The following is a 115,343-nucleotide window of genomic DNA, read 5'->3' as shown; positions in this document are numbered from 1 at the left end:
TTAAAATCCAAGTCAAATTCCCAACAAAAACTACCAAAGCCAATAACTTTCCATAAACCGAAGAATATCCCGAACTCTTCGATGCCCAGCGAACGCGTTGCTGAAACAATTCACTCCAAGTTGCAACTGGTTTTGTAGCCACAATACTTTCTTTAGCCAATAGAAATCCGACTTTCTTTGGCGCAACGGAAACTGCCTTTTGCAATAAAAAAACATCATCACCACTTGCAATGGTTTCATTTCCTTGAAAACCGTTTAACTCATTAAAAAAAGCCTTGGAATAAGCAAAATTAGCACCATTACACATAAAAGGTTTCCCAATGCCAAAACTTCCAATAGTAGCGCCTTGTAAACTCAAAAAATCTAAATTCTGAAAAGCGGATAAAAAGCCATTTTTTGGAAGATAACAAACACCAGAAGCTATCATTTCAACTTCATTTTCCTGAATATATTGATCATAAATCGTCAACCAATCTTTCTGAACCAAACAATCCGCATCAGTAGTAATTATCCAATCGTTTTTAGCAACTTGTATCGCCGCTTCAATCGCATCTTTTTTTGGTGAATTTGATTTACGAATGTTCTTGATTTGGAAAATTTGGAATTTGGAATTTGGAATTTGGAATCTCTCCTCAGAGTCATCATCCACCAAAATCACCTCAACCAATTCCTTCGGATAATGCAACAATGAAATCGAATGCAATAAATTCGGAAGATTTTCTTTTTCATTTCGGAACGGAACTACAATCGTAAAGGCTGTTTTTGGTACAAACTCTTTTTTAGAAAAAGGTTTCATTCGTTGAAAACCATAAATCAATTGCCCAATAAATAGGAAATAAAGAAGAAAAACGAGGCTTAAAATTAGTTCCAACATACCGTTTATTCTTTAGTATTGGATTGATACTTCATCACAAACAAACTTCCAATAACCACTGGAATTACTAAATTAAACAACCACATTACAGACGTAATTGTAATGATTTTCCATTCTGAAATGCCTAATTTTCCAAATAAAAACAATGCTACACTTCCTTTTATCGCCACATCCATCAAATGAATACTCGGAATAATCGATGCTAAAAAATACATTAAAAAAATGGTTGCTAATGCCAATGAATACGAAATTTCACAATCGAAAATAAGTAATAAAAAGTAGAATTGGTGTGCGAAAATCAAATAGCGAAGAATTGAAAGTTGTAAAGTTGTAACATGAAATCCAACGGATAACTTTTTGAAAGCATCACTTATTTTTTGCAAGGACAAACCGTAAATCGTAATGTTTCGAAACCTAAAAATTAGAAAAACAACAAAAAGAAACAATGCTAAAAGTAACAAATGCAACATTGAGAATTTGAAATTTATCCAAACCAATGATTCTGAAACTACAATACTACTGATTACAAATCCGAGAACTCCAAAAAAAGTAGTGACCAACATTTGGGAGCTATTGCCAATGAAATTCAGGAAAATAATTTTTCTTACTCTCTTCTTATTAAAATATAAAGCTTTTGCTCCGTATTCTCCAATTCTATTCGGTGTAAAAATCGATGCTGTTAACGAGCCTAAACTCTGTTTTGCCGACTCTAAAAAAGAAATTTTCGCAAAACTACTAACCAAATGCTGCCATTTTAAAATTTCGAAAACCCAATTCAAAACCGATAATAGCAAAAGAAAAAACAAACTTTTAATCGAAAAATAGTCCGAAATCAAACGCCAATCGATAGCTTTTTCACCTTGTAATTGGTTTACAATATAATACAAAGCACCGCTCACTATCAAAAGTTTGACGAGAACTAAAAGGAATTGCTTAGCTTTGTGAGGAATTGCAATCATGGTTACAAAGTAACAAAAACTTTGCACTTGAAACTTGAAACTTGAAACAAAATAATTGGCAAACGAACGCATCATATTAGGAATCGATCCTGGAACTACCATAATGGGTTTTGGATTAATCAAAGTAGTCAACAAGAAAATGGAATTTCTACAGTTGAACGAACTCATTTTGTCCAAATACGACGACCATTATACCAAATTGAAAGTCATTTTTGAACGCACAATTGAACTTATTGAAACCCATCATCCTGATGAAATTGCAATTGAAGCGCCTTTCTTTGGGAAAAATGTGCAATCGATGTTAAAATTAGGAAGAGCGCAAGGCGTTGCGATGGCAGCAGGATTATCGCGCCAAATTCCCATAACAGAATACGAACCAAAAAAAATTAAAATGGCCATCACCGGAAACGGAAACGCCAGCAAAGAACAAGTAGCTAAAATGCTCCAACAATTATTAGGTTTAAAAGAATTACCAAAAAATCTCGACTCAACAGATGGTTTGGCAGCAGCTGTTTGTCATTTTTTCAATTCAGGAAGAGTCGAAATAGGGAAAAGCTATTCAGGTTGGGATGCTTTTGTGAAACAGAATGAATCGAGAGTTAAAAAATAGTTTCAGTCTCAGTTTTCAGTCTCAGTGCTGCAAACTGCGACTGCGACTGAATACTTATAAAATGTCAGGTATCTACATCCATATCCCTTTTTGCAAGCAAGCGTGTCACTATTGCGACTTTCATTTTTCTACTAATTTAAAGAAGAAAGGGGAAATGGTTTTAGCTTTAGCGAAAGAAATTGAAATGCGTAAAAGTGAGATTCTCGACTTCGCTCGAAATGACATGGAAATTGAAACGATTTATTTTGGTGGAGGAACTCCTTCGATTTTGTCGGTTGAAGATTTACGATTTTTGATTGATTCGGTTTATAAAAATTACAAAGTAGTTGAAAATCCAGAAATTACAGTAGAAGCCAATCCTGATGATTTATCCGAAGAGCAAATAATCGAACTCTCAAAAAACAAAGTCAACCGATTGTCTATAGGAATTCAATCGTTTTTTGAAGATGATTTAAAGATGATGAATCGCGCACATAATTCGGAAGAAGCTAAAAAGTGTTTGGAAACGGCAACTCAGTATTTCGACAATATTTCCATCGATTTAATTTATGGAATTCCCGAAATGAGTAACGAAAAATGGTTGCAAAATATTGAAATGGCTTTGTCTTTTGGTGTACCTCATATTTCGAGTTATGCTTTAACGGTTGAACCTAAAACTGCTTTGCATTCGTTCATTCAAAAGGGGATTATTCCGCAACCTGATGATGAAGTAGCTCAAGAGCATTTTCAAATTTTGGTCGATAAACTTTCAGAAAACGGATTCATTCATTACGAATTATCCAATTTTGGTAAAGAAAATTATTTTTCCAAAAACAATTCGAGTTATTGGTTAGGGAAAAAATACATTGGAATTGGTCCGTCAGCACACAGTTACGATGGAAAAAATCGGGGTTGGAATATTTCTAATAATTCGTTATACATCAAATCGATTCAAGAAAATAAATTACCAATTGAAATGGAAACCTTAACCAAAACCGACCGTTATAACGAATATATTATGACGGGTTTACGCACAATTTGGGGCGTTTCTTTCGATAGAATTGAGGAAGAATTTGGGAAAACCTATTTGGATTATTTAAATCAACAAGCAGCAAAATTCATCGAAGACCATTTGTTGTTTGTTGATGATAATATTTTGCGAACCACCAAAAAAGGAAAGTTTTTAAGTGATGGAATTGCTAGTGATTTGTTTCTGTTGAATTTATAATTATTTATTCCGATTGAAATAAACTCAAGGTTAAGTTTAAAAAACCTGTCAACAGCGCTCCTTTAAAATCAGAAACACCGTTAGGATTGAAAGAATCCATTTTGTTATTGTATATTAAATTTTCAGGAATTATAATTGAATTTTTATATTCTAATTTTCCATTGTAATAAGAAAAATTGTCATTTAATTGAGTGGTTCGGTTGTAAATAGAAAAATCATAATCCGTGCGAAACTGCAACTGATTTAAAACAAAAGTTGGTTTATTATTATTAAAATTCACATTTAAATTAATTGGCTGTTGAAAGGTTTGTTGCATAACCGTTTTCATTTGAGCAAACAAATAAACATTTGAAAAAAGCAATGTGATTACAAGATATTTTTTCATTTTCAGCGTCTTTTTAATTTTAAAACCTTATAAAATTAGTTATTAGTTTGTTTATAAACAAGCAATTGAGATAAATTTCATAAATGTTTAATTACATCTAATTTGTTTTAATTGAATTTGGAGTAATTCTTAACCACGAAGCACACAGAGAAGGCACAACGAAACACAAAGCTTTGTGAACTTAGTGAAAAACCTTGTGACCTTTGTGGTTAAAAATAGAATTTTAATTAACTTTTTGCTAAATTTGAAGTAAATATTAACCACTAAGAACACAAAGAAGGCACAACGAAACACAAAGCTTTGTGAACTTAGTGAAACCCTTGCGCTCTTTGCGGTTAAAAATATGAAAGCAACAATCAACAACTTCCAAATCAACTTATCAAAACCTATTGATATTTCCATTCCATTAACCAATAACGAACAAAATCCGATTGCGTGGTATCAAAATGCACCCGAAATTGAACCTGTAAAAATGGGCGATTGGATTGGGAAAGTTTCGGAAGGAAAATCATCAACGAATTTTAATAATATTTTCTTCAATCCGCATGCTCATGGCACGCACACGGAATGTTTGGGACATATTACTCGAGATTTTTACTCTATAAACCAATGTTTGAAACAGTTTTTCTTTACTGCGGAGTTGATTTCGGTGGAACCAAAAAAGATTGGAGAAGATTTAGTTATTACGAAAGAGCATATCTCGACCGCGCTCGATAAGACAAAAAACGGTTCAATTGAAGCTATTATCATCAGAACATTACCAAATACAGAAAGCAAAAAGCATCTGAATTATTCCAATACCAATCCAACTTATTTGGAAGAAGCAGCTGCCATCTTCATCAGAGAAAAAGGAATCCAACATTTATTAATCGATTTACCAAGTGTAGACAAAGAACATGATGAAGGAAAATTGCTAGCACACAAAGCCTTTTGGAATGTAAAAGATGTGAATCAAGTAAATGAAGATGCTCGCTTTAATTGTACAATTACGGAGATGATTTTTGTAAACGAAGAAATCCAAGATGGAAGTTATATTTTGAATTTGCAATTCGCTTCATTTGAAAATGATGCTTCGCCATCGAAACCAGTTTTGTATAAAATTGAAAAATAGCAACTAAAATGGACATCCAACAACTCTACGAATTCTGCCAATCCAAAAAAGGCGTCACCGAACATTTTCCTTTTGATGAAGATACTTTGGTGTTTAAAGTTGGCGGAAAAATGTTTTGTTTAACTTCATTATCCGAATGGGAAAAAGGAACACCATCGTTAAATTTAAAATGTGATCCTGAACGTGCTTTGGAACTTCGAGCTGAATTTGAAGCAGTTGAACCAGGGTATCACATGAGCAAAGTTCACTGGAATACCATTCGTTTTCACGGCGATGTTTCGGATAAAATGATGTGCGAATTAATCAATCATTCGTATGATTTAGTTTTCAAAAGTTTGACTAAAAAATTGCAACAAGAGATTAGTTCTACCTAATTTACATCGATTTTTTCTGCTTCTCAACAAAACCATCCGCTTGAAGTTTTAGCAATTCCAATGCACTTTTCTTTTTGTAGTTGTACAATTCTTTATCTTCTTTTATATCAGCATAGACTTTATCGTAAATTTCGGCATCGGTTTGTTTTTGCAATTCGCTTTGGTAGCGGTTTTGAGCCAAAATATTTTGTAACCCTAATTCATTATCTTCTTGCTTGAAATCGTATTCGCCTTTTGGTGATAGCAGTTTAGCAATTATAGGCGAAGTTTCAATAGCTAAAAACAGTAACATAATAAATAACGAAGGCAATAATGGCAATTGATTCAATGCATTAATTCGAGCCATTAAACCGTCGAAACCTTCAATAATAGGTTGGGTTTCGGTGACTTTTTTATCCAAATCGGCTTGTAAGGTTTTGGCTTGTGCTTCTAAATCAGTAATCTTTGCTTGATTGGTTGTTTTTAACGCGGCTAAATCTTGTAAAGCCGCATCATGTTTTTCGCGTTTTTCTTTATAAACTGGCCCTTTGCCTAATTTTTTAGTTCCAGCTGTTCCTTCGGCTTCGGTAATGTAAACCGAATACAAATCATTTACTTCTTTCTCTTTTTTCAAAATATCCGATTTCAAACTATCTATTTGCGATTGGTTTTTATCTAAATCCGATTGGAAATAACTGGTCACTTCTTTTTTGTTCGCCAATAGCATTTTGTTCTTCTCTTTCAGTAAAACCGTATTGATTTCTTTTTCGAAAATTTTAATTTCCAATGGTTTTGAAATTACGATAGCAATAATAATTGCCAAAACAATTCGTGGTGTGGCTTGAATGAATTCGTCTAAAAAACGCTCTCTTTTTTTGATAGTTGAAACAATGAATCGATCCAAATTAAAAATAAGCAAACCCCAAACTAACCCGAAAGCCATTGAAATTAAGGCATTGTCAAAAACCGTAAACAAAGCATACGAACTAGCAATAAAAGCCATAACAGCTGTAAAGAAAACGGTGGCTCCAATTCCAGCGTATTTGTTTTGCTCACCATTGGAACAGGAAGCAATCAAATTTTTATCCGCTCCAGAACACAAAATGAAAAAGTTTTTCAACATAATACGGTTTTTAAATTTGCGATGTTACTTATTAGTAGTCATTTAACGTAAAATGTTTCAATTTGTTGTTATTTTATTGAAAATAAACACGTTACCAACTGAAAACTATTTTCGCATTAGGGATAAGAGCGGCATCCTTTTATGGAGCCTAAAGCGGAATAAAAGATAGAGCGGATAGCCCGACCCTTGGGTAATGCCCAAAAAAAGAAAACCCTTACAATTAGATTGCAAGGGTTTTTATGGTCTTAATACTTAATACTTTCGTCTTAATACTAGTATCTATAATATTCTGGCTTGAATGGTCCTTGAACTTCAACACCAATATAAGCGGCTTGATCTGGACGTAATGTTTCCAATTCTACACCTAATTTAGCTAAGTGTAACATCGCCACTTTTTCATCTAAATGTTTTGGCAACATATAAACTTCATTTTTATATGCAGCTCTGTTTGTCCATAATTCAATTTGAGCTAACGTTTGGTTAGTAAATGAATTTGACATTACAAAACTTGGATGACCTGTAGCACAACCTAAATTCACTAAACGTCCTTCTGCTAAAATGATAATATCTTTTCCAGCAATTGTATATTTATCTACTTGAGGCTTAATTTCTACTTTAGAAGCTCCATGGTTCTTGTTTAACCAAGCCATATCGATTTCATTATCGAAGTGACCAATGTTACAAACAATAGTTTTATCTTTCATTTGCTCAAAGTGTGAACCTAGAACAATGTCTTTATTTCCTGTTGTTGTAATAATAATATCAGCAGTTTTTATAACTGTGTCTAATTTTTTTACTTCAAAACCGTCCATAGCTGCTTGTAAAGCACAAATTGGATCAATTTCAGTAACTGTTACAATAGAACCAGCACCACGGAAAGAAGCTGCTGTTCCTTTTCCTACGTCTCCATATCCACAAACGATAACTCTTTTTCCTGCTAACATAATGTCCGTTGCACGACGAACCGCATCAACAGCTGATTCTTTACATCCGTATTTGTTATCAAATTTAGATTTAGTAACTGAATCGTTTACGTTGATAGCTGGCATGTATAACGTTCCTGCTTTCATTCTTTCGTATAAACGGTGCACTCCAGTTGTAGTTTCTTCTGACAAACCTTTGATTCCATCAACTAATTCAGTGTATCTATCGAAAACCATATTGGTTAAATCACCACCATCATCTAAAATCATGTTTAATGGTTGACGATTTTCCCCAAAGAATAACGTTTGCTCAATACACCAATCAAATTCTTCCTCATTCATTCCTTTCCAAGCATAAACTGGAATTCCAGCAGCAGCAATAGCAGCAGCAGCATGATCTTGAGTGGAGAAAATATTACAAGAAGACCAAGTAACATCAGCACCAAGAGCAACTAAAGTTTCAATTAACACCGCTGTTTGAATGGTCATGTGTAAACATCCTGCAATACGAGCACCTTTTAAAGGTTGGCTTGCGCCATATTCTGCTCTTAACGCCATTAAACCTGGCATTTCAGCTTCTGCTAACTCAATTTCTTTTCTTCCCCATGCTGCTAAAGAAATATCTTTAACTTTGTATGGTACATATGGAATTGTTTTTGTACTCATTATTTTTATATATTTATTTTAATTTTGAGTCGGCAAAGTTACAACATAAGTTTTTATTTTCTAAATGAATTGTAAGATTTTGTGAAATGTTTAATATCCTAATGCGTTGAAATTCAAATCTATATTAAATGCCTTATTATAAAGCTATAACACTGAACGAACACACCACTGCTTATTTTTGGAAAATAACAGAAGATGTAACCTCTTTATTTCGAGCGGTTTCAATGAAAGACACCTCACTTTTTAGGTATGAAAACATGAAATCGGAAAGCCACCAAAAAGGTTTTTTAGCCGTTCGCATGCTTTTGCAACATTTGGGCTATACGGATTATAATTTAGTTTATGACGAAACTGGAAAACCACATTTAATGGTGGAAGCAAACCCATCACCCATCACCCATCACCCATCACCTAACATTCATTACCCATTACCCAACCAAAAATATATTTCCATTTCGCACTCACACGAATTTTCATGCATTTGCATAAGCGATGAACCCATGGGAATTGACATGGAAAAACTCAAAGAAAAAACGTTAAGAATAGCCTGTAGATATATGGATGTAAAACATCTTGAAAATCTTTCTGAAACAGATAAAATAGAAAAAGCAACCGTAATTTGGGGGGTAAAAGAATCCATTTTTAAAATCAAAAACGAAACGGGAATCAGCTTTCCAGAGCATATTTTTGAAAATCCGTTTGATTTGAAAGATGGTCAATGTATGGCTGAATTGCATTTTAATAACACGATAGAAAAATTCAATATCCAATTTTTTAAAGTAGAAGATTATATCTTTGTGTGCGCTTTTCCAAACCAATAAAAACTGCGACTTTACGTCTCTGTAAGAAATATGACAAACCTGTATCAGCAAATTTTAATTTCAAAAGCTACTAATCAAAAACTATTAGCCATTCTAATCGACCCCGAAAAAGTTGCGATAGAAAACGTTTTGGTTTTGTCTGAAAAAATTAAAGCTGCACCAGCAACACATATTCTTGTAGGTGGAAGTACTTTTAGTGGAACACATCTCAATCAATTGATTGCTGTTTTAAAAAAAGAAACACAATTACCCGTTTTGATTTTCCCTGGTCATCCTTCCCAAATTTCCAACGAAGCTGATGGTATTTTATTTTTGAGTTTACTTTCGGGTCGAAATCCTGAGTATTTGATTGAACACCATATCAACTCGGTGGAAGCTTTAGAAAAGTCAAATTTAGAAATTATTCCAACAGGTTATTTGCTTATCGATGGTGGAAAAGAAACCGCTGTGCAACGCGTAAGTCAAACCCAACCGATAGAACAAAACAATATCGAATTAGCTTATAAAACGGCTAAAGCTGGAGAGTTTTTAGGTAAAAAACTAATTTATTTAGAAGCCGGAAGCGGTGCCAACCAACATGTTTCTTTAGAAATGATTCGTTTTGTTTCGCAAAACATTCAAATCCCTTTGATTGTGGGCGGAGGTATTCGTTCTATGAAAACAATTCAAGAAATTTATCAAGCGGGAGCGGATTTGGTTGTCATTGGAACCGCTTTTGAAAACAATCCCAATTTCTTCGAATTATGATAGAATTCCTATTTTCTCAGTATAAAGATTATCCCAATTATTTGATTGTATTGGAATTAATTGCCGTTGGTTTTGGAATTATAAGTGTTTTGTTTGCCAAAAAGAATAACATTTTGGTTTATCCTACAGGATTAGTTAGCACGCTGATTTTCGTTTATATTTTATTGGAATTTCAATTATATGGCGATTTAATCATCAATATTTACTATTCCATAATGAGTATTTTGGGTTGGTATTTATGGAGTAGAACCAAAAATGGAGCCGATGAATTTCCAATTTCGATGATGACTAAAAAAGATTTTACCATTTCATTGCTAATTTTTGTTGTAACCCTACTTTTTGTAGTGTTTGTTTATCTTTTTTTTAATAAATTTACGGATTGGACTGCTTATGTAGATGCACTCACTACAGGATTATTTTTCGTAGGAATGTGGCTCATGGCGAAAAGAAAAGTTGAAAACTGGATTTTATGGATTGTAGCTGATGTAATTTCAGTACCACTATATTTCCACAAAGGATTAACCTTTTCAAGTTTGCAATTTTCAATTTTTACAATACTTGCTATTTTAGGCTATTTAGAATGGAAAAAACTTTTACACAAACCGATATAGATTTTATCAAAAACAGAGGGAATTCGTTAGAAAAAATCGAGCAACAATTGTATTTTTTCAAAACGGGAATTCCAAAAATTAATTTGGTGAAATCCGCTACTGTTGGCGATGGCATTTGGAAATTTTCTGAGGAAGAAATTCAATCGCTGGCCAACTATTTCGACAAACACAAGAGCAACTATTCCTTAGAAAAATTTGTCCCAGCTTCGGGTGCAGCAACTCGAATGTTTCAGTTTTTAATTGAGTTCATTAACGAATTTGATTTGGAAACAGAAACCATCAACACCTATTTGAACAAAAAAAACGCTAAGGATTTATCTATTTTTGTTTTTGGATTGAAAAACTTCCCATTTTATGAAACTTTGAAGTCCAAAACCATCGAATTATATCCCGATTTTTATTCGTTTTCCAATGATAGAAAGCAATATGTGCTAATTCAAACTTTATTGCATTCCGAAGGCTTGAATTTTGCCCAAAAACCAAAAGGAATTCTGCCTTTTCATACCAAAGAAAAACACATTGCCACACCAACAGAAGAAAATCTGATGGAAGCTGCATTCATGGCAAAACCAAATATAAAAACAAAAATTCATTTTACGATTAATAAAGAGTTTCAATCAGATTTTGAAAAAATAACCCATCAATTTCCTGATTTTGAAGTAAGTTTTTCTTACCAAAATCAAACTTCCGATACTTTAGCGGTAAATGAAGATAATTTACCATTCCGATTAGAAACTGGTGAAATTTTCTTTCGCCCAGGCGGTCATGGTGCTTTAATTGAAAACTTAAACGCCTTGCAATCGGACTTAATTTTTATTAAAAACATTGATAATGTTGCCCAAAATCACAAAGTAATAATTACTACTTACAAAAAAGTGTTGGGTGGCGTTTTGATGCATGTGCAACATCAAATTTTCAACTATTTAAAACTATTAACTTCTGGAAAAGTTGATGAAAAGCAATTGAACGAAATTAAAACTTTTGCAGAAGAAAAAGCTTCATTTCCTTTACCAGAAGAATTTCAGTTTTTTCAACATGAGTATAAAATTGAGTATTTAATAAAAGTATTGAATCGTCCTATTCGTGTTTGTGGAATGGTTAAAAACGAAGGCGAACCAGGTGGCGGACCATTTTGGGTTCAAGACGAAAAAGGAAGACAAACCTTGCAAATTGTAGAATCATCACAAATTGATTTCAGTAATAAAACACAAAAGAATATTGCTAGAGAAGCTACACATTTTAATCCAGTTGATATTGTTTGTGGCGTTAAAAACTTCAAAGGCGAAAAATTTGATTTAACTCAATTTGTTGACCCAAAAACTGCTTTTATAACCGAAAAAACCAAAAACGGAAAACCCATAAAAGCCTTTGAACTTCCGGGATTATGGAACGGCGCCATGGCAAAATGGACTACCATTTTTGTTGAAGTTCCGCTAGAAACTTTTAATCCAGTAAAAACGGTCAACGATTTACTAAAACCAGCACACCAACCCGACAATGGATAAATCAATCATCGCATCCGAATTTTCATTTAAAGCCGTAAGAAGCAGTGGCGCTGGCGGACAAAACGTAAACAAAGTATCTTCTAAAGTGGTTTTATCTTTTGATTTGTTAAATTCCAAAGGCTTAACGGATGATGAAAAAACATTGTTACGAACCAAAATAGCAACCAAATTAACCCAAGACGGCATCCTAATTTTAACCAGCGAAGAAGACCGAAGTCAACTTAAAAACAAAGAGAAAGTTATCAAAAAATGTTTTAAGTTGTTAGAAAATGCTTTAATAATCCCAAAAGAAAGAAAAGCAACAAAAGTTACAAGAGCAGCAAAAGAAAAACGGCTAAATGCAAAAAAAGTAATGAGCGTTTTAAAACAAAACCGAAAAAAAACAAACTTTTAAACTTGAAACTTGGAACTTTAAACTAAAGAATCATATCTTTGCCCCGTCTCAAAGGGGTGCTCCAAATAACGAGCTGAGATTATACCCATAGAACCTAGAACAGGTAATGCTGTTTAGGGAACTGACAAAAATAAAAGTGCACGTTTATTTGCGTCAAAGAGTATCAAATTTAATTTTAACCAAAAGAATAATTGCCCCTTTTATTCGTATATAATTTACGAATGAAAACTTTATTCAAAAAGAAAGGCCACAAAGGCACCAAGACGCAAATTTATTTGAGTCTATTTTCTGTTCTCTTTTCTCTTTTCTCTTTTTCTCAAGAAACGCAGAAAGACAGTTTGAAAACTACCGAGCTTAAAGAAGTTACGGTTTCGTCTGTTCGAGCGAAAGACAAAAATCCTATTACGTATACAAACGTTTCTAAAGAAGAAATTGCACCGCGAAATTTGGGGCAAGATATTCCAGTTTTGTTGCAATATTTGCCTTCTGTAGTGACCACAACCGATGCTGGAAATGGTGTGGGTTATACGTACATGCGTGTTCGTGGTTCTGATGGTTCGCGAATCAACGTAACTTTAAATGGAATTCCTTTTAACGACAGTGAAAGTCAAGGAACATTTTTTGTGAATTTACCTGATTTTGCTTCCTCTTTAGAAAGTGTGCAATTGCAACGCGGTGTGGGAACTTCAACCAATGGAGCCGGCGCTTTTGGTGCGAGTTTGAACATGGAAACCAAATCGTATCAAGAAGAAGCTTTTGCAGAAATTGCGAATTCTATTGGAAGTTTCAATACTAGAAAACACACGGTATCTTTTGGAACAGGATTACACAATAATTTCGAGTTGAACGGACGAATTTCTAACATTTCTTCCGACGGATTCATTGACAGAGCTTCTTCCGACATGTTTGGTTATTTTTTCAATGCCAATTATGTGAAAGAAAATACGTTAATCAAGTTTTTAGCATTTGGTGGAAAAGAGAAAACCTATCAAGCTTGGTACGGACTAGAAGATCCTGAAAAACTGAGAAATGACAGAACTTTCAATCCTGCTGGAATGTATTTTGACGAAAATGGCAACATGCAATTTTACGATAATGAAACGGATAACTATTGGCAAAACCACTTCCAATTGCATTGGTCAGAAAAATGGTCAGAAAAATGGATTTCAAATGCGGCTTTGCATTACACCATCGGAAAAGGATATTTTGAACAATACAAAGAAGATGAAGATTTAACCGATTATAATTTGCCTGCATTTAATGGAAATCCAATTTCTGACTTGGTTAGAAAACGTTGGTTAGATAATGACTTCTTTGGAGCTACATTTTCTCTCAATTATCAAAATAAAAAAACCGACTTACTAATTGGAGGTGCTGCTAACCGCTACTTAGGATTGCATTACGGCGAAGTAGTTTGGACACAAAATTACATTCCAAATCCAAATCGCTACTACGATAATTACGGAAACAAAGACGATGTGAATTTCTATGCTAAAATTTCGCAAGATGTAGATTCCAAATTGAATTTATTTGCAGATTTGCAATATAGAATGGTGTTTTACGACGCAACAAGTGTAAAGTTTGATGATGTAAATGATACCTTTCGTTTCTTTAATCCAAAAGCAGGTTTAAATTACCAATTGAATTCCAAAAATGCATTCTACGGTTATTTTGGTGTTGCTAACAAAGAACCAAGACGTGATGATTACGAAAGTGGCGCTATAAAACCAGAACGTTTATTTGATTATGAATTAGGCTGGAAATACAACTCAAAAAATATTCGATTTAATGCCAATGCTTTTTATATGCGTTACATTGATCAATTGGTATTAACAGGTGCATTAAATGATGTTGGAGCTCCAGTATTTACAAACAGTGGAAACAGCTATCGTTTAGGTTTGGAAATAGAATCCGTAATTCGTTTAAGCGATAAGTTTTTGATTAGTCCAAATATCACATTGAGTCAGAATAAAAATGAAGATTTTTTCTTCCAAAGAGATGGTGAATTACAGAACTTAGGAAACACCAATATCGCTTATTCTCCAAACATTATTGCTGGAAATATTGTAACGTATTCTCCAATTAAACTATTGAACATTTCATTACTGTCAAAATTCGTTGGTGAACAATACATGGGCAATATCGATTCCGAAAATTCAAAATTGAGAGACTATACGATACATGATTTGAATGTTACTTATGAATGGCGTATCAATAAAGGAATTAAATCGATTTTATTTTCTGGATTGGTCAATAACATTTTGGATAGAACTTACGAATCTAACGGCTATTTTTACACTTACGACGATGATTGGTCGGGTCCAAATATTACAACAATTGAAGGCGCTGGATTTTATCCACAAGCGGGAATTAATTTCTTAGCTGGCGTTACGCTATCTTTTTAATTCCATTTAGAAGTTATCAAAAAAAAATCTGGATGCAAAAACATCCAGATTTTTTATTAGTTATAAACTCGGATAGATTCAGGACTTAGTACCTCAACTCTATATTGTAACATCGGATATTGCATTCCAGGAGCTTGACCTGAAAACAAACTATATTCGGCATCGTCACACGGACAAATAGCTTTTATTCCAACTAAATTCATTGAAGAGCAACCACTCAACTCTTGATTAGGACAAGCCGCATCAAATGCTAAATAATTAGAGCCTGTATTAATGATGAAAATTTTATTTAAAACTCCTACTCCAATTTCCGAATAGGTAATTGCATTGCCAGGGAAATTTAACTGATTATATAATGGTAAATTCAAATTTATAACTGAGGAAGAAAACCGATAACTAGGTAAATAAGGATTGTTATTCCTAACAGAATCCTTGGTACAGCTTAGCAATACTATTGAAAAAACTATAAAAGTTAAATATCTTTTCATTTTAATTATATCTTATATTCTCCAAAAATAAATTAATTAACTTTAACAAACTAAAAGTTCAACTTAAATTTAAATTAAAAATATTTTAGTATCTTTGTTAAAAGGAATCCCATAAGCGTGTGGGATTCTTTGTATTTTATAAACAATAATATAACGGAAAAAAGTTTTTAATCGTATTTGAAAACAGTAACAATATTTAAGAAGGAGAATTATGAGTGCAGTTTCTTATTACACAGCAGAAGGTTTGAAAAAACTTAGAGATGAATTAGATCAACTAAAATCTATTGAACGACCAAAGGCTTCACAAGCAATTGCAGAGGCTAGAGATAAAGGTGATTTATCTGAAAATGCAGAATACGATGCAGCAAAAGAAGCACAAGGACTTTTAGAAATGAAAATTTCAAAAATGGAAGAAGTTGTTGCCAATGCGCGTTTAATTGACGAATCCCAATTAGATGTTACTAAAGCATTAGTGCTTTCAACAGTTAAAATCAAAAACCAAGCTAACGGCATGGAACTAAAATACACATTAGTTGCCGAAAGCGAAGCCGATTTAAAAACGGGAAAAATTTCGGTTACATCACCAATTGGTAAAGGTTTATTAGGAAAAAAAGTAGGTGAAATTGCTGAAATTACAGTACCAAATGGCACATTGAAATTTGAGATTTTAGAAATTTCAAGAGATTAATACTAAATTCCAAAATGTCATACTGAGCGAAGTCGAAGTGGCAAATTCCAATTTCCTGAACAACCAACTTGAAACGTTAAACCTGAAACAAAATTTGACAATATGAGTTCCATTTTTACCAAAATAGTAAACGGAGAAATTCCATGTTATAAAGTAGCTGAAGACGATAAGTTTTTGGCATTTTTAGATGTGAATCCCAATGCAAAAGGACATACGTTATGTATTCCAAAGCAAGAAATCAACAAGATTTTTGAAATGGAGGAAACCCTTTATTTGGAACTAATGGCTTTTTCTAGAAAAGTAGCTATTGCTTTAGAAAAAACAGTTCCTTGCAAACGCATTGGAATGGCAGTTGTTGGTTTAGAAGTGCCGCATGTTCACGTGCATTTGATTCCATTACAGGATATGGATGATATGCGTTTTCAAAGAAAAACCAGTTTAACTCCTGAAGAATTTACAGAATTAGCAACCGCAATTGGAAACAATTTATAAACTGAATCCCGATGAAAATCGGGATTATTTTTTATAACTAATTTGCATCGTAGTTCCTTTGCCAATTTCAGAATGTGCGACTTTTATTCTTCCTTTGTGGTATTCTTGTACAATTCGTTTGGTTAAAGATAATCCTAAACCCCAACCTCTTTTTTTGGTAGTAAAACCAGGTTCAAAAACTTTTGAAAATTGACTCAATGGAATTCCTTTTCCACTATCGGTAACCGCAATTTTTACAACAGCATCGGTTTCTGAAATCACAACTGACAATTTCCCTTTTCCTTTCATGGCATCAATAGCATTTTTAACTAAATTCTCGATTGTCCAACTGTGTAAAGCGGGATTTATTGGAATTAAAATGGGATGATTAGGCGCTTCAAAAGAAAAAGCAATTTGCTTAGAACTTCTCGATTTCAAATAATCAAATGAATTTCGGGTTTCTTCCACTATATCTTTGATTTCTAAAACAGGTTCGGAACCAATTTTTGAAAATCTATCGGTAATAGTTTGTAAACGTGTGATGTCTTTTTCTATCTCTGAAATGGTTGATTCTTCAACATTTTCCAATTTGAGCAATTCCAACCAACCAATTAATGAAGACAATGGTGTTCCAATTTGATGCGCGGTTTCTTTTGCCATTCCAGCCCAAAGTTTATTCTGTGTTGCCATTTTTGTAGCGCGATAAAAGTTATAAACAACGGCTCCAAACAAAATAATAATCAACAGTAAAGCAATAGGATAATATTTCAGTTTATTCAATAAAGGCGAATTTCCGTAATACAACAATTGGTAATTATTAGCAGAAAGTTCCATTTTTATGGGCTCATTTTCAACTTGAATTTTTCTAAAGAGCGATTGCAATTGCAAGCTATCTTCTGCAACTTCGGGTTCAATATTGTTATGCTTGATGATTTTTCCATTTTCAGTTGAAACTATCATAGGTATAGAAGTTTCTAAACTGATAATTTCAAACGGTAAATCAACATCTGTATTTTCATTGGCATTTGCTAAGGTTTTTTGAGCCATTGCCCAAAGTTCCATTTTTACCCGTTCTTCTTCCTTGAATATTTGGAAGAAATTATAGGTATTCCAAAGTATTAAGGTTACTATGAAAAAGGATGCTAAAATGATAAACCAACGTGTAATGTTTCGTTTTTCAGAAAACTGCATAAATTGAATTTGTTGAGTAAATATAGAGAAAATCTGTCAATACTCAGCTTTTGGAATAAAAAAAGGTCCAACTAATTGGACCTTCATATATTGATTTTCAACGATTACAATAATGCATCAATTGCATCCGTATACGTTTTCTTTGGTGCAACACCAACTTGTCTTCCTACTACTTCTCCGTTTTGGAATACTAAAACTGTTGGGATGTTTCTAACACCATATTTTGCAGCAAATTCTTGATTTGCATCCACATCAACTTTTCCAACAACTGCTTTTCCTTCGTATTCTGAAGCAATTTCGTCGATAACTGGACCAACCATTCTACATGGACCACACCAAGCTGCCCAAAAATCTACTACTACTGGTTTATCTGATTTTAATACTACTTCTTCGAAAGAAGCGTCTGTGATTGCTAATGCCATATTATTTTTCTTTAAGTTTTACTTTTATGATATGCAAATTTAGAAATTAAATTGGAATGAATTGGCTTTTAAAAATTAGTTTTTGTTATAGCTGCATTTTCAGAATTGATACTAATTCAACTTAAAACTCAATTGCATGCGTTCTAATTCCTGTAACAATTCGGAAGAAATTTTTACTTTCAATTTTCTACTTGGCATAGAAAGCTTAGTTTTTACAACAATTTCTTCTTTCTCAACAGGGATATCCAAATCCATTTCCACCAAGTCATCCATTTCCTCAGTGCTTTCTTCATCTTCTGAAACTGTTGGCACAACAACAAGGTTTTCTTCTTTTACTTTTTTTATTTTTTCTAATTCCATCACTTCAAAAGTAACCAAATTATCTCCATTATTTTGAGCAAAAATTTGATTCAATTCGGTAATCATTCCTTCTTTTAAGTCGGTAATAGCTAACTGTAATATTAGTTTTTTGGCAAAAATTGGTAAAACATCCGCAAGCATTTTTACATCCAAAAACTGAATTCTTGGATCTGATTTTTTTCCTGTTTCGCGATTCACCCAACCTTCTTTTACCAAAATTTTAAAATAAGCAAACTGATTTTGCAACAAGAAATGACGGTATTTCAAATACTCTTCATCAAAAATTCGGAATTCAAAACTTTCATCGTAGCCTTCCAATACAAATGTTGCCCAACCTTTTCCGTTTTTTGCTGTTCGGTGTTGCACATTGGTTACAATTCCGCCAAAAGAAAGATTTTTACCTACTTGCTGTTCCAAACTTTTCAAGGTTTCCAACTTAGCATTACAGAAATATTTCATTTCAAATTTGTAATCATCTAATGGGTGTCCGGAAATGTAAATTCCAACTACTTCTTTTTCTTTGGCCAATTTTTCCATGGTACTCCACTCTTCGCATGGTGGAACAATTGGCTCTGCAATTTGCACATCACTGGCATCACCAAACAAACTTACTTGAGCAGAGTTTTCGTTTTCTTGAAATTTTGAACCGTAACGAATGGCTTTTTCTAAAAACGTAATTCCATCGCCGTCATGATGGAAATATTGTGCGCGATGTGTATCCCCAAAACCGTCAAAACCACCAGCTAAAGCCAAATTTTCAAATGCTTTTTTATTGGCAGCTCTTAAATCAATTCGCTTAGCTAAGTCGAAAATAGATTTGTATGCTCCGTCTTTACGATTATCAACTATCGTTTGAACAGCCCCTGCTCCAACTCCTTTAATAGCTCCCATTCCAAAACGAACCGCGTAATCCTCATTAACCGTAAATTTATAGTACGACTCGTTCACATCTGGACCCAAAACCGCTAATCCCATGCGTTTACATTCTTCCATAAAGAACGAAACTTGCTTAATATCATTCATGTTATTAGAAAGTACCGCCGCCATATATTCCGCAGGATAATGCGCTTTTAAATAAGCGGTTTGGTAGGCAATCCAAGCATAACAAGTGGAGTGAGATTTATTAAAAGCGTAACTTGCAAACGCTTCCCAGTCTTTCCAAATTTTCTCTAAAATAACTGGGTCATGGCCTTTTTCTGCGGCTTGATTGATAAATTGAGGTTTCATTTTGTTCAAAACTTCAATTTGTTTTTTACCCATTGCTTTACGTAAAACATCGGCATCACCTTTGGAGAATCCGGCTAATTTTTGGGATAAAAGCATTACTTGCTCTTGATAAACAGTAATTCCGTAAGTTTCTGCTAAATATTCTTCACACGCTTCTAAATCGTATTTAATTTCTTCTTCGCCGTTTTTTCTACGAACGAAAGAAGGAATATATTCCAATGGCCCTGGACGATACAATGCATTCATAGCGATTAAATCGGCAAAGACTGTTGGTTTTAAGTCCTTCATGTATTTTTGCATTCCTGGTGATTCGTATTGGAAAACTCCAACCGTTTCACCTCTTTGGAATAACTCGTATGTTTTTTGGTCGTCAATTGGGAAATTATCGGGATCTAAATCAATTCCAAAGCGATATTTCACCAATTTAACCGTATCTTTAATTAAGGTTAATGTCTTTAATCCTAAGAAGTCCATCTTCAACAAACCAGCGCTTTCTGCCACCGAGTTGTCAAATTGTGTTACATATAAATCGGAATCTTTTGCGGTAGTAACTGGAACGAAATTGGTAATATCACTTGGCGTAATGATAACTCCACAAGCGTGAATTCCTGTATTTCGCAAAGAACCTTCTAATACTTTTGCTTGCTGAATGGTTTCTCCAGCTAAATCTTCCGAATTGGCAATTCCGATTAACTCTTTTACTTTGTCGAATTCTTCTGAACGCAACGCTTTTTTAACTTCGCTTTCATCTTCGGCTAGAAATCGGGCTAAATTCCATTTGGAAGGCATCATTCCTGGAATTAATTTAGCAATTCTATCCGCTTCAAAAAGTGGCAAATCTAACACACGAGCAGTATCTCGAATAGCCGATTTCGTTGCCATTTTACCATAAGTAATAATTTGCGCCACCTGATTGGAACCGTATTTATTGATTACATAATCCATAACACGACCACGACCTTCGTCATCAAAATCGATATCGATATCGGGCATGGAAACACGGTCGGGATTTAAGAAACGCTCAAAAAGCAAATCGTACTTAATTGGGTCGATATTCGTAATTCCTAAACAATAGGCAACGGCAGAACCCGCAGCAGAACCACGACCTGGACCTACGGAAACATCTAAGTTTCTTGCTTCTGCAATAAAATCTTGTACAATCAAGAAATAACCTGGATAACCTGTTTTTTCAATAGTTGCCAACTCAAAATCGAGTCGCTCTTTAATTGCTTCTGTAATTTCGGGATAACGTTTTTCAGCACCTTTATACGTTAAATGACGTAAATAGCTATTTTCGCCTCGCTTGCCACCATCTACTTCATCTTCAGGAACAAGAAATTCTTCAGGAATATCAAATTTTGGAAGCAATACATCACGATAAAGCGAGTAAATTTCAATTTTATCAATGATTTCTTGAATGTTAATGATGGCTTCGGGTAAATCAGAAAAAAGTTGCTTCATTTCGTCACCCGATTTGAAATAATATTCCTGATTAGGCAATCCATATCGGTAACCACGTCCGCGACCAATTGGTGTAGCTTGTTTTTCACCATCTTTTACACACAACAAAATATCATGTGCATTAGCATCTTCTTTATTAACGTAATACGTATTATTTGTAGCAATTAGCTTTACATTATGTTTTTTGGCAAAAGCAATTAATGTTTGATTGACACGATTTTCATCTTCCTGCTTGTGACGCATTATTTCAAGATAAAAGTCGGAACCAAACTTTGCTGCCCACCAAATCAATGCTTCTTCTGCTTGGTTTTCTCCAATATTTAGAATTTTACTTGGAATTTCACCGTATAAATTTCCAGAAAGCACTATAAGGTCTTCTTTGTACTTTTCAACTACCGCTTTATCGATTCGTGGAACGTAATAAAATCCGTCAGTATAAGCGATTGAAGACATTTTAGCTAAATTGTGATAGCCTTTTTTATTTTTGGCTAAAAAAACTACTTGATAGCCATTATCTTTTTTGGTTTTGTCTTTATGATCTTCGCAAATATTGAATTCACAACCTACGATAGGCTTAATTACCGTTTCTGTTGGTTCTTCACCGTTTTCAACTAATGCTGCATTCTTAGTTTCTGCTGCTTTATTATGATTTAAAACTGCACTAACAAAATGGAAAGCACCCATCATATTTCCAGTGTCTGTCATGGCTACAGCTGGCATTTTGAATTTTGCCGAAGCCTTTACCAAATCATTGATAGCTATAGTCGATTGTAAAACTGAAAATTGCGTATGATTGTGTAAATGAGCAAAAGTAGCTTCATTTAAATCCGCTTTTACTTCATCAGAAATAGTAGCTTGCTCTCTATCCTTTTGGATTTTCTGCAAACGCGCTCTAATTTCATCTGAAGCTTTCTTGAGATTGATATGTTTTAAACCAATCAGCTGAATCTCCCCTGGATTATTTTCACGAAAACGTCTGAAATATTCTGGTGAAACGTCTAATTCTTCTTTGGTAAAAACTTCTCTTTTTATCAACTCCAAGAAACAGCGCGTAGTTGCTTCTACATCGGCAGTTGCATTATGTGCTTCTGAAAAGGGTTGATTGAAAAGGTATTGATGTAATTCGGTAAGTGTTGGTAACTTAAATCTCCCTCCACGACCGCCTGGTAATTTTAAAAGTTCGGCTGTAGTTTCGGTACATGTATCTAAAACAGGCATTTGGGTTAAATCGGAACCAATATTAAATCGGTGGAATTCACAACCCATGATATTGACATCGAAACCTACGTTTTGCCCAACAATATATTTTGTTTTGGAAAGTACAATATTGAATTTCTCCAAAACTTCTATCATTGAAATTCCTTGCTCAGTTGCCAATTCCGTAGAAACGCCATGTATACGCTCTGCATCATATGGAATATTAAACCCTTCTGGCTTTACTAAATAATCTTGATGTTCAACCAAGTTACCCATCTCATCGTGTAACTGCCAAGCAATTTGAATACAACGAGGCCAATTATCGGTATCTGTTATAGGAGCAGACCAACTTTTTGGCAATCCAGTGGTTTCGGTATCGAAAATTAAATACATACTTTAAAAAATTCCAAGTTTAAAAATTACTTCTTCAGTCCGCTTCGCTCCGGTTCTAATTCAAACTGCAAACACACAAAATTTGTGTTTAGAATTTGATTTTAGGGATTTATCAAAAGTACATTTTAAGAAGTAAATGAACAATTTAAGTTATCAACAAAAATAAAAAAACCACCAAAAACTTGGTGGCTTATCTGAATTTTTGTGGTGTGTTTTTTATTGAGACAATGGGATTCTGTAGAATTCACCTTTAGAAAAAGATACAGTATTTCCTTCTTCATCTACAGCTGTAAATTTAAATTCGCCAGTAAAAAAACCGTTATCAACGCTTTCAATTGTTATCTCACCATTACTTTGTTGCACATTTAAAATTCTTACTTTAGCTTGACCGTTTCCTCCTAATATAGTTACTACATCACCTGCCTCATAACCCATTCCCCTTGCTACAACATTCACTTCATTTACTGTTCCGTTATTGTTAACTTCAATTGCTAATTTCAATCCTGAACCTGAACCTCCCGTTGTTAAGGCGTCACTATTGTTTGTATAGTTAAAACCACCAGCTACAATGTTAGCAATTTTATTTACTGGTCCAGGAAAAATAGACGTTTCATGATCAGCAATAATTCCTTGTCCTTCAAAATAATAAGCTGCGTAATTATCTTGATTAGTAGTGCCAAAAACATAAGTTCCTGGATTTGTTGAAGTAGTTGCTAACGTTAATTCTTCAAATTGCGTGTAAGCCACTATTGTCATAGCACCATTCTCATCTACAAAAACTCTAGCATCATTTGCTCTCCAAATAGCATCACCAAACTTCGCTTGAAATGCTGGGTCATTAGTTTTAATATCTTGAGTGCATGATGACAATGCTAACACTCCTATAAACAATGCAACTATTTTTTTCATTTTACTTAAAATTTCATTTACGAATAAACAAAAATAATTTTTTTTAGATAAAAAACACTATTTCCTTTGAAAATAATTTTATTAAACAAAAACTACTCTTGATTCTTCATGAAAACAACTGGTGTATTTTCAAAATTTTTATAAAACATAACAAGAGTATCTTTTTTTAATTCAAAATACACGGTTGTCTTTCCTCCAAAAGGCAAATTGTATTCAGGGCTAACATAATGGTTGTTTTCTTTGTCAAAAATTATTTCGGATTTAACTCCTTTCTGGTTAATTACTGAATAAGCAGATTCGTTTTCAATTACTTCTATACTGAAACCTTTTACTATTTCACCGCTCCAATGATCTTTAGCACCAACAATATCTTTCCCTTTATTAACAAATTCAGATCCCAATGTTTTTGTTTTATTTTTGTATGCCAAAATGTCTTTATTGATTTCTTCACGACCTAAGTCGGTTGTGTCAATCCAAGTGTAGTAGGCCATATCCCATTTCCCGGAAATTGAATCCTCAAGAGGTTCTTTTTTACAAGAATAAAGCGACAACAATACAAAAGACGCTATTACAAGCTTTTGAGCCGCATTTGAAATTATTTTATTCATTTTTATATCAATTTAAATTATTTACAAACTAAAAATACTTTTACTAAAGTAACCTATTTTTTTTTAAACAATATCATTAAAAATATTTTTCGCCTTTATTATGTTGTAAACTAAAGTTTTGTATATTTGCACCCTTAAATAACCGAGGTCGAGAACCTCAAATTAATCAAAAGATTATGTCAGTAAAGATTAGATTACAAAGACACGGAAAAAAAGGGAAACCTTTTTATTGGGTTGTTGCAGCTGATGCAAGAGCTAAAAGAGATGGTAAATTCTTAGAGAAAATCGGAACTTACAATCCAAACACAAACCCAGCTACTATCGATTTAAACATCGAAAAAGCAGCACAGTGGTTACACAATGGTGCTCAACCAACTGACACTGCAAGAGCAATTTTATCTTACACTGGTGCTTTATTAAAACACCATTTAGATGGAGGTGTTCGCAAAGGTGCTTTAACTCAAGAGCAAGCAGATGCTAAATTAGCAGCTTGGTTAGATGAAAAAGCAGGTAAAGTTGACGCTAAAAAATCTGGTTTAAGCAAAGCGCAAGCAGATGCTAAAGCTAAAGCTTTTAAAGCAGAACAAGAAGCAAACGCAAAACGTATTGCAGCTCAAGTTGAAGCTACAAAAGTAGAAGAAACTGTTGAAGAAGTAACTGAAGAAGTGGTTGAGGCTGCTACTGAAGATGCTCCTGCTGTTGAAGAAAACAACGAAGAAACTCAAGCATAATTTTAAAGCGATTACATGCGTAAACAAGATTGTTTCTATTTAGGCAAAATCGCTAAAAAGTTTAGTTTCAAGGGTGAAGTTTTACTGTATTTAGATACAGACGAACCCGAAATTTATGAAAATTTGGAATCAGTTTTTGTTGAAATCAACAAAAGTCTGGTTCCATTTTTTATTTTAAAAAGTCAGCTACACAAAGGCAAGTTTCTACGCATTCGCTTCGAAGATATTGAAAATGAAGAAGATGCTGACCGAATTATAGGCTGCGAAGCTTACTTACCGCTTTCTATGTTACCAAAATTAGAAGGTACCCAATTTTACTTTCATGAGGTTATTGGTTTTGATGTTTTAGATACACGTCTAGGAAACATTGGAAAAATAACTGGAATTAATGATAGTGGCGCTCAAGCCATTTTTGAAATTGAGAAAAACGGTACTGAAGTTCTAGTTCCGCTAATTGATGAATTCATTATTGCGCTTGATAGAACTAACAAAACTATTACTTTAGAAACACCTGAAGGGTTGGTTGATTTATATCTTGGATAATTCCAATGACTTTTACATTCAAACATTTTTCCGTTAATCAAGATCGTTGTGCTATGAAAATTGGCACTGATGGCGTTTTACTTGGCGCTTGGACTCCATTAATTAACAATCCGTACAATGTTTTGGATATTGGTGCAGGAACAGGAATTTTGTCTTTGATGTTAGCCCAAAGAAGCAACGCCGAACAAATTGATGCGATTGAAATTGACGAAGATGCTTACGAACAATGTGTCGAAAATTTTGAAGCTTCACCTTGGGGTGATAAATTATTTTGTTTTCATGCAGGTTTGGATGAATTTGTTGACGAACCCGAAGACGAATACGATTTAATTATTTCCAATCCGCCTTTTTATACCGATGATTATAAATCAGATAATGTTTCGAGAGATTTAGCTCGCTTTGAAGACGCTTTGCCTTTTGAAGAATTAATTGAAGCGGCTGCCTTATTACTTTCGGATAACGGGATTTTTTCTGTGATTATTCCTTATAAAGAAGAAGAGCGATTTGTTGCTATGTGTAAAGAATTAGATTTGTTTCCCTTAAAAATGACTCGTGTAAAAGGCACTCCAACATCGGAAATTAAAAGAAGTTTACTGGCTTTTTGCAGAATGGAACAAACTCCTTTAATTGATGAGTTAGTCATTGAAATCTCAAGACACAATTATACTCCTGAATATATTGAGTTGACGAAAGAGTTCTATTTGAAGATGTAACCCTAGCCCAGATAGTAGAGAAAATCCTTTTTACACCTGACAGGTTTTCTAAAACCTGTCAGGTGTAAAAAGATTGAAACGGATAGCTGGAAATAGCTTCTAAAAATTATAACACTTGTTCGTTGATTTGTTAAAAATCTTTACTTACTTTTGTGACTTTCAAATCAAAAACTATGAGACCAGACTTATTTCAATCTCCAGATTATTATTTATTAGACGAATTATTATCGGACGAACATAAAATGGTGCGTGACGCTGCACGTGCTTGGGTAAAAAAAGAAGTATCTCCAATTATTGAGGAATATGCACAAAGAGCTGAATTTCCACATCAAATTGTAAAAGGTTTGGGAGAAATTGGCGGATTTGGTCCGTATATTCCTGTGGAATATGGTGGTGCTGGATTAGATCAAATTTCTTATGGATTAATCATGCAAGAAATTGAAAGAGGAGATTCGGGTGTACGTTCGACTTCTTCTGTTCAATCTTCATTGGTAATGTATCCTATTTGGAAATACGGAAACGAAGAACAAAGAATGAAATATTTACCAAAATTAGCCACTGGAGAATTCATTGGTTGTTTTGGTTTAACTGAGCCTGACCACGGTTCAAATCCTGGTGGAATGACAACTAATTTTAAAGATATGGGCGATCATTATCTTTTAAATGGTGCTAAAATGTGGATTTCGAATGCACCATTTGCTGATATCGCAGTAGTTTGGGCTAAAAACGAAGAAGGAAGAATTCACGGATTAATCGTGGAACGTGGAATGGAAGGTTTTACAACTCCTGAAACACACAATAAATGGTCGTTAAGAGCTTCTGCTACTGGTGAGCTTATTTTTGACAACGTAAAAGTTCCAAAAGAAAACTTATTACCAAACAAATCTGGATTAGGAGCGCCACTAGGATGTTTAGATTCAGCACGTTACGGAATTGCTTGGGGAGCGATTGGAGCAGCAATGGATTGTTATGATACAGCATTGAGATATTCAAAAGAGCGTATTCAATTTGACAAACCAATTGGAGCTACGCAATTACAACAAAAGAAATTAGCTGAAATGATTACTGAAATCACAAAAGCGCAATTATTAACTTGGAGATTGGGTGTTTTAAGAAACGAAGGGAAAGCTACAACAGCTCAAATTTCGATGGCAAAAAGAAACAATGTTGACATGGCGTTAACAATTGCTCGTGATGCACGTCAAATGTTAGGCGGGATGGGAATTACAGGTGAATATTCAATCATGAGACACATGATGAATTTAGAATCTGTAGTGACTTACGAAGGAACGCACGACATTCACTTGTTAATTACAGGTATGGATGTTACAGGTTTCCCTGCATTTAAATAAAATTTCAAAAAGGAAATTCCAAATTCCAAAATTAATTCTGTAACTCTGAAGTCATTTCGGCTTGGCAGAATTGAACTTATCGAATTAAACAATAGATAAAATTGATACAAAATGCTTCTCTTTTTAGGGAAGCATTTTTACATTTGTAATATGAAAATTTGAAACCTTACAAGGTGAGAATTTCGTATATAAAATAAAAATTGCCCTATGAATATTCAAAACATAAACCAATCGATTCAAAGCCAGAAAGAACAATTGCTTAATCATTCGCTATACAACAAAGTAAAAACGATGGATGATTTGCATTGTTTTTTAGAAAACCACATTTATGCGGTATGGGATTTTATGTCACTACTAAAAGCATTGCAAAATAAATTAACTTGCACTACAACTCCTTGGTTACCCATTGGAAACCCGGAAATTCGTTATTTAATTAATGAAATTGTAGTAGCAGAAGAAACGGATTTAACTATTGACGGAACGCGCCAAAGTCATTATGAAATGTATTTGGATGCGATGGTCCAATGTGGTGCTTCGACAACTCAAATTAATGCGTTTTTGGAGAATGTTGAAGAAACAAAAAATATCTTCGTATCGATAAAACAAAGTGATTTGCATCCAAATGTGAAAGCGTTTTTAGATTTTACTTTCCGTGTGATTGAACAAGGAAAACCTCATGAAATTGCGGCTGCTTTTACTTTTGGAAGAGAAGATTTGATTCCGAATATGTTTACCGAAATCTTGAAAAACTTTCAGCAAAATTTCCCTGAAACCGATTTATCAAAATTAATCTATTATTTCGAAAGACACATCGAATTAGATGCCGATGAACATGGTCCTATGGCGATGCAAATGATTGCTGAACTTTGTGGTACTTCGGAACAAAAATGGAATGAAGTGGAACAAGTTTCGGTTTTAGCCTTAGAAAAAAGAATCGGACTTTGGAATGCTATTGAAGAGCAAATGGAACACAAACATGAATTAGTATAAAATGAAAAGCGAGAAGAAATTCTCGCTTTTTTATTGTTCTGGTGCTATTTCTAGCTCTAAACCTTCTAAATCTTCAGTGATGTGAATTTGGCAACCCAACCTTGAATTATCTTTCACATGATACGCTTCCCAAAGCATGGCTTCTTCATCAGGATTGCGTTCTAAAGAAACTACATCGTTTAAAATATAACATTGACAAGAAGCGCACATTGCCATTCCGCCACAAACACCAATTGTCCCTTCTTCGGCTAATTCATAAGAACGGATTAACTCCATGATATTCATGTTCATATCAGTTGGCGCTAACACTTCGTGTTTAACTCCGTTTCTGTCGGTTATGAAAATGGTTACGTCTTGTGGCATTATTAGTTTCAAGTTTAAGGTTTCAAGTTTAAGGTTCGCTCAACTTGAAACAAAATTTTATTTAATCAATCGATTTTACAACGGCTTTTTCAGCTTCTTTTCTGGTGCCATCAAAACCATCTACTCCAGAAACGGTGGTATATTTCAACACATAGCGTTTTCCTGGATTGATTCTGTTGTACACACTTTGACACATTAAAGTCGCTTCGTGGAAACCGCACAAAATTAGTTTTAATTTTCCTGGATACGTGTTTACATCACCAATCGCGTAAATTCCGTCGATGTTGGTTTGATAATCTAATGCGTTATTTACTTTGATGGCGTTCTTTTCGATTTCTAATCCCCAGTTCGCAATTGGACCTAGTTTTGGTGTAAGTCCGAAAAGCGGAATGAAATAATCGCATTCTACTTTCATTCTAGCGCCGTTAACTTCAATATCAACAGCGGTAATTCTTTCACTACCATTAAAACCAACCACTTCTGCTGGAGTAATTAGTTTAATTTTACCCGAATTTTTCAATTCTTGTACTTTTTCAACTGAATCTAAAGCCCCTCGAAATTCATTTCTTCTATGAACTAAAGTCACTGAATTAACAACATTCGATAAGAAAATACTCCAATCTAAAGCAGAATCTCCACCACCAGCGATTACAATATTTTTTCCACGGTATTTTTCTGGATCTTTTACGAAGTAATCCACACCACGGTCTTCTTTCTCGTAGAATTCAATATCTTTAAGAATAGGTTTTCTTGGTTCGAAAGTCCCTAAACCACCTGCAATCGCTACTGCTTTTGCTTGATGTTGTGTTCCTTCTTTAGTAGTAACAATAAACGTTCCGTCTTCTAATTTTTCAATGGTTTCGGCGGTTTCTCCCAATGTAAATCCCGGTTGAAATTGCTTGATTTGCTCCATTAAATTAGTAACCAAATCACCAGCTAAAACTTCAGGATAACCTGGAATATCAAAAATAGGTTTTTTGGGATATAATTCTGCTAATTGTCCACCTGGTTGTGGCAAAGCATCAATAATATGACATTTTAATTGTAAAAGTCCAGCTTCGAAAACGGCGAAAAGTCCTGTTGGACCCGCACCGATAATTAATATATCTGTTTGAATCATGTTTTAAATTTTGAAATACAAAGTAACAAACTTGTCAATTGTAGAAATATGATTTATATCATACGAGTAACTTTATGCTACGTTTTCTACTGTTTCGATTTGAGGTACATACTTTTTAATTGTAGTTTCAACACCAGCTTTCATGGTACTAATACTGAAATTACAACTCGTACAAGCACCTTCTAAACGAACTTTCACATGTTTGTTGTCGATAATTTCTACTAATGAAATGTTGCCGCCATCAGAATTCAAAAACGGACGAATTTCCTCTAGTGCTTTTTCAACATTCTCTTTTATTTCTGTTGTAGTCATAGTTTTTAGTTTTCAGTTTTCAGTCACAGTCTCAGTTTTAACAACAGTTTTCAAACTGCCAACTGAGACTGTAAACTGAATACTATTTTTTCACAGCAGAACATCCTGCCATTGTTGTTATTTTAATAGCTTCTGTTGGCGGTAATGTTTCATTACGATTTACCGTTTCTTGCACTACATTTCTTGTAATAGTTTCAAACACACTTTCTAAAACCGAAGCTGTTTGCAATGCCGCTGGGCGACCGTAATCTCCTGCTTCACGAATACTTTGCACCAATGGCACTTCTCCTAAAAGAGGCACTTGTAAATCGGCTGCTAAGTTTTTAGCTCCTTCTTTCCCAAAGATATAATATTTATTTTCAGGAAGTTCTTCTGGTGTAAAATACGCCATATTTTCAATAATTCCTAAAACAGGAACATTAATCGATTCTGATAGGAACATGGAAACTCCTTTTTTGGCATCAGCTAAAGCAACCGCTTGTGGTGTACTTACTACAACCGCTCCTGTAATTGGCAACGATTGCATGATTGATAAGTGAATATCGCCTGTTCCTGGTGGTAAATCGATTAGCATGAAATCTAATTCGCCCCAATTGGCATCAAAAATCATTTGGTTTAAAGCTTTGGCTGCCATTGGCCCTCTCCAAATTACGGCTTGGTCAGGTTTAGTAAAAAATCCAATAGATAAAATCTCCACACCATAACTTGAAACGGGTTGCATTTTAGATTTTCCGTCTACTTCTATAGAAACGGGTTTTGAGTTTTCAACATCAAACATAATTGGCATGGATGGTCCGTAGATATCAGCATCTAAAACCCCAACTTTAAATCCCATTTTTGCTAATGTTACAGCAAGGTTTGCCGTAATTGTAGATTTTCCAACACCACCTTTTCCTGAAGCAACCGCAATAATATTAGAAATTCCAGGAATTTGCTTTCCTCTAATTGAATTTGGATTTTCTGGTTTTTCTGGCGCTTCAACTTTGATGTTTACTTTTACTTTGGCTTTTTCGTAGACTTTTTCGTGAATTACTTTTATGATATCTACCTCAGCACGTTTTTTAATATGTAAGGCTGGTGTTGCTAAAACTAAATCCACTACTACTTCATCGCCAAAAGTGATTACATTTTTTACCGCACCACTTTCCACCATATTTTTACCTTCACCAGCTACCGTAATGGTTTCTAGGGCTTTTAATATTTCTTTTCTATCTAATTTCATTGTTCTCTGCTTTAAATCTTTTGTTTTCAGTTCTTTATTAAGACTGAATTTGAATTGCAAAGATAATGAGAAGTTTAGAAGTTTAAAAGTTTCAGAGTTTAAAGTTTTGTTATAGTTGAATAGTATTTTTCTATGCTTTTAAAGAACTAAAAAATATTAAAATTCTGGCTCCCAAAAATGTTTATCGAAATCAATAATCTGATTATCGACTACTTTAATGCCTTCGCTTTCTAGAAGTTGTTGCATTAAATTAGTGCCTTCAAAATGATGCTTTCCAGTGAGTAATCCTTTCCTATTGACCACTCGATGTGCTGGAACATCTTCTAAATTATGAGAAGCATTCATTGCCCAACCTACCATTCTGGCAGAACGAGCAGTTCCTAATGCTTTGGCAATTGCACCATAAGAAGTTACTCTTCCATACGGAATTTGACGGGCAATTTCATAAACTCGTTCAAAGAAGTTTTCTGTATTAGGATTTGGATTTTTCAATTTTAAGCCGTTAGCATTTTGTATAACGATGATACTGCTACTAAACCAGTAATGGCAGCTATCAAAAAGTTGATATTATTGGTAATAAAAGTTACTTTATGTTCTACTTTTTTAAACAAAACAGCATATAAATAAAAGATGAAAAAAGTTCCCAATGCAGCCGCAAATGAAAAAATTAAAATATTGGGTAATGTAAACTGAAAAATATCTTTAGAGGCCAATGTTAAACTCACAAACGCATAATAAGGAATAGCAAACATATTCAAAGAAGAAAGCGTAATTCCGTAAATAAATCTATTATTTTTTGACTTAATAGCAACGTCTAATTTTGGTTTTTTGGCTCTAAAACCATTGTAAATAAAAAAAGCTGTAAGTAAAATAAAAATAACGGTTCCAAACTTTTTTAAATTTTCGCTGATATTAGGATTTGCACCTAAAACTTTGGCAAAATAAACCCCAACAAAACTCTGAACTAAAACTATCAAAACTGCTCCAAAAGCAAATAACAATGCTTGTTTTCGATCTTCGCTTACACTTAGCTTAGCAATGGTCATGTTTAACATTCCGGGTGCAACAATTCCGACTGCTGCTATAAAAAATCCAAGTATAAACGAAAGTAAAATGGTCATAATAGTATGTTTTGTTCAAAAATAAGCAATTACCTAAAATGCTTCTGTAACTAAAATTACTTAATTCGAAATTGAATGTAAGTAATGGGTTTATTTACTTCTAAATATTGGCTTTCATAAAAGGTTTGAATCGAAGTCACATCTACTGGAGCGCCTTCGTTTTTGTACACATTATGATTGGCATAAATTACTTCATGACCCAAACCATGTAATAAACCTAAGGTATAACCATGCATAAATTCAGAATCCGTTTTTAAATGCATTAGTCCGTTTGGTTTTAGAATTTTTTTGTAATTATTTAAAAACTCCGTATTGGTCATTCTATGTTTGGTTCTTTTGTATTTGATTTGTGGATCTGGGAAAGTAATCCAAATTTCGTCTACTTCATCAGCATCAAAACAATGCTCAATTAATTCAATTTGCGTTCGTAAGAAAGCTACATTATGAATCTCATTTTCTACTGCTGTTTTTGCTCCACGCCAAAATCTCGCTCCTTTAATATCAATTCCAATGAAGTTTTTGTTTGGATTTCTTTGAGCCAAACCTACCGAATATTCGCCTTTTCCACAACCTAGTTCTAATACAATTGGATTATTATTTTTGAAAAAATCGGTTCTCCATTTCCCTTTTAAGGGTAATTGATTAGAAATAACTTCTTCTCTTGTTGGTTGAAAAACGTTTGAAAAAGTTTCATTTTCTTTGAATCGCTTGAGTTTATTTTTGCTTCCCACAGTTTATTTAATTTTTTGGTAAAATTAAGGAAATATAAATGAATGCAATAATTTTTAAATTGCACTTTGTAAAATTGTACCTTTACAAGGCATTGGGCGATGGATAATGGGTAATAGGTGCACAATAATTAAATTATTTTGGAAGTTAAAAAAAACATACTTGTTGCTCCGCTTAATTGGGGATTAGGTCATGCCACTCGGTCTATTCCTATTATTTGGGCATTAGAAGAAAATGGTTTCAACCCGATTATTGCTTCTGATGGTCAGGCTTTGGAATTACTAAAAAAAGAATTTCCGCATTTGCAGCATTTGGAACTTCCTGCTTATAACATTCAATATGCGGAGAAAGGGAAAAATTTCAAATGGAAATTATTAGCACAACTACCCAAAATGATTAAAGCCATCAAAGCTGAAAAGAAACAAGTGGCACAATGGATTTTGGAATACCAACTTTCAGGCATTATTTCCGATAACCGATTAGGCGTTTATTCCAAAAATATTCCATCGGTTTTTATAACACACCAATTAAAAGTTTTAACTGGTAACACTTCTTGGATTACTACCAAGTTACACGAGTTTTACATCCAAAAATTCAATGAATGTTGGATTCCAGATAACGATGGTAGTCCGAACTTATCTGGAGATTTAGGACATTATTACAACGGATTTAAGCATTTGCGCTACATTGGTCCACTAAGCCGATTGCATAAAAGAAATTTGCCTTTAAAGTATGATTTGATGGTGATTTTATCAGGCCCAGAACCACAGCGTACTTTACTGGAAAACAAGTTAATTTCGGAACTTCAAACGTACACAAAACCTGTTTTATTTGTAAAAGGAATCATTACTGCCGAACAGGAAATTTGGCAAGAAAACAATATTACGTTTTACAATTTCATGAATAGCGAGCAGCTGGAAATTGCTTTTAACGAAAGTGATAAAATTGTTTGTCGCTCTGGTTATACTACGGTTATGGATTTAGCGCATTTGGGCAAAAAAGCGTTTTTTATACCAACACCAGGTCAATACGAACAAGAATATTTAGCAAAAAAATATAAAGCAGAAAATTTAGCGCCTTATTGCCAACAAGAAAAATTTAAAGTTGAAAAAATAGATAAAATTGAAATGTATCGTGGTTTTCAAAATTTTTCAAAACCTGTAATTTGGAAAGATTTATTTCGCCTTTTCTAAGGTAAATGAAAATTCAGAACCAACGCCAAATTCACTTTCCACGTAAATTTTTTCGTTATGGCTTTCGATAATGTGTTTTACAATAGCTAAACCTAAACCAGAGCCGCCTTCACTTCTAGCACCGCTTTTGTCTACACGGTAAAAACGTTCAAAAAGTCTGGAAATATTTTGTTTTTCAATTCCTTCACCGTTATCGGTTACTCTGATAATAACTTTGTTGTCTACCAAATTTTCTATTCCAATTTCAGTAGTTCCGCCTGTTTTTCCGTATTTAATAGAATTCATGACTAAATTGGTAATCACTTGTTGGATTTTGTCTTGATCGGCTAAAACAAAAATGGGTTGTTTATAAAAAGTATCAAATGAAAGAGTAATATTTTTTTTGGCAGCACGCATTTCTAATAAGTCAAACACATTTTGAACAACCTCAACAACATTAAATCTAGAAGGTTCTATGTTGATATCGCCCACTTCCAACTTGGTAATCATATCCAAATCTTTTACGATATAAATAAGACGTTCCACTCCTTTTTCGGCGCGTTGCAAATATTTTTTTCTGATGGTTTTGTCTTCCATTGCACCATCTAACAAAGTTAAAATATAACCTTGAACAGTGAAAAGAGGAGTTTTTAATTCGTGCGAAACATTGCCTAAAAATTCTCTTCGGTATTCTTCCTTAATTTTTAGGGTTTCAATTTCTAATTTTTTATCTCGGGCAAACTTTTTTACTTCTTTGGTAAGCGTTGCCATATCAGTAGTAATAGGTTGGTTTCTAAACGAAGTATTTTCTAAAAGCGACACATCGTCATAGATTTTTTTTACTCTTCTATAAATGAATTTTTCAACACGATATTGAATAACAAAAAAGGAAAAACCAAAAAGTACAAATAAAAACACAACAGGATACACCAAGTTACTCAGCGTAAAAAAATAATGGTATCCAAAAATACAAACCGTTGCAAAAAACGAAATGTAAAATGAGGATTTAAAAGCAAATTTATATGACTTTTTAAAAATAGGCGACATTAAAATTCAATTTTATAGCCTACCCCTTTAACGGTTTTGAAGAAATCATCACCAATTTTCTCACGCAATTTTCTAATATGTACATCAATTGTTCTTCCGCCGACTACAACTTCATTGCCCCAAACTTTTTCTAAAATTTCTTCACGAGTAAATACTTTTCCAGGTTTAGTTGCCAATAAATAAAACAATTCAAATTCTTTTCTTGGCAGTATAATTTCTTGGTTGTTTCTAACGATTTTGTATTCTTCACGACTTATTTCGATATCACCAACACTTAAAGTAGTGTTTTCGGTTTCAGTTTCTTTTAAACGACGTAATAAGCCTTTCACTTTACTAACTAAAACTTTAGGTTTTATTGGTTTTGCGATATAATCATCGGCTCCAGCATCAAAACCAGCAACTTGTGAATAATCTTCAGAACGAGCTGTAAGGAAAGTGATTATAGTATTTTCCATTTCTGGAAATTTTCTGATGTTTTCACAAGCTTCAATTCCATCCATTTCGGGCATCATGACATCCATAATAATCAAATGAGGTAATTCTCTTTTAGCTTTTGCAATAGCATCTTTACCATTAGAAGCTGTTATTACTTGATAGCCTTCTAAAGACAAGTTATACCCAACAATTTCGAGGATATCTTGCTCATCATCAACCAATAAAATTTTAATGTTCTTGTTCTTCATTAGAATAAAAAGTTCTGTTTTCGTTGGTAAAGGTAAAGATAATATAAAAAGTTTTACATGGTTAACAATTATTTAATCTGTTAACAATTTGATAACTTTTGGAGTGAAAATTGGTAACAAATAGCTAACGTTTTAAAAGTGCTTATGAATTTACTTTGCATCAGAATTTAACAACACAACATGAAACCTTTTTTATTACTTTTTACATTATTATTTTCAACAATTGCTTTAAGCCAAAAAGGAACAATTTCTGGAACAATAACAGATAAGGAATACAACGACGAACCTCTAGCATTTGCAAATATTTCAATTAAAGGGACAACACAAGGAACTTCTACAGACGACAAAGGTAAGTATAGTTTGAATTTAGAACCAGGAAACTACGTTTTAGTAGTTGCTTACTTAGGTTATCAAACAATTGAAATACCTTTTAGTTTAAATCCAAGTGAGAAGAAAACCATCAATCACTCCCTTGAAGCCGGAGGTGTACAATTAAAAGATATAGTACTCACAACTATTGTAAGAAAAAATACTGAGTCTGCTGTATTAACAGAAACTAAAGTTGCAAGGCAAGTAACCAATTCAATTTCAGCAGAGCAAATGAATAAAGGAACTGATGGAAATGCTGCACAAGCAATTCAAAGAGTTCCTGGTGTTACAATTGTTGATGGGAAATTTGTTATGATCAGGGGTTTAAATGAAAGATACAACAATGTTCTTATAAATAATTCATTGGCTCCAAGTACTGAAATTGACAGAAGAACATTTTCGTTTGATTTGTTGCCAACAACCACTTTAGAAAAAATGACAATTGGAAAAACAGGAGCTTCATTTTTACCTGGTGATTTTGCTGGAGGTATAATAAATGTTACTACTTCTGAAAACTTTTCGGATTTCACACAAATTTCTTTCAATGTTGGATACAGAATAAACACTACTTTTAATGATTATTGGCAAACAGAAGGTTCGCCTACAGACTTTTTAGGATATGATAATGGTTTCCGTCAATTACCGTCGGGATTTCCTACTAATTCAAATGTTCTTAATGACAACACTCAAAGTGTTTTCTATGCTAACCAATTAGAGAACAACTTTAATCCAGAAAAAAGAAGTGCTTTTCTAGACTCAGGAATTGGATTTAGTATTGGTAGAAACATCAATTTAAAGAACGATAAAAAACTTAGTACTGTAAACATTTTATCTTATTCTAATAAATTTGAAAACTACGATAAAAATGTAAACTCTTTTATAAATGACTTTTCAGGAGGTATCAATATACCACAAGAACAAAAGGTTTTTGTAGATAACTTCAATTCGAATGAAACTAGATTAACTTTAATGTCAAATTGGTCACTTAAATTTAATGAAGATAATAAAATTAACTTTAAAAATTTATTTAATCAAATTGGTGAAAACTTTACTACTTTAAGAGAGGGTTTTGATTACGACCAAAGACCAGGACAATTATTGAGAAATTATGAATTTGGATACACGGGAAGAAGAATTCTTTCTTCTCAATTTAATGGAGATCACAACATTACAGAAAACAAAAACTTACATTGGGTTTTGGGAGGTAATTTCATAAAAGATATTATGCCCGACTTAAGAAGGTTTAGAACATTTAGAGATATTAATAACACCAATGAACCCTTTAAAATGATTGATCCTCCTAGTTCAAATCCATTTGACACAGGTAGATTCTTCTCAGATTTAAATGAAAAATCAATAAATGCTTCTGTAGATTATACTTATAAATTAAATAAAGATGAAGAAGAAGGTGATGAATTTGACGCTGATAAAATCACATTAAAAACGGGGCTATTTACAGATTATAAAGATAGAGATTTTAGTGCTAGGTATTTTTCATATATAATTCCAGGTAGTGTTTCCTTTGAAAGAAGAGAAGAACTTGTAAGCCTTCCTTTAACACAAGTATTTGCCCCTTCAAATGTTACGGCAACTAATGGTTGGGTTTTAAGAGAAGGTTCTAACTTAAGTGATTCTTATAGGGCAAATAACTTATTAACAGCAGGTTATGTTTATGGAGAATATCCAATTAAAAAGTTCTTACTAACAGGTGGCATTAGAGTAGAACACAATATATTACAAGTTGATGGTTTTCAAGGGATTAACAATGTTATAATTGAACAACCAGTAACTTCTATTTTACCTTCATTCAATTTTAGCTATAACGCTAATGAGAAAAGTGTAATGCGTTTAGCGTATAGCAGAACTGTTAATAGACCAGAATTTAGAGAGATTGCTCCATTTCTATTTTATAATTTTCAAGAAGATACTGAGGTTGACGGTAATAGCAACTTAAAAACAGCAACTATTGATAATTTTGATGCTCGTTATGAAATTTATCCATCAAATGGTGAAACTATTAGTCTTGGTGCTTTTTATAAAAGATTTAAAAATCCTATTGAGTTTATTTTACCTGTTGTAAGTCAACAAAGAAGAATGAGATATAGTAATTCTGATAATGCTGAATTGTATGGGGCAGAATTAGAAATAAGAAAATCAATGAAAAACATTTTTAAAGCAGGCTTCTTATCTGACTTATCTTTTAATTTAAATGCTTCTTACATTTTTTCTGAAGTTGATCTTGGAAGTGGCGCTAATGCACAACAACAAAAAAGAGCTTTACAAGGACAATCTCCATACGTAGTTAATCTAGCGTTAGGTTACAATAACAAAGAAAACGGATGGAATTCAAATTTAATTTATAATCGCTTTGGTGATAGAATATATGCTGTTGGTGGAGACATATTTCCTACCATATATGAATTAGCAAGAAATCAGCTTGATTTTACTATATCTAAATCTTTTGAAAAAATGAGTTATAAATTAGGTATATCAAACCTTCTTGATGATAAATATAGATTCTTTCAAGATTCAAACTTAGATAATAAAATTGACAATAGTGATGATGCTATTTTCACTCACAGAATAGGTGCTTTATTTAATTTCAACGTAACATACAAATTTTAACTTTTTAATCTTAAACATAACTATTAAACATTAAATTATGAAAATTTCTAAATTATTTTTAACAAGCTTGATGATATCAGCTTTAGCAGTTGTTGGTTGTTCTAGTGATGACGACAATTCAAACAACAACAATGACAACACAGTTGTTGTTTTAGAAGGAAACCTTGAAACAAGAACCTTAACAAACGACAAAAAATACTTAATCAAAGGACAAACTTTTGTTAGAAGTGGAAAAACTTTAACAATTGAACCAGGAACAATAATCAAAGGAGACAAAGCAACTAAAGGTACTTTAATAATTGACAGAGGTGGTAAAATTGAAGCTAATGGAACTGCGACTGAGCCAATCGTTATGACTTCAAACTTGCCAGCTGGTTCTAGAGATAGAGGAGATTGGGGCGGTTTAGTTATTTTAGGTAATGCTCCTGTAAACCAAGTAAATCCAGAAATTGAAGGAATTACTCCTGCTGTTGTTTATGGGGGCACTGACGCTGCTGATGATTCAGGAACATTAAGATATTTGAGAGTTGAATATGCAGGAATTGAATTAACTCCTAATAATGAAACGAACTCTATCACTATGGGTGGTGTAGGTAGTGAAACAACAATGGAATACTGCCAAGTTTCTTTTGGTGGAGATGATGGTTTCGAATGGTTTGGTGGAACTATTAATGGTAAATACTTAATTTCATTTGCTTCTTGGGATGATAGCTTTGATGTTGACTTTGGTTATGTAGGTAAAAATCAATTTGGTCTAGAGGTTAGATATCCTTCTTTTGCTGATCAATCAGGTTCAAACTCATTTGAATGTGATAATGGCCCTAATGACAACGTTACAACTTTACTTACAGAAGGTGTTTTCTCAAATTTTACTTGTGTAGGTCCTAAAGCAACTAACGCTCAACAAATTAATGCAAACTACCAACATTCAATTGATTTAAGAAGAAGAACTGCAGTAACAATTGCTAACTCAGTATTTATAGGTTACCCTAGAGGAATTAGAATGAATCAACAATCTGTTTATGATAATTATTCAGGCACAACTCCAACTGGTAAATTATTAAACAATATTTTAGTAGCACCTACAACTACATATTCAGTTGGATCAGGGATGACAGCTACAGCAACTGATGTAACAAATTTATGGACTGCCAGCAATACAACTATTACTGCAGCAATTGAAGATCAATTTACTGTATTAGGTTTAAATCCAAATATCGCTTTTGGTAACAATACTACAGGTGGTTACTCAGCAAACCCAACCTTTACAGTTACAAGTGGAACACTAGCTTCAGGAGCTTCATTTACAGATAGCAAATTATCTGGTCTTCAAACTGTCGCTTACAGAGGTGCATTCGGAGCTACAGATTGGACTGCTAATTGGGCTGAATTCTTACCAAACAACAGAGCATACTAATTTTAAAAAAATCAGCTTTAACCCCAAAGTCAATAAACTTTGGGGTTTTTATTATTTTATTCAAATCTTATGGTTAAATACATTTATATTATATTATTTGCACTTTCTTTATTTAGTTGTAAAAAAGAAGTTTTATCGAATCCTAGTGATTATCTAACTAATGAAGAAAATTTGGCGTTCAAAGAAAATATTGTTAGATATTTCGAAGGGTTACCAAAAAATGTATCTCATGAAAAAAAATGGGATACTATAAATAATAGTTATTATCAAAGAAAAGTTAAAGAAGCAGAATTAATTCACTACTATAAAAATGAGGATGGATTCATATTTTTTGCCATTAGCAAAATAGCTCCGAGTTTAAAATTAAAAAAAGTAGCTACAATAGGAAAATTGAAAATTGAAAAAGATTCAATAGTTTACTATGAAGAAATTTGCAGAACTTGGAAAATGGAATTACCAGAATTAAACTTAAAAAGTAAAATACTTTTTGATAAAATTGTATTAGGAAAAAATATTGAAGAATATTATACTAAAAACTCCCAACCTGAATTTTGGATAGAATTTCCTGATGATTTAACTTATTACGACACAGAAAAAAGAGTTTGGAAAAATAAATAAAAAGAATCAACTAATAAAGTTGTTAAAAATGACATGATTCAATAATATTTTTTAAAAAATACTTACAAAAATCCCTCAATTGAGGGATTTTTTATTTGGCATTGTATTTGCAATTATTTTTTTAGTATCTTTACACTAATATTTGAAGCTAATGGCAAAAAAATACTTTATACTATTTCTTTTTGTTTCTCTTTTCTCTTTAGAAGCTATTTCTCAAGAGCAAAAGCCAATTAGCGCAAATAAAAACCAAGAACCTGCTATAGATGGATTGGCTATTTATCCTAACCCAACCAATTCTGGCAAAATTTATATTACCTCCAAAGCTGCCCTTGACAAAAAAATTGAAATTTTTGATGTATTAGGCAAGAAAGTATTTGAAACTACTTCTGCATCAAAAGAAATAAACGTGAGCTCCTTAACTGCTGGCGTTTATATCATTAAAGTAAAAGAAGGCGAAGCTACCGCAACTAGAAAACTGATTGTTAACTAGTTCAAAAAAACAAACTTTAACCTTTATTTTACATTGCATTTTTATTTAATTCTAAAAATGTAACTAAATTTGTAACGAATTAAAATTCTTATAATTATGAAAAGACTTTACATTATTATCCTTTTAGTATACTCTAGCTTTGGATTTTCTCAAACTTTCTACTCTGAAGATATGGGATCACCAGCAACAACAACAGCAATTGCCGATCATACTTTTCAAAACGCAAGTCCTATCATCTATTCAGGAACTGCTGATGTAAGAACCTCAACAGCTTCAACTGGATATACTGGAGCAACTGGCAGCGGAAATGTTTTTTTTACTGGTACTGTTGGAAGATTTTTATTAATTGAAGGTATAAACACTTCATCATACAGTGCATCAGATATTCAATTGAGTTTTGGACACCACAAAAGTGCTAATGCTGCAAGTAACGAACTTATAGTTGAAGTAAGTGAAAACGGGACAGATTTCACTCAATTAACTTATTCAAGAGCTACAGGAACCGGAACTTCTAACTGGACATTAATTACAATTACGTCAGGCATTCCAAGTACTACAAACTTAAGAATTCGTTTTACTCAAACAATAACTACGGCTCAATTTAGAATTGATGATGTTAAACTTACCAATGTTTCTGCAACATGTGCATTATCTTTAGAGACTCCAGTTGTTGCATGTGAAGCTTCTACATTAGCCTTGGACAATTACACCGTAACTATCCCATTCACTGGCGGAAGTTTGGCAACATATACAATCAATGCTCCAGGTGCAACTATTGGCGGAGATAATCCATCTTCAGTAGCGTCAGGAAATATTGTTTTAACTTACACAGAAGGAACAAATTTTGATGTTGAAATTACAGGCGGAACATGTAACCTTGAAGTTTCTGGTAACAGTCCTGAATGTAAACCAATAAACACCCTTCCTGTTAACGAACCATTTAATTATACTGTAGGATCTGAACTTAATGCGTCTCAAATGTGGACAAATGCATCTGTTGGAAGTGACAATATTTTAGTTGCAACTGGTAATTTAAATTATACTGGAATAACTTCTACTGGAAATCACGTTTCATTCGCTGGAACAGGTAGCGACCCAAGATTACCATTCACTGAAACAACTTCCGGAGAATTATATGTTTCTTTTTTAACTAGTGTAACTGATATAACTGGAGTATCTGGCACAACATATTTTGCGGTTTTAAATGACGGTTCAAATTCTTTTACAACTGCTCGTATTTGGATGAGAAATGATGGTACTCAATATCAATTTGGGATTAGCCCAACAGCAGCAGCTGGAGATATTGTTTGGTCTGCAAACTTATTCAATGTTGGTAGTACTCAATACTTAGTTTTAGGTTATGATTTTGGAACTAACACATTATCATTATTCGAAAACCCAACTATAGGAGGTACGGCTAGCACAACTGTAAGTGTAACACCAGCTAGTGCAATTACAAGCTTTGCAGGTTTTATTTTACGTCAAGATTCTGCAACTAATACACCAGCTATGCTTGTAGATGAGTTAACCATTGATACGTTACCAAACTTTACGCTATCGTCATCATCATTCAACGCAATAGATGGCTTAACTATGTATCCAAACCCATTAAAAGGAAATACATTATATTTAACTTCTACTGCTAATGCGATTATGACTGTTCAAATTTTTGATGTATTAGGAAAAGAAGTTTTAAAATCTAACGTAATTAACAACACTGTAAACGTTTCTGGCTTAAATTCAGGTGTTTACATCGTAAAAATTACAGAAGAAGGAAAAACAGCAACAAGAAAATTAGTTATTCAATAAGTTTTTTTTCAACATAATAAAAAGCATCAACAAATGTTGATGCTTTTTTTATATAAAATTCTATCAATCATTGTAATAAATAAAAAAATGATTAGTTTTGTCACCCCAATTTTAATTTTAAAAAAAATGAAAAAAATTTACACACTACTTTTAACTTTCTTTTCTGTAGCAATTTTTGCTCAAGGCTCAATTAATTTCGACGAACCGACAAATTGGGTTCAAGGAGCAGGATTATTTACTGCTTATTCTGATCACGGATATAATGATGGCGTTTTTTCTGCAATTGGAGCAAGTGTTATTAGAAATAGCACCGCTGTTACAGATGGCTTTCCAGGTGCAAATGGAACATATTCATTTCGTTTAAGAGATAATGCTTCTTCTTCACTTACTATGACAATTGCTTCTGGAGGAGTTGGAAACTTTTCTTTCGCAGCAAGACGTTGGGATAATTCTCCAGCAACAAATTTTACAGTTGAATACTCAACAAACGGCGGTACTGACTGGACGTTTTCATCAACAATTGACGCTGCGGTAACAACAGATTCTGATTGGAAAACAGTAAACGGTGTAATCAATAGTTCAAATGCTAATATTCAAATTAGAATTAGATCTAACGGAACAACAGAAAGAATAATGGTAGATGATTTTGCTTGGACTGCTCCAACTTCTGATCCTACATTAATAATCTCGTCTCCATCAAATGGAACTACTTACAATCCAGCTACAACTGCAGTTAACGTGAGTTTATCAGTATCTAATTTTATTGTTGCTAACCCAGGAAGTGGTAATGGACATATTAGATATACTGTAAATGGAGGTACCGCAATAAGTAAATTTAATACAACTCCAATTGAACTTACAAGTTTAATTCCTAATTCTTACACCATTTATGTTGAACTTGTTGATGATACAGGCACTCCGATATCACCCGCCGTTAATACTACTGTATTTTTTACAATTGAAGGATACTACATTGTAAACAGCATAAATGATGTAAGACTTGATGTTTTAGACTACGGTATTGGCCGTTATTATCAAATAAACAGCGAAGCAATAGTAACTTATGCTAGAACACCAAGAAATCAAAAGTATATTCAAGATGCTACAGCAGCAATTTTGATTGATGACGCTGGAAATGTAATCACTAATACTTTTGCAATTGGAGATGGAATGACAGGATTTAGAGGTCAAACCACTTACTTCAATGATTTATTACAGATTGTTCCTTTAGAAAACATTGCCCCTTCTTCAACAGGAAATACTATCACTCCAGAAGTTGTTACAATTGCAAATATAATAGGTAATGTTGAGTTATACGAAAGTGAATTAGTTAGAATTAACAATGTAACTTTTGCAGACGGAAACGGTACAAATACATTTGCTGGAAATGTTACATATAATATCAGTGACGGAAATACAATGGAATTCAGAACCTTCTTAACCGAAGTTGATTACGTAGTAAATTCAAACATTATACCAGATGTTACAAGAGATGTTATTGTATTGGTTTCTAAAAATGTTGCAACACCAAGAGTTGTTGCAAGATCTTTTGTTGATGTTAACACGCTTTCAACTAATGATTTCAACGCAATCGAAGGTCTAACCATGTATCCAAACCCATTAAAAGGAAATACATTATTTTTGACTTCAACTGCTAATGCTAATATGTCAGTTCAAATTTTCGATGTATTAGGAAAAGAAGTTTTAAAATCTAACGTGATTAATAACGCTGTAAACGTTTCTGGATTAAACGCTGGTGTTTACATTGTAAAAATTACAGAAGAAGGAAAAACTGCTACAAGAAAATTAGTTATTCAATAATTAGTTTTTACAATATATTGAAAAGCATCAACGAAAGTTGGTGCTTTTTTATTTATGACCAATTTGTTTGTTATTTTTGCACCATGATTTCAAAAGAAGATATTTTCCAAATTGGTTCTAAAAAAGAATTTGAAAAAATTACTTTAAAAGTATTTCGACATCAGTACGATACTAATTTGGTATACCAACAATTTTGCAACTTCTTGAAGAAAGACAAAAACAATGTGAAATCATTAACCGAAATTCCTTTTTTACCGATTCAGTTTTTTAAAAGTCATGACGTTTTAAGTTCGCCTGAAGCTATTCAGCAAACGTTCACCAGTAGTGGAACAACCGGACTACAAACTAGTAAACATTTGGTTACTGATGTAAGTTGGTACGAAATGAGTTATCGCTTAGGATTTTCAGAATTCTACGGAAATATTGAAGATTATTGTGTTTTAGCCTTACTTCCATCCTATTTGGAACGTGAAGGTTCTTCGTTGATTTATATGGTTGAAGATTTAATCCAAAGTAGTAATCATCAAGATTCTGGATTTTATTTGAATAATTACGATGAGTTGATTTCGAAACTAATTGAATTGGATAATTCGGGCCAAAATGTGATTTTAATTGGTGTTACGTATGCTTTGTTAGATTTAATTGAGAAACAAAATTTCCAATTAAAAAACACTATCATCATGGAAACTGGTGGCATGAAAGGCAAACGTAAAGAAATGATTCGCGAAGAATTACACGCTATTTTATGCAATGGATTTGGCGTTTCAAAAATTCATTCCGAATATGGCATGACCGAATTACTTTCACAAGCGTATTCTCTTGGTGATGGCGTTTTTGAGTGTCCGCCTTGGATGCAAATTCTAATTCGCGATACGGAAGATGCTTTGACTTATGTTGCTGAAGGGAAAACGGGCGGCATTAACGTGATTGATTTAGCCAATATCAATTCGTGTTCATTTATTGCTACACAAGATTTGGGAAAAAAATATCCCAACCATTCTTTCGAAGTGTTGGGACGTTTTGATAATTCTGATATTCGTGGTTGTAACCTGATGGTTATTTAACCTTAATCACGTAATAATTTTTCTTTCCTTTTTGCAATAACAAGAATTGATTATTGATAAGGTCTTCTTTCGTAATGATTTTATCTTCCCCTACTTTCACTTTGTTTAAAGAAATCGAGTTTTGTTTCAATTCTCTACGCGCATCACTATTAGAAGCTAAGAAGTTGGTTTTTGCTGCTAATGCTGCAATCATATCTAAACCTGCATTCAAATCTTCCGTCGAAATTTCTGCTTGAGGAACTCCATCAAACACTTCTAAAAACGTTTTCTCATCTAACTTTTTCAACTCATCCATCGTTGGGCTAAAAAACGCATTCGAAGCTGCGATTGCATTTTCTAAATCTGCTGCAGAATGTACCATCACAGTGATTTCTTCTGCTAAACGCTTTTGCAACACTCTTAAATGAGGTGCTTCGTTATGTTCTGCAATTAATTTTTCAATCGTTTCTTTATCTAAGAATGTAAAAATCTTAATGTACTTTTCAGCATCAACATCGGTAGAATTTAACCAAAATTGGTAAAATTTATAAACCGAAGTTTTATCAGCATCTAACCAAACGTTTCCACCTTCAGATTTTCCGAATTTAGAACCATCAGCTTTTGTAATTAATGGTGTGGTTAACGCGTATGCTTTTGATTTTTCATCATTACCAACGTTCATTCTTCTTACCAATTCTGTACCAGTAGTAATGTTTCCCCATTGGTCGCTTCCGCCCATTTGAAGCAAACAATTATAATGTTTATTCAAATGATAAAAATCGTAACCTTGAATTAATTGATACGTAAATTCGGTAAAGCTCATTCCTTCTGACCCTTCTTCCCCACTTAAACGTTTCTTTACTGAGTCTTTCGACATCATGTAGTTCACCGTAATACGTTTTCCAATATCTCGAGCAAAATCAATAAATGAAAAATCTTTCATCCAATCATAATTGTTGACTAAAATTGGAGCGTTTTCATCTTTCGCATCAAAATCTAAAAAGCGAGACAAAACATTTTTGATTCCTTCTACATTGTGATTTAAAGTAGCTTCATCTAATAAATTTCTTTCATTAGATTTTCCAGAAGGATCGCCAATCATTCCAGTTGCTCCACCCACTAATGCAATGGCTTTATGACCCGATTTCCTCAAGTGCATTAATAGAATAATTTGCACTAAACTTCCAATATGTAAAGAGTCTGCCGTTGGATCAAAACCAATATAAGCTGTGGTAGCTTCTTTTAGTAATTGCTCTTCTGTTCCAGGCATCATATCATGAAACAAACCTCTCCAACGTAATTCTTCTACTAAATTCTTCATTTTTAAATTTAATTTTGGCAAAGATAACCTTTAGTTTAAAAGTTTAAAAGTTTTTTCAAAAATCAAGGGCAAAATCAAGTTCAATTTCAAAGACAAAAATCAAGTTCAAGTGCAATGGTTTTCGCTTCGCTCAAACAAAAACCTACTTCGTAGGAGATTCCTCGTAAACTCGGAAAGACAATTTCAAATTCAAAATCAACGACAAAAATCAACGACAAAGTCAAGTCTATCTTCTCACTTCTATTATCTATCTTCTCAAAAAATAGTATCTTTACCACATGATTTTAGTTACAGGAGCAACAGGATTAGTAGGTTCGCATTTGTTAGTACAACTTCTTCAAGAAAATGAGGAAGTAAAAGCGTTATTCCGTTCCGAAAAACAAATTGAAAAGGTTAAAAATGTATTTTATTTTTATAATCAATTAGCACTTTTTGATAAAATTCAGTGGGTAAAAGGTGACATTACCGATATTCCATCTTTAGAAATTGCTTTTGAAAATGTTACTCATGTTTATCATTGTGCCGCTTTGATTTCTTTTGACCCCAATGATGAAGACGAACTTCGAAAAATCAATATCGAAGGAACTGCAAACGTTGTAAATTGTTGCGTCGATTTTGGAATAAAAAAGCTTTGCCATGTAAGTTCGATTGCTGCTTTGGGAAGTCCAAAAGAACACGAAACGACTATCACAGAAGAAACCGAATGGAATAAGGAAGAATTACACAGTGATTATGCCATTACCAAATACGGCGCCGAAATGGAAGTTTGGCGTGGTCATCAAGAAGGTTTAGAAGTGGTAATTGTGAATCCAGGAGTGATTTTTGGTTTTGGCTTCCCAAATCAAGGAAGCGACACCATTATTCAATCGGTAAAAAAAGGACAATGGTTTTATACCAAAGGTAACATTTCGATAGTAAGTGTGAATGATGTTGTAAAAAGCATGACGGTATTGATGAATAGTTCAATTTCAGGTGAAAAATTTATTGTTGTGGGCGAAAATTTAAGCATTGAACACTTTTTAATTTTCGTAGCGAATACTTTTGGAATAAAGAAACCTAGTATTTATGCCAATAAAACACTGACCGCAATAGCGTGGCGAATGGATTGGTTACTATCCTTACTAACTGGAAATAAAAGAAAATTCACCAAAATACTAGCGCAATCTGCTCATGACACAACAGTTGTGAGTAATCAAAAAATTATTGAGAAAATTGGGTTTTCTTTCGAAAAGAAAGAGCAATACATTATTCCTGAGTAGGAGGATTTACAAGAATTTCTCTTTTTATTTTTGGTTTGTCCTGATTTTCAATTTTTTCTTTACCTGATAACGAATCTGCCTCCATTTTTAATTCATTAACTCTATCGGTAACTCTTTTGTGAATCTTTTTGTATTTTTTAGTATTTGAAGCGTAATACAATTTATTTTGATAATACGTTGTACTGTCAATTTTGTATTTTTCATAAATAAACGTTTCCGGATTTATACCTTTCTCGTCTAATTTATTTGGCATATAGGACTGTGTAGCTTGAAGAATGGACAAATCAAATAAAATATTTTCCATTACTTCTTCATCTAGAAGTTGGTCTGGTTTAGGAACAGGTTTATTGGAACAAGCCCAAAAAAACAGTACAACCAATAGTCCAATTGTCTTTTTCATACTATTCTCTTTCAAATAACAAACGCTTTCCTACTTTTAACTCTTTTACTTTTCCATTTTCATATACCAATTTTCCATTCACAAAAGTATGAGTAACTCTTGATTTAAAATTTGTACCTTCAAATGGTGACCAACCGCAATGGTATAAAATATTTTCTTTTTTCACAGTCCAAGGTTGTTGCGAATTAACAATTACCAAATCAGCAAAATAGCCTTCTTTAATAAAGCCGCGTTTTTCAATTTGAAAAATTTTCGCTGGATTGTGACACATTTTTTCTACTATCTTTTCTACTGATATTTTACCTTTCAAATGTGCTTCAAACATGGCTACTAAAGCATGCTGCACTAATGGTCCGCCTGATGGACACGACAAATATTTATTGGTTTTTTCCTCTAAAGTATGTGGTGCGTGATCGGTGGCAATAACATCAATTTTATCATTTAACAAGGCTTCCCATAAGGCATCTCTGTCTTTTTCAGTCTTAACTGCAGGATTCCATTTGATTAAACTTCCTTTGGTTTCATAATCCGCATCTGTAAACCATAAATGATGCACACAAACTTCTGCAGTAATTTTCTTTTGTTCCAATGGAATTTTATTGGTAAACAACTCCATTTCTTTGGCAGTTGATAAGTGGAAAACATGCAAACGAGCACCAGTTTTCTTAGCCAATTCAATAGCTTTTGACGATGATATATAACAAGCTTCTTCACTTCTAATTAAATGATGGTATTTCATTGGAATATCATCACCAAATTCTTCTTTGTATTTTTCAGTATTGGCTCTAATGGTAGCTTCATCTTCGCAATGTACCGCTATTAGCATTTTGGTAGAAGAAAAAATTTGTTCCAAAACTTCAGGATTATCCACCAACATATTTCCAGTTGAAGAACCTAAAAACAACTTGATTCCAGCTACGTTTCTTGGATTGGTTTTCAAAACTTCTTCCAAATTATCGTTCGTTCCTCCCATCATAAAAGAATAGTTGGCATGCGAATTATTTTCAGCTATCTGGTATTTTTGTTCTAATAACTCTTGCGTTACCGCATTGGGAACTGTATTGGGTTGTTCAATAAAAGACGTAATTCCACCAGCAATAGCAGCACGACTTTCAGAAGCGATATTTCCTTTGTGCGTTAATCCTGGTTCTCTAAAATGCACTTGATCATCAATAACACCAGGTAGAAGATAATTTCCTTCCGCGTCGATGATAATACAATTTGATGTTTTTGCACTTATTTTTTCAGCAATTTCCGTGATGATGTCATTTTCTATTAAAACATCGCCTTCAAAAATATTGCCTTCATTAACTATTTTGGCATTCTTAATTAAAAATGTACTCATTATAATGTCTTAAATATATTTTTTATTCTAAGTAAAATTACACCAATTACGGCTTCTCGTATAATGGATCCGCTCATTTTGGATTGTCCTTTAGTTCTATCGGTAAAAATAATTGGTACTTCAACTATTTTAAATTTTTTGACAAAAACCCGGTATTTCATTTCAATTTGAAACGCATAACCCACAAATTTTATTTTGTTTAGGTTAATGGCTTCCAAAACTTGTCGTTTGTAGCATTTGAAACCCGCTGTTGCGTCGGCAATTTTCATGCCAGTAATTATTCTAACATAAACGGAAGCAAAATAGGAAAGTAAAACCCTACTTAAAGGCCAATTCACTACATTAACCCCATTAGAATAACGAGAACCAATTGCCAAATCTGCCCCATTTTCACAAGCTTCTTGTAATCGAATCAAATCCAATGGATTATGAGAAAAATCGGCATCCATTTCAAAAATGTAATCGTAATTATTAGCCAATGCCCATTTAAAACCATGAACGTAAGCCGTTCCTAAACCCGACTTTTTTGTTCGGAGTGCAATAAACAATTGCGTTGGATATTTTTTTTGTAATTCCACAACTTTATGATAAGTTCCATCAGGTGAATTATCATCTACTACCAATATATGAAAAGGTTTAGTCAAAGAAAACACCGCATGAATTATGCTTTCAATGTTTTCAATTTCATTATAAGTTGGAATTACAACTATGCTTTTAGACATATTCTCTTTTGAATTACTGCACAAAAATAAAGCATTTCTTCTCTATATCTCTTAATAAATTTATAATAATCAAAATGACACTATTTTTTGTAATTTTGAACCGATGAATACAATAACATTCCAAGAACGCATTATATCTTATACCGATTGGGCTACACTCCTTTTTATTGTGGCATTTGTAATCATTGCTGTAAACAGAAATGTATTTGCAACACGTTTTTATGAGTTTATCCGTTTAGCTATTTCAGATAAATATACCAAAATATATAAGGATCGTAGTAATATGCTGAGTGGTTTTACAATCTCTATGTTTGTGGTACAGCTCTTATCTTTGTCATTTTTTATTTTACTTTTAATAAACCAATTAGGTATTAAAGAAAAAAATGACGGAATTGTTTTTATTCAAATTATAACGTTTTTAGGCGTATTTATATTGTCAAAATACCTAATAGAAAAAATAATTGCCACCACTTTTCAAATTGAAGAGTTTAATGAACAATTTAATCTATTAAAAGTAAGTTACCGAACCTATTTAGGCTTTATTCTGTTGCCTATAAATCTGATTTTATATTATAACACATTACAATCTGATTGGATTTTTATTGTTTTAACTTCTTTATTAGTACTATTTAATGCACTAACCTACATAATTGCGATTAAAATTTATCAAAATCTCGTGATGCGTAAATTGTTTTATTTTATTTTATATCTTTGCACACTTGAAATAGCACCTTACTATTTTATGTATTATTGGATTACAAAAAATTAGATCAAGTCGTATGTCAAATTTGAAAGTGAAAACAATATTGGTTTCACAACCAGAGCCTAAAGTTGAAAATTCCCCTTACTTCGAGCTTCAAAACAAGCTTAAAGTAAAAGTAGACTTTAGACCATTTATACACGTTGAAGGTGTTAGCGCTAAAGAAGTTAGAGCACAAAAAATTGATTTAAGCAAATTTACTGCTATTATTTTGACTAGTAGAAATGCCGTAGATCATTTTTTTAGAGTAGCTGAGGAAATGCGTTATAAAATTCCTGAAGACTTAAAATATTTTTGTCAATCAGAAGCGGTTGCTTTTTATTTACAACGTTATGTAGTTTACAGAAAGCGTAAGATTTATGTGGGTCAGAAAGAGTTTATTGATTTGGCTCCACTAATTAAAAAATACAAAGACGAAAAGTTTTTATTACCTAACACCGATCAGTTAAATACAGATATCCCTCAAACTTTAGATAGTTTAAAAGTGGAATGGACGCAAGGTGTATTTTACAGAACCGTAATGAGTGATTTGTCTGATTTGAAAGACGTTTATTATGATGTTTTAGCATTTTTTAGCCCAACCGGAATTAAATCTTTATTTAAAAACTTTCCTAATTTTCAACAAAACGACACTAGAATTGCTGTTTTTGGAGCTACTACTAAAAAAGAAGCTTTAGATCATGGATTACGTGTTGACATTATGGCACCAACACCAGAAACACCTTCTATGACTGGCGCTTTAGAAAAATACGTAGCCGAAGTAAACAAAGGAAAATAAATTAATACTTACCAATATCTAAAACCAAATCCCAAAAGAGTTTGGTTTTTTTGTTGATTTATTCCAATAAAAAAAGTCCCGAAATTTCGGGACTTTTCTATATTAAATGATTTGATTACAATTGAGGACCAGCAGCTACTAACGATTTCCCTTCTTCATTGTCTGTGTACTGAACAAAGTTCTTGATAAATCTTGAAGCTAAATCTTCTGCCTTTGCTTGCCATTCTGCAGCATCTGCATACGTATCTCTAGGATCTAAAATAGCTGGATTTACATGATTTAAAGAAGTAGGAACTACAAAATTAAATACTGGAATCGTTTTCGTATCTGCATTTTCAATAGAGCCATCTAAAATAGCATCAATAATTGCACGAGTATCTTTAATAGAAATACGTTTCCCAGTTCCATTCCAACCTGTGTTAACCATGTAAGCGGTTGCATTGTGTTGCTCCATTTTCTTAACCAATTCCTCTCCGTATTTGGTAGGATGTAAGGATAAGAATGCTTTTCCAAAACAAGCTGAGAATGTTGGTTCTGGTTGTGTTACTCCTCTTTCAGTTCCTGCTAATTTAGCTGTAAACCCTGATAAGAAGTAATACTTCGTTTGCTCTGGAGTTAATTTAGAAACAGGAGGCATTACTCCGAATGCATCTGCTGTTAAGAAAATAACTTTATTAGCATGACCTGCTTTAGAAACCGGTCTTACAATGTTGTCAATATGATAAATTGGGTAAGAAACACGTGTATTTTGTGTAACAGAACCATCTTTAAAATCAATTTTTCCGTTCGCATCAACGGTTACGTTTTCTAATAACGCATCTTTTTTGATAGCACCATAGATGTCTGGTTCGTTTTCTTTACTTAAATCGATTGTTTTTGCATAACAACCACCTTCAAAGTTGAAAACACCGTCATTATCCCATCCGTGTTCGTCGTCTCCGATTAATTCACGTTTTGGATCTGTGGATAAAGTAGTTTTTCCTGTTCCAGATAACCCGAAGAAAACAGCAACATCGCCATCTTTTCCTTTGTTAGCCGAACAGTGCATCGAAGCGATTCCTTGTAATGGCAAGTAGTAGTTCATCATAGAAAACAAACCCTTTTTCATCTCTCCACCATACCAAGTTCCTCCAATTAATTGAATTTTCTCAGTTAAGTTAAACGCAATATATACCTCAGAATTTAATCCGTGAGCAGCGTAATCTTTGAAACTTGTTTTTGAACCGTTCATTACTACGAAATCAGGCTCACCAAAGTTTGCCAATTCTTCTTCAGTAGGACGAATAAACATATTCTTCACAAAATGTGCTTGCCACGCCACTTCCATAATGAAACGCACTTTTAAGCGCGTGTTTTCATTGGCTCCACAAAAAGCATCAACTACAAACAATCTTTTTCCTGAAAGTTGGCTAACTGTAGTTTCTTTTAAAGCATTCCAAGTATCTTGTGAGATTGGTTTGTTATCATTAGCTGCTTTGTCTGAATTCCACCAAATGGTATTTTCAGTTACGCTATCTTTTACAATGTATTTATCTTTAGGAGAACGGCCGGTAAATTCGCCTGTCATTACGTTTACTGCACCAAGTTCTGAAACTTGCCCTCTTTCGAATCCTTGTAAATTTGGGTTTAATTCTTCGTTATATAAATCTTCGTAAGAAGGATTGTAAACAATATCCGTTACGTTTTTAATGCCATATTTCTCTAGCGAAATTGCATTCGCCTTTTGAGTGAAATTATCCATACAATTAATAAGTTATGTTGTTTGAATTATAAAGTGCAAAATTATAAATTTAATTTGAAGAACACGTTGTTAATTCCTGTTTTTTACTATGAGTGCATATAAAAAATAGCCCCAAGAAGCAATAAGAATAGCTCCTCCAATAGGTGTAATTGGCCCTAAAATTTTAGTTTTTATCCCTGTAACAACACTTGTTGCCAACAAATAAATAGAACCCGAGAAAAACAAAACCCCAACCAAAACCAAATAAAACAAAATTGATTTTTCTTTTACCGATAAAAATGCAGTGTTTGCAATTAAAAGTAAAAACAAAGCATGATACATTTGGTAACGGACTCCTGTTTCAAAGGAAACTAATGATTCTTCCGATAAAACTTTTTTTAAGGCATGAGCACCAAAGGCTCCAAAAATGATAGAAAGCATTCCTAAAATTAATCCAAGAATTAAAATTTTCTTTTCCATGAGGCATTATTTACAGCAAATATACCAAATTGAAAACTGTTAAAAAGAGACATTAATGTTAAATTATTTTGTAGAATATAACAATTCATTACCTTCGTGTGATATTTACAGCACACAACGAAATGAGAAAAATTCTAGTTATTGGAGCTGGAAGATCAGCTTCCTCTCTAATAAAATACTTGTTAGACAAATCTACTTCCGAAAATTTATTGGTTACTATTGCTGATTTATCACTTGAATTGGCTCAAAAAAAAATAAAAAATCACCCCAATGCAAGAGCTATTGCTTTTGATATTTTTAATGAAACCCAACGAAAAGAAGAGATTGAAAACTCGGATATTGTAATTTCAATGCTTCCCGCTCACTTACATATTGAAGTAGCGAAAGATTGTATTACTTACAAAAAACATATGGTTACGGCTTCATACATTAGTCCTGCTATGCAAGAATTGAATGCTGCTGCCCAAGAAAATAATTTAATTTTCATGAACGAGATCGGTTTAGACCCAGGAATAGACCACATGAGTGCCATGAAAATAATAGATGAAATCAGAGCTCAAGGAGGAAAAATACTCTTATTTGAATCTTTTTGTGGTGGTTTAGTTGCCCCAGAAAGCGACACCAATCTTTGGAATTATAAGTTTACTTGGAATCCAAGAAATGTAGTTTTAGCAGGTCAAGGTGGTGTAGCCAAATTTATCCAAGAAGGAACCTATAAATATATTCCTTACAACAAATTATTCCGAAGAACCGAGTTTTTAGAAGTTGAAGGTTACGGGAGATTTGAAGCTTATGCCAACAGAGATTCTTTAAAATACAGAAGTGTATATGGTTTAGAAGATGCACTTACTGTTTTTAGAGGAACCATTAGAAGAGTTGGTTATTCTAGAGCATGGGATATTTTAGTGCAACTTGGCATGACAGATGACTCCTATACTATTGATGATTCTGAAAACATGACTTATAGAGAATTCACGAATTCCTTTTTACCCTATCACCCAACAGATACGGTTGAAATAAAATTGCGTCATGCACAAAAAATTGACCAAGACGATATTATTTGGGATAAATTAGTAGAGATCGGCTTATTTAATGGTGATAAAAAAGTAGGATTAAAAAATGCGACACCTGCTCAAATTTTAGAAAAAATACTTAGTGAAAGTTGGGCTTTAGAACCAGAAGACAAAGACATGATTGTAATGTATCATAAATTTGGTTACGAACTAAATGGTGAGAAAAAACAAATTGACTCTACTATGGTTTGCATTGGGGATGACCAAACGTATACTGCCATGGCAAAAACAGTTGGTCTTCCAGTTGCAATTGCAACACTTAAAATTTTAAATGGTGAAATAAAAACTCCTGGTGTTCAATTGCCAATGACTAAAGAAGTTTACAATCCAATTCTTAAAGAACTCGAAGAATATGGTGTCGTTTTTAAAGAGCACGAAGTCTCTTATTTAGGTTACAACCCAAATAACATTAGTAGCTAAAACAAAAAACCAATCAATTATGATTGGTTTTTTGTTTCATTATGAAACATCTTTTAATTCTCTACATTTAATTATTTCATCCTGCAATTGACGTCGTAGCTTTTGCTCTCTCTCTATTGACTTTTGTTTAAATAGTTGATACTCATCTTCTACTTCTGCTAGAATAATTTTGGAATTTTTGGTAATTTCGTTTGCCAATTTAAAACGATAAGCAAAATAAAAAGCAACGAAACCAAAAAGCATCAAAATCGACCACATCAAAAAATTATAAGTTCCTTTTTCTAAATTAATTCCAAAAACCGAAATAGTTGCAACTGAATTGTTTAAATTAAGGTTTTCATTCTTAAGTGAAATTACTTCAGAATTCAAATTACTAATCGCAACATCTTTTTCTTCTAACTTTGAATTTAAAGTTCCAAAATTCTCATTTGATTTATCTAAAAACGAAGAAAAACTAAGTCGGAAATCATCCAAAACTTCAGATTTAACAAGTTTATACTCTTGAAAAACTGTAGCTTTATCAAGCATCGTATTGAATTTATTTTCTATCTTTTTTCCTGAAAATAAATATTCCTTCACAACCTCATCATTTTGAGCGGAAATCATTGTGGAAATCATTACAAATAGCAATAGTAACCAATTTGGTTTTAAGTAAGTTTGTTTCATTTTACTAGATTTAGGGCAATTAGTAATTTGATTTTTTTAATGAACAAATTGTATTTATTCATTAAATCTATTTTTTAATCATTTTAAAAGTAGTGTTTTTTGAATTGTTTAACTATTTTTATTGTCTTTTTAACATATTTGCAACAAATTGTTAGAAAAAATTTTAATAAACTGAAAAAAAAGAAAACAAAAAAAGTCCGCTACAAAGAGCGAACTTTCTATACTGAACTTATAATTTGAATTAATCTCTCGAAGCAAAAACTCTAAATGCCCAGTACAATAACGAAGCCAAAGCACCTAAAGCAGCTACAACATAAGTTCTTGCAGCCCATTTTAAAGCATCTTCTGCGCCAGCATATTCTTGCTGACCCAACATGTTTTTGTTTTTTAACCAAGCTAAAGCTCTATTACTTGCATCATATTCAACTGGCAAGGTAATGAAACTAAAAGAAGTTGCAATTGCCATTAAAATTAAACCTGCAACCGCTACGTAAAATCCAATCCCTGATTTAGAGGCAAACCCTAAAATCAAACCACCCATAATTAACCATTGAGATAAATTTGAGGAAATATTCACCATAGGAACCATTTTTGAACGCATGGTTAACCAACTATACGCTTGCGCATGTTGCACCGCATGACCCACTTCGTGAGCAGCAACGGCAGCAGCAGCAGCATTTCTTTGGTTATAAACCGCCTCTGATAAATTTACCGTTTTATCCATTGGATTGTAATGATCGGTTAATCTTCCTGCTGTTGAAATTACTTTCACATCAGAGATTCCGTGATCGGCTAACATTTTTTCAGCAATTTCTGCTCCGCTCATTCCGTTACGAAGACTAATTTTCGAATACTGCTCAAATTTACTTTTCAGTCTAGCGCTTACTAACCAACTGAACAAAGCAATTGCACCAATTATTATTAAATAAGTAAAATCCATTTTTTTAATCTTTTAATTTATTTCTCAAATATAAAGCAAATTTTGCACCAAATTCTATTAATGACTTCCTAAAATTTTATTAAATCGTATCTTCTAAATGACGAATCAATTGTCGAATCGATTGCGCCACAATACCATTCACTATTAAAAGTGTAGAAATGTGCTTCTCTTTAATCAGTTTATTATCAATGAAATAAGTGATTTTTTCAACTATTTCTTTATAATCATGATTCAATTGTTCTCGAAGCAAAATATACACTTCATTTTCGCATGGTTTCTGTAAAATAGCTGTATATTCTTTGACATTTCCGCCAATTTTACTAAAAACAGCTGACACATTGGCATTATTAGTTTGTTCCAATTCTTCTATATCAACGGCAATACCCGCAATAGTTTTGGTAATCTGCGACAAAATCATCACTTTTTGAATGATGGTATTTAGCATTTTCTTATCCACTTCTTCTAATCCATCGGAAGAAATTTGGGCTGTAAAAGTTAGAATGGTTCTGTATTTTAACTGTAAATCTTCAAATGTAATTTGCTTACCACTACTTTTGGAAGGAATTATTCGTCTAAAAATGGTCGTTTTCTCTGTTTCAGTTTCCGTTTTATTGTTTTTCAGCACTTCATTCAACCAAAACAAAGTTTCATTGTAAACCATATCCGTTTCTTGTTTCGCCGCTGCCACTGCTGCTTCAGGCAAATCTAAAGAAACTGAGCTAATATGATTCAAATGACCCGTTTCTTTTTCTGGATAAACCTTTGCCACCCATTTCACAAAAATTGGGATAAAAGGCAAAAACAACAACACGCCAATCAAATTAAACATGGTGTGAAAAATGGTGATTCCTAAAACTATATTTTTGGAATCATCAATAAATATAAAAATCAATTTAGTAAGAATAGGAAGCAACAAAAACGCTAAAATTCCAGAATAAAAATTAAACACCAAATGACTAAAAGCAACTTGCTTTTTGATATTTATTCCTCCAACAGCTCCCAACATCACCGTTGCCGTTGTTCCAATATTAGCCCCAATAACCATCGCTGCACCTTCATCAAAAGTCATTAAACCCGAATGCAACGCCGTTAAAACAATAGCAATGGTAGCCGAACTGGATTGCATAATGGCCGTTAAAATTATAGCCAATAACACATAAAACCACAAACCATAATGCGGTAAAGTTGCTAAATCTATACTAGCGGTGAAAAATTCTACGCTCAATTTCATGTAATCCAATCCCATGAACAAAAAGCCTAGTCCAACCAACAATTTACTAATTCCTGAATATCGAACCGAAGAAGACAAAAAAATCAATCCCAAGCCACCAATGCCTAACAACGGCAGAAACATACCCTCAATATTGATTTTAAACCCGACGGTTGCCACTAACCAACTGGTAATAGTTGTTCCTAAATTGGTTCCCAAAACTACGCCAATGGCATTTTGCATGGAGATAATTCCAGCACCAACAAAAGTCAATGTCATTAAAGAAACCGCTGAACTACTTTGCAAAACTGCTGTAGAAAAAAATCCTGTCAACACCGATTTGATTTTCCCAGTAGTAGATCTTCGAATTAACGATTTAAATGCTTTTCCCGAAAGTTGCTTGATAGCTTCTTCCAATAGAAACATACCAAACATAAAGATGCCTAATCCAGCTAAAAATTTCCAAAAATCAAATGCTGACCAATCCATAAATAGGGTTTAAAAGCTAAAGATACGAAAAATAAAAAATCCCAAATTTTTACATTTGGGATTTGAGATATTTTAAAGCTGCTTAATCAGAGTCCAAATGTAACATTCAAAATAATTTGTCGAGAGTTAGTTTCTCTAATCGTATTGGTTAAATTAAAAAAATCAGATTCCCACTCTTTGTTATTTAATGCAAATTCATAAGCTAATGTGAACTTAGTTTGTTGATGCCTTCTCCCAACATCTTTAATTTTAAAAGAAACTGAAGGTCCCAAAAATGCTTTTTCAATAAACATTGTAAGTTGATTTCCATTTATTCCTGATTCTAAATTTTCAAAATCAACGTTATAATCTTTCCAAAATAAAGCTAATTTCCTTTTATTATATCCAATATTAAAACCTGCTCCTAAACCTACTTTTGATGTATTTAAAAAAACGTAATGTGCTCTTAATTTAACTCCATTTGAAATTGTTCTATATTTTGTTATTTCATTGCTATTTCCACCTGCAAACATTTCATAGCCTAGGTCAATATCTAAAATTTCATTATAGAAGTTAAGGCCAGTTGTGAAGTTTATCTCAACCGAATTCAAAGCAACAATTCCATTTTTTTCCAAATAAGAATTTATGTTATAATTTGGATTATATAAAGCTCCTGTACCAACAAAAATCTTTATTTGATAATCGTCTTCAAAGTTAATTGTGTCTCTTTCTTGCGAAAATGAAAACAGAAAGCTCAGAATCGAAAAGATTACAAAATATTTATTGCTAACCATAGTTCTACCCTACCAAATTAATAATCTTACCAGGGACAACAATAATGTTCTTAGGTGTATTTCCTGCTAATTGCGTAATCGTTCTTTCATCCGCTAAAACAATTTCTTGAATTTGCTCTTTGGTTAAATCCAATGGTAATTTAATTGTAAAACGCATTTTTCCATTGAACGAAACTGGGTATTCTTTTTCAGATTCTATCAGATATTTCTCTTCAAATATTGGAAAAGCTACCGTTGCAACAGAACCTTCGTAACCTAAAGCACTCCATAATTCCTCTGCAATATGTGGTGCATATGGCGAAACTAAAATAGCTAATGGCTCTAAAATAGCTCTGTGATTACATTTTAATTGTTGCAATTCGTTTACGCAAATCATAAACTGAGAAACCGACGTGTTGAAGGAGAAATTCTCGATGTCTTCCGTAACTTTTTTGATGGTTTTGTGTAATGACTTATACATTTCTGCGGTTGGTTCGTCGTTTACAATTACATAACCATTATCATCAAAGTATAATCTCCATAATTTTTTCAAGAAACCAGAAACACCAGTAATTCCAGCTGTGTTCCAAGGTTTTGCTTGCTCTAATGGCCCTAAGAACATTTCATACAAACGCAAGGTATCGGCACCATATTCATTACAAATATCATCTGGATTGACTACGTTTAACCATCTTTTTGACATTTTTTCAATTTCTCTATGAACAATAAACTTATCATTCATCAAGAAAGTAGCATTTTTAAATTCGTTCCAGAATTTTAACTTTTCAAAATCAATAATTTCATCAGAAAAACCAACATTATTAACATCTATTCTAATTGGTGAAATTTCATAAAGCAACGTAGCTTTATTTTCATTAACTAACTGAATTGAGCTTTGATCGAAACCAAAATTATTCATCACAAATTCGAATAAAATATTTTTATGTTCTAGATCTTGGCTTTTTGAATTCCCAAACTCATTAATAGTAAACTTAAAATTCTTACCACCAAATGCTTCTTCAAGTATGTCTTTAGAAACGTATAAATTATTAACATTTGACCTCATTAATAATTCTTTAAGTTCAACAACACTCCTTCCAGTTGAATCCTTTTTAGTTTCACCATTCATATAAATTGAAGCTTGAACTCTTAGTGTAATCGCACTCATTCCCAAAATCATCCCTTGATTAATCAGTTTTTTGAATGGTTCTTCCGTTGGTGCGTAACCTCTATCTTTTAAGAATTTGTTCCAAAAACGAGAGTATAATAAATGTCCGGTTGCGTGTTCGCTTCCTCCAATGTATAAATCTACATTTTCCCAGTATTTTAATGCGTCTTCGCTAGCAAAATCGTTCTCATTTTGAGCATCCATGTAACGCATCCAATACCAAGAAGAACCCGCCCAACCTGGCATGGTGTTCAATTCCAATGGAAATACCGTTTGGTTCTCGACTCCGCTCGAATTGACAAGTAAGTCGTTTGAAACTACTTTATTATTAACACTATCCCAAGCCCAAACGGTTGCGTTTCCTAATGGTGGTTGGCCGTCTTCGGTTGGTAAATATTTTTCAACTTCTGGTAAAACAATTGGCAAGTGTTTTTTGTCAATTGTTTGTGGTAAACCATTCACGTAATATACTGGAAATGGTTCGCCCCAATAGCGTTGGCGAGAGAAAACGGCATCACGTAAACGGTAATTTACTTTAGCTTTTCCAGCTCCAATTTTTTCTAATTCTTCGATGACTTTTTTCGTTCCGTTTTTGTAATCCAATCCGTTTAAGAAATCCGAATTTACTAATTCGAAACCACTTTTTTCTCCAAAAGCCGCTTCTGAAATATCTTGATTGAAAATATTTTTAATTGCTGGCATACCGTGTGTTCCTTTGAAGAAATTCGCGAACGCATAATCACGCTCATCGCCACATGGAACCGCCATTACCGCACCCGTTCCATAACCTGCTAACACGTAATCACCAATCCAAACTGGAATAGGTTCTTTAGTAAAAGGATGTTCAGCATAAGCTCCAGTAAACACACCTGAAATGGTTTTAACATCTGCCATTCTTTCTCTTTCCGAACGTTTTGCAGTAGCTTCAATGTAAGCGTCAACCGCTGCTTTTTGTTCTGGAGTTGTAATTTGAGTAACCAATTCGTGTTCTGGCGCTAACGTCATAAACGTTACTCCGAAAATGGTGTCAGGACGCGTTGTAAATACTTCGATTACTGCATCATGATTTTTCAAATTGAAAGTCACAGCAGCTCCGACTGATTTTCCAATCCAGTTTCTTTGTGATTCTTTGATGGATTCGCTCCAATCGATGGTTTCTAAACCTTGTAATAAACGCTCCGAGTAAGCTGAAATTCGCATCGACCATTGCGTCATTTTTTTACGAATTACAGGATGTCCGCCACGTTCTGAAACGCCGTTTACAATTTCGTCATTGGCTAAAACTGTTCCTAAAGCCGGACACCAGTTTACTTCGGTTTCGGCTAAATACGTTAATCTATATTGTAATAAGATTTTTTGTTGTTGTTCAGAAGAAAATGCATTCCAATCTTCTGCTGAAAATGGCGCAACATTATCATCGCAAACCGCATTAACATTCGCATTTCCGTTTTTCTCAAATTCTTGAATTAACGTGCAAATGCTTTCTGCTTTATCCGTAGTTTTATTGTACCAAGATTCGAATAATTGAATGAAAATCCACTGTGTATGTTTGTAATAATCAGGATTTGATGTGCGTACTTCTCTACTCCAATCAAACGAAAATCCGATTTTATCCAATTGCTCACGGTAGCGCGAAATGTTCTCACGAGTTGTTTTTTCAGGATGTTGCCCCGTTTGAATCGCATATTGTTCCGCTGGCAAACCAAATGAATCATACCCTTGCGGATGCAACACATTAAATCCTTGATGTCTTTTATAACGTGCCACAATATCAGAAGCAATATAACCTAGCGGATGCCCAACGTGTAACCCAGCACCAGAAGGATAAGGAAACATGTCTAATACATAATATTTAGGTTTTTCGGAATTATTTTTAGCAGCAAAAGTTTGGTTTTCTGCCCAATATTGTTGCCATTTGGCTTCGATTTCGTTATGGAAGTACTTCATATTTTAGTTTTCAGTCTCAGTTTTCAGTCTCAGTTTTTAGCCTCAATTTGAATTACTGATGACTGCGACTGCGACTGACTACTATTTTTTTCGGTGCAAAAATACATTTTATAATACTAAAGTTAAAACTTTACAGTTATATTCTATATAAACAAAATTTGTTTACTATTTTTACGGCTTAATTCGGATTCTATGGCATCATCATTTGAAAATTACAACAGAAGGAGATTAATTTCATCTTACTTTTCGGTAGTTTTAAGTATTTTTTTAGTTTTATTCCTATTGGGAACTTTAGGATTATTCGTAATTAATTCTAAAAAAATGACGAATGATTTTAAAGAAAATATCCCAATGACGGTTTTCTTTAAAAATGAAGCAAAAGACAGTGTTTTGAATGCTTTCGATACACAAATGAAAAATTCAAAATTCATCAAAGAATATGCTTTCGTTCATAAAGATAGCGCTGCCAAACACAATGTAGATATTGTTGGGAAGGATTTTATGGAATTTTTAGGATTCAATCCGTTGCAAAACTCGTTTGACATTCATTTAAAAGGCGATTATGTAATAGCCGATAGCATCAAAAAATTCGAAAACGAAATCAAGAAAAACGAATACGTTGCCGAAATCATCTACGACAAACAATTGGTAGATTTGGTGAACAACAACATCAAAAAAATCAGTATGTGGATTTTAATCATCAGCGGATTTTTAGCCGTAATCGCGATGTTGCTAATCAATAGTTCACTTCGACTTTCGATTTATTCGCACCGATTTACGATTAAAACGATGCAAATGGTAGGTGCAACAAAATCATTCATCAGAAAACCGTTTATTTGGAGAAGCATTAAATTGGGATTAATTGGTTCGGTATTAGCTATTATTGCACTTTTAGGAATGATTCATTATGTAGATGGTGTTTTTCCAAGTTTAGGGATTGCTAAAGATTATATTTCTATTGGAATTGTCTTTGGAGGAATTTTAGCTATTGGAATTACCATTACTTGGATTAGTACCTTTTTTGCAACCCAACGTTTCTTGAATCTTAGAACAGACGATTTATACTAGTGTTCAGTGAATTAAAAAACATAAAAATGAAAAACGAAAACAACAAACCTGAATTCTTATTTAATAAAGCAAACTATACTTTTTTATTAATTGGTATTGCTGTAATTGCGCTTGGTTTTTTACTAATGAGCGGTGGCGGAAGTGAAGATCCAAATGTATTCAATGAAGAAGAATTGTTTAGTTTCAGACGCATTCGTTTGGCACCAACTGTAGTCATCTTAGGTTTTGCAGTAGTGATTTACTCGATTTTCAAAAAGGAGAAAAAATAATTCATGGGCGTTTTAGAAGCTATTCTTTTAGGAATTATCCAAGGGTTGACCGAATTTTTACCTGTTTCTTCAAGTGGACATTTAGAACTTGCAAAAGCTATATTAGGTGAAGATAAAGTGCCTGAAGAAGGATTATTATTCACCGTTGTTGTTCACTTTGCTACGGCATTAAGCACTATTGTCGTTTTTCGAAAAGATATTATAGAAATCATTACTGGTTTGTTTCAATTTAAATGGAATGAATCTTTTCAATTTTCATTAAAGATTGTTCTTTCCATGATTCCAGCAGTAGTTATTGGATTATTATTTGAGAGAGAATTGGAACAACTTTTTAATGGTAATGTGATTTTTGTTGGATTCATGTTAATTGTAACAGCTGTTTTACTATTCTTTGCTGACAAGTCAAAAAACACTTTACAACCTGTTAGTTTTAAAAATGCATTCATTATTGGAATCGCCCAAGCTATTGCAATGCTTCCTGGAATTTCTCGATCGGGAGCAACGATATCCACTTCGGTTTTATTGGGTGTTGACAAAAACAAAGCCGCTCGTTTCTCTTTTTTAATGGTTATTCCGTTGATTTTTGGTAAAATTGCCAAAGATATTATGAGTGGTGAATTGGTTTATAACGAATCCAGTTTTAGCTACTTATCTGCCGGATTCTTAGCCGCATTTGTTGCTGGTTTGTTTGCTTGCAGCTGGATGGTTAAATTGGTTAGAAACAGTAAACTAAAATATTTTTCTATTTATTGCTTGGTTGTAGGTCTAGCAGCAATAATCATCGGTTTAGCTCTTTAAAACATGACAAGTGAAGAAATTTTAGCTGGAAAAGTACTTTTAATTGACAAACCGTTGACATGGTCGTCGTTTCAAGCGGTGAATAAATTGAAATACATTTTAAAACGCAAATACGATTTACCCAAGAAATTCAAAATTGGTCACGCTGGAACTTTAGATCCTTTAGCCACTGGTTTATTGATCATTTGCACGGGGAAATTCACCAAGAAAATCACCGAAATTCAAGCACAAGAAAAAGAATACACGGGAACCATTTTCGTTGGAGCTACAACACCATCTTACGATTTAGAAACCGAAATTGACGCTACTTTTCCAACAGAACATATTTCTGATGAATTGATTTTAGAAACCACAACGCAATTTACCGGAGAAATCGACCAAAAACCACCTGTTTTTTCAGCTATCAAAAAAGACGGAAAACGTTTGTACGAACACGCAAGAGCTGGCGAAGAAGTAGAAATTCAATCTAGAAAAACTACCATATACGAATTTGAAATTACCAGAATTGCTTTGCCAGAAATCCATTTTAGAGTGAAATGCAGTAAAGGAACTTACATTCGTTCTTTGGCATATGATTTTGGTTTGGCATTACAATCAGGCGGACATTTAACAGCGCTTCGACGCACAAAAATTGGTGATTATTCAGTTGAAAACGGAATTTCTCCTGAAGATTTTGAAGAAACACTAAGTTAAAATAGTCTGAATCTGAAGTTTAGAACCAAATTATTTCTTATTTTTACGTAGCATAAATTTCTTTTCCAATGAAAACTGCAGATAAAAAAAATAAAAACTTAGCCATTCCAGGCAAACCCATGTCTCAAAAAGCATTCGCTGACTTGATCAAAGAAGCGGAAAATGGTCCGTTTTTAACTGTTGAAGAATCTAAAGAGAAATTTGAAAAATGGAAATCAGAAAGAAAGAAGTAGTTACTTCCTATCCGTTTGATAATTTTGATTTGATTGATATTTATGAATACGGTTTAGCTGAATTTGGCGAAAGGTTAGCCTCTGAATTCATTTCTGAAATATATAAATACATCGAAAAACTCGAAACCGAATACCTTCTTCATCCTGAATGTCGCCATTTGGAAACCAAAACTAAAATGTATCGCAACATTATTCTAGGTTCGTATTTGATTATTTACAGAATTCGCGCCAATAGAATTGAAGTTTTAAGAGCTTTTCACGGAAGCCATTCGCCTAAACACATTAAAACTATTAGAAAAATTAAAATATAATCCACTTGAAAAATATATTCTCGCTTTTCATCCTATTCCTTTTCAATGTATCATTTGCTCAAGTTGAGATTACATTAAATGATTCAAATGATTTTCCAACAAACAAAAAAATCACGTTTACTCAATTTGAAATTTCGTTACCGTTGCAAGGAAACAAAAACCGTGGCGAAGTATTTCCTGATGGAAACACTAATGACAGCTGGTTTCTTCCTGATGGTGTGAACAGTAATTTTGGCTACGGAATTCATTTCAACCAATGGTTAGGAATTAGTGCCAATACTGGAATTGGCATGAAACTTTCAGAAAAATTAGTAGTAGCTCCTGTTTTTTCCAACTTACGAATCATGCCAAAAGTAGGGGAAGAAACGCGCATTGGAATTGATGTTGGGCTAGGTCACGCTTTCGCTATTGGAAGAGGCGATTTGTCGGGAACTTTCAAAAGAGTAAAATTGAATTTAGAAGCATCCGAATTGCAACTATTTTTAGAAATTGTGTCTTATGGCATTCGGTTAAACGACAATAGTCAAGGAAGTATAAGTATTGGATTTGCTTTAGTATCTTTTTAAAATGAAAACAACAACAATTGCATTATTATTCATTTCGCTCTTAAGTTTCTCCCAAAACGTGAAACTAAAAACTGGCGATTTATTGTTTCAATCGATGAATTGCGGTCCGTTGTGCGAAGCCATTAATGAAGTTACCGAAGGCTATCAAGGAAAAGATTTCAGTCATTTGGGAATGGTTTATATTATAAATGATTCGATTTTTGTCATTGAAGCTGCTGGTGAAGCCGTAAAAATTACGCCTTACGAAACCTTCAAAACCTATACCAATGAACCGATGTACATTGGAAGACTAAAGAGAAAATACCGAAAATATATTCCAAAAGCTGTTGCGTTTTCGTTACAGCAAGTTGGCGTTCCTTATGACGATGAATATCTATATGATAACGGCAAATACTATTGCTCGGAATTAATTTATGACGCGTTTCTTCATGCGTACAAAAAGCCGTTGTTTGATTTATTCCCAATGACTTTCAAATCACCAAAATCCAATGCGTATTTTGAAGTTTGGGCTGACTATTACCAAAAATTAAACATGGAAATTCCTGAAGGACAATTGGGTTGTAATCCTGGTGGTATTTCTACTTCTGATAAGTTGAGGATTATTGGAACCATTGAATAAAAATCCCAATATAAAAATCCCAAATTCCAAACTCAAAAGTCTAAAAAAAGACTAGGAACACAGATTGAAGAAATTTAGGCAATTTTTAAAATTTTTTAATCTGTGTTTTTTCTAGAATTTTATTTAGCTAATAGCGGAAAGATTATTTTAATTTTTTAAATTTCTTCTATCTATGTTCCTGAAAAATTAACTTAAAACACGTTCATGCATTTCCACAATTTCATTCTGAATGGAAATTCCTTTATCGTTCAAATACCATTTTTGTAATGTAATTTTAGCTGGTTCGTCTACCACTCCGTGAGCGGCTTTGTAATCTAATATCAATTGTTTGGCTCCTGTTGGTCTTGGACCCCAATCGGCTACAACTTCTAAAGTTTCAGCATCTAAAACGATTAATTTTGGTATTGCTTTTCCTCCATTGGTTAAGAAATGTTGCATTAAAGTATCATTGTCATCACGTAAAGCAATTTTTAACTCCACATTTTCTGCTACTTCAGCCATTTTGTGAATTACAGGAAGAATTTGGGCTGCATCGCCACACCAACCTTCACTTAATACCAACCAAATGTATTTTTTATCTAAGTTTTCTAATTTAGCTTTCACTTCATCCGTAACTTGAATCGTTTTTTCTAATCGGTTCATGCGGGATTCATTCAATTCGGAATATTTCAATAAATCTTCCGATTGCGTATGACCCGTTGACAAACCTTTAGTGATTAATTCCGTAACGTGTTTGCGGTAATTTTCATAAGAAAAGCCATTGGCTAAAGCTTGTTTTATTGCATTTATCATCTTCTTAACTTTTTTTGACAAATTTAATGCTATTTTTGAAATTAAAATGTAAGAAATGTTACAAATGGATTTAGCATCAAAATCAATTGGAATTGTGCTTTCTGGCGGTGGCTCTAAAGGCATTGCGCAAGCTGGAGCGCTTCAATTTTTATCTGAAAAAGGGATTGAAGCTTGTTGCGTGGCAGGAACAAGTGCTGGTGCAATCGTAGGCGGATTGTATGCTTTTGGAAAATCACCAGAAGAAATTTTGGAATTTTTTAAGTCGATTTACTTTTTTCATTGGAAGCATTTCACGTTCAAAAAAGCGGGAATTATTGATTCGGAATCCTTCAAGAAAGACTTTGAATCGATTTTAAAAGAAACTAAAATAGGCGATTTAAAAATCCCAGTTCACATCACAGCAACCGATTTAGTGAAAGGTAAACTAAAAGTTTTTGGCAATGAGACTAAACTTTCTGATGCTATTTTGGCTTCCTCTTCGTTTCCAGGAATGCTATCACCTTATGAAATTAATGGAAAATTATATAGCGATGGTGGCATTTTGAATCATTTCCCAACGGATTTATTACAAGGCAGATGCGATACTATGATTGGTATTTATGTGAGCCCCATTCAGAATATAGAAGCACACGACTTAAAATCGATAAAATCAGTTACTAGCAGAGCTTTTGATTTGTTGTATGCCAATTACAATTACCAAAAATTCAGCTTATGTGATTGGGTAATTGAACCTAAAGAACTAGCCGATTATAGTACATTTGAAACCAACAAATCCAAGATGGATGTCTTATTTGAAATTGGTTATCTAGAAGCCAAACGCTCGCATGAAAATTGGAATTTATAATTTTACCCAACATTATTTTCAGAAAAAAGCGTTTTAACTATATTTGCATCGAAATTGTATAAAAAAGTAGCAACTTGCTCATACAAAAAAACACAACAAATGACTTGAGCTTGCGACAGCATGACTCCTTTTTCAAAAAAAAAAAATAAACCGGAATGAAATACAATAGAATTCTTTTAAAATTAAGTGGTGAAGCTTTAATGGGCGATAGACAATACGGAATTGACCCAAAACGCTTAGCCGAATATGCGCAAGAAATTAAACAAATTCACGATAAAGGCATAGAAATTGCTATTGTTATTGGAGGTGGAAATATTTTTAGAGGAGTTGCGGGAGCAAGTAATGGAATGGATCGCGTACAAGGTGATTATATGGGAATGCTTGCCACAGTGATTAACGGAATGGCATTACAAGGCGCTTTAGAAGAAGCTGGAATGCAAACCCGTTTACAAACTGCTTTAAAAATTGAAGCTATTGCTGAACCTTATATCAAAAGAAGAGCTACACGCCATTTAGAAAAAGGTAGAATTGTGATTTTTGGTGCAGGAACAGGAAATCCGTATTTCACAACCGATACAGCTGCCGTTTTAAGAGGAATTGAGGTAGGAGCTGATGTAATTTTAAAAGGAACTCGCGTAGATGGAGTTTACAATGCGGATCCAGAGAAATATCCTGATGCGGTGAAGTTTGATTACATTTCGTTTGAAGATGTTTTAGCCAAAGGATTAAATGTAATGGACACCACAGCTTTCACATTGAGTCAAGAAAATAAATTACCTATTATTGTATTCGATATGAATAAAGATGGTAATTTATTGAAAGTTTGCGAAGGAGAAACTATTGGAACAACTGTTACTATTTAGAAGATAGAGATTAGACTAAAAAAATTAGAATAAATAAAATATTGATTTAAGGTATTTCTGAAAATCCAATATCTGAAAATCTAAAATCCAAAGTGATATGACAGAAGAAATTAATTTTATTTTAGACAGCGCAAAAGAAGCTATGACAGGATCTGTGGCGCATTTAGAAAAAGAATTTTTAAACATTAGAGCTGGAAAAGCTACGCCACAGATGTTGGGCGGTGTTTTTGTGGATTATTATGGTTCACAAACACCGTTATCTCAAGTTGCTAACATTAACGCTCCTGATGCAAGAACATTGACAGTTACGCCTTGGGAAAAAAACATGTTACAACCTATTGAAAAAGCAATTATGATTGCTAATTTAGGTTTAAACCCAATGAACAACGGTGAAAATATTATCATCAATATTCCTGCTTTAACGGAAGAAAGAAGACGCGACTTAGTAAAACAAGCTAAAGCGGAAGCGGAAGATGCTAAAATTGGTATTAGAAACCACAGAAAAGACGCTAATACAGACATTAAAAAAGAAGAAAAAAACGGAACTGCTGAAGACATTTGCAAAAAAGCAGAAGATGATATCCAAAAATTAACGGATGCTTTTATCAAAAAAATTGATGAAATTTTAGCTGTTAAAGAAGCGGAAATCATGAAAGTATAAGTTCTAATCCCGAATGTTTTTCGGGATTTTTTTTGGAATTTTTTGAAGGTTTTTTGAACCATTAAGAAATTAAGGGGAATTAAATTTTAAGGGTTTGAATGATTTTTGTTATTTTTGAGAAAGATAGAGTTGGTGTTTGTTAAATGTATACCTAAAATGGGTGGATGCGCTTGATTTTTAAAAGACATATTTTAAGTTAAGTGAAATTATAGAAAAAATGCATATAAAAATTTTAATTTTTTGTTGTTTGACAACAATTATTTTAGGTTGTCTGTTAAAGAGTATGAAGGAATTAAAATACCATATTCTATCCAAATTAGAGAAGATTTTTTAGACAGAAAAGTTAGAAATGTGATAAAATCATCACTAAAGTATGAACAAAATACATTAAAAGATTTTATCAAACTGACTGATAAAGTTGATGGTGAATCATCATATGACTTAGGTTTTGTACTTACTCAAATTATAAATAGAATTGGTGAACAAAAATTCATTGAGCTTACAAGAAATCTAAACTCTGCTGAAAGGAAACTATTAAAAAACTACATAGAAGTAGGACTTGAATATGGTGATAATAATCATGATGGAGAAGTAGATAACGAAAGAATTGAAAATGTATATAAAAAAATAAACGAAATTTTATAAAACTTCACACAATGGAGTACACAACTCCGCCAGAAACTAACAAGTTTCCATCAAATCCATCAAACCCAAAATCTCATTCTAAAAACAGAAAAAACCACAAAAAATACCCTAACCACCACTCGGGATTTTTATTTTGAATATATTTGTAGCAAATCAAACGGTTACATGAAATATTTTTGGCTTTTTGCTACGCTTTTTATAAGCAATTTTCTTTTTTCACAAACCAAAATCAAAGGTCAAGTGATTGACTTTGACACCACTATTCCAATTGCATTTGCTAAAATTACGCATGATGGAAAAACCATTACAACGGATTGGGAAGGAAAATTTGCTGTTGATGTAATCGTATTTGAAAAACCAATTATCGCTTCTTATAAAGGCTACTACGATAAATCAGCTTATGCTAAAAAATCGACTGCTTTATTGTTAATCAAATTAATTACCAATAGCAAAGAGCGAAAAGCAGAATTGTATACCCATCAAAAAGTCAATACCATCATCAAAAAAGTAATTGACAACAAGAAAAAAAACCAACCCGAACACGTTTTTAAAAGTTTCGAATACAAAAACTACGAATACCTGAAAGTTTCTGCCAATCCGGATAGTATTTCGAGTAAAATTGATACCATTTACAAGCGCAATTTATTTGGAAAACAAAAAATAAAATTGGATTCTTCGAACTACCGTTTTAAAAAATTGGTAGAAAAAAATCACATTTACCAAACCGAAAAAGTCAACCTGATTCAACACAACGAAAAAGGAACAAAAGAAACCATTTTAGCTAGTAGAATGGCAGGTTTCAAGCAACCTTTGTATGAATATTTGGGATTGCATTTGGTTTCTTATTCCGTATATGAAAATCCGTTTGAAATTTTGGAAACTCCTATGCAAAACCCGATTTCAAACTTTGGAAGAAAATTATATAATTACACGTTGATTGATTCTACCACAATTGATAATAGAAAAGTATATCGCATTTATTTCCAACCAAAAAAACTTAGAGCCAATCGTTTAAGAGGTTTGCTTTATGTAGACGCTGCTACTTTTGCCGTTGCCAAAGCGCATTACCGCGTGTACGGAATTGTGAACATTAATGCCTATTACGACTTCAAATATTTGAAAGAACATCAAATTTGGTTTCCCGAAAAAACAGTGTTCAACGTGCAAAAAGGAACCAATACTGATGATTTGAAGATTTTGGGCAGCACCATTCAATTCAACAACAGTATTGAAGAAGGCATCAGTAAAAATGCTAGTGACCAAGCGTATTTGACTATCGAATCGACTCCATTTGATGTAGCATTTAATACAAATTTTGTGATTTCGGAACCCAAAATTAAAATTGAAGTTCCTGAAAGTAGTCTTTCACAACCTGAGAAATATTGGGCACCATTTACAAAAGATATCAACGACAAACGCAAATCGAATACGTATATTTCGTTAGATAGCTTGTCGATGGCGAGTAAAATTGAACACAAATTGTTTTTGGGAAGAAAAATCATTAACGGTTATTTCCCAATTTCTTTGATTGATGTGGACTTGAGAAGTATTGTGAAATACAATAATTTTGAAGGATTTCGCTTGGGAATTGGTGGTGTTACCAATAACAAACTAGCAGAAAATTACAAAATTGGATTCTACGGCGCTTACGGCTTAAAAGATCGCGAATTCAAATACGGCATTTCACCATCGTATTTGGTAGATAAAAAATCTGAAACTTGGGTAACGGCAAGTTATTCGGATGATTTGGAAGAAATTGCACAAACGAGTTTCGCAACGGATTCGCGCCGCTTTCGAATTTACGATCCGCGACCAATTAACATTTCTACATTTTATAATATTAGAACAAGTGCGTTGAGTTTGGAAAGTAAAATTCTGCCCAAAACCAATTCGTATTTTTCGGTTTCACAAAACTATATCCAACCTTTGTTTGAATACACCTATGTAAACAACAATAAAATTTATACGGATTACAACATTACATCCGTTCAATTTGCTATCCAATGGAATCCGTTTAGCAATTATATGCGAACGCCAATGGGTATGATTGAAAACGAAAAACGCCATCCGAAATTCTCGTTTCAAGTGATGCAAACTTTGCCTGATGTGGTAGAAAATGATTTTACTTTTACCAAAGTAGATTTTAAAACGTTCTATGAAATTCCGTATTTATCGGGTCATAAAAGTTCGGTTTTGTTGCAAGCGGGTTGGGCATTTGGTGATATTCCGTTGACGCATATGTACAGTATTGCGCCAAACAACATTAACCGAGATGCTATTTTACAACGTATCACTTTTGCTGGAAAAAACAGTTTTGAAACCATGTACTATAACGAGTTTTTCTCGAATCGTTATGCTTCGTTGCAATTGCGACACACGTTTAACAAAGTGAATTTAGCCTATAAGATTGCACCTGAATTTTCTGTAGTTACCCGAATGGCTTGGGGCGAAATGGACAACACAGAAAAGCACATTGGTTTACCGTTCAATACTTTAGAAAGAGGTTTTTACGAAAGCGGCATTGAAGCCAACAAAATTTTCAAAGGTTTAGGAATAACGGCTTTTTTCAGATACGGCCCGTACCAATTGCCCCGTTTTGATGATAATTTATCGATTAAGATTTCTTACTTTTTGGATTTGGGGATTTAGATGAGTTGTAAATTTACAGTAAGTAAAAATGTTGACTTATTTTAGTATATCCACAGGAAACCTTTAAAAAAATAGAAATGAATAAGAACATAGTATTTTTATTATTAATTTTATTTAGTTGTCAAAATGAGACAACAAAAGTAAAATATATATATAAGTCTGGTAAAATTGAACAAATGATTTTCTATACTAATGATGATAAGTTAGCGGATTCTTTATATATCTATAAAGATAAAAATCTAGTTTCGAAAAAATTTTTGATTGATACTTTTACATACAGATATGTTAATTATTATAAAAACGGAAATATAGAATCAGAGGGGTTAAAATATAAAGATAGGTTTATTGGTGAATGGAAATTTTTTAATTCAAATAGAAGCCTTGAAAAGATATTGGAGTATAAAATTATATGTGACTCAAGTTATCTTAACCAAGGAAAGATTTTTGATAATCAAGGGAAAATTTCTATTGAAAAATCAAATTTTTATAATGTTAAGTATATAAATAGTGCTAAAATTAATGAAAAGATTAAGTTTGATTTTAAGTACAATAAATTGTATAAGAATTCTTATGCGGATTTATATATTAGCCCAGATATAGATCAAAGCTTTTGTGATTTAAACAATAAGAAATATTTAATAAGTAATTTTAAAGATGATAGTATTTCGGCAAAAATAGGATATTCAACTTATGGGAAAAAACAGTTAAGAGGTTTTATAAAAGAATACAAATTAAATGAGACTGATTCTATTACATTGATTAGAATTATGTATATAGATATACCAGTCGAGATAAAATAATATCTCCGATACCATAAATCACGACAATTTATCGATTAAGACACAACGATAGCGCGGAATTGCATTCCGTGCCTACAATCTACTTCAAAATAACTCTAACAAAACAATTTCCAATTCACTTTCTAAATCCGCATAATTTCTAGCAGAACTAAAATAATAATCTTCGGGAAGCGTAACAATTTTCTCTTTCACAGGATTGTTGTGAATGTACTCAATTTTCTGTTTTATAAATGAATTGCTATAAATATGTTCTGCATGATAGCCGTCTTGCCAAACTTTAAAATGTTGGTCTCTTTTTAGATGTTCGCAAGATTTCTGAAAATAGTTTAACAACCATTCTCTTCTGCTTTCCGGTTCATCGATGATGGTTTGAATAATTTTTTTAGAGGTAAACTTTTTGAAATCCCTTATCACATTCGACAAGATAAATCCATTAGTTGCTTTGCAAAATAGATGGATGTGATTGCTCATGATACAATAAGCATAAATTTCTAATCCTTTGTTTTGTTGGCAATGTCTTAAAGAATCTGTGATGATGTATTTTTGATTTAATCGGGTGAAAACATCGACCCAACCTACGATTGTTAAAGTAATAAAATAGGCATCCTCTGTTGTGGTGGCTTTGTATTTTGTTGACATGGCATTTAATTTATAGTCAAAGATAAAAATTATTTTAACTACTAGTATGCTTCTTTATTTACTTTGTGGGCACGGAATGCAATTCCGCGCTATCGTTGCGGTGAGATATCCGAGCGGTCGGGTTTTATAATTCCGAGCGGTCGGGTGCGAGGGCTCTCAGTTCTAAGAAATAGTTGATTGTGCTTTATGAACTTCACGAAGTTTCTCTAAATTTTTATTAAAAAAACTATAATTATAATAAACTTTAAATTCCTTATTATTGTTTATATAAATAATATAACCATTACCAATTTCTTTTACATTTCTAATTAATATTTTTTTTTCATCAAAATATAAATAATGACTATCAAAATTAATCTCTTTAAATTTATAATATCGATAAATAGTTGATGGTAAAATAATAATTAAAAAAAAAGCATTTATTATAATTAGTCCAATTTTATTAAGATATATTCCAAATATTAAAGCAATAATTAGAACAAATATTACCATAATTCTAGTAAACGAAGCAAATGATTCTCTTTCTGTAGTTAACGAAATTTTTTTCATTCCGATTATTTTATATCTAATTCACCGTTTTCGCGCAGATCCTTTCGCGTGGTTTTATAAATTCTCATCCAAAAACATCTTCACAGTCATTTCCAATTCAGTTTTTGATTCACAATATTAAGCTTTTCATCAATAATCTCCAATTATAAGTTAATTTCACCTGAAAACTACTTTCGCATTAGGGATAGGAGCTTTGTTTGAGCTCTTTTATAAAAAACTACCAAAAGTTTTTATAAAAAGCGAGTGCGGATAGCCCGACCCTTGTGGGAATGCCCAAAAAAACTGTATTTCAATACACTATTTTTAACTTTTTCTAAATTCTAAAATCTTAATTCTAGATTCTAGATTTCAAATCGTACCTTTGCGCCAAATTTTTGGGAGCATGTTACAGTGGTTAAGCACCAGTTTTTGGAATTTTATAGCCAATACAATTTTACGAAATAGAATCATCTTGTTACTAGCGGTAACTTTGGTGACGGTTTTTATGGCATCGCAATGGAATAAAATGCGTTTCACCTATACTGAAGCCAATTTATTGCCCGATGAACATGAAATCAACTTACAATACAACGAATTTCTAGATAAATTTGGAGAAGAAGGTAATCTAATTGTCATTGGCTTTAAAGACAGTGCATTTTTCAATGCAAAAAACGTAAAACATTGGCAAGATTTTATTGCACCAATTAAAAAAGACAAATCCGTTGAACTCACACTTTCAATTGAAGATTTAAAAGTATTAGAAAAAGATACGTTGAATCAGAAATTCAAATTGGTGCCGTTTTTAAACTCTGAAAAAATATCCGATGCGTATTTAGCCGAGAAACAAAACCAATTTTTCAATGAACTCCCTTTTTACGAAGGCGTTTTATTCAATAAAGAATCGGGTGCCGTGCGTTTTGCTATTTACATGGATAAAAAAATTGTAAATACACAAGCTAGAAAAGAATTCATCATCAAATACCTGAATCAAGACAGAATCAAAACTTTTGAATATGCCACAGGAATTGACTTGAAAATTTCGGGAATGCCTTACATTAGAACCTTGAATTCGCAAAATATTATTGACGAAATTGGCTTGTTTGTGGGTGCGGCTCTTGGTATTACTTCCCTACTCTTTTTCTTTTTCTTTAGAAGTTTTAGAGCGACTTTAATTTCGATGTTGATTGTAACCATTGGCGTAATGTGGTCTTTTGGAACTTTGGGTGTTTTGAACTATGAAATTACGGTTTTAACAGCTATTATTCCGCCGTTGATTATTGTAATTGGTATTCCCAATTGTATTTTCTTAATCAACAAATACCAACAAGAAATCAAGAAACACGGAAACAAAGCCAAATCGCTCCAACGTGTAATTTCGAAAGTGGGTAACGCTACTTTGATGACCAATGTAACTACAGCCGCTGGTTTTGCGACTTTCATTATTACGGATAGTGAATTGTTGACGGAATTTGGTATTGTAGCTTCGTTGAACATCTTGTTTTTGTTCATTTTGTGTTTGATTATTATTCCAATTGCTTATAGTTACATGCCGTTGCCAAAGGAAAAACACTTGGCACATTTGGGTAAAAATTACATCCAATCGTTTTTGGTTTGGATTGAAAATTCAATTCGTCATCACAATGTGGTGATTTACACTGTGGCTATTAGTGTTTTGGTAGCGGGAATTATTGGTATTTTCCAAATTAAAATTTCAGGAAGTATCATTGAAGATATGCCCAAAAAAGCGGGATTTTTTCAAGATATTTTATTCTACGAAGAGGAATTTGACGGTGTAATGCCACTGGAAATCATGATTGATACCAAACGTCCGAAAGGCGCAATGAAAATGGCAACCTTGAAAAGAATCGACGAGTTACAGGAAACTATTGAAGAAATTCCGGAACTTTCTAAACCAGTTTCTGTAGTGAATTTGGTAAAATATGCCAAGCAATCGTTTTACAACGGCAATCCTGAATATTACGAATTACCTACCAAACAAGAAGAAGCTTTTATTTTGAATTACATCAAAAATTCAACCCAAAAAGGAAGCGAAAACATGCTGAAAAGTTATGTAGATAGTACGGGTCAATACGCAAGAGTTACTACTTTCATGCGCGACATTGGTACGGACAAAATGAAGAAAATCGAAGAACGTTTACAAGAAAAAATAGACATTCTTTTCCCAGAAGAACGCTACACCGTAACCATGACTGGAAAAGCTTATGTTTTTGAAAAAGGAACTCACTATTTGGTGAAAAATTTAGTCTTATCGTTGTTGTTTGCCATTTTATTGATTTCGATTTTAATGGCGTATTTGTTCCGTTCTTTTAAGATGATTATCATTTCTTTATTGCCCAATATTTTACCGTTAATCATCACAGCGGGATTAATGGGTTATTTAGGAATTCCTATAAAACCATCCACTATTTTGGTATTTAGTATTGCTTTTGGTATTTCGGTGGATGATACCATTCACTTTTTGGCCAAATACCGTCAAGAATTAAAAGCAAACAATTGGCGCATCAAGAAATCGGTTTATAATACGGTTAGAGAAGTTGGAGTTAGTATGTTTTATACTTCAGTAGTTCTTTTCTTTGGATTTTCTGTATTTACCTTATCCAGTTTTGGTGGAACCGTTGCTTTAGGAAGCTTGGTTGCCGCCACTTTATTGTTTGCTATGTTGTCCAATTTGATTTTGCTTCCGGCTTTATTGCTTTCGTTAGAAAAAACCATTGCCAATGAGCAAGAATTTTTGGAACCATCAATTGATATTTTAGCAGAAGATGATGCCGAAGACCATACAAACAATAACGAATAGTTTTATATTTGCACTCTGAAAAACAAAAAAGCATAATTGCTTAGAAATTATAAAAATCGTATATTTATTACAAATTGTAACGAAATGAAACATACATCAGTTAAAGATCTTTTAAACAACACGAAAACATTACAAGAAGTTACGGCTAAAGGTTGGGTTAGAACTTTTAGAAACAACCAATTCATTGCTTTAAATGACGGTTCAACGCTTCAAAACATTCAATGTGTTGTTGACTTTGAGAACACACCAGAAACCACTTTAAAACGAATCACCACTGGTGCTGCTGTTTGTGTTACTGGAACTTTACAAGAAAGTCAAGGAAAAGGTCAAAATGTAGAAATTCAAGTTTCAAAAATTGAAATATTAGGAGATAGTGATGCGGAAAAGTATCCGATGCAACCTAAAAAACACTCGTTAGAATTTTTGAGAGAAAATGCACATTTACGTGTTAGAACCAATGCTTTTAGTGCGATTATGCGTGTGCGTTCCACTTTAGCATTTGCTGTACATCAATATTTTCAAGAAAACGGATTTTTCTACGTAAATACACCAATTATCACTGGTTCAGATGCTGAAGGTGCTGGAGAAATGTTCCGCGTAACGGCTTTACCTTTCGATAACACACCAAGAACAGAAGACGGAAAAGTAAATTTCAAAGAAGATTTCTTTGGCAAGGAAACTAATTTAACGGTTTCTGGACAATTAGAAGCGGAAACATTCGCTATGGGATTAGGTAAAGTGTATACATTTGGACCTACATTCCGTGCGGAGAATTCCAATACATCGCGTCACTTGGCTGAGTTTTGGATGATTGAACCAGAAGTAGCTTTCAATGATTTGGATGCCAATATGGATTTGGCAGAAGATTTTATCAAATATGTAATCAAATATACGGTTGATAAATGTGGAGAAGATTTGAAATTCTTAGAAGGTCGTTTATTGGAAGAAGAAAAAGCAAAACCACAAGCGGAACGAAGCGAAATGAATTTGTTAGAGAAATTGAATTTCGTTATGGAAAATAATTTTAAACGCGTTTCTTATACGGAAGCTATTGATATTTTAAGAGATTCAACACCAAATAAAAAGAAAAAATTCAATTACTTAATCAACGAATGGGGTGCTGATTTACAAAGTGAGCACGAACGCTTTTTGGTAGAAAAACATTTCAAATGTCCGGTAATTTTATTTGATTATCCAGCTAAAATCAAAGCGTTTTACATGCGTTTGAATGACAACACAGAACCAGGAAAAGAAACCGTTCGCGCGATGGATATCCTATTCCCAGGAATTGGAGAAATAGTGGGTGGTTCGCAAAGAGAAGAACGTTTGGATGTATTGATTGAGAAAATGAAAGCCATTGGGATTGAAGAAGAAGAATTATGGTGGTATTTAGACACTAGACGTTTTGGAACAGCCGTTCACTCCGGTTTCGGATTAGGTTTTGAGCGTTTGGTACTATTTGTAACGGGAATGGGAAATATTAGAGATGTAATTCCTTTCCCAAGAACACCAATGAACGCAGAGTTTTAAGTCGCAATTTATTTGCCACGAAGACACAAAGGCGCAAAGATTTTAAAAAAACCGCCTCTTGAAACTCTACATATAAGCCAAAATTAGTATTTAACACCAAGAAAAATAGATATATGCCAAATCAAAAATTAGAAGAAATAGCTAAAATAGTTGTTAATTCAGCATTTAAAGTTCATAAAGAATTAGGTCCAGGTTTATTAGAAAAAGTTTATGAAGCTTGTTTAGTTTACGAAATAGCAAAAGCAGGTCTTGAAGTAAATCGTCAAGTTGATGTTCCAATAGTTTATGATGGAGTGACTTTAAAAGAACATCTTAGATTAGATATTATTGTTGAAAATTCAATTATAATTGAAGTTAAAGCAGTTGATATTGTAAATCCAGTTTGGAATGCTCAAATCATAAGTCATTTAAAACTAACTGACAATGAATTGGGATTTTTAATTAATTTTAATGTCCCACTAATTAAAAATGGTATAAAAAGATTTATTAATACAAAAAAGTAGCCACAAATACGCTAAGCCACAAAGAGAAAGTTTTAATTTTAACCTTTTCTATATTTTTTTCAATAAAAGAACTTCGTGCCTTAGTGCCTTCGTGGCAAAGAAAAGAAATAAAAAACTTTGCGCCTTTGCGTCTTTGTGGCAAAAGTAAAAATAGTGCCTTATTATGTTAAAACACAGTTTACAATTCAAATTATCGCAAAAATTATCGCCTCAGCAAATCCAATTGATGAAGTTGATTCAATTGCCTACGCAAGCTTTTGAGCAACGTTTACAAGAAGAATTAGTTGAAAATCCAGCTTTAGAAAGCGGAAAGGAAGAGGTTGAAAATTACGATGAGTTTGAAGATAATGTAAATGACGAATATGATGACTACGATAACGAACAAATCAACACCGAAGACATCAATATTGACGAATATTTAAGTAACGACGAAACACCCGATTATAAATACCAAACAAACAATTACAGTGATGATGACGAAGACAAAAGCATGCCATTTGCTGCTACTGTAACATTTCATCAAGATTTAATCAATCAATTAAACACTTTTATTTTAAGTGACGAAGAACGTGAAATTGCTGAATATTTAGTTGGTAGTATTGATGACACGGGCTACATCAGAAGAAGTTTGCAAGACATTGTAGACGATATGGCTTTTACTCAAGGTATTTATACAGACGAAAAAACGATTGAGAAAATACTTCATGTTGTACAAGAGTTAGAACCTGCTGGTGTAGGCGCTCGCGATTTACAAGAATGTTTGTTGTTACAGCTAAAACACAAAACGCCAAGTGATAGTATTGATTTGGCTATTGAAATAATTAAAGATCAATTTGAAGCTTTTACTAAGAAACATTACGATAAATTATTGCAAAAATTTGACGTTAGTAAAGAACAACTTAGAAAAGCAATTGATGAAATTGAAAAATTAAATCCAAAACCCGGAGGTTCTTACGATGGTAACCAAAAACCAACCGAACACGTAGTTCCTGATTTTACCATACGAATTGTTGATGGTGAATTGGAATTATCACTAAACGGAAGAAATGCTCCTGAATTGCATGTTTCTAAGGATTACCAAGAAATGCTACAAAGCTATAAAGTGGCAAATGAAAAAAGTAGTTCACAAAAAGATGCTGTACAATTCATCAAACAAAAACTAGATGCTGCAAAATGGTTTATTGATGCTATTAGACAGCGTCAAGAAACGCTTTACGTTACCATGAATGCTATTATGCACTACCAAAGTGAATTTTTCTTAGATGGTGACGAAACTAAAATGCGCCCCATGATTTTGAAAGATATTGCCGATATGGTTGGTCTTGATATTTCAACAGTTTCACGTGTGGCTAATAGCAAATATGTAGATACACCATACGGTACAAAATTGATTAAAGAATTTTTCAGTGAGTCAATGAAAAATGACCAAGGTGAAGACGTTTCTACTTTGGAAATTAAAAAGATATTACAAACGGTAATTGGTGAAGAAGACAAAAGAAAACCATTACCTGATGATAAATTGGCTGAAATTTTAAAAGAGAAAGGATATCCAATTGCACGAAGAACCATTGCAAAATACAGAGAACAACTTGATATTCCAGTAGCGCGATTACGCAAGAAAATATAGCTTAAAAAACGAATGAAATTAGTAAAAGTCTTACCAGCATTCTCCTATATTTTCCATCCGATATTTGTTTCGTTATATGGCACGCTTTTTTATTTCTTGATAGATCAAAATTTTACTTATGAATTAACAACGATTTATTTAACGTTAATTCAAGTTAGTATTCTTACCTTGTTTTTACCATTAGCCTTATTCTTCTTATTGGTATCCGTTGGAATAGTAAAATCCTTCACAGAAGCTACTATCAAGGAGAGACGACTTCCAATTGCAATACAAGCCTTACTTCTCTTTATTTTATTAAAATTTAGTGTTTCTTTGGATTACATTCCAGAATTATATTTCTATTTCTTAGGAGGTTTAATAAGTGCGCTTTTGGCTTTACTTGCTACTTTAATAAAACATAAGGCAAGTTTACACATGATTGGCATAAGTGCGTTAACAACCTTCATTTACTTTCTATGTGTGCATTTCGAATTGCCTTTCGTAAACACACTAGCACTTTCTATTGTTTGTATGGGATTGGTTGGCTCTTCGCGACTTTATATGAAATCGCACACACCAATTGAATTAGTAACTGGTTCTATTATTGGAATCACTCCGCAGCTGCTTCTTTGGGTTGTTTGGCTATAGAATATAAAATTTCAAACCAACATTAAACGAACTTAATTTTGAACCATTTTTAAAAATAGGATCCAAACCATAATAAATATAAGGATTCCAAGTATTATAACCTGCGGCTATATATGCTCCAAACTGCCATTTGGTTAACTCTTCTGTAATATCGACTTTTTCTCTTGAAGAAGCATCTTCTAAAATAAGTTGGCCACTAAAAACATAACTTGCTTTAAATCCGCCATAAACACGCCAAAACTTATGACTATCAGGAGTTGCATTACGCCATCTAAATTCTATAGGAAACTCTATTTGATGAAAAATTACTCGAGTTCGGATAATATCTGTTGATGAACCTGTTCCTAATAAATCTTTCTCACTAATAAGCTGTTTGGCATCGTTATACGCATAACCAATTCCTGGAGCGATTGACCAATGTCTGTTTTTACTAATTGGAAAATCTCGAAGAAATCCAGCTGTTAAAGCAGGTGAAAAAGAGTATTGTTTAAATCCTTTCGGACGGTTTTGCAACAAATTATATGAAACAGAAAAATAAAATTGATCTTCGCGAAAAAGCGAATCAACAGCAGTAGTAGCATTTCGCTCTTGACTTAAGCCAAGAGTACAAATCAACACTAGAATAAATGAGAAACAAAACTTCATTTTAATATTTTTATAAAAATAACAAAAAAAGGTACGCCAAACGTACCTTTTTTTTAAAAATATAATGAGTTTATTACTCTACAACACTTCCTTGTGATGTAGTGTAATTCACTTTTAATTGATCTACTTTACGTAATTCTTGTTTAATATCTTGTACCAATCCCATCTTAACATTTTTGTCAATTTTTAAGGAAGCAGTAAGATATTTTTCATCTTCAGAATTTCTTGATGCTCTTTCTGAGATAACAAAATTTCTAATGTCATTCACAGTAGAAATTTTATCTGATAATTGAATACGATCAGAAGCTCCTAATGAGGCTCTGTAGCGCTCACTTGGTTTTCCTGCGTAAATATACATTACGTATTGCTTTTTGTGCAATTTAGCGGTTTGATTCGCTTTTGGTAGTGTATTTTCAATTTTCAAATCACTATCTTTCATTGTAGTAGCAGTCATAAAGAAGAACAAAAGCATAAATACAATATCAGGTAATGATGCTGTAGAAATCCCTGGCGTTCCACCAGATTTTTTCTTTTTAAACTTAGACATAGTTTCTAAAATTTAAAGGGTTAAAAGTTCTTTTTAGGTTCTGCTTCAGAAAGACGCATTGGGAATAGTTGTTGGATTTTTTCCACTTTTGGTTTTAAATCGTCAATTAATCCTTCTCTAGCTTTAGAAGCCGGATCATTGTACACATATTCCATTTCTCTGAAAGTAACACCGTAGCGCTTTTTACATTCTCTATCTCTTAAGAAGTAATAAGCTGCAACCAACTCATTTTGAACCGCAATATACGTTTCATAAGTGGTTTGTCCGTCATTCATCAATGAGATTACCGCATCATCTGGACTATCAGATGATTTTGGATTTCCTTTTCCTTGACAGTAAGCACATTGGCCAGTACCATTATTTTCAAGAAATTCAATCGCAGCTACTCTCAAATCTTTAAGCTCCATTACCTGCTCATTAACTAACAATTGATTGTCTTTGTTTACCAAAACTCTCAAAATGTTTCTTTCGTTAATTGGTGGTGGAGGCGGATTTTCTTCATATCTAGGCAAAAGTCTGTTAATCCCTTGATCAACTCCTATGGTAGTAGTAACCAAGAAAAAGATCAAAAGCAGGAAAGCAATATCCGCCATAGAACCGGCATTTACCTCTGGTGCTTCTCTTTTTGCCATAATTATTTTTTAAATTTTGTTAATCCTGTCCAAGCCATTGTACCAATAGCAATTAATGCTAAAAAGTAAAAAGTATTAAGACCAGTACTTACCAATTTAGATGTTGTTCCTGAAACTATTTCTCCACCTGCTTTAACATCAGAGCTGTCTGCTAAGATAAACGCTAACAATACAACTCCTAAAAACATACCTATTGACATAAGTGTTTTCTTTAATGTTTCTTGTTTAGCAAATAAGTTTTTAAATACGTATATTAAAACAATCGCAATACACGCAAATAAAATTACATAAGCTACAAGTATTAATGGTGAAATCCATGCGCTGTCTTTTTCATCAGTAGCCAATATGCCTCCTAGGAAGACCATACTAAGAATACCAATAGCTAAAGCAGCAAATTTTACTATTTTATGTAAATTCATAACAATACTGTTATTTGTAGGTTATTATTTTTTGTAATCAGATAAAATATCAATCAAGCTAATTGAAGCATCTTCCATATCATTAACGATAGAATCAATTTTAGCAATGATATAGTTGTAGAAAACTTGAAGAATAATAGCTACGATAAGACCAAATACCGTTGTTAATAACGCTACTTTAATACCTCCAGCTACTAATGATGGCTCCATAGATCCTGCAGACTCAATTTGGTCAAACGCTTGGATCATACCAATTACCGTTCCCATGAATCCTAACATCGGTGCTAATGCAATAAATAAAGAAATCCAAGATACGTTTTTCTCTAATTGTCCCATTTGAACACCACCGTAAGCTACAACCGCTTTCTCAGCAGACTCAATTCCGTGAGAATGTCTATCTAAGCCTTGATAGAAAATAGATGCAACTGGTCCTGCTGTATTTCTACAAACTTCTTTAGCTGCCTCAATACCACCAGATTTCAAAGAATCTTCTACTTCGTTAATTAATTTTTTTGTATTCGTTGTTGAAAGATTTAAGTAAATAATTCTTTCGATTGCAATAGCCAAACCTAAGATCAAACAGATTAATACGATACCCATGAAACCAGGTCCACCTTCAATAAATCTCTTCTTTAATTCTTGAGTAAATGTAGCATTTGCTTCTGAAGCATCGTCAGTTTCTACAACTGCCATTTCTTCTGCCGGAGCTTCTTCTTGAACTTGTTCAGTTGCAGCTGCTGTAGTATCAGCCTCAGTTTCTTGAGCTTGTACACTTCCAAAAGTCATAAGCCCTGTGATTGCTAAAATAGAAAATAATCTTTTCATCGCTTTTGTTCTTAAAATTTAATTAGTTAATTGGGTTAAAGGTATAAAATTATTTATTAAAATATAAAATTAAATTATCAGCAGAGAGGAAGGGATTCGAACCCTCGTCCCGATTTTGTCGGGAACACACTTTCCAGGCGTGCGCCTTCGACCACTCGGCCACCTCTCTAACGACTTTTTAATCGTAAATTAAGGCGCTAAATAACGCAAAAAATATCACGTATAAAAATTTATATTGTTATTTTTTTATGACATTTCACCTCTAATGGGCGTTTCGAAAATGGTTTTGAACACATTTTTAGAAACTTTTTGCCCCAAAAGGTACATTAATTTGGTAATCGCTCCTTCTGTAGTAATATCAGAACCTGAAATTACGCCAATATTTTTCAACTCCGTACTCGTCTCGTATTTCCCCATTGCCACACTTCCTCCACTACATTGTGTTACATTTATAACGTGAATATCTTTATTTATTGCCTTCTCTAAAGTATTTACAAACCATTTTTCTGAAGGTGCATTTCCTGAGCCATAGGTTTCAAGAACAATTCCTTTTAAATTTGGAATAGCTAAAACAGTTGACAAAACAGCTTCTGTAATTCCTGGAAACAACTTCAATACCAAAACATTATCATCAAAATCCAGATTTACTTTAAGCTTTTTTGACGATTCCAAACGTAACAACAAGTCTTTATTGACTTTAAGATGTACACCAGATTCTGCTAATTCAGGAAAATTTGGAGAAGCAAACGCATTGAAATGTTCGGCGCTAATTTTAGTAGTTCTATTTCCTCGGTACAATTTATATTCAAAATACAAGCCAACTTCTTTAATAATTGGTTTCCCCTTTTCTTGTAAAGAAGCGATTTGAATTGCGGTAATTAAATTTTCTTTGGCATCGGTTCTCAAATCACCAATTGGCAATTGTGAACCAGTAAAAATTACAGGTTTTGATAAATTTTCCAACATAAAGCTCAATGCAGATGCACTATAAGACATCGTATCTGAGCCATGAAGCACCACAAAACCATCAAATTTGGTGTAATTTTCTTGAATAATTGTTGCCATTGCTTGCCAATTAGCAATACTCATATTAGAAGAATCAATTGGTTTTTTAAAAGAAACCGTATCAATTTCGCAAGACAAAAGCTTAAGTTCAGGAATATTATTCAGTAATTTTTTAAAATTAAATGCTTTAAGAGCGCCCGACTCAAAATCCTTGACCATTCCAATGGTTCCACCTGTATAAATAAGTAATATTTTAGGTTTAGAAACTGGCATTTTCATATTTCATTTTATTCACTACTGGATTGGCATACATGGCTAAAAATCCTTCACGAAGCACTTCATTCTCTGCATCAATTTTAAGTTCTAGTCGGCGTTCAAACAATTGTTTTTCTTTATCCGAATAGTAGCTGGAAAATCGTTCCGAATTATTTAAAATATCGTAAGCAATATAATTTGTTGGCCATAATTTATAGGATTGCAAAATAGAATCATCAATAACTTGTGCCAATGCCTGAATTTGTTTATTAGAATTGTTGGTTTCAGCGATTATTGCATCGTATTCCTTTTCTAAAACATCACCAATATGAATGTGAATTCGTTTTTTCTGACCAATAATTCCGCTCAATAACGTTATAAAATCTTCGTTTTTCTCTTTGATATACACTTCATCATTTGCTAATGCCATTAATTGCGGCATTTTTAAAGCATCTGTTGGATCATATTCGTAAGAAATAGAAACTGGGACTACTTTTAATTTCCTAAAATAATCCATACAATTTTTCTCATCTGACGCCATAGCAACCATTTTCAAAACGCCTTGATGTGTGGCATCGTTTCCGTCTTTGGTTCTGCCTTCGCGTTGGGCAATCCAAACTGAGCGATTTTCTTTGGAAAGCAAATGATACATATATTCCGACATCAATTTGGAACTTTGTAGCAATTCTCTTGGCGACAAACCTCTTTGTACCAAAAAATTCCTATTTAATTTAGAAAGCTTGAGTAAAAAATCTTTCTTTACCAAATTATCCCCAATAGCAGAAGCTGTCATAACCAATCCATGATCAAACAAAGAGACGTTCAACAAAGAAGTATCTAAAATAATATCACGGTGATTGGAAATAAACAAATACGAAGTATTGGGTTCCAATTTCTCAAAACCTGAAGTAGTAAGTCCTTCCGAACTTTTCTCCAAAACACGTTGAATGGATTGGTATACGAAATTAATCTGAAAATCGCGAATAGAATGCGTTCGTTTCAATTGCTCTTTCCAAACCTCATCATCTTGTTCAGGAAAGGTAAAATTCATCAACGCTTTCATCATAGGATGATGCAACGAAGAAATTAAGGCTTCGTTTACTTCAGAATCATAATACGGACGAATCGAGTCGAATTTTGACATATTTTATTTGAATCAATCCACAAAAGAACAAAAATTTTATCAATTGTTCCTTAATTAAACATTAAATTCCGAAAATTTGTTTAGAATTTTCCGTTGTGATTTTTGCAATTTCTTCCAATGGCAAATTATAAATCTCAGCTAATTTTTGGGCAACCAATAAAGTATAACTGCTTTCATTTCTTTTTCCACGATAAGGAACAGGCGCTAAATAAGGCGAATCGGTTTCTAAAACAATGTGTCTCAAATCAATTTGATTTAGAAATTGGTCAATTTTTCCATTCTTAAAAGTAGCTACTCCGCCAATTCCAAGTTTCATTCCTAACGAAATGGCTTTTTTTGCTTGTTCAAAATCACCAGTAAAACAATGGAAAATTCCGAATAAATCATCTGATTTTTCACTTTCTAAAACTTCAAAAATTTCATCAAACGCATCACGGCAATGAATATTGATAGCTAATCGGTGTTTTTTAGCCAATTGAATTTGCCTTTTGAAAGCCATTTTTTGGATATCCAAAGTGGTTTTATCCCAATACAAATCAATTCCAATTTCACCCACGGCATAAAACTTCTTTGAAGCCAATTCGTTTTCTACATGAATCAACTCTTGCTCAAAAGTCTCCGGTTTCACATAACACGGATGCAATCCCATCATTAGAAATACATTTTCGGGATATTCCTTTTCTAAATTATACATTTTTTGAGTATAACTAGCATCAATTGACGGTACAAAAAATCGAGTAACGCCAGCTTGAATGGCTTTTTGCATCATTTCATTTCTGTCGGCATCAAATTCTTCGGAATATAAATGGGTATGGGTATCGGTTAAAGAAAGTTTCAAGTTCAAAAGTTTCAGGTTTCAAGTTTGTTGTTTGTTGTTTGTTGTTTGTTGTTTGTTGTTTGTTGTTTGTTGTTTGTGGTGCAAAGTTATAAAAAGTATTAAGATGAAAGTATTAAGAATTAAGACTAAAGTAAAGCAACAATTTTTTACTTTTGAATTATGGAAGATTTACAAGCATTTTTAAAGAAAAACAAATACAAAAAAATCAAATTTAAGGTGTTAAAAACCCAACACCTATTAATTACTGCCAAAATTAATGGTGTTAAAGGAAGTTTTATTTTGGATACTGGAGCTAGTAATAGTTGTCTAGGTTTTGAAGGAATAACAAAGTTTCAACTCATAGCAGAAACTTCAGAAACCAAAGCCGCTGGTGCTGGAGCTACAGGAATGGAAACCCAACTTTCGAAAAACAATCTATTACAATTAAGCCATTGGAAAACGCATAAATTTCACTTGGTTATTTTTGATATGCAACACGTAAATCAAGCTTTAAACGAATACAAAACCAAACCGGTTGATGGAATTATTGGTGCTGATATTTTGTTAAAAGGAAAAGCGATTATTGATTATTACAATCATTATTTGTATTTGAGGTAATTGTTTGTAAGAAATTAGCGCAACCTTTTTGTTTTTGTTCCATCTTATAACAAACAAAAACAAATTAATATGAAAAAGAGATTAACCTATTTAGCACTAAGTGTTTTATTACTTGTAACATCTTGCACTGATGATATTGATGATAATATCAATTTAGAAGCAACTACTTCGGAAAAATTTTATGGCTTATTTCAAGCTGAAATGACTAATCAAACACAAACCTTTGCATTTGATTCAGAATCTGGTTTAGTTACTTTTGTTTCTGACAATGGTGTTTATTTAACTATTGACGGAAGTTGCCTTAGAAAAAACGGGCAACCAGTAACTGGACAAGTCAATTTGGAATTTATTGAAATCTTTGACAGAAGTACGATGTTGTTGACTAATAAATTAACAATGGGACTTGACAATGGGCAAAAAAAACTACTTATTTCTGGAGGTGAATTTTATATTAATGCAACACAAGATAATGTAAATCTAACATTAACTTGCGAAATGTCGTTAGCTGTACCAACAGCACTTACTGAAGGAACAGCGCCTGAAATGGCTCCATTTATAGGAACGGTTGATGCCAATGGAAATATTTTGTGGGAATTATCACCAATGATTGAATCATGGAATGGCACTTTAAACCCTAATTCCAACGAGCAATCTTATAATGCGTTACTGAATAACTTTGGTTGGTTTAATTATGATTTTTTTATGGATGATAATTTACCAATGACTGAAATCACAGCTAATGTTCCGGTTGGTTATGGTCATGGAAATTCTATAATTCTTCTAGCAACAAGTAACATACCAAATTCATTAGGTTCTATTGGCGGCGTTTATCCAATTGGATTAGATTGTCATTTAATTTTCTTATCCGAACAAGATGGAAAGTTCTTATATAGCATCAAAGAAAACCAAACATTAGTTAACAATCATGTGGTTAATTTTCCGCTTTCTGAAATGCAATTAGTAACTGCTGCAGAAATGAGAACAATTATTGATGCTTTGGACTAAAAAATAAAAATCCCAAATTCCTAAAAAATTTGGAATTTGGGATTTTAAATATTGGGATTTATATTTCTATAATTCTAACGCTTTTTTCACATTACCACCCATTAATAATTCTGTTGGGTTTTCTAATGCTTCTTTAACTGCTACTAAGAATCCAACTGACTCACGTCCGTCGATGATTCTGTGGTCGTATGATAAAGCAACATACATTACTGGAGCAATTACGATTTGACCATTTTTAACAATCGCTCTTTCTACTACATTGTGCATTCCTAAAATACCTGATTGTGGAGGATTGATAATTGGTGTAGATAACATACTTCCGAAAACACCACCGTTTGAAATAGTGAATGTTCCACCAGTCATTTCATCAACTGTGATTTGTCCGTCACGAGCTCTAATAGCTAATCTTTTGATTTCAGCTTCTACTCCTCTAAATGATAGAGTCTCTGCATTTCTCATAACAGGAACCATTAATCCTTTTGGACCAGAAACCGCAACCGAAATATCACAGAAATCGTAAGATATTTTCTCTTGACCATCAATCATTGAGTTTACATCTGGATACAATTGTAACGCACGAGTTACAGCTTTTGTAAAGAACGACATAAAGCCTAATCCTAAACCGTGTTTCGCTTTGAACTCTTCTTTGTATTGGTCACGTAACGCATAAATTGCAGTCATATCTACTTCATTGAAAGTAGTTAACATCGCTGTTTCGTTTTTTGCAGAAACCAAACGCTCAGCCACTTTTCTACGTAACATAGAAAGCTTTGTTCTTTCCGTTCCGCGGTTACCTCCTGTTGGAGTTCCCATTGATGGTACTGCATTTACAGCATCATCTTTAGTGATTCTTCCACCTTTTCCTGTTCCAACAATAGCTGTTGGTTCAATATTTTTCTCGTCTAATATTTTTCTAGCTGCTGGAGATGGTGCTTGTGTAGCATACGTTTTCTCAGCAACTGGAGCTGCTTTTGGTGCTTCTGCTTTAGGAGTTTCAACTTTTGCTTCTTCTTTAGCTGGTGCTGCTCCACCTTCTGGTTTTGCTGCGCTTGTATCGATTAAACACACTACTTGACCTACCGCTACTGCATCACCTTCTTCTGCTTTTAAAGTAATGATTCCACTAGCTTCTGCAGGTAATTCTAAAGTTGCTTTATCTGAATCTACTTCAGCAATTGCTTGATCTTTTTCTACATAATCACCATCTTGCACTAACCAAGTTGCAATTTCTACTTCTGTGATTGATTCGCCTGGAGAAGGCACTTTCATTTCTAAAATCATATTTTTTTAGTTTAAAAGTTGACAGTTTCTAGTTTATAAACCTCAACTGCTATTTGTTTATTGTGTTATTTTATTGGAATAAATTTTTATCAAAAACCATGGCAATGGCATTCGCTTGACGTTTTTTAGAACGCTCATAACTTCCTGCTGCTGGTGCACTATATGCTTTTGGTGATGCTAATCTTAATTTTACTAAATCAAAATTCATCAACATATAACTGTAAGCTCCCATGTTTTTTGGTTCTTCTTGTGCCCAAACATAATCATCTGCATTTGGATAGCTGTCTATAATGGCTTTGATTTGATCAGTTGCTAATGGGAACAATTGCTCTAAACGAACTACTGCCACATCATTTCTTCCCAATTCTTCGCGTTTTGCAATGATATCATAGTATACTTTTCCAGTACAGAAAACCAACGTTTTAATTGCTTTTTTATCTGTTGTATTTGGATCGTCTAAAATTTCTTGGAATTGACCATTGGCAAAATCACTAGCAGAAGAAACCGCTAATGGATGACGCAACAAACTCTTAGGTGAAAATACAATCAACGGTTTACGGAAATTGGTTTTCATTTGTCTTCTCATCAAGTGGAAGAAGTTTGCAGGCGTTGTTACATCTGCTATATACATATTATGTTTAGCACACAATTGTAGGAAACGCTCCATACGAGCTGATGAATGTTCGGCTCCTTGGTTTTCATAACCGTGAGGCAACAACATTACCAATCCGTTTTGGTTGTTCCATTTGTCTTCACCTGCTGAAATGTATTGGTCAATCATGATTTGAGCTCCGTTAGAGAAATCTCCAAATTGCGCTTCCCAAATCGTTAATGTATTTGGCGATGCTAAAGCATAACCGTATTCAAAACCTACCACTCCGTATTCCGATAAATGTGAATTGTAGATGTAGAAATTCCCTTTTTTGTTTTCAATGTGATTTAAAAGTACTACTTCTTCTTCCGAATCTTCTACTTTTACCACAGCATGACGGTGCGAGAATGTACCACGTTCCACATCTTGTCCCGACATACGAACATCGTAACCTTCTGTTAACAACGAACCGTAAGCCAACAATTCACCCATTGCCCAATCCATTTTATCCGATTCGAAAAACATATTTTTTCTATCGTTAATTAGTTTGGTAATTTTACTGATGAATTTTTTATCCGATGGAAGTTCCGTTAAGGTTTTGGCAATACTTTCTAATTGTTTCGCATCGAAAGTAGTGTCGTATTTTTGAAGCATTTTATCATCTGAAACTTGCTCGAAACCTTCCCATTCGTTTTGCATGAACGGCGTGATTACGGTTAAATCTTTTTTACGAGATTCTTCTAAGTTTTCGTCTAATTTGGCTTTGTATTTTTCTTCTAATTCTTTTACATAAGCGGCATCAATAATACCTTCTTGCTTTAATTTTTCAGCATATAATTCTCTTGAATTTTTATGCTTTGAAATTAACTTATATAATTTTGGTTGGGTAAAACGAGGCTCATCACCTTCATTGTGACCGTATTTTCTATATCCTAATAAATCGATGAAAACATCACCACCAAATTCCATTCTATAATCCAATGCAAAAATCATCGCATGAACCACTGCTTCTACATCATCCGCATTTACGTGAAGCACTGGCGATAAGGTAACCTTTGCAATATCAGTACAATACGTTGAAGTTCTAGCATCTAAATAATTGGTAGTAAATCCAACTTGGTTATTGATTACTAAATGAATCGTTCCTCCCGTTTTATAAGCGTCCAAATTTGCCATTTGGATAATTTCATACACAATTCCTTGTCCGGCTACGGCTGCGTCTCCGTGAACAGCAATTGGCAATACTTTAGAAAAATCATTTGGATACAAACGATCTTGTTTTGCTCTTGCAATTCCTTCGATTACAGCACCAACCGTTTCCAAATGCGATGGATTTGGCGCTAAATTTAAATTAATTTTCTTTCCAGAATCGGTAACTCTATCCGAAGTTAAACCTAAGTGGTATTTCACGTCACCATCAAAATGGTGATCATCATCGTAATCTTTTCCGTCAAATTCAGAGAAAATATTTTGGGTGTTTTTACCAAAAATATTAGCCAAAACGTTCAAACGACCACGGTGTGCCATTCCCATTACAAATTGCTCCACGCCTCTATCCGCAGCAGCTTCTACTAAAGCATCCAAAGCCGGAATAGCCGATTCACAACCTTCCAATGAGAAACGTTTTTGACCTACATATTTGGTATGTAAAAAAGTTTCAAAGGAAATTGCTTCGTTTAATTTCCCAAGAATATGTTTCTTTTCGTCAGCAGAAAATTTAGGTTGGTTATCGTTTACATCTAAACGGTTTTTAATCCATTCCAATACTTTTGGTTCTCGAATATACATGTATTCAACACCAATAGATTGGCAATACACACTTTCCAAATGCTTGATGATATCAGCCAAAGTACTTGGTTGCATGTTCACCATTTTAGCTGCATCAAAAACGGTATTCAAATCCGCTTGAGACAAACCGAAATTCTCGATTGCCAAATCAGGAGCATACGTTCTTCTATCGCGAACGGGATTGGTTTTTGTGAATAAATGACCTCTAGTTCTGTAGCCTTCAATTAACTTAAGAACATTGAACTCTTTTTGTGTTTTTTCAGAAACCTGAACGGTAGTATTTCCTGAAGCAATGTTGGCAACTTGGTAAGCCACTTCATCAGTTCCGTAATTGGCTTGTGCAAAATCGAATCCTTGAAAGAAACTTCTCCAACTGGGTTCAACACTATCCGGGTTTGTTGTATATTGTTCGTATAAATCGGCAAAAAAAGCCGTGTGTGCAGCGTTTAAAAAGGAAAACCTATCCATAGTTGTGTCTAAAAATGACGTTTTGGTTAAAAATCTTTGCAAAAGTAAGACATTTTATAATAATCTTTCAAAGATTTTTATACTTTTATAACATTAATTTTTTGAAAAAGGTTTTATGAAAAAGAATTTCGCAATAAATTTAACAGTTTTGCTAACTTTTGTGTTTTTATTTGGTTCGAGTATTGTAGTTTTTGCACAAGAAAACCAAGAAATGAAAACAAAAAGTGATTTTTGGGAGCGCGTTCAATTTGGTGGTGGACTTGGTTTAGGTTTTGGAAATGGTTATGCTGATGTTGCCATTGCACCAAGTGCAATTTATAATTTCAACGACTATTTTGCAGCTGGTTTAGGTGCGCAATATAGCTATGTAAGACAGCGTGATATCTTTACTTCAAATATGTATGGCGGAAGCGTTATTGGCTTGTTTCATCCTATTAGAGAAATTCAAATTTCAACTGAACTGGAGCAACTTCGTGTAAATTCAAGATTTGAAACTATTAATGGCACGGCAACTAGAGATTTTTGGAATACCGCTTTGTTTGTTGGAGCTGGATATAGAAATGAAAATATAACTATTGGACTGCGATACAATGTTTTACACAAAGATCGCGATTATATGTATGTGGATGCATTGATGCCTTTCGTGAGAATATTTTTTTAATAGTTATTACGAAACCAAACCTTTTGCCATTCGCGTTTCATAACTAAAAATGTGACTTGTTCTGATAATTCTACCAAATCGGAACCATCCAATTTTTTAATTTGCTCTTCAGGAACATCAATAATGTAAAGTAAATTCAAATATTCGGCGAATTTATGCTGAATAAGTTTATAAATTTTTTCTTGTACCAAATTTTTAAACTCAAACGGAAGAATACTAGCTGGAACATCCAAAGGTTCATTCGCCAAAGCAAAATCTTTATTCACTTGCTCAATGAGTTTGAAGTACAAATGTTCTTCTTCGGCTTGCGAAATTAAGGCATCAATATTTGCTGGTGATTGATACATTATTTCCTAATTATTTTGGGATTGTACAATTAAACCAATCGTTGCTTGATATTTTCTTCCATCGAATTGGCTGAATTTTTTATTAAATGCAACTTTTTCTAATCTTTTATATGGCTGGATTTCAAGGTCATTAATATTTTTTAATTCTCTTCCTTTACCTCCATTTCTTAACTCAAATAGAATCATATCGGATTTATCTTCAGAATAAACTGAAATGAATTCTAATTGATTAACATCCATTTTATCAAACAGTAAAATATCTTCTGATAAAATTGTAATTGTGTCTTTTGTATCTTTAATTACTGCTATAGTTTGATAATAATATTCTTTGTCGTTTTTCAAATTCTCTCCACCGTGTGTACAAACTAACTCAATAGGAAATCTTTTTTTCGATGAAGATTCATCAATATCAAATTCATTAATATTATGAAGCTCAAACTTTGAACAAGAAGTAAATAGAAATAAAATTATTAAACTCATTATTGTTTTTTGATTTTTTTTCATAAAATTTGAACTTGATTTTGTCATTGCACTTGATTACACGTTTCTTCCCATTAGATTCTCTCCAAAAGCTTTCAAAATAGCTTTCTTTTCTGAATCGATGTCCATTTTTTCTAAGGTTTCAAATGCTTTGAATGTAAAGTCTTTGATAGCAGCTTTAGTCGCTTCACTAGCTCCAGAGGAATCAAAAATGGTTTTTACTGATTCAATTTTATTAGTATTATCTGAAGGTTGAATCGAAAACAAATGCAACAATTGTTGTTTATCTTCTTCGTTAGCAAATTCCATGGCTTTCAAATACAAATAGGTTTTTTTGTTTTCGATGATGTCGCCACCAACTTGCTTTCCAAAAGTCTCTGGGTTTCCAAAAGCATCTAGAAAATCATCTTGTAATTGGAAGGCAATTCCTAAATTTAGTCCAAAATCATAAATTAAATTCGCATTTTCTTCCGAAGTTTCCGCTACAATGGCGCCCATTTTCATAGCGGCACCCACTAAAACAGCAGTTTTGTATTCAATCATTTTCAGGTATTCGGGAATCGTAACATCATCACGAGTTTCAAAATCCACATCGTATTGTTGGCCTTCACAAACTTCTAAAGCGGTTTTGCTGAATAATTTGGCTAATTTTTGGAAAATATTTGGTTCGTAGTTTTCAAAATATTGGTAAGCTAAAATTAGCATCGCATCGCCTGATAAAATTCCGGTGTTTAAATCCCATTTTTCATGAACGGTTTGATTGCCTCTTCTTAGTGGTGCATCGTCCATTATATCATCATGAATCAACGAAAAATTATGAAAAACCTCAACTGCAGTAGCTGCTGGAATGGCTTTTTTTGCATCCACATTAAAAACTTCTGTTGCCATTAGCGTTAAAACAGGACGCATTCTTTTTCCTCCCAATGCCAAAATATAAGCAATAGGTTCGTATAAGTTTTTAGGCTGTTTTTGTGTAGCAATAGTCGAAAAATGATTCGCTAATAATTCCTGATAATAGGCAATAGGATGCATGAAATTTAATTTTTGGCTAAAATACTCCAAATATTGTGTATTGCCAAAATTAGTCAAATGTTAAATTTTCGTAAAAACTTTGGAAACTATTTTGGTGTTAAAAGTTTCCATCATACATTTGCGCCTGAATTTTGAATGAAATTATGAAAGAGAAAATTATTGCCAAAGCTAAAGAAATGTTTTTAAGATTAGGTTTCAAGAGTATCACTATGGATGATATTGCTTGCGAAATGTGTATATCAAAGAAAACCATCTACAAGTATTTTTCTAATAAAGACATTTTAATAGAGGAAAGTATAAAACTAGCTCATATTGAAATCAATGAAACCATCGATAAAATTGTAGCACAAGATTTAAACGCCATTGAAGAAAATTTTGAAATCAAACGCATGTTCAAAGAAATGTTTAAGAGTTCAGAAACTTCTCCTATTTATCAATTGAAAAAACATTATCCAGAGATTTACAACAAAGTATTAGGTTTACAAATCGAGGTTTGCATCAAATGTTTCAAAGACAACATCTTAAAAGGCATGAAAGAAGGCTTGTATCGCAAGAATTTAGATGTAGACAATTATGTAAAATTTTATTACACCTTAATCTTCAATATCAATGAAAATACGGCTTTAGAAATTGAAGCTCAAGAATTAGAATTAAAAGCATTGGAATACCATATTAGAGCCATGGCAACATTGGCAGGAATCGTAGAATTAGAAAAACAATTAAAGACACAAATTATTTATTAATGAAACGTAAATTAATTCTCCTAGTCTTAGTACTATTTAACATAGGAATGGCACAAGAAACGAAGAAATCTTACAACTTCACACTGAAAGAAGCTATTGCGCACGCATTGGAAAACAATTATGCAGCAATTAATTCCTCAAGAGATATTGAGGCTGCCAAAAAGAAAAAATGGGAAACAACCACCATTGGTCTACCACAAATTAACAGTAACATTAACTACCAAAACAACTTAGTTATCCAGAAATCAGTTGTTCCAGCTGAATTTTTTGGAGGAAACCCAGGTGAATTTCAAGAAGTGGAATTTGGTGTAAAGCACAATATGGTAGCAAACGCTTCTTTGAGTCAATTACTTTTTGATGGTTCATACTTAGTAGGATTACAATCGGCAAAAGTCTATTTACAAATTTCTCAAAACGCCAAAGAAAAAACCGATTTGGAAATCAGAGAAATTGTAATCAACGCTTACGGCAATGTATTATTAGCAAGAGAAAGCGTAAAAGTATTGGAAAGCAACAAAAAATCGTTAGAGAAAACACTTTTTGAAACAGAAGAAACCTTCAAAAATGGTTTAATTGAAGAAGAGAATGTAGAACAACTTCAAATTACGTTTAGCCAAATCAAAAGCATGCTTTCCAATGCGCAAAAAAGAGAAATTATTGCGCTAAAAATGCTAAAATTGGTTTTAGGAATCGACATGGACGAAGAGGTGATTTTAAAAGATAATTTAGATCAATTGGCCTCTGAAAACATTGTTTTAAATAGTAATTTCGATTTTACAGTAACCAATACTATTGATTATAAAATTGGACTAAATAACGAAGAAGCTTCTCGTCTGTTATTGAAATTAGAAAAAAGTAAAGCGCTTCCTTCATTGTCTGCCACTGCAAATTTTGGATACAACTCATTTAGTAATACGTTTTCTTTTTTGGAAAGAGACCAAAATTGGTTTAATTTCTCTAACATTAGTGTAGGATTAAACATTCCGATCTTCAGCAGTTTAGGAAGAACCGCAAGAACGCAACAAGCAAAAATAGCTTACGAACAAGCGAAAACCCAACTCAAAGAAACCGAACAAAAACTCTTACTAGAATTTGAAAAATCAAAAACCGATTATGAATATAGTGTGGAGCAATATGCAGTAGCTAAAGAAAATTTACGTTTAGCCGAACGCATTGAAAACAAACAACAAATCAAATTCAAAGAAGGAATTTCATCCAGTTTTGAATTCACCGAAGCACAACGTCAATTGTATGCTGCACAACAAGATCATTTGCAAGCCATGATTGAAGTAATCAGTAAAAAAGCAACTTTAGATAAAATTAGTAACCAAAAATAATTCCATTTCAAAATGAAAAAAATATTCGCAATGCTACTTATAACAGGATTTTTAATTTCTTGTGGTGGTGATAAAAAAACAGCTTCAATTGAAAAAGCTATTGCTGCAAAAGACATCAATAAATTGAAAGAAGCTAGAATTGCTATTCAAAAAGAATACGACGTCATTGGAGCACAATTAGCACAAATTGACGCGGCCTTATCAGAATTAGATACAGTAAAAAGAGTAGCATTGGTTACCACAACTACTATAAAAGATACGGTATTCACTCATTATATCGACATTCAAGGAAATGTTGAAACTAAAGAAAATGTGATTATTTACCCAGAGTTTTCAGGAACATTGACACAAGTTTTAGTCACTTCTGGACAAAAAGTAACCAAAGGCCAATTATTAACTAGAATTGACGATGGTGGTTTAAGTAACCAATTAGCGCAAATGGAAACCCAAGCCGCTTTAGCTAAAACTACTTTCGAAAGACAACAAAACCTTTGGAATCAAAAAATCGGTTCAGAAATTCAGTATTTACAAGCTAAAACGAATTATGAAGCGCAATTAAAAGCGGTTGCTCAAATGAAAGCGCAACTAGCAAAAACAATTGTTAGAGCGCCATTTAGCGGCGTTATTGATGAAGTAATTACAGAAAAAGGTCAAGTAGTAGCACCAGGTCAACCGTTAATGCGAATTGTGAATTTATCCAATATGTATGTTGCGGCAAACATTCCTGAGAATTTCATTGGAAAAATTAAAAATGGTGCTTCAGTAGAAGTTTTCATCAAATCTATTGGAAAAACGGTAACAGGAAAAGTACGTCAAGTGGGGAACTATATCAATCCAAACAACAGAAACTTCAGTATCGAAATTGCAGTTCCAAATCAGGATAATTTATTACGTCCAAATCAAGTGGCCGTTCTTAAAATTGCAGATTATACCAAAGCGAATGCTGTTTTAATTCCAGAAAGCATTGTAACTGAAAATGCTTCGGGTGAAAAAATTGTGTACACTATCAACAGTCAGTCGAAAAAAGCAGTTGCAGTGAAAAAAGCAATAAAAACAGGCTTAACTTCTGGTGCTAATATTGAAGTGTTAGAAGGATTAGCCAATGGCGATGTCGTAATTATTGAAGGAGCAAGAAGCGTTCAAGATGGCGATGCCGTTGAAGTAGTAAAAAAATAAGCAACCTAAGGAAACAAAAATATGAGCAATAAAATCATTAAGAATTTCGGTATATCCACATGGGCCATCAACAACAAAATGACGGTTTATGTAATTACTGCCATTATTTTATTGGGCGGATTACTATCCTATTATTCCATGCCAAGAGAAGCTTTCCCGGAAATTATTGAAACCAAAATTTATGTAAGTTCAATTAATCCAGGAAATGCGGCTGAAGATGTTGAAAAATTAATTACCAAACCTCTAGAAGAGGAATTCAATAATATTTCTGGAGTAACCAAAATTACTTCCAATACGCTACAAGATTACTCGATGATTTTGGTAGAATTTGACGAAGATGTTACCGTTGATGCAGCCAAACAAAAAGTAAAAGATAAAGTTGATTTGGTAAAATCAGAAACCAATTGGCCTACGCTTCCTGGTGGAGCAAAAGTAGAACCCAACGTATTCGACTTAAACATTGCTGAAGAACAGCCGATTTTAAACATCAATCTTTCTGGCGATATGCCATTGGAAAAATTGAAAGAATACGCTGAATATCTAGAAGATAAAATTGAGCGTTTGCCACAAATTAAAGAAGCTGCCATTCGTGGAGCGCAAGAAAAAGAAGTAGAAATTGCTGTTGATATTTACAAAATGACGGCAGCTCAAGTAAGTTTCGATAATATCATTGCAGCGGTTTCTTCTGAAAACACTACGATTTCAGGCGGAAATGTAGTTAATAGTGGTATTAAAAAGAATATTCGCGTTGTTGGAGAAATTGAAGACCCATCAGAATTAGAAAATGTGGTGGTAAAAAAAGAAAATGGTGTTGTTTATTTAAAAGACATTGCTGAAATTAAATTTCAACCCAAAGAAGCTACCACTTTTGCTAGAGAATATGGCAATACAGTTGTAATGCTAGACATCAAAAAGCGAAGTGGAAAAAACATGATTGAAGCTACCGAAAGCATCAAAGCAATCGTCAAAGAAGCACAAGATAATTATTTCCCTTCTAGCTTAAATATTTCGATGGCTAACGATCAATCCTCTAGAACTATTAATCAAGTAGATGATTTGGTAAATAATATCATTTTTGGAGTTTTATTGGTAATTGGTGTATTGATGTTTTTCTTAGGTTTTAGAAGTGCATTATTCGTTGGTTTAGCTATTCCAATGTCGATGTTTATGTCGTACATTATTTTGTCTTCGTTTGGAGTAACTTTGAATACTATGGTGCTTTTTGCCTTAGTAATGGGATTAGGAATGCTGGTAGACAACGGAATTGTAGTGGTAGAAAACGTACAATCGCTAATGGCGCAGGGCTTATCTAGAAAACAAGCCGCAATTGAAGGAATTGGAGAAATTGCTTGGCCAATTATTGCTTCTACAGCAACTACTTTAGCTGCATTTTTCCCACTAGGATTATGGCCTGGAACCATGGGTAAATTTATGATTTATTTCCCAATGACACTTTCTGTAGTGTTGTTTTCCTCTTTATTTGTAGCCTTAATCATCAATGCCATGATTACTTCCCAATTCATGCAATTGGAAGAAAAAGAAATGTCGAGAAAAACAGTAATACGATTAAGTAGTATTTTGGGTGGAATCGGACTTTTCTTTATCATCGTTGGTTTTGTTGTAAAAGCTGGCGGATTGCGTGGCATTGGTAACTTAATGGTTTTCTTTGCTATTATGTTATGGGTGTATAAATATTTCCTTTCCAAAGCGCAGAAATATTTCATGGAAGTTGTATTAGTGAAATTAGAAAACAAATACAAACAGTTTCTAACTTTTGCTTTATCTGGTAAAAAACCAATACTATTCTTAGTGGGGACTTTTGGTTTATTAATTTTTTCCATTGTATTGGTAGGAATTGCCCAACCCAAAGTATTATTCTTTCCAGAAAATCAACCGAATCAGATTATCACTTACATTGAATTTCCAGAAGGAACCGATATTGAAAAAACCAATGCATTCACTAAAGAAATTGAGAAAAAAGTGTATGCTGCTGCTAAAAAATATAGTGATGGTGATTTCAATTATATGGTAGAATCAGCAGTGGCTCAAGTGGGTGAAGGCGCTGGCAATCCACAAACAGATGGTGGTTCACAAAACGAAATGCCGCACAGAGGAAAAATCACACTTTCCATGCGTGAATTCAAATTTAGACGCGATGTTAAAAGTAGCCAATTGATGAATGAAATTCGTGAAGTGGTAAAAGGCTACCCTGGTGTTTCTATTATTGTAGAAAAAGACCAAAACGGTCCACCATCGGGTTATCCTATTAACATTGAAATTTCAGGTGAAAACTACAATAACATGCTGGTAGAAGCTGAAAAAATCAAGGATTTCATCAACAGTAAAAACATTGGTGGAATTGAAGAATTAAAATTAGACGTAAACAAATCAAAACCGGGAGTTGAAGTAAAAGTAGACAGAAAAGTGGCTGGTGAATTGGGTGTTTCAACTGCTCAAGTGGGACAAACTCTGCGTCGTTCTATTTATGGTGAAAAAGTCTCTACCTATAAAGATGGTAAAGGTGACGATTTTGAAATTAACGTACGTTTTAACGAAGAACAAAAAAACGATAACAATGCTATTTTCAATCAGCCTGTAACCTTTAGAGATCAAGCAACTGGTCGTTTGCAACAAGTTCCTATTTCTGCTTTGGTAGAGCGAAACAACACTTCTTCATTTAACACCATTAAAAGGAAAAATTTAAAACGAATAATTACTGTTTATTCTAATGTTTTAGACGGCTATAATGGCAACGAAATAGTAACGAGTTTGAAAAAAGAAATGGCAACGTATAAAATGCCAAAAAACACAACTTTTTCATTTACAGGCGAACAGGAAGAACAAGAGAAAAACTCTTCTTTCTTATTCAATGCTTTGTTAATTGCAATGGGAGGAATCATTTTAATTATGGTGGCGCAGTTCAACTCCATTTCAAAACCTGTAATTATTATGTTTACGGTATTGCTAAGTTTTATTGGTGTTTTCCTTGGGTTAGTAATTTTTAGAAATGATTTTGTGATTATTATGACGATGATGGGAATTATCTCATTAGCTGGAATTGTAGTAAACAACGGAATTGTACTGATAGATTATACTCAACTACTCATTGATAGAAAGAAACATGAGTTAGGTTTAGTAGAAACCGCCAGATTAACAAAAGAACAATATTTTGAAGTTATTGTTGAAGGTGGTCGTTCAAGGTTAAGACCCGTATTGTTAACTGCAATTACAACAGTTTTGGGATTAATTCCATTGGCCATTGGATTAAACATTGATTTCTTCGGATTATTTATTGATTACAACCCTAATGTTTATATTGGTGGGGACAATGTAATTTTCTGGGGACCATTAGCGAAAACAGTAATCTATGGATTAATTTTTGCCACATTCTTAACATTGGTAATAGTTCCAATTATGTTTTATCTACTCCATTTACTGAAATTGAGATTTAGCAAAACAACATAATAAAAAATGCCCCGAAAAATTCGGGGCATTTTTTTATAAACTAATTCAACTTTAGTTTTTAACTAGAGTTTCTTGAGACCATCTTTTAACTTCTGCAATTCGGTTGTCGTTAAAATCCACTTCATTTAAAGTGTTTTCACTCCAAAAAAACCATTTGCCAACTTTTGTTCCATTGCTGTATTCTCCCAAAGATTGTTTGGTGCCATCTTCATTATAAGCAACCCACTTTCCGTGAAGTTTACCATCTAAGTACATTCCTTGTTGTTTAATTACTCCATTATCATGGAAATAGGTAGCTTTCACCATTTGGTCAACTACTTCAAATTTTGGTGCTATTTCTTGTGCAAAAGAGAAACCCGAAACCAATAAAACCGCTACTATCATTACTTTTTTCATACTTCTTATTATTAATAGGTTAACATTATAGTAACAAATATAACAAATTTTTTACATTAAAAAAACAATTACTTAACAATTTGGTAACATTGGGTAAAAATTTAACATTGAAAAAGCCAATGCTTTCACATTGGCTTTCAGTTATTTGTAGTTCTAATTATTTCAAAAGTCCGTCTAGCAACTCTATCAACAAGGCTGAAGACGGTCTTGCTGCATCAGCTTTAATCACTTTTCCATCTGGTCCAATTAACAAAAATCTTGGAATGGCATTAATCCCGAATTCTTTAACAAAATCAGAATTCCAGTTTTTATCTGCATACAATTGAACGCCACCTAATTGTTTATCAGTTACCATTTTTTTCCATTTTTCGTAGTCTTTTTCTACATCCACAGAAATGCTAACAAATTCAATATTTTTTCCATGGTATTTCTCTTCCACTTTTTTCAAATGTGGAATTTCTGCAATACAAGGTCCACACCAAGTTGCCCAAACATCAATATATACGTATTTCCCTCTTAAATCTTCCAGTTTTGTTTTTCCTCCTTTGTGATTTTCGTAATCGAAAGAAGGTGAAACAATACCTTCCATCTTTTTAGCAGCAGCTTTTTGTTGGTAATACTGAATTAAAAACATTTCTTCTTGCTCAAAAGAAGGTTTCAACATGCCAACTAATTTTTCATCAAGACCTTTGCCGTCAATCATAGCAATGTCATTGGCTTTTTTCTTGGCTAAAGCAGCTTTGTAAACACTTTCTTCAGCATCAAACAATGCTTCTAATTCCATTTCGAACTTTTCATCAAAAAGTGCTTTCTTCGCTAAATAATTATTCTCTTTTTCACCAATTCCTTTATAAACAATTGATTCGTCAAAATCTTTAGTATCTAAGGTCATGGTCAAATTATACCCGTTTTTTAAGAACATAGTTGTTCCTTCTTTTCCATCATTCAAACGGAACATACCACCATCTTTAGTTCCTTCAAATGAAGTTTGAAATTCTCCTTTATTATTAATGGGAACTACTTGTTTGAAAGCTCTTCCAGAAGAAATAGTAATGGTATCCGAATTGCGATTGGCAATCTTAACAGTAAGCGAAACCGAATTTGCAGCGTTTTGTGCAAAACCAGAAACTACCGCAAACAAAAATAGTACTAACGTTTTTTTCATATTAATTGTGTAAATGTTGATTCAAATCTATTAAATTTAAACGAATAAAATTAATATTTGTTACTACATTTGCAAAAAATTTCAAGAAATGTACAGAAGTCATAACTGTGGCGAATTAAACGCTTCACATATTAATACAGAAGTTACCCTTGCAGGTTGGGTTCAAAAATCGAGAGATAAAGGATTTATGATTTGGGTCGATTTACGTGATCGATACGGAATTACGCAATTGATTTTCGACGAACAAAGAACTGACAAAACTGTTTTTGAAAAAGCAAAATCGCTAGGAAGAGAATTTGTAATTCAAGTGAAAGGAACTGTTATTGAGCGTGAATCGAAAAACGCGAACATGGCTACAGGTGACGTTGAAATTTTAGTTACTGAATTAACGATTTTAAACGAAGCGCAATTGCCTCCATTTACTATCGAAGACGAAACTGATGGTGGTGAAGATATTCGAATGAAATACCGTTACTTAGATATCAGAAGAAATCCGGTTAAAAATAATTTATTGTTTCGTCATAAAGTATCAATGGAAGTTAGAAAATATCTTTCTGATCAAGGATTTTGTGATGTGGAAACACCATATTTGATAAAATCTACTCCTGAAGGTGCGCGTGATTTCGTAGTACCAAGTAGAATGAATGAAGGACAGTTCTATGCACTTCCACAATCACCACAAACTTTCAAACAATTGTTGATGGTAGGTGGAATGGATAAATATTTCCAAATTGTGAAATGTTTCCGTGATGAAGATTTACGTGCAGACCGTCAACCTGAATTTACACAAATTGATTGCGAAATGGCATTCGTGGAACAAGAAGACATTTTAAATATGTTTGAAGGTTTAACACGTCATTTACTAAAAGAAATCAAAGGAATTGAAGTGGAAAAATTCCCGAGAATTACTTACGATTACGCCATGAAAACTTACGGTAACGACAAACCAGATATTCGTTTTGAAATGAAGTTTGGTGAGTTAAACGCTGTAGCTCAACATAAAGATTTCCCAGTATTTAATTCAGCAGAGTTAGTAGTTGGAATCGCTGCTCCGGGTTGCGCTAATTATACAAGAAAAGAAATTGATGCTTTAATTGATTGGGTAAAACGCCCTCAAATCGGAGCTTCAGGAATGGTATATGTAAAATGCGAAGAAGACGGTTCGTTCAAATCATCTGTAGATAAATTCTACGATCAAGAAGATTTGAAAAAATGGGCTGAAATTACCAATGCAAAACCAGGCGACTTGATTTTAGTATTATCAGGAAATGCAGATAAAACAAGAACGCAATTATCCGCTTTAAGAATGGAAGTAGCGACTCGTTTAGGGTTGAGAAAATCAGACGAATTTGCTCCATTATGGGTTGTAGATTTTCCTTTATTGGAATGGGATGAAGAAAGCGGAAGATATCACGCCATGCACCATCCATTTACTTCGCCAAAACCAGAAGACATGGCATTAATTGAAACCGAACCAGGAAAAGTTCGTGCCAACGCTTATGATATGGTATTAAACGGAAATGAAATTGGCGGTGGTTCTATTCGTATTCACGATAGAGACTTACAATCGAGAATGTTTGATTTGTTAGGATTTAGCAAAGAAGAAGCACAAGCGCAATTTGGTTTCTTAATGAGTGCTTTTGAATTTGGAGCACCACCACACGGCGGATTGGCTTTTGGTTTGGATAGATTAGTTGCAATTTTAGGCGGACAAGAAACGATTCGTGATTTTATCGCGTTTCCAAAAAACAATTCAGGAAGAGATGTTATGATTGATGCACCAGCAACAATTGATAACAAACAATTGGAAGAATTGCATATTCGTTTGAAGTAGAGCAACCTTGTAAAAAAAATCAACCATGAGATACATTATAAGAATTCTACTAGCGGCAATAATCGGATTTATTGGTTATGGTTATTATTTAAAAAACACTACTATAAACGAAGGTGATAAATGGATTGGCATTGGTGTTTTGTTAATTGCTTTTGTATTGATGCCTCTGTTTATTTATAATCGTTATAAAAACAAAAATGTGAAAGATTATTTGATGTCAAACTTCACCGAAGACAAGGAAAAGACTGAAAATCAATAATTTTTGCAAAAAAAATTGTATTTGTTGTAAAAAAGTATATCTTTGAGAATTATTAATTATTTTTTTATTACAAATGCAAACAGGCACAGTTAAATTCTTCAATGAAGAAAAAGGTTACGGTTTTATCACAAATGATGCAACTGGTCAAGACATCTTCGTTCACGCTTCAGGCATGAACATTGAATCTTTAACCCAAGGGGATAAAGTTACTTACGAAGAAGAAGAAGGAAGAAAAGGTAAAGTAGCAGCTCAAGTAGCTGTTATCGAAGACTAATATATATTAATTTTTGATTACCTAGAAACAAAAAGTCCCGATAAATCGGGACTTTTTTTGCTTAACAACTTCAAATCAGTATTATTGGAAATAAAACTTCAATCCAAATAATACATTTCCTTTTGGCATAGGTACGAAAGTATTTTCGAAATAAGCCGTATTAAATATGTTTTGAGCTAAAATGCTGGCTTCAGCATTCTTCCAACGATATGTGGTATTTAAATCATAAACATTGTAGGAAACTCCCGAAGTTCGCTCAACATAACGATAGGAGATATTCTGATTAAAACCTTTAAACAATTGCACATTGTAACCAAAAACTACTTGATGACGCATCGAATTAATTCCGTTTTTTGAAGTTAAATTGGTGTCAATATTATCATCAATATAGGTGTAACCATATTGTAATTGGTGTTGAATTGAATTAGTAGCAAAACTATATTTCAAAGAAGATTCAAAACCTTTCGTTTGTACATCAATATTCACTGGCTCCCACAAATCAGCTGGTGTTGCTCTTCGGTAATCAATGAAGTTTTCTGTATTTCTGTTAAAAAATGCTACTGTAAAATCAACTGCATTGGCATGATATTTTACTCCTAATTCTTGCGCAAACGCTCGTTCTGCTTGTAAATCTGGATTTCCTAAAGTTGATGGATCACTATAATTTAAGTCGGTATACGTTGGTACGCGATACGTATATCCAACATTAGAATACATACGCAAACGTTCAGAAAGTTTCACTCCAACATCAATTCCAGGAAAGGCTTTATTATCAAAATCAGAGAAATACGAAACCGCAACTCCTGGCGTAACGTCTAAAACGTTATTAAAGAACGTAAAACGATGTTCTAAAAACAAAGTAGCAATTTCACGTTCCGCATCACCTAAGTTGTTACTTTGAATCATATACTTCGAAAATTCTACTCCAAAACCAGTTGTTCCTAATTTCGATTCGTAAGAACCGTTTAATTCAGCTGCAATTTTATTAGTAATATGTAAATTGCGATAAATGGAAGGATTTGCTCTTATAAAAATATATTCATCTTGATTTCTTCTCCAATACACTCTTGGTTTCCATGTGAAATTTCCTTTTTTAATTTCAGTTGAAAGACCAATTAAACTCGCTTGTGTAACTTCATAAGGAACAGCTGCTGGACTAGTAACACCATAAAAATTTTGCGCACCAAATTTTCTTTCCGAAAATGCAGAAATTAAGTTAATTGGTAATTTCGCTTTATTAAACTGACTTCTCAATACATAATTGGTATTATCAAAATCCGTGTTCTTTCTATATCCTTCGGAAGATTGTTTTGAAAAATGTACCAAATGATTGCTATCTTCTAAATTAACCGCTCCAGTAACTTCAGCAATAAATTGACCAAAAGAACCTCCTTGTACTTTAGCAATTAAGGAGCTTTCCAAGTTGTCATTGGTAACAATATTAATAGCTCCAGTAAAAGCATTTTGTCCAAAAACTCTAGCTGCTGGCCCTTTTATAATTTCAATTCGTTTGATGACTTCAATTGGTAAGGCTAAATTCATAGTGTGATGCCCTGTTTGCGGATCATCCACTTTAATTCCATCAATCAACAATAACGTTTGATCAAATCCACCACCTCTAATATATAAATCGGCTTGCATTCCGTTTAAACCTTGTCTTCTTACATCGATTCCGGCTACAAGCTGCAAGGCATCTGCAACATTGGTTACTCCTAGTTTTTTAATATCATCGGCAGTAACAATTTGAATGGTTCTTGAATTTTCTTGAAAGGGTAAGTCAATTCTTGAAGAACTTACTAAAACTTCTTTTAACGGGTTGACCTTCTGAATAGTGTCTTGCGCTTGAATAAAGGCTGTTGCAAACAAAGAAGCACAAACTAATACTTTTATTTTCATTTTGATTATTTTAAAACGGTGCAAAAGTCGTAACTTTCCGGACTATAAAAGTAGTCCAGTTTGAAAACAACAGATAGTCCGGTTATTGAATTGCTGAAAAGTGAAATTCGTATTGAAAAATCAAGCACGAATGCTGTTTACGTTCAAATAGCGCAACAAATTATCCAACTCATTCAAAAGGGATATCTATCTGTTGGAAGTTTATTGCCTGGAACACGAATTTTAGCCGTTACCATTGGCATACACAGAAAAACAGCTGTTGCCGTTTACGAAGAACTAGCAGCCCAAGGTTGGGTAAATAGTATTCCAAACAAAGGAACTTATATAGTTACGCCAGAAAATATAACCAAAATAAAAGCTATTCATCAACAAAATAAAAATCAAATTGCTTCAAAAAACACTGGGTTCCCTTTTGAGGCTTCGTTCAATCTAGCACCCATTGAAACACTTTTTGAAACGGAATTTATAGCCAATGACGGCCATCCTGATGTTCGTTTACATCCTGTTACTCAGTTTTCAAAATGGTATGGCGCAGCTATGAAACGAAAATCATTAGTAAGTAAATGGCAACAGTCAGGAACTGCTCCAACACAATTTGAAAACCAACTTTGTAATTTTTTGAATGCTAGTAGAGGTTTTGCTATTCAACCCAAAAACAGTTTGAGCACGCGAAGTTCCGAGATGAGTTTGTATCTTATTGCCCAACTTTTGATTCGTCCAAAAGATGTAGTTTTGGTTGGTAATTTAGGAAATTATGCGGCGAATATGGTATTCCAACAAGCGGGAGCGACTATTAAAACGCTTCCAGTGGATGCTTACGGATTACAGGTGAATGCTATTGAAGAACTGGCGAAAAAAAACACGATTCGTTGCGTGTATTTAAATTCCAATAGGCATTATCCTACGACCAATACATTAAGTGCTGAACGAAGATTGCAACTACTGGCATTAGCTAAAAAATTACGATTTGCGATAATCGAAGATGATTTTGATTACGATTTTCAATTTGACGGATCGCCTATTTTGCCCATGGCGAGTTCAGATACCGATGGTTTGATTATCTATTTGGGAAAATTAGGGCAATCGCTATTTCCTAGTTTTCAGATTGGCTTTATGATTGCGCCAGAAAACTTCATTTTGGAAGCTAAAAATTACTTGCAAATGTTAGACAGCAAAGGTGATTTGATACAAGAACAAGTGTTGGCAGAACTGATTCATGAAGGCGAAATTCATCGATTATTAAAGAAGAACACATTAGTTTACAAAAAACGAAGAGATACTATGTGTTTGGCTTTAGAAAATCATTTTGGTGATACAATTGCATTTGAAAAACCAAGTGGCGGCTTAGCACTTTGGATTCGATTTAAAACCCAAATATCCTTGGTGCAATTAGCTGAAAAAACAAAAAAAATGGGCTTATTTTTACCCAAAACCCTTTTGTACCAAGACAAAAACAGTTGCGCTATTCGCTTGGGATTCGGCCATTGGAACGAAGAAGAAATTGAAATGGTAGTTGAGAAATTGAGACTTGGGTATTTGGAATTTTTTAGTTAGTCTTCTATTTCAATCCATTCAAAATTCCCCTTTTTAGTAGCGTTTAATAAATCTATTTTTAATCGCTTTGAAAGTTGTTTACCTAATACTAATGCTTCGCCAAACTTTTCAAAGACATACATTTTGTAATGCTTATTTTTCTCATACCAAAGATTAACTTCAAACTCGTCTTTGGCATTTTTGAAAATAGAAATGTAATTTAATTCAGGGATTTTAGATTCTATTCTTTTACTGAATACGCCTACTGAATAAATGGAAATCAACTTTTCACTTGAAGGATTTATTATTATAGATTTAGTTAAGGTAAAAGTCAATCCCATAACTAGTAAAAAACCACTTGACACCAGTAAATTTATAGTTAAGAGTAAAAACAAATCAAAATTTTGATATTCAAACCATAAATAAATTGCTTCAAGGACTAAATAAATAAAAATTGCAAAAAAAACAGAACCTAAGACAATTTCTAAAAAATGTCTTTTCCCTTGATGAATAATAATCTCATCATTCTCTAAATCTTTCATTTTCCAAAAATAAAAAAGTCCTGCGAAATGCAGGACTTTTATACTAAAAAATAATTTTCTTGTTGACTATTGCTCCATTGGTCATCTTTATTTTAACCAACAAGGTTTGATTTGTTGGATTTAAACTTGAAATGAAAAATGTAATATTATTAATTGTTTGTTTTTGATAAAGACTTCTGCCTAAAACATCAAAAATTGAAATTTCACTTATTGTTTCTGAAGATTTTACATGAATTGTATTATTTGAAATATAAACAATTGCATTATTATCAACTATAAATGTATCCGAACTTAATGTTCCATTTTGGTATACCAGTTCAAATCTATCTTGGAAATCTCCAATTTGCGAATGGAATGAATAAGCGGATTGTTTCAAATCATGAATAATATTAAACATTTTATCTTTCAAATAAACGTCTTGGTCTGTAAATAATCCATCCAAATTATCGATTGCAATGGTATAATTACCTTCACTTAAAGTCTTTAATCCAAGAGGAACAATATCTTCATTATTAAATGGTAAGCCCTTACCTTGAATTACATATGGATTATTATCAATAATATTATACAACATTGGTTTTGAGGCATCAATCACTTTCCCATCAATTGTGTGATCAATTCCTTGTGTTGCACCTTCCATATATCCAACTAAAATTTGATTATATGAAACGTTTGCATCGTTAAGATTCAACCAAACTCTGTGCTTCTCGGCTACGTTGTTTGTTGTGTTTCTAAAAAATTGAGTAGTCATTGCTGCATTTTCTCTTTGGTCGTTATTAAATACTGCATTTCCACTTGCCGTTGCCAAAACATAAAAACCTTGCCCTGTTTGGATAAAACCATTTGGAACTACTGCACTTCCGTAGGCTGCTGTTCCACCTAATTTAGTGTAAGATGCAAAATTATTTTGTGGATAAGTTCCTCCACTAGCTGGAGTAGTATTTGTCCAAAAATAAACTGTACCAATGTTTGTATTATAATCAAAAAACTTATCTGCATCCATTGGTGAAGGATATGGATTCCCTAACAAATTATACCCAAGTCCAACTGGTTGATTGATAATACCATTTTGCGGTACTCCATTGAATTGCCCATTATATGGAGCAGCAACTGAAGGCGACCAATCATTTGCTACACGAATCATATACCCTTTTCCAGCAATAAAATTTGTATTTGGATTAACAGATTGATAAGCTGTTGGTGTTGTTGTTCCTGTGTACAAGTATTGGTAGAATCTAGTAGTTACTGTATTTGGAGAGAAAGCTAATAATTGTTGGTTTGCAACTGGTGATGACCATGCTGTATAGTCTAATCTTATCATTGGTTGCGAAACTCTCTTAACTAAAACACTTCCTGAATTAGTAGCTAAATCATCTAATTGATGTAAAGCTGCGTTATTTTCAATTGTTAAATTTGATCCTGAAGCAACAGTAACTCCGCCATCAACAAATAATGTATGACCAGCATTAAAAACAACTTGAGCATTATTAGTAACTAAAACTGAACATGCGCTTAAACTTGATATTGAATTATAATTCCCTGTAAAAGTAACATTCGTGCTTACTGTTGGTGCTCCATTTGACCATGCCGTTCCGTTCCATGTTGTAGAAGTTCCACATTTTGGTACAAATTTAATATCGTCTATTGCTAAATCTGACATATCTCTAAATCCTGTAACGCCTCTTATTCTAATTTTTATGGTTTCACCTTCATAATCGTATAAATTTATGGATGCCACATTCCATTGATTCCCTTTATCTCCGTAAAATGCTGGGATAAAATTCTCTCTCCAAACTCCGTTTCTGAAGACATCTACGTGTAAGCTACCCATAGTATTACCAAACATATGATACGCAAATTCAAAAGCATATTTTTGATCTAGAAGAATACATTGACTCTCTAAAATTGCAACTCTTGCACCACAGCTTGTAGCTTCTAAATAAGCATATTTACCGGCAGTAGTTCCTGGGTTAAAATCTGTTGCTGGACCAGTGTTTGCTGTTGGTGTTCCATTAACATCAATTCTCCAATCAATTTCATCTTGAGTTCCATTTGTTAAATTTGTCCACAATCCTGTAATATTACAAGTTCCTGTACCACAGTTACTAGTAGTTCCACAAGTTGCTTGAGATTCAAAATTTTGATTAAAACTTGAAGCAACTATACCTCCATTAATTTGGATATTAACAACTTTCGATGTACTATTAGAACCAAAAGCATTTGAAACTAA

The 115,343-nt window shown here is 33.2% G+C and carries 111 protein-coding genes and 1 tRNA gene (2 of these 112 running past the window's edge); 59 read left to right on the top strand and 53 right to left on the bottom strand.

Annotation, left to right across the window (positions count from 1 at the left end; translation table 11 throughout):
* Both DPN68_RS01670 and DPN68_RS01665 read right to left on the bottom strand, forming a co-directional pair.
* A protein-coding gene (locus DPN68_RS01670; protein ID WP_317047758.1) for a glycosyltransferase family 2 protein crosses the window boundary here: on the bottom strand, positions 1 to 796 show its 5' portion. It extends 230 nt beyond the left edge of the window; 796 of the gene's 1,026 nt are visible here — the first part of the coding sequence; its start codon is at positions 794 to 796; the stop codon falls past the left edge of the window.
* A gap of 83 nt (positions 797 to 879) precedes the next feature.
* Complete coding sequence (locus DPN68_RS01665; RefSeq protein WP_113987839.1) at positions 880 to 2,001, bottom strand: lysylphosphatidylglycerol synthase domain-containing protein; 1,122 nt, start codon at positions 1,999 to 2,001, stop codon at positions 880 to 882.
* Between DPN68_RS01665 and ruvC the strand changes: the two genes are divergently transcribed.
* On the top strand, positions 1,889 to 2,443 hold the full coding sequence (ruvC, locus tag DPN68_RS01660; RefSeq protein ID WP_113987868.1) for a crossover junction endodeoxyribonuclease RuvC: 555 nt from the start codon (positions 1,889 to 1,891) through the stop codon (positions 2,441 to 2,443). The genes DPN68_RS01665 and ruvC overlap by 113 nt on opposite strands.
* Before the next feature lie 61 nt (positions 2,444 to 2,504).
* Entirely contained in the window at positions 2,505 to 3,650 is a 1,146-nt protein-coding gene (gene hemW / locus DPN68_RS01655; protein WP_113987838.1) for a radical SAM family heme chaperone HemW, read from the top strand.
* 4 nt (positions 3,651 to 3,654) lie between these two features.
* On the opposite strand, the gene DPN68_RS01650 is transcribed toward hemW, so the two are convergent.
* A complete protein-coding gene (locus DPN68_RS01650) occupies positions 3,655 to 4,035 on the bottom strand; it encodes a hypothetical protein (protein ID WP_113987837.1) in 381 nt (126 codons plus the stop codon).
* A 343-nt stretch (positions 4,036 to 4,378) separates the two neighbouring features.
* Here DPN68_RS01650 and DPN68_RS01645 point away from each other — a divergent pair, with 343 nt between their 5' ends.
* Together DPN68_RS01645 and DPN68_RS01640 are read left to right on the top strand one after the other, a co-directional pair.
* On the top strand, positions 4,379 to 5,146 hold the full coding sequence (locus tag DPN68_RS01645) for a cyclase family protein (RefSeq protein ID WP_113987836.1): 768 nt from the start codon (positions 4,379 to 4,381) through the stop codon (positions 5,144 to 5,146).
* An 8-nt stretch (positions 5,147 to 5,154) separates the two neighbouring features.
* Positions 5,155 to 5,520 carry an MmcQ/YjbR family DNA-binding protein gene (locus tag DPN68_RS01640; protein ID WP_113987835.1) on the top strand — a complete coding sequence of 122 codons (366 nt, stop codon included), beginning with the start codon at positions 5,155 to 5,157 and terminating at the stop codon, positions 5,518 to 5,520.
* Between the two features lies 1 nt (position 5,521).
* On the opposite strand, the gene DPN68_RS01635 is transcribed toward DPN68_RS01640, so the two are convergent.
* Both DPN68_RS01635 and ahcY read right to left on the bottom strand, forming a co-directional pair.
* Positions 5,522 to 6,622: a DUF4407 domain-containing protein gene (locus tag DPN68_RS01635; protein WP_113987834.1), complete on the bottom strand. Its 1,101-nt coding sequence runs from the start codon at positions 6,620 to 6,622 to the stop codon at positions 5,522 to 5,524.
* A 272-nt stretch (positions 6,623 to 6,894) separates the two neighbouring features.
* Entirely contained in the window at positions 6,895 to 8,211 is a 1,317-nt protein-coding gene (gene ahcY, locus DPN68_RS01630) for an adenosylhomocysteinase (RefSeq protein ID WP_113987833.1), read from the bottom strand.
* A gap of 128 nt (positions 8,212 to 8,339) precedes the next feature.
* On the opposite strand from ahcY, the gene DPN68_RS01625 reads away from it, so the two are divergent.
* From DPN68_RS01625 to DPN68_RS01600, 6 genes are all read left to right on the top strand, one after another.
* Positions 8,340 to 9,032, top strand: coding sequence for a 4'-phosphopantetheinyl transferase family protein (locus DPN68_RS01625; RefSeq protein WP_113987832.1), 693 nt, complete (start codon positions 8,340 to 8,342; stop codon positions 9,030 to 9,032).
* 30 nt (positions 9,033 to 9,062) lie between these two features.
* Positions 9,063 to 9,779: a geranylgeranylglyceryl/heptaprenylglyceryl phosphate synthase gene (locus DPN68_RS01620; RefSeq protein ID WP_113987831.1), complete on the top strand. Its 717-nt coding sequence runs from the start codon at positions 9,063 to 9,065 to the stop codon at positions 9,777 to 9,779.
* Entirely contained in the window at positions 9,776 to 10,390 is a 615-nt protein-coding gene (gene pnuC / locus DPN68_RS01615; protein WP_113987830.1) for a nicotinamide riboside transporter PnuC, read from the top strand. The genes DPN68_RS01620 and pnuC overlap by 4 nt, the downstream gene beginning before the upstream one ends.
* Positions 10,360 to 11,895, top strand: coding sequence for a DUF4301 family protein (locus DPN68_RS01610; protein ID WP_113987829.1), 1,536 nt, complete (start codon positions 10,360 to 10,362; stop codon positions 11,893 to 11,895). Before pnuC ends, DPN68_RS01610 begins: the two co-directional genes overlap by 31 nt.
* Positions 11,888 to 12,289 (top strand): alternative ribosome rescue aminoacyl-tRNA hydrolase ArfB, encoded by a 402-nt coding sequence (gene arfB, locus DPN68_RS01605; RefSeq protein ID WP_113987828.1) that lies wholly within the window; start codon positions 11,888 to 11,890, stop codon positions 12,287 to 12,289. Before DPN68_RS01610 ends, arfB begins: the two co-directional genes overlap by 8 nt.
* A gap of 221 nt (positions 12,290 to 12,510) precedes the next feature.
* Positions 12,511 to 14,694 (top strand): TonB-dependent receptor, encoded by a 2,184-nt coding sequence (locus DPN68_RS01600; protein WP_113987827.1) that lies wholly within the window; start codon positions 12,511 to 12,513, stop codon positions 14,692 to 14,694.
* 56 nt (positions 14,695 to 14,750) lie between these two features.
* Here the strand turns inward: DPN68_RS01600 and DPN68_RS01595 are convergent, their stop codons facing one another.
* A complete protein-coding gene (locus DPN68_RS01595) occupies positions 14,751 to 15,062 on the bottom strand; it encodes a Rieske (2Fe-2S) protein (RefSeq protein ID WP_239986981.1) in 312 nt (103 codons plus the stop codon).
* 331 nt (positions 15,063 to 15,393) lie between these two features.
* Here DPN68_RS01595 and greA point away from each other — a divergent pair, with 331 nt between their 5' ends.
* Both greA and DPN68_RS01585 read left to right on the top strand, forming a co-directional pair.
* Positions 15,394 to 15,870 (top strand): transcription elongation factor GreA, encoded by a 477-nt coding sequence (gene greA, locus DPN68_RS01590; RefSeq protein ID WP_113987825.1) that lies wholly within the window; start codon positions 15,394 to 15,396, stop codon positions 15,868 to 15,870.
* Positions 15,871 to 15,972: 102 nt separating this feature from the next.
* Positions 15,973 to 16,362, top strand: coding sequence for an HIT family protein (locus tag DPN68_RS01585; RefSeq protein ID WP_113987824.1), 390 nt, complete (start codon positions 15,973 to 15,975; stop codon positions 16,360 to 16,362).
* A gap of 24 nt (positions 16,363 to 16,386) precedes the next feature.
* Here DPN68_RS01585 and DPN68_RS01580 read toward each other — a convergent pair whose 3' ends face one another.
* The 5 genes from DPN68_RS01580 to DPN68_RS01560 form a co-directional block, all read right to left on the bottom strand.
* Positions 16,387 to 17,532 (bottom strand): sensor histidine kinase, encoded by a 1,146-nt coding sequence (locus DPN68_RS01580; protein WP_113987823.1) that lies wholly within the window; start codon positions 17,530 to 17,532, stop codon positions 16,387 to 16,389.
* 104 nt (positions 17,533 to 17,636) lie between these two features.
* Positions 17,637 to 17,954 carry a thioredoxin gene (trxA, locus tag DPN68_RS01575; protein ID WP_113987822.1) on the bottom strand — a complete coding sequence of 106 codons (318 nt, stop codon included), beginning with the start codon at positions 17,952 to 17,954 and terminating at the stop codon, positions 17,637 to 17,639.
* Positions 17,955 to 18,065: 111 nt separating this feature from the next.
* Positions 18,066 to 22,592 (bottom strand): DNA polymerase III subunit alpha, encoded by a 4,527-nt coding sequence (gene dnaE, locus DPN68_RS01570; protein ID WP_113987821.1) that lies wholly within the window; start codon positions 22,590 to 22,592, stop codon positions 18,066 to 18,068.
* A 216-nt stretch (positions 22,593 to 22,808) separates the two neighbouring features.
* Positions 22,809 to 23,501, bottom strand: a complete 693-nt coding sequence (locus DPN68_RS01565) for a DUF6252 family protein (protein WP_113987820.1) — start codon at positions 23,499 to 23,501, stop codon at positions 22,809 to 22,811.
* Positions 23,502 to 23,593: 92 nt separating this feature from the next.
* A complete protein-coding gene (locus DPN68_RS01560) occupies positions 23,594 to 24,109 on the bottom strand; it encodes a hypothetical protein (protein WP_113987819.1) in 516 nt (171 codons plus the stop codon).
* A gap of 176 nt (positions 24,110 to 24,285) precedes the next feature.
* Between DPN68_RS01560 and DPN68_RS01555 the strand changes: the two genes are divergently transcribed.
* From DPN68_RS01555 to DPN68_RS01535, 5 genes are all read left to right on the top strand, one after another.
* Entirely contained in the window at positions 24,286 to 24,840 is a 555-nt protein-coding gene (locus DPN68_RS01555) for a 30S ribosomal protein S16 (RefSeq protein ID WP_113987818.1), read from the top strand.
* A gap of 15 nt (positions 24,841 to 24,855) precedes the next feature.
* The gene (gene rimM, locus DPN68_RS01550) at positions 24,856 to 25,383 is read left to right on the top strand and encodes a ribosome maturation factor RimM (RefSeq protein WP_113987817.1); all 528 of its coding nucleotides are present in this window, start codon (positions 24,856 to 24,858) and stop codon (positions 25,381 to 25,383) included.
* Between the two features lie 53 nt (positions 25,384 to 25,436).
* Complete coding sequence (locus tag DPN68_RS01545) at positions 25,437 to 26,096, top strand: tRNA1(Val) (adenine(37)-N6)-methyltransferase (protein WP_113987867.1); 660 nt, start codon at positions 25,437 to 25,439, stop codon at positions 26,094 to 26,096.
* Positions 26,097 to 26,269: 173 nt separating this feature from the next.
* On the top strand, positions 26,270 to 27,448 hold the full coding sequence (locus DPN68_RS01540; protein ID WP_113987816.1) for an acyl-CoA dehydrogenase family protein: 1,179 nt from the start codon (positions 26,270 to 26,272) through the stop codon (positions 27,446 to 27,448).
* Positions 27,449 to 27,655: 207 nt separating this feature from the next.
* Positions 27,656 to 28,438, top strand: coding sequence for a DUF3050 domain-containing protein (locus DPN68_RS01535; protein WP_113987815.1), 783 nt, complete (start codon positions 27,656 to 27,658; stop codon positions 28,436 to 28,438).
* Between the two features lie 30 nt (positions 28,439 to 28,468).
* On the opposite strand, the gene DPN68_RS01530 is transcribed toward DPN68_RS01535, so the two are convergent.
* The 7 genes from DPN68_RS01530 to trmB all read right to left on the bottom strand — a co-directional run bounded on the left by DPN68_RS01530 (position 28,469) and on the right by trmB (position 33,307).
* Positions 28,469 to 28,801, bottom strand: coding sequence for a 2Fe-2S iron-sulfur cluster-binding family protein (locus DPN68_RS01530; RefSeq protein ID WP_113987814.1), 333 nt, complete (start codon positions 28,799 to 28,801; stop codon positions 28,469 to 28,471).
* A gap of 61 nt (positions 28,802 to 28,862) precedes the next feature.
* Positions 28,863 to 29,921, bottom strand: a complete 1,059-nt coding sequence (locus DPN68_RS01525) for an NAD(P)/FAD-dependent oxidoreductase (protein ID WP_113987813.1) — start codon at positions 29,919 to 29,921, stop codon at positions 28,863 to 28,865.
* Between the two features lie 72 nt (positions 29,922 to 29,993).
* The gene (locus DPN68_RS01520) at positions 29,994 to 30,233 is read right to left on the bottom strand and encodes a NifU family protein (protein ID WP_113987812.1); all 240 of its coding nucleotides are present in this window, start codon (positions 30,231 to 30,233) and stop codon (positions 29,994 to 29,996) included.
* 82 nt (positions 30,234 to 30,315) lie between these two features.
* Positions 30,316 to 31,455 (bottom strand): Mrp/NBP35 family ATP-binding protein, encoded by a 1,140-nt coding sequence (locus DPN68_RS01515; RefSeq protein WP_113987866.1) that lies wholly within the window; start codon positions 31,453 to 31,455, stop codon positions 30,316 to 30,318.
* Between the two features lie 156 nt (positions 31,456 to 31,611).
* Positions 31,612 to 31,947, bottom strand: a complete 336-nt coding sequence (locus tag DPN68_RS01510) for an MGMT family protein (RefSeq protein WP_113987811.1) — start codon at positions 31,945 to 31,947, stop codon at positions 31,612 to 31,614.
* A gap of 2 nt (positions 31,948 to 31,949) precedes the next feature.
* Entirely contained in the window at positions 31,950 to 32,576 is a 627-nt protein-coding gene (locus DPN68_RS01505; RefSeq protein ID WP_113987810.1) for a LysE family transporter, read from the bottom strand.
* A gap of 56 nt (positions 32,577 to 32,632) precedes the next feature.
* Positions 32,633 to 33,307 carry a tRNA (guanosine(46)-N7)-methyltransferase TrmB gene (trmB, locus tag DPN68_RS01500; RefSeq protein WP_113987809.1) on the bottom strand — a complete coding sequence of 225 codons (675 nt, stop codon included), beginning with the start codon at positions 33,305 to 33,307 and terminating at the stop codon, positions 32,633 to 32,635.
* A 138-nt stretch (positions 33,308 to 33,445) separates the two neighbouring features.
* Here trmB and DPN68_RS01495 point away from each other — a divergent pair, with 138 nt between their 5' ends.
* Positions 33,446 to 34,498: a glycosyltransferase gene (locus DPN68_RS01495; protein ID WP_113987808.1), complete on the top strand. Its 1,053-nt coding sequence runs from the start codon at positions 33,446 to 33,448 to the stop codon at positions 34,496 to 34,498.
* Here DPN68_RS01495 and DPN68_RS01490 read toward each other — a convergent pair.
* On the bottom strand, positions 34,481 to 35,524 hold the full coding sequence (locus tag DPN68_RS01490; protein ID WP_113987807.1) for a sensor histidine kinase: 1,044 nt from the start codon (positions 35,522 to 35,524) through the stop codon (positions 34,481 to 34,483). The two genes, DPN68_RS01495 and DPN68_RS01490, sit on opposite strands and share 18 nt — an antisense overlap.
* Positions 35,524 to 36,207: a response regulator transcription factor gene (locus tag DPN68_RS01485; RefSeq protein WP_113987806.1), complete on the bottom strand. Its 684-nt coding sequence runs from the start codon at positions 36,205 to 36,207 to the stop codon at positions 35,524 to 35,526. The genes DPN68_RS01490 and DPN68_RS01485 overlap by 1 nt, the downstream gene beginning before the upstream one ends.
* 180 nt (positions 36,208 to 36,387) lie before the next feature.
* Between DPN68_RS01485 and DPN68_RS01480 the strand changes: the two genes are divergently transcribed.
* The 7 genes from DPN68_RS01480 to DPN68_RS01450 all read left to right on the top strand — a co-directional run bounded on the left by DPN68_RS01480 (position 36,388) and on the right by DPN68_RS01450 (position 46,420).
* Complete coding sequence (locus DPN68_RS01480) at positions 36,388 to 39,201, top strand: TonB-dependent receptor (protein WP_113987805.1); 2,814 nt, start codon at positions 36,388 to 36,390, stop codon at positions 39,199 to 39,201.
* A gap of 37 nt (positions 39,202 to 39,238) precedes the next feature.
* Positions 39,239 to 40,618 (top strand): hypothetical protein, encoded by a 1,380-nt coding sequence (locus tag DPN68_RS01475; RefSeq protein WP_113987804.1) that lies wholly within the window; start codon positions 39,239 to 39,241, stop codon positions 40,616 to 40,618.
* 69 nt (positions 40,619 to 40,687) lie between these two features.
* Positions 40,688 to 41,236, top strand: a complete 549-nt coding sequence (locus DPN68_RS01470) for a hypothetical protein (RefSeq protein WP_113987803.1) — start codon at positions 40,688 to 40,690, stop codon at positions 41,234 to 41,236.
* Between the two features lie 151 nt (positions 41,237 to 41,387).
* Positions 41,388 to 41,726, top strand: a complete 339-nt coding sequence (locus DPN68_RS01465) for a T9SS type A sorting domain-containing protein (RefSeq protein ID WP_113987802.1) — start codon at positions 41,388 to 41,390, stop codon at positions 41,724 to 41,726.
* A gap of 96 nt (positions 41,727 to 41,822) precedes the next feature.
* Complete coding sequence (locus DPN68_RS01460) at positions 41,823 to 43,535, top strand: T9SS type A sorting domain-containing protein (RefSeq protein ID WP_113987801.1); 1,713 nt, start codon at positions 41,823 to 41,825, stop codon at positions 43,533 to 43,535.
* Between the two features lie 126 nt (positions 43,536 to 43,661).
* Complete coding sequence (locus tag DPN68_RS01455) at positions 43,662 to 45,356, top strand: T9SS type A sorting domain-containing protein (protein WP_157958487.1); 1,695 nt, start codon at positions 43,662 to 43,664, stop codon at positions 45,354 to 45,356.
* An 83-nt stretch (positions 45,357 to 45,439) separates the two neighbouring features.
* Positions 45,440 to 46,420 carry a LuxE/PaaK family acyltransferase gene (locus tag DPN68_RS01450; RefSeq protein ID WP_113987799.1) on the top strand — a complete coding sequence of 327 codons (981 nt, stop codon included), beginning with the start codon at positions 45,440 to 45,442 and terminating at the stop codon, positions 46,418 to 46,420.
* Here DPN68_RS01450 and tyrS read toward each other — a convergent pair.
* A complete protein-coding gene (gene tyrS / locus DPN68_RS01445) occupies positions 46,413 to 47,720 on the bottom strand; it encodes a tyrosine--tRNA ligase (RefSeq protein ID WP_113987865.1) in 1,308 nt (435 codons plus the stop codon). The two genes, DPN68_RS01450 and tyrS, sit on opposite strands and share 8 nt — an antisense overlap.
* A gap of 278 nt (positions 47,721 to 47,998) precedes the next feature.
* Between tyrS and DPN68_RS01440 the strand changes: the two genes are divergently transcribed.
* On the top strand, positions 47,999 to 48,979 hold the full coding sequence (locus DPN68_RS01440) for an NAD-dependent epimerase/dehydratase family protein (protein ID WP_113987798.1): 981 nt from the start codon (positions 47,999 to 48,001) through the stop codon (positions 48,977 to 48,979).
* Here the strand turns inward: DPN68_RS01440 and DPN68_RS01435 are convergent.
* Genes DPN68_RS01435 through DPN68_RS01425 form a run of 3 tightly spaced genes read right to left on the bottom strand, consistent with a single transcriptional unit; the run spans position 48,966 to position 51,446 of the window.
* Entirely contained in the window at positions 48,966 to 49,379 is a 414-nt protein-coding gene (locus tag DPN68_RS01435; RefSeq protein WP_113987797.1) for a DUF4296 domain-containing protein, read from the bottom strand. The two genes, DPN68_RS01440 and DPN68_RS01435, sit on opposite strands and share 14 nt — an antisense overlap.
* 1 nt (position 49,380) lies before the next feature.
* Positions 49,381 to 50,724, bottom strand: a complete 1,344-nt coding sequence (locus DPN68_RS01430; RefSeq protein ID WP_113987796.1) for a dihydroorotase — start codon at positions 50,722 to 50,724, stop codon at positions 49,381 to 49,383.
* Positions 50,724 to 51,446, bottom strand: a complete 723-nt coding sequence (locus tag DPN68_RS01425) for a polyprenol monophosphomannose synthase (protein ID WP_113987795.1) — start codon at positions 51,444 to 51,446, stop codon at positions 50,724 to 50,726. Before DPN68_RS01425 ends, DPN68_RS01430 begins: the two co-directional genes overlap by 1 nt.
* Positions 51,447 to 51,549: 103 nt before the next feature.
* On the opposite strand from DPN68_RS01425, the gene DPN68_RS01420 reads away from it, so the two are divergent.
* Positions 51,550 to 52,215 (top strand): DUF4271 domain-containing protein, encoded by a 666-nt coding sequence (locus DPN68_RS01420; RefSeq protein WP_113987794.1) that lies wholly within the window; start codon positions 51,550 to 51,552, stop codon positions 52,213 to 52,215.
* Positions 52,216 to 52,234: 19 nt separating this feature from the next.
* Positions 52,235 to 52,984 carry a uroporphyrinogen-III synthase gene (locus DPN68_RS01415; RefSeq protein ID WP_113987864.1) on the top strand — a complete coding sequence of 250 codons (750 nt, stop codon included), beginning with the start codon at positions 52,235 to 52,237 and terminating at the stop codon, positions 52,982 to 52,984.
* Positions 52,985 to 53,099: 115 nt separating this feature from the next.
* Here the strand turns inward: DPN68_RS01415 and pckA are convergent, their stop codons facing one another.
* Positions 53,100 to 54,725, bottom strand: a complete 1,626-nt coding sequence (gene pckA / locus DPN68_RS01410) for a phosphoenolpyruvate carboxykinase (ATP) (protein WP_113987793.1) — start codon at positions 54,723 to 54,725, stop codon at positions 53,100 to 53,102.
* Positions 54,726 to 54,794: 69 nt separating this feature from the next.
* Positions 54,795 to 55,184, bottom strand: coding sequence for a DUF423 domain-containing protein (locus DPN68_RS01405; protein ID WP_113987792.1), 390 nt, complete (start codon positions 55,182 to 55,184; stop codon positions 54,795 to 54,797).
* A gap of 122 nt (positions 55,185 to 55,306) precedes the next feature.
* Here DPN68_RS01405 and DPN68_RS01400 point away from each other — a divergent pair, with 122 nt between their 5' ends.
* Positions 55,307 to 56,677 (top strand): saccharopine dehydrogenase family protein, encoded by a 1,371-nt coding sequence (locus DPN68_RS01400; protein WP_113987791.1) that lies wholly within the window; start codon positions 55,307 to 55,309, stop codon positions 56,675 to 56,677.
* 39 nt (positions 56,678 to 56,716) lie between these two features.
* On the opposite strand, the gene DPN68_RS01395 is transcribed toward DPN68_RS01400, so the two are convergent.
* From DPN68_RS01395 to DPN68_RS01375, 5 genes are all read right to left on the bottom strand, one after another.
* A complete protein-coding gene (locus DPN68_RS01395) occupies positions 56,717 to 57,343 on the bottom strand; it encodes a hypothetical protein (protein ID WP_113987790.1) in 627 nt (208 codons plus the stop codon).
* A 241-nt stretch (positions 57,344 to 57,584) separates the two neighbouring features.
* On the bottom strand, positions 57,585 to 58,283 hold the full coding sequence (locus tag DPN68_RS01390) for a zinc metallopeptidase (protein ID WP_113987789.1): 699 nt from the start codon (positions 58,281 to 58,283) through the stop codon (positions 57,585 to 57,587).
* Between the two features lie 79 nt (positions 58,284 to 58,362).
* Complete coding sequence (locus DPN68_RS01385) at positions 58,363 to 59,982, bottom strand: Na/Pi cotransporter family protein (protein WP_113987788.1); 1,620 nt, start codon at positions 59,980 to 59,982, stop codon at positions 58,363 to 58,365.
* Between the two features lie 86 nt (positions 59,983 to 60,068).
* On the bottom strand, positions 60,069 to 60,596 hold the full coding sequence (locus tag DPN68_RS01380; protein WP_133256549.1) for a hypothetical protein: 528 nt from the start codon (positions 60,594 to 60,596) through the stop codon (positions 60,069 to 60,071).
* Positions 60,597 to 60,759: 163 nt separating this feature from the next.
* Positions 60,760 to 63,849 carry a leucine--tRNA ligase gene (locus DPN68_RS01375; protein ID WP_113987786.1) on the bottom strand — a complete coding sequence of 1,030 codons (3,090 nt, stop codon included), beginning with the start codon at positions 63,847 to 63,849 and terminating at the stop codon, positions 60,760 to 60,762.
* A gap of 192 nt (positions 63,850 to 64,041) precedes the next feature.
* Between DPN68_RS01375 and DPN68_RS01370 the strand changes: the two genes are divergently transcribed.
* From DPN68_RS01370 to DPN68_RS01340, 8 genes are all read left to right on the top strand, one after another.
* Complete coding sequence (locus DPN68_RS01370) at positions 64,042 to 64,917, top strand: cell division protein FtsX (RefSeq protein WP_113987785.1); 876 nt, start codon at positions 64,042 to 64,044, stop codon at positions 64,915 to 64,917.
* A 26-nt stretch (positions 64,918 to 64,943) separates the two neighbouring features.
* Positions 64,944 to 65,186: a DUF3098 domain-containing protein gene (locus tag DPN68_RS01365; protein ID WP_113987784.1), complete on the top strand. Its 243-nt coding sequence runs from the start codon at positions 64,944 to 64,946 to the stop codon at positions 65,184 to 65,186.
* A gap of 3 nt (positions 65,187 to 65,189) precedes the next feature.
* Positions 65,190 to 65,984, top strand: coding sequence for an undecaprenyl-diphosphatase UppP (gene uppP / locus DPN68_RS01360; RefSeq protein ID WP_113987783.1), 795 nt, complete (start codon positions 65,190 to 65,192; stop codon positions 65,982 to 65,984).
* Between the two features lie 3 nt (positions 65,985 to 65,987).
* Positions 65,988 to 66,677, top strand: coding sequence for a tRNA pseudouridine(55) synthase TruB (gene truB / locus DPN68_RS01355; RefSeq protein ID WP_113987782.1), 690 nt, complete (start codon positions 65,988 to 65,990; stop codon positions 66,675 to 66,677).
* 68 nt (positions 66,678 to 66,745) lie between these two features.
* A complete protein-coding gene (locus tag DPN68_RS13115) occupies positions 66,746 to 66,910 on the top strand; it encodes a hypothetical protein (protein WP_157958486.1) in 165 nt (54 codons plus the stop codon).
* The gene (locus DPN68_RS01350) at positions 66,886 to 67,221 is read left to right on the top strand and encodes a type II toxin-antitoxin system RelE/ParE family toxin (protein WP_113987781.1); all 336 of its coding nucleotides are present in this window, start codon (positions 66,886 to 66,888) and stop codon (positions 67,219 to 67,221) included. Before DPN68_RS13115 ends, DPN68_RS01350 begins: the two co-directional genes overlap by 25 nt.
* 5 nt (positions 67,222 to 67,226) lie before the next feature.
* On the top strand, positions 67,227 to 67,787 hold the full coding sequence (locus tag DPN68_RS01345) for a hypothetical protein (protein ID WP_239986980.1): 561 nt from the start codon (positions 67,227 to 67,229) through the stop codon (positions 67,785 to 67,787).
* 1 nt (position 67,788) lies between these two features.
* On the top strand, positions 67,789 to 68,406 hold the full coding sequence (locus tag DPN68_RS01340) for a YiiX/YebB-like N1pC/P60 family cysteine hydrolase (RefSeq protein ID WP_113987780.1): 618 nt from the start codon (positions 67,789 to 67,791) through the stop codon (positions 68,404 to 68,406).
* Positions 68,407 to 68,592: 186 nt separating this feature from the next.
* Here DPN68_RS01340 and DPN68_RS01335 read toward each other — a convergent pair whose 3' ends face one another.
* Complete coding sequence (locus DPN68_RS01335; RefSeq protein ID WP_113987779.1) at positions 68,593 to 69,198, bottom strand: thioredoxin family protein; 606 nt, start codon at positions 69,196 to 69,198, stop codon at positions 68,593 to 68,595.
* Positions 69,199 to 69,262: 64 nt separating this feature from the next.
* On the opposite strand from DPN68_RS01335, the gene DPN68_RS01330 reads away from it, so the two are divergent.
* The 6 genes from DPN68_RS01330 to DPN68_RS01305 all read left to right on the top strand — a co-directional run bounded on the left by DPN68_RS01330 (position 69,263) and on the right by DPN68_RS01305 (position 75,660).
* Positions 69,263 to 70,042 carry a patatin-like phospholipase family protein gene (locus DPN68_RS01330; RefSeq protein ID WP_113987862.1) on the top strand — a complete coding sequence of 260 codons (780 nt, stop codon included), beginning with the start codon at positions 69,263 to 69,265 and terminating at the stop codon, positions 70,040 to 70,042.
* A 155-nt stretch (positions 70,043 to 70,197) separates the two neighbouring features.
* Positions 70,198 to 70,905, top strand: coding sequence for a UMP kinase (gene pyrH, locus DPN68_RS01325; RefSeq protein ID WP_113987778.1), 708 nt, complete (start codon positions 70,198 to 70,200; stop codon positions 70,903 to 70,905).
* Between the two features lie 97 nt (positions 70,906 to 71,002).
* Positions 71,003 to 71,566, top strand: coding sequence for a ribosome recycling factor (gene frr / locus DPN68_RS01320; RefSeq protein WP_113987777.1), 564 nt, complete (start codon positions 71,003 to 71,005; stop codon positions 71,564 to 71,566).
* A gap of 267 nt (positions 71,567 to 71,833) precedes the next feature.
* Positions 71,834 to 72,211: a hypothetical protein gene (locus DPN68_RS01315; protein WP_113987776.1), complete on the top strand. Its 378-nt coding sequence runs from the start codon at positions 71,834 to 71,836 to the stop codon at positions 72,209 to 72,211.
* Between the two features lie 165 nt (positions 72,212 to 72,376).
* Positions 72,377 to 74,860 carry a DUF5686 family protein gene (locus DPN68_RS01310; protein ID WP_113987775.1) on the top strand — a complete coding sequence of 828 codons (2,484 nt, stop codon included), beginning with the start codon at positions 72,377 to 72,379 and terminating at the stop codon, positions 74,858 to 74,860.
* A gap of 77 nt (positions 74,861 to 74,937) precedes the next feature.
* Positions 74,938 to 75,660, top strand: a complete 723-nt coding sequence (locus DPN68_RS01305; RefSeq protein ID WP_113987774.1) for a hypothetical protein — start codon at positions 74,938 to 74,940, stop codon at positions 75,658 to 75,660.
* Positions 75,661 to 75,744: 84 nt separating this feature from the next.
* Here DPN68_RS01305 and DPN68_RS01300 read toward each other — a convergent pair whose 3' ends face one another.
* Positions 75,745 to 76,299: an REP-associated tyrosine transposase gene (locus DPN68_RS01300; RefSeq protein WP_113987773.1), complete on the bottom strand. Its 555-nt coding sequence runs from the start codon at positions 76,297 to 76,299 to the stop codon at positions 75,745 to 75,747.
* Between the two features lie 162 nt (positions 76,300 to 76,461).
* Positions 76,462 to 76,848: a hypothetical protein gene (locus DPN68_RS01295; protein ID WP_113987772.1), complete on the bottom strand. Its 387-nt coding sequence runs from the start codon at positions 76,846 to 76,848 to the stop codon at positions 76,462 to 76,464.
* A gap of 382 nt (positions 76,849 to 77,230) precedes the next feature.
* Between DPN68_RS01295 and DPN68_RS01290 the strand changes: the two genes are divergently transcribed.
* The 5 genes from DPN68_RS01290 (at position 77,231) to DPN68_RS01270 (ending at position 83,932) form a co-directional block, all read left to right on the top strand.
* On the top strand, positions 77,231 to 79,645 hold the full coding sequence (locus DPN68_RS01290) for an efflux RND transporter permease subunit (RefSeq protein WP_113987771.1): 2,415 nt from the start codon (positions 77,231 to 77,233) through the stop codon (positions 79,643 to 79,645).
* Positions 79,646 to 79,729: 84 nt separating this feature from the next.
* Positions 79,730 to 81,175, top strand: a complete 1,446-nt coding sequence (gene asnS, locus DPN68_RS01285; protein WP_113987770.1) for an asparagine--tRNA ligase — start codon at positions 79,730 to 79,732, stop codon at positions 81,173 to 81,175.
* 113 nt (positions 81,176 to 81,288) lie between these two features.
* On the top strand, positions 81,289 to 81,678 hold the full coding sequence (locus DPN68_RS01280) for a GxxExxY protein (RefSeq protein WP_113987769.1): 390 nt from the start codon (positions 81,289 to 81,291) through the stop codon (positions 81,676 to 81,678).
* A 163-nt stretch (positions 81,679 to 81,841) separates the two neighbouring features.
* The gene (gene rpoN / locus DPN68_RS01275; RefSeq protein WP_113987768.1) at positions 81,842 to 83,305 is read left to right on the top strand and encodes an RNA polymerase factor sigma-54; all 1,464 of its coding nucleotides are present in this window, start codon (positions 81,842 to 81,844) and stop codon (positions 83,303 to 83,305) included.
* Between the two features lie 12 nt (positions 83,306 to 83,317).
* Positions 83,318 to 83,932, top strand: a complete 615-nt coding sequence (locus DPN68_RS01270; protein WP_133256548.1) for a hypothetical protein — start codon at positions 83,318 to 83,320, stop codon at positions 83,930 to 83,932.
* Here the strand turns inward: DPN68_RS01270 and DPN68_RS01265 are convergent.
* The 9 genes from DPN68_RS01265 to DPN68_RS01225 form a co-directional block, all read right to left on the bottom strand.
* The gene (locus DPN68_RS01265) at positions 83,927 to 84,577 is read right to left on the bottom strand and encodes a porin family protein (protein WP_113987766.1); all 651 of its coding nucleotides are present in this window, start codon (positions 84,575 to 84,577) and stop codon (positions 83,927 to 83,929) included. The genes DPN68_RS01270 and DPN68_RS01265 overlap by 6 nt on opposite strands.
* Positions 84,578 to 84,650: 73 nt before the next feature.
* Positions 84,651 to 85,124 carry an ExbD/TolR family protein gene (locus DPN68_RS01260; protein ID WP_113987765.1) on the bottom strand — a complete coding sequence of 158 codons (474 nt, stop codon included), beginning with the start codon at positions 85,122 to 85,124 and terminating at the stop codon, positions 84,651 to 84,653.
* A gap of 20 nt (positions 85,125 to 85,144) precedes the next feature.
* The gene (locus DPN68_RS01255; protein WP_113987764.1) at positions 85,145 to 85,756 is read right to left on the bottom strand and encodes an ExbD/TolR family protein; all 612 of its coding nucleotides are present in this window, start codon (positions 85,754 to 85,756) and stop codon (positions 85,145 to 85,147) included.
* Positions 85,757 to 85,758: 2 nt separating this feature from the next.
* Positions 85,759 to 86,175: a hypothetical protein gene (locus DPN68_RS01250; protein WP_113987763.1), complete on the bottom strand. Its 417-nt coding sequence runs from the start codon at positions 86,173 to 86,175 to the stop codon at positions 85,759 to 85,761.
* Positions 86,176 to 86,199: 24 nt separating this feature from the next.
* Complete coding sequence (locus DPN68_RS01245) at positions 86,200 to 87,000, bottom strand: MotA/TolQ/ExbB proton channel family protein (RefSeq protein WP_113987762.1); 801 nt, start codon at positions 86,998 to 87,000, stop codon at positions 86,200 to 86,202.
* Positions 87,001 to 87,081: 81 nt separating this feature from the next.
* Positions 87,082 to 87,169 (bottom strand) — tRNA-Ser (locus DPN68_RS01240).
* A gap of 77 nt (positions 87,170 to 87,246) precedes the next feature.
* Positions 87,247 to 88,278 (bottom strand): asparaginase, encoded by a 1,032-nt coding sequence (locus DPN68_RS01235; protein WP_113987861.1) that lies wholly within the window; start codon positions 88,276 to 88,278, stop codon positions 87,247 to 87,249.
* On the bottom strand, positions 88,265 to 89,404 hold the full coding sequence (locus DPN68_RS01230) for a 1-acyl-sn-glycerol-3-phosphate acyltransferase (RefSeq protein WP_113987761.1): 1,140 nt from the start codon (positions 89,402 to 89,404) through the stop codon (positions 88,265 to 88,267). The genes DPN68_RS01235 and DPN68_RS01230 overlap by 14 nt, the downstream gene beginning before the upstream one ends.
* A gap of 61 nt (positions 89,405 to 89,465) precedes the next feature.
* Positions 89,466 to 90,242 carry a TatD family hydrolase gene (locus DPN68_RS01225; RefSeq protein ID WP_113987760.1) on the bottom strand — a complete coding sequence of 259 codons (777 nt, stop codon included), beginning with the start codon at positions 90,240 to 90,242 and terminating at the stop codon, positions 89,466 to 89,468.
* Positions 90,243 to 90,401: 159 nt separating this feature from the next.
* Between DPN68_RS01225 and DPN68_RS01220 the strand changes: the two genes are divergently transcribed.
* Positions 90,402 to 90,839 (top strand): retropepsin-like aspartic protease, encoded by a 438-nt coding sequence (locus tag DPN68_RS01220; protein WP_113987759.1) that lies wholly within the window; start codon positions 90,402 to 90,404, stop codon positions 90,837 to 90,839.
* A 69-nt stretch (positions 90,840 to 90,908) separates the two neighbouring features.
* The gene (locus DPN68_RS01215) at positions 90,909 to 91,844 is read left to right on the top strand and encodes a hypothetical protein (protein ID WP_113987758.1); all 936 of its coding nucleotides are present in this window, start codon (positions 90,909 to 90,911) and stop codon (positions 91,842 to 91,844) included.
* Positions 91,845 to 91,910: 66 nt separating this feature from the next.
* On the opposite strand, the gene odhB is transcribed toward DPN68_RS01215, so the two are convergent.
* Together odhB and DPN68_RS01205 are read right to left on the bottom strand one after the other, a co-directional pair.
* Positions 91,911 to 93,125 carry a 2-oxoglutarate dehydrogenase complex dihydrolipoyllysine-residue succinyltransferase gene (gene odhB / locus DPN68_RS01210; protein WP_113987757.1) on the bottom strand — a complete coding sequence of 405 codons (1,215 nt, stop codon included), beginning with the start codon at positions 93,123 to 93,125 and terminating at the stop codon, positions 91,911 to 91,913.
* A 70-nt stretch (positions 93,126 to 93,195) separates the two neighbouring features.
* The gene (locus tag DPN68_RS01205; protein ID WP_113987860.1) at positions 93,196 to 95,973 is read right to left on the bottom strand and encodes a 2-oxoglutarate dehydrogenase E1 component; all 2,778 of its coding nucleotides are present in this window, start codon (positions 95,971 to 95,973) and stop codon (positions 93,196 to 93,198) included.
* 115 nt (positions 95,974 to 96,088) lie between these two features.
* On the opposite strand from DPN68_RS01205, the gene DPN68_RS01200 reads away from it, so the two are divergent.
* Positions 96,089 to 96,634, top strand: coding sequence for a hypothetical protein (locus tag DPN68_RS01200; protein WP_113987756.1), 546 nt, complete (start codon positions 96,089 to 96,091; stop codon positions 96,632 to 96,634).
* Here the strand turns inward: DPN68_RS01200 and DPN68_RS01195 are convergent.
* The 3 genes from DPN68_RS01195 to DPN68_RS01185 are packed head-to-tail and all read right to left on the bottom strand — an operon-like array spanning position 96,631 to position 98,493.
* On the bottom strand, positions 96,631 to 96,981 hold the full coding sequence (locus DPN68_RS01195; RefSeq protein ID WP_113987755.1) for a hypothetical protein: 351 nt from the start codon (positions 96,979 to 96,981) through the stop codon (positions 96,631 to 96,633). The two genes, DPN68_RS01200 and DPN68_RS01195, sit on opposite strands and share 4 nt — an antisense overlap.
* Before the next feature lie 6 nt (positions 96,982 to 96,987).
* Positions 96,988 to 97,485 carry a hypothetical protein gene (locus DPN68_RS01190; protein WP_133256547.1) on the bottom strand — a complete coding sequence of 166 codons (498 nt, stop codon included), beginning with the start codon at positions 97,483 to 97,485 and terminating at the stop codon, positions 96,988 to 96,990.
* Positions 97,486 to 97,518: 33 nt separating this feature from the next.
* Complete coding sequence (locus tag DPN68_RS01185; RefSeq protein WP_113987753.1) at positions 97,519 to 98,493, bottom strand: polyprenyl synthetase family protein; 975 nt, start codon at positions 98,491 to 98,493, stop codon at positions 97,519 to 97,521.
* A gap of 143 nt (positions 98,494 to 98,636) precedes the next feature.
* On the opposite strand from DPN68_RS01185, the gene DPN68_RS01180 reads away from it, so the two are divergent.
* From DPN68_RS01180 to DPN68_RS01165, 4 genes are read left to right on the top strand one after another with little or no spacing between them, the layout of a single operon-like run.
* Positions 98,637 to 99,236: a TetR/AcrR family transcriptional regulator gene (locus tag DPN68_RS01180; RefSeq protein ID WP_113987752.1), complete on the top strand. Its 600-nt coding sequence runs from the start codon at positions 98,637 to 98,639 to the stop codon at positions 99,234 to 99,236.
* Positions 99,236 to 100,573, top strand: coding sequence for a TolC family protein (locus tag DPN68_RS01175; RefSeq protein WP_113987751.1), 1,338 nt, complete (start codon positions 99,236 to 99,238; stop codon positions 100,571 to 100,573). The genes DPN68_RS01180 and DPN68_RS01175 overlap by 1 nt, the downstream gene beginning before the upstream one ends.
* Positions 100,574 to 100,585: 12 nt before the next feature.
* Positions 100,586 to 101,749 carry an efflux RND transporter periplasmic adaptor subunit gene (locus DPN68_RS01170; protein WP_113987750.1) on the top strand — a complete coding sequence of 388 codons (1,164 nt, stop codon included), beginning with the start codon at positions 100,586 to 100,588 and terminating at the stop codon, positions 101,747 to 101,749.
* Between the two features lie 21 nt (positions 101,750 to 101,770).
* A complete protein-coding gene (locus tag DPN68_RS01165) occupies positions 101,771 to 105,214 on the top strand; it encodes an efflux RND transporter permease subunit (RefSeq protein WP_113987749.1) in 3,444 nt (1,147 codons plus the stop codon).
* Positions 105,215 to 105,265: 51 nt separating this feature from the next.
* Here the strand turns inward: DPN68_RS01165 and DPN68_RS01160 are convergent, their stop codons facing one another.
* Positions 105,266 to 105,610: a toxin-antitoxin system YwqK family antitoxin gene (locus DPN68_RS01160; protein WP_113987748.1), complete on the bottom strand. Its 345-nt coding sequence runs from the start codon at positions 105,608 to 105,610 to the stop codon at positions 105,266 to 105,268.
* Positions 105,611 to 105,767: 157 nt separating this feature from the next.
* On the bottom strand, positions 105,768 to 106,775 hold the full coding sequence (locus DPN68_RS01155) for a TlpA disulfide reductase family protein (protein ID WP_113987747.1): 1,008 nt from the start codon (positions 106,773 to 106,775) through the stop codon (positions 105,768 to 105,770).
* 88 nt (positions 106,776 to 106,863) lie between these two features.
* Here DPN68_RS01155 and aspS point away from each other — a divergent pair, with 88 nt between their 5' ends.
* The 3 genes from aspS to DPN68_RS01140 all read left to right on the top strand — a co-directional run bounded on the left by aspS (position 106,864) and on the right by DPN68_RS01140 (position 109,142).
* Entirely contained in the window at positions 106,864 to 108,609 is a 1,746-nt protein-coding gene (aspS, locus tag DPN68_RS01150; protein WP_113987746.1) for an aspartate--tRNA ligase, read from the top strand.
* A 25-nt stretch (positions 108,610 to 108,634) separates the two neighbouring features.
* Complete coding sequence (locus DPN68_RS01145) at positions 108,635 to 108,868, top strand: hypothetical protein (RefSeq protein ID WP_113987745.1); 234 nt, start codon at positions 108,635 to 108,637, stop codon at positions 108,866 to 108,868.
* Positions 108,869 to 108,941: 73 nt separating this feature from the next.
* Positions 108,942 to 109,142 carry a cold-shock protein gene (locus tag DPN68_RS01140; protein WP_113987744.1) on the top strand — a complete coding sequence of 67 codons (201 nt, stop codon included), beginning with the start codon at positions 108,942 to 108,944 and terminating at the stop codon, positions 109,140 to 109,142.
* Between the two features lie 81 nt (positions 109,143 to 109,223).
* Here the strand turns inward: DPN68_RS01140 and DPN68_RS01135 are convergent, their stop codons facing one another.
* Positions 109,224 to 111,038, bottom strand: coding sequence for a TonB-dependent receptor plug domain-containing protein (locus DPN68_RS01135; protein ID WP_113987743.1), 1,815 nt, complete (start codon positions 111,036 to 111,038; stop codon positions 109,224 to 109,226).
* A gap of 60 nt (positions 111,039 to 111,098) precedes the next feature.
* On the opposite strand from DPN68_RS01135, the gene DPN68_RS01130 reads away from it, so the two are divergent.
* Positions 111,099 to 112,592, top strand: a complete 1,494-nt coding sequence (locus DPN68_RS01130) for an aminotransferase-like domain-containing protein (RefSeq protein ID WP_113987742.1) — start codon at positions 111,099 to 111,101, stop codon at positions 112,590 to 112,592.
* On the opposite strand, the gene DPN68_RS01125 is transcribed toward DPN68_RS01130, so the two are convergent.
* Positions 112,589 to 113,113 (bottom strand): hypothetical protein, encoded by a 525-nt coding sequence (locus DPN68_RS01125; RefSeq protein ID WP_113987741.1) that lies wholly within the window; start codon positions 113,111 to 113,113, stop codon positions 112,589 to 112,591. The genes DPN68_RS01130 and DPN68_RS01125 overlap by 4 nt on opposite strands.
* A 43-nt stretch (positions 113,114 to 113,156) precedes the next feature.
* A protein-coding gene (locus tag DPN68_RS01120; protein WP_113987740.1) for a VPS10 domain-containing protein crosses the window boundary here: on the bottom strand, positions 113,157 to 115,343 show its 3' portion. 2,514 nt of this gene lie beyond the right edge of the window; only the last 2,187 of its 4,701 coding nucleotides appear in the window; its start codon lies beyond the right edge, outside the window — the gene reads right to left on this strand; its stop codon occupies positions 113,157 to 113,159.

The organism is Flavobacterium tibetense (assembly GCF_003293845.1).
In the GTDB taxonomy this organism is placed as follows: domain Bacteria; phylum Bacteroidota; class Bacteroidia; order Flavobacteriales; family Flavobacteriaceae; genus Flavobacterium; species Flavobacterium tibetense.
This window is presented reverse-complemented; position numbering and strand designations above follow the sequence as displayed.

Coding starts and splice junctions, on each gene's coding strand:
- DPN68_RS01665 (WP_113987839.1), bottom strand. CDS start 2,001: ATGAGTTCGTTCAACTGTAGAAATTCCATTTTCTTGTTGACTACTTTG.
- hemW (WP_113987838.1), top strand. CDS start 2,505: ATGTCAGGTATCTACATCCATATCCCTTTTTGCAAGCAAGCGTGTCAC.
- DPN68_RS01650 (WP_113987837.1), bottom strand. CDS start 4,035: ATGAAAAAATATCTTGTAATCACATTGCTTTTTTCAAATGTTTATTTG.
- DPN68_RS01645 (WP_113987836.1), top strand. CDS start 4,379: ATGAAAGCAACAATCAACAACTTCCAAATCAACTTATCAAAACCTATT.
- DPN68_RS01640 (WP_113987835.1), top strand. CDS start 5,155: ATGGACATCCAACAACTCTACGAATTCTGCCAATCCAAAAAAGGCGTC.
- DPN68_RS01635 (WP_113987834.1), bottom strand. CDS start 6,622: ATGTTGAAAAACTTTTTCATTTTGTGTTCTGGAGCGGATAAAAATTTG.
- ahcY (WP_113987833.1), bottom strand. CDS start 8,211: ATGAGTACAAAAACAATTCCATATGTACCATACAAAGTTAAAGATATT.
- DPN68_RS01625 (WP_113987832.1), top strand. CDS start 8,340: ATGCCTTATTATAAAGCTATAACACTGAACGAACACACCACTGCTTAT.
- DPN68_RS01620 (WP_113987831.1), top strand. CDS start 9,063: ATGACAAACCTGTATCAGCAAATTTTAATTTCAAAAGCTACTAATCAA.
- pnuC (WP_113987830.1), top strand. CDS start 9,776: ATGATAGAATTCCTATTTTCTCAGTATAAAGATTATCCCAATTATTTG.
- DPN68_RS01610 (WP_113987829.1), top strand. CDS start 10,360: ATGGAAAAAACTTTTACACAAACCGATATAGATTTTATCAAAAACAGA.
- arfB (WP_113987828.1), top strand. CDS start 11,888: ATGGATAAATCAATCATCGCATCCGAATTTTCATTTAAAGCCGTAAGA.
- DPN68_RS01600 (WP_113987827.1), top strand. CDS start 12,511: ATGAAAACTTTATTCAAAAAGAAAGGCCACAAAGGCACCAAGACGCAA.
- greA (WP_113987825.1), top strand. CDS start 15,394: ATGAGTGCAGTTTCTTATTACACAGCAGAAGGTTTGAAAAAACTTAGA.
- DPN68_RS01585 (WP_113987824.1), top strand. CDS start 15,973: ATGAGTTCCATTTTTACCAAAATAGTAAACGGAGAAATTCCATGTTAT.
- DPN68_RS01580 (WP_113987823.1), bottom strand. CDS start 17,532: ATGCAGTTTTCTGAAAAACGAAACATTACACGTTGGTTTATCATTTTA.
- trxA (WP_113987822.1), bottom strand. CDS start 17,954: ATGGCATTAGCAATCACAGACGCTTCTTTCGAAGAAGTAGTATTAAAA.
- dnaE (WP_113987821.1), bottom strand. CDS start 22,592: ATGTATTTAATTTTCGATACCGAAACCACTGGATTGCCAAAAAGTTGG.
- DPN68_RS01565 (WP_113987820.1), bottom strand. CDS start 23,501: ATGAAAAAAATAGTTGCATTGTTTATAGGAGTGTTAGCATTGTCATCA.
- DPN68_RS01560 (WP_113987819.1), bottom strand. CDS start 24,109: ATGAATAAAATAATTTCAAATGCGGCTCAAAAGCTTGTAATAGCGTCT.
- DPN68_RS01555 (WP_113987818.1), top strand. CDS start 24,286: ATGTCAGTAAAGATTAGATTACAAAGACACGGAAAAAAAGGGAAACCT.
- rimM (WP_113987817.1), top strand. CDS start 24,856: ATGCGTAAACAAGATTGTTTCTATTTAGGCAAAATCGCTAAAAAGTTT.
- DPN68_RS01545 (WP_113987867.1), top strand. CDS start 25,437: ATGAAAATTGGCACTGATGGCGTTTTACTTGGCGCTTGGACTCCATTA.
- DPN68_RS01540 (WP_113987816.1), top strand. CDS start 26,270: ATGAGACCAGACTTATTTCAATCTCCAGATTATTATTTATTAGACGAA.
- DPN68_RS01535 (WP_113987815.1), top strand. CDS start 27,656: ATGAATATTCAAAACATAAACCAATCGATTCAAAGCCAGAAAGAACAA.
- DPN68_RS01530 (WP_113987814.1), bottom strand. CDS start 28,801: ATGCCACAAGACGTAACCATTTTCATAACCGACAGAAACGGAGTTAAA.
- DPN68_RS01525 (WP_113987813.1), bottom strand. CDS start 29,921: ATGATTCAAACAGATATATTAATTATCGGTGCGGGTCCAACAGGACTT.
- DPN68_RS01520 (WP_113987812.1), bottom strand. CDS start 30,233: ATGACTACAACAGAAATAAAAGAGAATGTTGAAAAAGCACTAGAGGAA.
- DPN68_RS01515 (WP_113987866.1), bottom strand. CDS start 31,455: ATGAAATTAGATAGAAAAGAAATATTAAAAGCCCTAGAAACCATTACG.
- DPN68_RS01505 (WP_113987810.1), bottom strand. CDS start 32,576: ATGACCATTTTACTTTCGTTTATACTTGGATTTTTTATAGCAGCAGTC.
- DPN68_RS01490 (WP_113987807.1), bottom strand. CDS start 35,524: ATGTCGCCTATTTTTAAAAAGTCATATAAATTTGCTTTTAAATCCTCA.
- DPN68_RS01485 (WP_113987806.1), bottom strand. CDS start 36,207: ATGAAGAACAAGAACATTAAAATTTTATTGGTTGATGATGAGCAAGAT.
- DPN68_RS01480 (WP_113987805.1), top strand. CDS start 36,388: ATGAAACCTTTTTTATTACTTTTTACATTATTATTTTCAACAATTGCT.
- DPN68_RS01475 (WP_113987804.1), top strand. CDS start 39,239: ATGAAAATTTCTAAATTATTTTTAACAAGCTTGATGATATCAGCTTTA.
- DPN68_RS01470 (WP_113987803.1), top strand. CDS start 40,688: ATGGTTAAATACATTTATATTATATTATTTGCACTTTCTTTATTTAGT.
- DPN68_RS01465 (WP_113987802.1), top strand. CDS start 41,388: ATGGCAAAAAAATACTTTATACTATTTCTTTTTGTTTCTCTTTTCTCT.
- DPN68_RS01460 (WP_113987801.1), top strand. CDS start 41,823: ATGAAAAGACTTTACATTATTATCCTTTTAGTATACTCTAGCTTTGGA.
- DPN68_RS01455 (WP_157958487.1), top strand. CDS start 43,662: ATGAAAAAAATTTACACACTACTTTTAACTTTCTTTTCTGTAGCAATT.
- DPN68_RS01450 (WP_113987799.1), top strand. CDS start 45,440: ATGATTTCAAAAGAAGATATTTTCCAAATTGGTTCTAAAAAAGAATTT.
- tyrS (WP_113987865.1), bottom strand. CDS start 47,720: ATGAAGAATTTAGTAGAAGAATTACGTTGGAGAGGTTTGTTTCATGAT.
- DPN68_RS01440 (WP_113987798.1), top strand. CDS start 47,999: ATGATTTTAGTTACAGGAGCAACAGGATTAGTAGGTTCGCATTTGTTA.
- DPN68_RS01435 (WP_113987797.1), bottom strand. CDS start 49,379: ATGAAAAAGACAATTGGACTATTGGTTGTACTGTTTTTTTGGGCTTGT.
- DPN68_RS01430 (WP_113987796.1), bottom strand. CDS start 50,724: ATGAGTACATTTTTAATTAAGAATGCCAAAATAGTTAATGAAGGCAAT.
- DPN68_RS01425 (WP_113987795.1), bottom strand. CDS start 51,446: ATGTCTAAAAGCATAGTTGTAATTCCAACTTATAATGAAATTGAAAAC.
- DPN68_RS01420 (WP_113987794.1), top strand. CDS start 51,550: ATGAATACAATAACATTCCAAGAACGCATTATATCTTATACCGATTGG.
- pckA (WP_113987793.1), bottom strand. CDS start 54,725: ATGGATAATTTCACTCAAAAGGCGAATGCAATTTCGCTAGAGAAATAT.
- DPN68_RS01405 (WP_113987792.1), bottom strand. CDS start 55,184: ATGGAAAAGAAAATTTTAATTCTTGGATTAATTTTAGGAATGCTTTCT.
- DPN68_RS01400 (WP_113987791.1), top strand. CDS start 55,307: ATGAGAAAAATTCTAGTTATTGGAGCTGGAAGATCAGCTTCCTCTCTA.
- DPN68_RS01395 (WP_113987790.1), bottom strand. CDS start 57,343: ATGAAACAAACTTACTTAAAACCAAATTGGTTACTATTGCTATTTGTA.
- DPN68_RS01390 (WP_113987789.1), bottom strand. CDS start 58,283: ATGGATTTTACTTATTTAATAATAATTGGTGCAATTGCTTTGTTCAGT.
- DPN68_RS01385 (WP_113987788.1), bottom strand. CDS start 59,982: ATGGATTGGTCAGCATTTGATTTTTGGAAATTTTTAGCTGGATTAGGC.
- DPN68_RS01375 (WP_113987786.1), bottom strand. CDS start 63,849: ATGAAGTACTTCCATAACGAAATCGAAGCCAAATGGCAACAATATTGG.
- DPN68_RS01370 (WP_113987785.1), top strand. CDS start 64,042: ATGGCATCATCATTTGAAAATTACAACAGAAGGAGATTAATTTCATCT.
- DPN68_RS01365 (WP_113987784.1), top strand. CDS start 64,944: ATGAAAAACGAAAACAACAAACCTGAATTCTTATTTAATAAAGCAAAC.
- uppP (WP_113987783.1), top strand. CDS start 65,190: ATGGGCGTTTTAGAAGCTATTCTTTTAGGAATTATCCAAGGGTTGACC.
- truB (WP_113987782.1), top strand. CDS start 65,988: ATGACAAGTGAAGAAATTTTAGCTGGAAAAGTACTTTTAATTGACAAA.
- DPN68_RS13115 (WP_157958486.1), top strand. CDS start 66,746: ATGAAAACTGCAGATAAAAAAAATAAAAACTTAGCCATTCCAGGCAAA.
- DPN68_RS01350 (WP_113987781.1), top strand. CDS start 66,886: ATGGAAATCAGAAAGAAAGAAGTAGTTACTTCCTATCCGTTTGATAAT.
- DPN68_RS01340 (WP_113987780.1), top strand. CDS start 67,789: ATGAAAACAACAACAATTGCATTATTATTCATTTCGCTCTTAAGTTTC.
- DPN68_RS01335 (WP_113987779.1), bottom strand. CDS start 69,198: ATGATAAATGCAATAAAACAAGCTTTAGCCAATGGCTTTTCTTATGAA.
- DPN68_RS01330 (WP_113987862.1), top strand. CDS start 69,263: ATGGATTTAGCATCAAAATCAATTGGAATTGTGCTTTCTGGCGGTGGC.
- pyrH (WP_113987778.1), top strand. CDS start 70,198: ATGAAATACAATAGAATTCTTTTAAAATTAAGTGGTGAAGCTTTAATG.
- frr (WP_113987777.1), top strand. CDS start 71,003: ATGACAGAAGAAATTAATTTTATTTTAGACAGCGCAAAAGAAGCTATG.
- DPN68_RS01310 (WP_113987775.1), top strand. CDS start 72,377: ATGAAATATTTTTGGCTTTTTGCTACGCTTTTTATAAGCAATTTTCTT.
- DPN68_RS01305 (WP_113987774.1), top strand. CDS start 74,938: ATGAATAAGAACATAGTATTTTTATTATTAATTTTATTTAGTTGTCAA.
- DPN68_RS01300 (WP_113987773.1), bottom strand. CDS start 76,299: ATGTCAACAAAATACAAAGCCACCACAACAGAGGATGCCTATTTTATT.
- DPN68_RS01295 (WP_113987772.1), bottom strand. CDS start 76,848: ATGAAAAAAATTTCGTTAACTACAGAAAGAGAATCATTTGCTTCGTTT.
- DPN68_RS01290 (WP_113987771.1), top strand. CDS start 77,231: ATGTTACAGTGGTTAAGCACCAGTTTTTGGAATTTTATAGCCAATACA.
- asnS (WP_113987770.1), top strand. CDS start 79,730: ATGAAACATACATCAGTTAAAGATCTTTTAAACAACACGAAAACATTA.
- DPN68_RS01280 (WP_113987769.1), top strand. CDS start 81,289: ATGCCAAATCAAAAATTAGAAGAAATAGCTAAAATAGTTGTTAATTCA.
- rpoN (WP_113987768.1), top strand. CDS start 81,842: ATGTTAAAACACAGTTTACAATTCAAATTATCGCAAAAATTATCGCCT.
- DPN68_RS01270 (WP_133256548.1), top strand. CDS start 83,318: ATGAAATTAGTAAAAGTCTTACCAGCATTCTCCTATATTTTCCATCCG.
- DPN68_RS01265 (WP_113987766.1), bottom strand. CDS start 84,577: ATGAAGTTTTGTTTCTCATTTATTCTAGTGTTGATTTGTACTCTTGGC.
- DPN68_RS01260 (WP_113987765.1), bottom strand. CDS start 85,124: ATGTCTAAGTTTAAAAAGAAAAAATCTGGTGGAACGCCAGGGATTTCT.
- DPN68_RS01255 (WP_113987764.1), bottom strand. CDS start 85,756: ATGGCAAAAAGAGAAGCACCAGAGGTAAATGCCGGTTCTATGGCGGAT.
- DPN68_RS01250 (WP_113987763.1), bottom strand. CDS start 86,175: ATGAATTTACATAAAATAGTAAAATTTGCTGCTTTAGCTATTGGTATT.
- DPN68_RS01245 (WP_113987762.1), bottom strand. CDS start 87,000: ATGAAAAGATTATTTTCTATTTTAGCAATCACAGGGCTTATGACTTTT.
- DPN68_RS01235 (WP_113987861.1), bottom strand. CDS start 88,278: ATGCCAGTTTCTAAACCTAAAATATTACTTATTTATACAGGTGGAACC.
- DPN68_RS01230 (WP_113987761.1), bottom strand. CDS start 89,404: ATGTCAAAATTCGACTCGATTCGTCCGTATTATGATTCTGAAGTAAAC.
- DPN68_RS01220 (WP_113987759.1), top strand. CDS start 90,402: ATGGAAGATTTACAAGCATTTTTAAAGAAAAACAAATACAAAAAAATC.
- DPN68_RS01215 (WP_113987758.1), top strand. CDS start 90,909: ATGAAAAAGAGATTAACCTATTTAGCACTAAGTGTTTTATTACTTGTA.
- odhB (WP_113987757.1), bottom strand. CDS start 93,125: ATGATTTTAGAAATGAAAGTGCCTTCTCCAGGCGAATCAATCACAGAA.
- DPN68_RS01205 (WP_113987860.1), bottom strand. CDS start 95,973: ATGGATAGGTTTTCCTTTTTAAACGCTGCACACACGGCTTTTTTTGCC.
- DPN68_RS01200 (WP_113987756.1), top strand. CDS start 96,089: ATGAAAAAGAATTTCGCAATAAATTTAACAGTTTTGCTAACTTTTGTG.
- DPN68_RS01195 (WP_113987755.1), bottom strand. CDS start 96,981: ATGTATCAATCACCAGCAAATATTGATGCCTTAATTTCGCAAGCCGAA.
- DPN68_RS01190 (WP_133256547.1), bottom strand. CDS start 97,485: ATGAAAAAAAATCAAAAAACAATAATGAGTTTAATAATTTTATTTCTA.
- DPN68_RS01185 (WP_113987753.1), bottom strand. CDS start 98,493: ATGCATCCTATTGCCTATTATCAGGAATTATTAGCGAATCATTTTTCG.
- DPN68_RS01180 (WP_113987752.1), top strand. CDS start 98,637: ATGAAAGAGAAAATTATTGCCAAAGCTAAAGAAATGTTTTTAAGATTA.
- DPN68_RS01175 (WP_113987751.1), top strand. CDS start 99,236: ATGAAACGTAAATTAATTCTCCTAGTCTTAGTACTATTTAACATAGGA.
- DPN68_RS01170 (WP_113987750.1), top strand. CDS start 100,586: ATGAAAAAAATATTCGCAATGCTACTTATAACAGGATTTTTAATTTCT.
- DPN68_RS01165 (WP_113987749.1), top strand. CDS start 101,771: ATGAGCAATAAAATCATTAAGAATTTCGGTATATCCACATGGGCCATC.
- DPN68_RS01160 (WP_113987748.1), bottom strand. CDS start 105,610: ATGAAAAAAGTAATGATAGTAGCGGTTTTATTGGTTTCGGGTTTCTCT.
- DPN68_RS01155 (WP_113987747.1), bottom strand. CDS start 106,775: ATGAAAAAAACGTTAGTACTATTTTTGTTTGCGGTAGTTTCTGGTTTT.
- aspS (WP_113987746.1), top strand. CDS start 106,864: ATGTACAGAAGTCATAACTGTGGCGAATTAAACGCTTCACATATTAAT.
- DPN68_RS01145 (WP_113987745.1), top strand. CDS start 108,635: ATGAGATACATTATAAGAATTCTACTAGCGGCAATAATCGGATTTATT.
- DPN68_RS01140 (WP_113987744.1), top strand. CDS start 108,942: ATGCAAACAGGCACAGTTAAATTCTTCAATGAAGAAAAAGGTTACGGT.
- DPN68_RS01135 (WP_113987743.1), bottom strand. CDS start 111,038: ATGAAAATAAAAGTATTAGTTTGTGCTTCTTTGTTTGCAACAGCCTTT.
- DPN68_RS01125 (WP_113987741.1), bottom strand. CDS start 113,113: ATGAAAGATTTAGAGAATGATGAGATTATTATTCATCAAGGGAAAAGA.